Source organism: Bradyrhizobium sp. UNPF46 (genome assembly GCF_006658625.1).
Taxonomy (GTDB): Bacteria; Pseudomonadota; Alphaproteobacteria; order Rhizobiales; family Xanthobacteraceae; genus Bradyrhizobium; species Bradyrhizobium nitroreducens.
Genome location: NZ_LFJB01000047.1, coordinates 1 through 97,580 on the forward strand (window position 1 = coordinate 1; position 97,580 = coordinate 97,580).

The following is a 97,580-nucleotide window of genomic DNA, read 5'->3' on the forward strand; positions in this document are numbered from 1 at the left end:
GACCATCCTCAACGCTATGCTGCGCGACCGAAAAATCTATAAGGTCGCACCGTCAACATAACAGTTGCCGGCTCTGCGCAGCAGCGTTCACGCTGCAGCGCGTCCGGGACACGAGAGAGGCGCCAGCCGCCCATCCTCCCACGTAATCCCACGGAGAATTAACCGGCCGTTAACCATATCCGCCGCATCGTTAACCATTCAATAACAGGGAACGAGTCGGCCGCTATGGAGGCTGCAGTCAAACCTCAACGCCAAATGGTGCGCCTGCGCGGGCGCTCCTATGTGGCCTTCGTGTTTACGCCGACGGTTCCAGTGCAGGACTGGCTGCACGAGATCGACGCCACCATCGCGCGCTCGCCGGGCTTCTTTGCCGGGCGGCCCGTCGTGATCGATTTGTCCTCGGTCGATCTCAGCCAGTCCGGCATCGGCCATCTGCTCACCAGCCTGCAGGATCGCAACATCCGCGTGCTCGGCATCGAGGGCGTGGAGGAGGCGAGGCTGACCCCGATGATGCCCCCGCTGCTGTCGGGCGGGCGCAGCTGCGTGGTCGAGCCGAGCGCGCCGAAGAAGCCTGAATCGAAGTCCGAGACCAAGCCGACCTCGCTGCTGCTGGAAAACCCGGTGCGCTCGGGCCAGACCGTGATCTTTCCGGAAGGCGACGTCACCATCCTTGGCTCGGTCGGGTCCGGTGCGGAAGTCGTCGCCGGCGGCTCGATCCACATCTATGGCGCCTTGCGCGGCCGCGCCATGGCGGGCGTGAACGGTCACACCAGCGCGCGCATCTATTGCCAGAAGATCGAAGCCGAGTTGCTTGCGATCGACGGGTTTTACCAGACCGCCGACGATATCGATGCCGCTCTTCGCGGCCGGCCTGCCCAGGCCTGGCTGCAGGGCAACACCATGCGAATTACCGCGCTGAACTGACCAGAAGGAGATTTTTGAGATGGCCAAGGTACTGGTCGTGACGTCAGGCAAGGGGGGCGTCGGCAAGACGACGACGACCGCCGCACTGGGGGCTGCGCTGGCGCAGCGCGGCGACAAGGTCGTCGTCGTCGATTTCGACGTCGGCCTGCGCAATCTCGACCTCGTCATGGGCGCCGAGCGCCGCGTCGTGTTCGACCTCATCAACGTGGTGCAGGGCGTTGCGAAACTCCCGCAGGCGCTGATCAAGGACAAGCGGCTGGAGAACCTCTGGCTGTTGCCGGCCTCGCAGACCCGCGACAAGGACGCGCTGACCGAAGAGGGCGTCGGCAAGGTCATCGCCGATTTGCGCAGCCGCTTCGACTGGGTGATCTGCGACAGCCCGGCGGGCATCGAGCGCGGCGCCTCCATGGCGATGCGCTTCGCCGACGAGGCCGTCATCGTGACCAATCCGGAAGTGTCCTCGGTACGCGATTCCGACCGCATCATCGGCATGCTCGATTCCAAGACGGTGCGGGCCGAGAAGGGCGAACGCGTCGAGAAGCACATTCTCATCACCCGCTACGATCCCTCGCGCGCCGCGCGCGGCGAGATGCTGACCATCGAAGACATCCTCGAAATCCTCGCAACGCCGCTGCTCGGCATCATTCCCGAGAGCCAGGACGTGCTGCGCGCCTCCAATGTCGGCACGCCCGTCACGCTGTCGAACGCGGACGGCGCACCGGCGCGGGCCTATATCGACGCGGCGCGCCGGCTGTGCGGCGAGACCATCGCGATGCACGTACCGACCGAGCGCAAGGGCTTCATGGATCGTCTGCTGCGACGGAGGGCTGCATGAGCATGGGTTTGCTCCGGCTTCTCCGCGGCAACAAGGCCTCTGCACCGGTCGCACGTGAGCGGCTGCAGATCCTGCTTGCCCATGAACGCGGAATGCGTGGCCAGCCCGATCTGCTCGGTGTGCTGCGTGAGGAAATTCTCGCCGTGGTCTCCAGGCACGTCACGCTGGACCCGACCAAGGTCATCGTCCGGCTCGAGCGCGGCGACGAGGTGTCGACCCTGGAGGTCGATATCGAGGTGCCCAACGATTTCGAGCGCAAGAAAGTGGCAGTCGCGTAAGGGCGCGGCCGGCGACTCCCAGCTTTGGGGTGGGTGAGAGGGCGGTCCGCCGGGCATGGCGGGCCGCCTTCGTCGTTCCGGGGGGATCGAACTCCAGCGAGTGTCGATGTGATCGGCTCGGCCGGAACGGCGATCATGGCGAGATCGTTGTCTCGGACGCGGAGCGCCGAGCCGGGCGCCGCGGTGTCCTCATAGCGGGAGAAAAGCCCATGATGTCCGAGGTCCAGGTCCACACCGTTGCGCGGCAAATGCTCGAACAGCACGGTTTTGCTGCGATCGCGAAGGCTGCCGAGCAGGCTCAGGCCTGCGAGGGCCGCGGCGAGGCCGACGAGGCCAAGGAATGGCGCCACATCGCCGACGCCATGAAGATCATGCGCGGGCCTGCCCAGAGCTGATCTTTCAAGTCCGGCCGGTTCCATCCTTGATCATCTCGAGGACGCGGGCAGCCAGCGCCTCGACCACGAACGGCTTTGTCAGCACCTGCATACCCGGGGCGAGCTGGCCGTTGCCAATGATGGCGTTCTCCGCGTAGCCGGTGATGAACAGCACGTTCAACGCCGGCCGCGTGGTGCGGGCGGCATCCGCGAGCTGGCGGCCGTTCATGCCGCCGGGCAGGCCGACATCGGTGACGAGCAGGTCGATCCTCGCATCCGATTGCAGGATGTTCAGGCCGCTCGGCCCGTCATGCGCTTCCATGACGTTGAAGCCGATCTCCTCCAGCGCATCGGTCAGAAGCATCCGGATCGAAGGCTCGTCATCGACGATCAGGATGGTGTGGCTTGCCTCCGAGCGCACCGCATTCCTGGTGGGGGGCGGTGAAGGCTTGTCCGCCTCCTTGCCGTAATGGCGCGGCAGATAGAGGCACATGGTCGTGCCCTGGCCAACCTCGGAATAGATCCGGACCTGGCCACCGGACTGGCGGACGAAGCCGTAAACCATGGAGAGCCCGAGGCCGGTGCCCTGGCCGATCGGCTTGGTCGTGAAGAACGGATCGAAGGCGCGCGCGATCACCTCCGGCGTCATGCCGGCGCCGGTATCGGTGACGCAGAGCGAGACGTACTGCCCGGGACTTAAATCGAGTTCGGCGGCGGCGTGCTCGTCGAGCCAGCGGTTGGCAGTCTCGATCGTGAGCCGGCCGCCTTCGGGCATCGCGTCGCGGGCATTGAGGCAGAGGTTGAGCAGGGCATTCTCGAGCTGCGAGGCATCGATCAGCGTCGCCCACATTCCGCCTGATGTGACGACCTCGACGGCGATCTCCGGGCCGACTGTGCGGCGGACCAGCTCCTCCATGCCTATCACGAGGCGATTCACGTCGGTCGGCTTGGGATCGAGCGTCTGCCGCCGCGAGAAGGCCAGCAGCCGGTGCGTCAGCGCGGCAGCACGCTTGGCGGCGCCTTGCGCCGCCGTCACGTAGCGGTCGATGTCCTTGATACGGCCCTGGCCGAGGCGGATTTGCAGCAATTCCAGCGATCCAATGATGCCGGTGAGCAGATTGTTGAAGTCGTGCGCGAGGCCGCCGGTGAGCTGGCCGACCGCCTCCATCTTCTGCGACTGCCGCAGCGCTTCCTCCGCCTCGCGCAGCCGCTCCTGCTCCTTCAGACGATCTGTGACGTCATAACTGAACTGGTAGGCGCCGAGCGGCCGGCCGCTGCCGTCGCGCAGGCAATTGAAGCGCATCTCGTAGAACCGGCGGGCCCGCCCGGGCGCACCAAACTCGGCGATCTCGACGAACGCTTCTCCGGCGAGGGCCCGCGACCAGAGCGCGCGGACGGCGTCGCGATGCTCGGGTTGACCCTCAAGCAGCTCAAGCATGTTGTCACCGACCTTCGGCAAGATGCCGTAGATGCGATGAAATTCGCGCGCCGACGCACCGTTGATCGCAAGCCAGCGAAAGTCCGGATCGACGACCTGGACGAAGGCATCGGTGCCTTCGACGAGGTCGGCCATCAGCTTGCGCTCGGCCAGAGCCGCCACCACGCGCGCTTCGAGCGTCTCGTTGAGCTGCTGCAGCTCGCGTTCGGCGCGCTTGCGCGCGGTGATGTCCTGGAACAGCACGGCGACCTGCTTGCGGCTGGCGGGCTCGACGCGGAAGGCGGCGAGCTCGAGATGGCGGCCGGTCGCAATCAGCTCGCGCTCGAACCGGATCGGTCGGCCCGTCCGCAGGACATCGCTATAGAGCTCCACCCAGCCGTCGGCCTCGTCCGGAACCATCTCCCGGACCTTCTGGCCGACCACGTTGGGAATGCCGGCGTGCTGGGTGTAAGCGGGATTGGCTTCGACATGGACATAATCGCTGAGCGGTCCGTGCGGCCCGTCGAAGAACTCGATGATGCAAAAGCCTTCGTCGATCGAGTTGAACAGCGTCCGGTACCGCTCCTCGCTCTCGGCCAGCGCGGATTCCGCCCGGCGGCGCAGGGTCTGGTCGGCTGCTCCGAGCGCCTTCAGGTGGGCGTTTTCCTCCTCCAGCGCCTTCAGACGGCGTTGGAGGTCCTCAAACTCGATCGAATCCACAATCGCTCGCGGGGTTGGCACTTCCAAGGGGCCGCTCCTCGGCCCTGTCCACGGTGTGGGACGGTCATATGCACCGTGGCAAGCCACCGGCTCAACGCGGATGGAACCTGAGGGTTCCCGCAGCGCTGGCGGCTCAACGCTCGCCCTGATCGGTGTCACGTACGCCGGTCTTGTGCTGCGTCTGCGGCTGGGCGCGCTCACCCGTCTCCTTGCAAGGGAGCGGCTCCCAGGATCCGTCCGGCGCCTGTTGATAGGCACTGCACGATGAGGACGAGGCCGACGATTTGTCCTCGTCCTTCTGGGCACCGGTGTTCTTCGCCTGTGCCGGGGTGGCCAGCGCTGCGCTGGCGGCGAGCGCAGCAGTGAAAACGAGGTGGGCAATCCGCATGGGCTCCTCCTGTTCGAAGGAGCCCGCATGCTGGCGAGGAATGTGACGATTGTTGGCCCGGGGGGAGGGGTTCCGTGACGCGTGCTTAATGCCGCGAAAGCTTGGCTCGCTAGCCGCCCTTGGCGCGGATCAGGCCGGCAAGATTGGTCTTCTGGGCCTCGCACCAGCTCGGCATGCCGAGGCGGCGCTGGTTGAGATCGGTCGCCTGGGTCGCCACCGCAACCTCGGCCATCAGATCGTCGTCCTGCTTCTCGCCCATCTTGCCGCCGGTGTGCATCCAGGCGATCGCCTTGCGCACCTTCTCGGTGGTGCCCTCGGGCAGGTGCATCTGCTCCGCCTTCTGGACCAGATCCTGGTAGACGACGTCCGTGCCCGGACATTCAACCTTGGCGGCGAAGGCCTGCAGGACCAAGGTCACATAGGTCGAGCGTGGGTGGTCCTCGGCCTGCGCGGGAGCGGCGATCAGCAACAGGCCAGCCATCAGGAAACCGTAGCGCATCCTTGGTATCTCCTCCGATTTTTGGGGGAGGCTAGCGTCCGGCGGGCGGCTCCGCAATGGTGCCAGGTGCGAATTTGTCGCTCCCCGCTGCAGTGCGCTATCGTGGGCAGCATCCCGGCCTTGGAGCGCGACATGAGCCTGTTCAGCACGCCGTTCGATCCCATCCGTGACACGGCGCTCGTGACCGGCGCGGGCAACGGCATCGGCCGTGCGATTGCGCAGGCTCTGATCGGCGAGGGCGTCCGGACCGTGTTCGCCGACGTCAGCGCCGAGCGGGTGACGGCCGCGATCGGCGCTTGTGCGAAGCCTGAACTGGCGGTGCCCTGGGTCGGAGATCTTGCCGAGCTCGAGGCATGCGAGGCGTTGCTTGCCGCAGCAAACGCATCATTGGGCGAGATCACGCACTTCGTCCACAGCGCATCGCCGCCGCGGCGCGAGGCCGATCATGCCCTCGCGGTCGATCGCAGGACCTGGCAGCAGATGCATGCCGTCAATCTCGATGCCGGCTTCCACCTGGCCCGAGAGCTCGCCAAGCGGCTGATCGCGGCCAAGCGGCCGGGCTCGTTCCTGTTTCTCACGTCGCTGCATGCTGGCACACCGCGCAACCTGCCGCATTATTCGACGGCGAAGGCGGGGATGGCGATGCTGGTGAAGGAGCTGGCCAAGACGTTCGGCCGCTCCGGCATTCGCGTCAATGCGCTGGTGCCCGGCGCGATCGCCGCAGGCGGGTTCGTCGCGGATGCTTCGCTGGCGAAACACATTCCGCTCGGGCGTCTCGGCGAGGCCAATGACCTCGCACCGATGGCGCTCACGGTGCTGTCGAACAAGCTGTCCGGTTACGTCACCGGCGCGTCCTTCGTCGTCGACGGCGGCTTGTCACTGACCAACTGGTTCGAGCCGCCGGCGCTGGACGAATAGTCAGCGGCGCCAGGCCGGCACCGGATCGAGCGGCGTGCGATAGAGCTCGTTGTGATCGCGATCGGTGACGCGCACCGCGCAACCCTTCTGCTGCAGCTCGGGCTTCACCTGCGACAGCTCGCATGCGAGTTGATCGGCGCGGTCGGAGGCAACCTCGATGTCCTCGAGAATGATTCCGCCCTGGTTCCTGAACTCTTCACCAACCACAAGATCGAAGGAGTAGTAAGGCATCCGAATTCCCCGATGTGAGGAGCTGAGCTTCCGTGGAAGTCTCAACGCATATCGGATGGTACCACTGAGTCGATATCTACAGGGTGAACAGGCCGCGCAATCTCTGTGCTTATGGCGCAGAAATGATGTGCAGGGTGTGAGCGCATTAATGTTTTATTAAATATGTCGGCACGATCATAAGGCATGGAATTGCAGCAGAACCGGGCTCCGGGAACCGGCAGCTGCAAGAGAAGGCCGCCGGCATAGATCCCGACGGCCTTTTCTCTTGAGCGGAAGATGGCCTGCGCATCGCTTTCCGTAATTGCCCGGACTCAACGCTCCACATCGACTCGGACAGCGTAGGCGAGAGCTGTTGCGCGGTTAGCGCAGCGGCATCGGCGGACGTACGACGGGTCCGTCGTCGTCGGCAACGGCTTGAGTCGTGGTGACCGGTGCGGCCGGTGGCGGCGGCATCGCGGCAGCTTGTGAAGGCGGCGGTGGAGGCGCGAGCGGTGCGGGCGAATAGGCCGGCATGTAGGTGCGCGACACGACCGGCTTCGGCTTGTGAACCGGCGGCGCCGACGCAGGCTTCGGCGGCAGCGCAGCGGCGCGTGCGCGCGGATCAATCGGCCTCGCATCGGCAGACGGTTTCGGCGCGGGCGGTTTCGCCATCTCGCGCGCCATCTGCTCCTGTCCGGCTTTCAGCTCGGCGATGTTGGCCTTGAGCTGCTCGATCTGCTGCGCCATGGCGGCGAGGTCGCGCGTCATCGATTGCACCGACTGCGCGGCATCTGACGCTGTCGCCGCAGGCGCGGCGGCCGCAACCTGAACCGGGGGCGGCGCGGCGGGGGCGGCTGCCGTTTGGTCGACGGCCGCTTGCGCCACTGGCGGAGCGGCTTGTTCCGCAGGCGGGGCGGCTTGCGCGACGGCGACCGGCGCAGTCTGCGCTGTGGAAGGCAGCAGCGACGTCAGCGACGCCAATGCGGGGGTCCATTCGGCGAGCGCCTGTCTGGCCTTGTCGCCATGCTGCTCCCAGGCGATCGTGGCGGCCGCGCTTGATCCGGCAAACAGGAACGTGACGAACGCACCGCGCAGCCACTTGCGCACGGCGGATCGCTTCTGCGGGCCACGACCCTCGTCCGCCGTGACGCGTATGGCGGTGTCGACCGAGGGCGGTGTCGCCGGCTGCGGCTCCGCAACAGGACTGAACTTGGGCTCCACAGAGATCTTGCGCTCCAGAGAGGCTCTCGGCTCCGGCGCGAATTTCGGCTCCGGTCGCGGCGCGACGTCGGGCGCCAGCGCGGGCGCGACACTGATCGGGCGCGAGGCCAGCACAATGTCGGGCGAAATCTGAATCGCGTCGTGCGGATCGTTGTCCTTGACCGTGTCCTTCACGATCTCATCGACGATTTGCTTGGGGTTCAGCGTCGCGAGCATCGCAGCTCCTCTGAGGCCCAGGCGCTCGAAGCCCGGGTGTTAAGTCCTGGTCGTCCGCATTGGCGCGAGCCGATCTGTTGCAGTGAGCCCATCCAAACGGATGAGCCCGGCCCAATGACGCACGAGTCCAGCCGGGTTTGACCAAAGCAAGGCGAGGGGATGGAGATGATGCGACGCTCTTCCGCCGTTTGTGGTGATGGAACCTCGGTTGCCGAACACGCGCAATTGTTCCGCTCTGCCTTGTTTTCAGCACGATTTGGGCAGCATCTCGCGGTGCTGGGGGCGCTGCTATCCGCTATCGGGGGCCGGCGGTGCCAAGATCTTTCATCGCTCTATTTGTTGTTGCCTTGCTGCCGCTGGGCGGCTGCATGCAGACCACGCTTTCGCCGTCGACCGACGCGAGCATGACGCCGCGCGACAAGCAGTTGCTCGCGCATACGCCCTATGCGCAGGCGAACGTGCCCGAGGAATATCTCCGTCACATCGTCGATTACCAGCGCAAGGAGCAGCCGGGTACCATCCTCGTCGATACCGACGCCCGCTACCTCTATTACGTGCTGCCTGACGGCAAGGCGATCCGCTACGGCGTTGCGGTCGGCGAGGAGGCCATGGCGTTCTCCGGCGTCGCGCGGGTCGGCCGCCTGGCAGAATGGCCGGATTGGGTGCCGACGGCAGATATCCAGGCGCGGCTCGGCCCGTATCCGGCGCGCGTTCCCGGCGGCCCGGCCAATCCGCTCGGCGCGCGCGGCATCTATCTCTATGTCGGCAACAAGGACACGCTCTACCGCATCCACGGCACCAATCAGCCCGAATATATCGGGCAGGCGATCTCGTCCGGCTGCATCCGGATGCGCAATGAGGACGTGATCGATCTCTATGACCGGGTGAAGCTGAATTCGATGGTCGTGGTGCTTCCGCCCGGACAGAGCGCGCGGGCCGAGGCGGGTGGAAGCTGGCGTGGATAAGGTGGGGCGCGCATGCCGTCCAGCGTCCTGTTCTGCGACAATTTTAGCCATTGTTTTGCGCCGTCCCTAACGTCTCGCGCCTAGCGTGCAGCGAGCAAGGGGTTGCTCGCATGTATCTCGTGAAGAATTCGCCGCGCGCGCTGTTCGCCGCGCTGATTCCGCTGGCCATCGTCGAAGCCGTGCTGCTGGTCTTCGCTCTCGCGGGAGGACAGCTGACCGATCCTGTCGGCGTGCCAGCGCCCGATCAGATTCTGGTGATGTATGCCGGCCGCATGGCGATGAACGCGGCCTTCCTGTTCGCCGGACATATCGTGCTGCGGCAGTGGACTGTCTCGAGCCGGCTCGCCTACGGCCTGATGGGCGGCGTCATGGCGGCATTGAGCTATGGCATCGCGATCCGCAACCACATTCAGCTAGCGGCGCCCGGCGACGGCACGGTGATGACCATTGGTCTGCTGCCGGCCATCGCGGGAATGATCGGTGGCTTCCTCTACGGTCAGTTCGCCGGGCTCAGTCCGGTTGCGCGCGCAGCCGGTGAGGTGTCCGCTGCCGACGCATCGGGGAAGCCCCCGCCGCTGGCGTTCAATGGGCCGGTCCGCGTCCGCACGTCGTTCGCGGGCATCGTCATCGCCGCGCTGATACCGACGGTGCTTGCAACTCTGCTGCCCTACACGTTGGTGCCGCTGCTCATGAACGGCTTTGGGGACAAGAGCACCGCACATATCTTCGCGGCGGTGATCCCGGCGCAGACCTTCATGGTCATGATGGTGATCTCTGTCATTCCTTCGAGCATCTTCATGCTCTGCGTTCACCACCTCGCGCGAGCTTCGAGCCGTCGCGATGCGTGGGAATATGCGGCGATCGGCGGCGTGGCGGCATTCGGCTGTGTGCTGTTGCTCGCGTTTGCGGTGCCGCTGCTGGCCTTTCTCGTGGTGCCGGCGGCATTCTGCGGAGCTGTCATGGGCGCGATCTATCGCCGCTTCGCCGGCCTCGAGCCGATGCCGCTACCGGAGGCCGTGATCGCGACCGATCCGAACACGCTGGTCGATGCCGATCATCCGTCGCGCCACCAGCATGGCGTCATTCTCAGCAATTGATCGCCGGGGACAAGGAAATGAAAGAGATTGCGGCGCTCGGCGCGGGATTGGCGATCGCGGCCGTGGCGGCGCTCTGGTTCGCGACCGGTCCTGTGGTGGTGAATGCCGAGATCAAGCCGCTTCAGCCGAGCGCGGATATGCCGGTCTTCAGGCCCGTTCCGACCGCACTGGCCGGGCACGACAACCGGTGACGACTTCGCCCTAGTTTTCAGGCCGGGCGACGCGCCATTGCAGTGTCGTCGCAGTGCCGTTGGCATCGCCCGGCGCCTTGTCCGCGGGCGAGGTGTAGAGCGGGCGATAGCGGTACGCCCACATCCTGCTGCCGTCGTTACGGCTGATCACGGTGAAGTCGCCGACGGCCTTGGCGTCGGCCGTCGCGGCGAGCGGTACCCAGCTCTCGGTGCACTTGCCGTTGCAGTTCGACGTCTTTCCGGTGGTATCGCGCTCGTAAGTATAGAGCGTCATGCCCTTGAGATCGACGAGCTTGGGGCCCTGCTTGGTGATGACCACCTTTGCCGGCGCGGTCGTCGCCTCGGGTTTCGGCGGAGGAGGGGCATCGCCGCCGCCATGGCCGTTGGCAAGTGCAGGCGCGGTCGAAAGCGCGATGGCCGCGGCCGCGATGAGACACCTGAACATCCGAACCCCCGAACTGCAAAGTTAATCGCGCGTTAAGCGCAGAATGTTGCCGACCGTAGCAGGCGAAGGTTAGTTCCTGGTTTCGCGGGCCTGCGACAATTACGTACAAAGTGCCGGATCATGCCTGAATATCGCGCAGCGGCGCCCGGCTCAGATCGTTGCCGGCGGCGATCGCCTTGCGCAGCAGCCGCATCAACTCCTCGCCCTCCTTCGCGCTGAGGCCGCGCAGCATGATGCGCTGGGCCGATTCCACGGCCGGCGTGATCTTGCGCAGCGTGCGCCGGCCCTCGTCGGTGATCACGAGCTCACGGGCGCGGCGGTCGCGGCTGGAGGCGCGGCGCTCGGCAAGCCCCTTCTGCACGAGGCGATCGATCACGCCCGTGATGGTGGTGCGGTCATAGGCGATCAATCCCGCAAGCGTCACTTGGTCGAGCCCCGGATTGGCCTTGATGGTCGCGAGCGCGGCGTATTGCACCGGCGTCAGGTCGAAGCCGGCCTCTTCGACCTCGGCGAGGAACACCGCGACCGCGATCTGCTGGAAGCGGCGCGCCAGATGCCCGGGCATGTCGTTGTTGTCTTTCACCGAATTCTCCGTTGCGACAAGGACGGCGCGGATCGTTGACAAGTATACTGATCATCAGCATACTGATCAATATCGAAGAAGACGTTGCCGGGAGAGGTGTCATGCAATTTCATCTGAATGGATTTCAGCCGGGCGATCCGGAGATTGCCGATCCTGCCGAGCGCGTTCAGGTCTCGGGTGCGCAAGGCGCCGTGCCGCGTGAGGTGGATGTCCTCATCGTCGGCTGCGGACCTGCAGGCCTCACGCTCGCGGCGCAATTGGCGCAATTTCCCGATATCAAGACCTGCATCGTCGAGCAGAAGCCGGACCGCCTGCTGGTCGGGCAGGCCGACGGCATCGCCTGCCGCACCATGGAGATGTTCCACGCCTACGGTTTCAGCGAACGGGTGTTGAAGGAGGCCTATTGGGTCAACGAGACGACGTTCTGGAAGCCGGACGAGCGGCGGCCCGAGACGATCATCCGCAGCGGACGGGTGCAGGACGTCGAGGACGGGCTGTCGGAATTCCCGCATGTCATCCTCAACCAGGCGCGCATCCATGACGGCTTTCTCGACGTCATGCGCAAATCGCCGGCCAAGCTCGAGCCCCATTACAGCCGCCGCTTGCTTGACCTTCAGGTCGATCCGGCCGCGGGTCCCGCCGACCACGCCGTGACCGTCCGCCTCGAACGCGTCGACGCCGCGAACGAGGGCAAGGTCGAGACGGTCAAGGCGCGCTACGTGGTGGGCTGTGACGGCGCCCGCAGCACGGTGCGCAAGTCGATCGGCCGCGAGCTGCACGGCGATTCCGCCAACCACGCCTGGGGCGTCATGGACGTGCTGGCCGTGACCGATTTTCCGGACATCCGCTTCAAGTCGTTGATCCAGTCGGCGAAGGACGGCAGCCTGCTGATCATTCCCAGGGAAGGCGGCTACATGGTCCGCATCTATGTCGAGCTCGCCAAGCTCGACATCGGCGAGCGCGTCGCCAATCGCAACATCAGCGCCGACGACGTGATTGCGAAAGCGCAGCGGATCCTGAAGCCGCATACGCTGGAGGTGAAGGAGATCGCCTGGTGGTCGGTCTACGAGATCGGCCAGCGCCTGACCGACAAGTTCGACGACGTGCCGGACGCGGAGATCGCAACGCGCCTGCCGCGAATCTTCATCGCCGGCGATGCCTGCCACACCCACAGCCCGAAGGCGGGGCAGGGCATGAACGTCTCGATGCAGGACGCCTTCAATCTCGGCTGGAAGCTCGCCGGCGTGCTCCGCAAGCAGTGCGCCCCAACCCTGCTGCATTCCTATTCGGCCGAGCGCCAAGCCGTCGCGAAGGAGCTGATCGATTTCGACCGCGAATGGGCCGGCATTCTCGCCTCCGCCGCCAAGGCGGGCGGCGCCGATGCCGCCAGGACGCAGGACTATTTCGTCCGGCACGGCCGCTACACCGCGGGCACCGCGACGCACTACACGCCATCGATCCTCACCGGCGCAGGCTCGCACCAGCATCTCGCGGAGGGCTTCATCATCGGCAAGCGCTTCCACTCGGCGCCCGTGATCCGGCTTGCGGACGCAAAGCCGGTGCATCTCGGTCATGCCGCGCAGGCTGACGGACGTTTTCGGATCTACGCGTTTTCTCCCGCCGAGAATCCCGCAGCATCGGACTCGGCTATTCGTCGCTTGTGCAATTTTCTTGCGGAGTCCCCGGAATCTCCGATCCGGCGCTATACGTCCGGAAACTCCGATGTCGACAGCGTGATCGATCTGCGCGCGGTGTTTCAGCAGGATCATCGCGAGCTTGCGCTCGAGGCAATGCCGCCCATGTTGCTCCCGAGCAAGGGCCGTTACGGCTTGTACGATTACGAGAAGATGTTCTGCCCCGACCTCAAGAGCGGTCACGACGTTTTCGCCATGCGCGGCATCGACCGGCGGTCAGGCTGCATGGTCGTGGTGCGGCCCGACCAATATGTCGCAAGCGTGCTGCCGCTCGATGACGTTGCCGGGCTTGCATCCTACTTCGATGCGTTCATGTTGCGGGTCAAATGACGGTCCGGCAGCGCCGCTTACGCGCTACGCCGATGAACAGCGGATGAATATTGAACTGCACGCGGTGTGCGGTTCAGTCTTTTGACGGATGAGCCCCTTCTGTGCGGAACGCCCGTTCCGCTGGCGCGTTCCGACTCGCATGAGGAGGAACACGTCATGAAATTCAAGAGCGTTATGATTGCCGCATTGCTGCTCGCTCCAACAGCGGCGATGGCCGCGCCGGGCATCGTCACCGTCTCGACCGGCCTGCGCGCCGGGCCGGGGCCGGGTTTTCCACTCGTCGACCGAGTCCCCGAGGGCGCTCGCGTCAACATCCATGGCTGCCTGCGTGGCAATGCCTGGTGCGACGTCAGCTTCTCGGACGATCGCGGCTGGGTGTCGTCGCAATATCTCGAATATCTCTATCGCAATCACTACGTCTATCTGCCCGACTACGTCGACGAGATCGACGTGCCCGTCGTTCCGTTCGTGCTGACATCGTACTGGTCGAGCTACTACGCGGGCCGGCCGTGGTACCACCGCCACGCCTACTGGAATAGCTACTGGACCTCGCACCAGCGCGTCGCGACGCGGATGATGATCGACCCGCGTGCGGCCCGCATCGGACGCGCGGCAACGCGCGATGCGGCGGTCGCTCTGGAACGGGAAGGCGTGCGGGGCAAGGGCGCCGCCGCGATCTCCGGACGTAACGCTGCGAACTCACGGCCCGATGCGGCGATCGGCAAGCGCGACGCGGCGATCGCAAAGCGCGACGCCGGGATCGCGACGCGCGACGCGGCGAAACGCGATGCTGCGGTGGCCGTCGACCGGACCCGCGCCGGACGGAGCGAGCGTATCGCGCATCAGCGGAGCAATGTGCAGACGCGCAATCCGCGCGATGCCCAGGCACGCATGATGCACGAACGGCAAGCGAGCCCCGCCGCGGCGCATGCCCAGCCGATGGCGCGTGCGCATGAAGCACCGCGTGTGTCCGCCGCACCTGCCGCGCGGCCCGCGATGCCGCATGTCGCGCAGCCGAATGTGAGTCGGGGTTCGCCGATGAATGCCCATGCGCAGATGCCGGCGCCGCATGCGGCGGCACCTGCAATGCCGCACTCCGGCGGCGGTGGCGCCCCCCATATCAATGCGGCGCCGCGCGGTGGCGGTGCACCGGCCGGCGGCCCCGGGCAAAAGCACTGAAGCCATCAAGAGCCGCAGCGTCGTTCGAAAGGCCCGGCCCCTCGCGCCGGGCTTTTCTCCGTCATGAGGATGTCGAGAAAATTTAACTCAGTTCTTCGCGGGCAGATTTCATCGATCGTAACATGTCTACCCAAAGCTGTAAGCATCCACTCGGGGCAGCGGGGCACGGGAGGATGATATGAGACAGAGCCAGGCGGAGACGCGCCGCCACAATGTCGCGAAGCGTTCGATGACGAAGGAGGCCAAGCAGCTGGCCAGCCTGATTGCCGGATTGCGCGAATCCCTCGACGGGATCCTCAAGGAACGGACGAGTGCCAAGCTCACCGGCGCCGAGATGGGTCTGCTCGATGAGCGCCGCAACAACCTGCTGCTCACCATCGCAGCCCTCGACGACCGCCTCTCGGCAGTGCAGGGGCTGATTGATCTCGGCCGCCCCCACGTCATCCGCGTGCATTAGCGGATCCCGGACGTGAGATGATCGGTTCCGTCGCCGATGTGACGGGCCGGGTCCCGGCGGCCGATCCTGCGGCCGTTGGAGTCGCGCTTCCGTGGGCACGCCGATGCCGGCCGCGAGCGCCATGCTTTGCGGTTGGCACCAAATTGCCACGCTCCCGGCGAATTGCCGCCAAAGCCCGCTGCCACGAGAAGGCCGGGTGCAGGGCGACGCAAGGGGATGCGAATTGGCCTACAAGATGGTCGCAGAACGCGACAACGAAAAGTATAGTTTCGCCCGCGAGAGCCGGCTGCTCATCGTGGCGAAGGCGAAGGTGTGGGCGAGCGAAGGGTGGCGGGTCGTCATCACCGACCAGGACGGCAAGGCCTACGCGCCGCCCGAGTTCGATCAACTGTTGGCGGCGTGACCGACAGGCGGGCGGGGGACGACGTTTGACACCGCTGTGTAGATTGGGGCGCGACCGGATCGTGCCCCTGATCGGTCTTGCGGCCGCCGGCGTTTTGACGGCGACGGTTGCAGCCGCTCAGAATCTCGACGCCGGCAAGTCGCCTGCGAAGCTCTTCGCCGACGGCTGCACGACCTGCCATCGCAGTCCGCGGGGCCTCGCCAAGGGGCGCTTCAGCCTGACGCTGTCCTGGTTTCTGAAGGACCATTACGCGACCAGCTCGGACTCGGCCAAGGTACTCGCCGCCTATCTGGAGTCGGTCGACGAGCCGTCGCCGAGTGCCCTAGCCAAGCCTGCCAAGAAACCCGCGCGATCCGCACCACCGCGTCCGCCCAAGCCGGCGCAGAGCCAGTAGGCCGCCCGGCTCCTGCTAACCGCGCCGATAGGTCTGCGCGAGTAGCCGCGCGTGCACGGCCCGCAGCTCGGCGCTCATGCGCGTCTGTCCCGTCGTGACATAGGAGAGCCAGGCGCCGTCGGCGGCCAGACGCACGGTCTGCAGATCCGGCGCGCCGTCGGTCGCGCGATGACGCTTCAGGCGCGCCTTGATCCAGTCGTTCCAGAGCTTGCGCAGCGGCGGATCGGTGACGACGACCATGCTCAACGCCGCCCATGGGGTCGCGAAACCAAACGCCTTGCCGGTGAACACGGCATTCACATAGGCCCGCGTGAAGCTGCCGCGTGGCTTCGGATCGGCTTCGACGGCGGCGTCAATCTCCGCATCGACGCGGGCGAGGAGATCGGCAAACAGGCCTTCGATCAGTGCTTGCTTGCTGCCAAAATGGTGAAACAGCCCGCCCTTGGTGACACCGGCCGCCTCGGCGACCGCCTGCACCGTGACGCCGGAGACGCCGTGGTCCATCGCGATCGCCGCGGCGTGGTCGAGCAGCGCGCGCCGGACCTGCTCGGGCTGCTTGGCGCGGGTGTAGCGGCTTTCCGGCATCAATGCGCCGTGGTCTGCGAGAACAGGTTGATGATCACGACCCCTGATACGATCAGGGCGATGCCGACGAAGGCCGCTCCGTCTAGCATCTGGCGGAACAGCACGAAGGAGACGGTGGCGGTCAGGATGATGCCGACCCCGCCCCAGATCGCATAGGCGATGCTCAAGGGGATGACGCGGATCGCGACCGACAGCGCGTAGAACGAGGCGACATAGAACAGCACCATGGCCAGCGTCGGCCAGGGCCGCGTGAACTGCGCGGATTGCTGCAGGAAGGCCGATGCGGTGACCTCGAGAATGATGGCGAGGGCGAGCGCTGCATAGGCATTGAAGGTTGGCGTCATGGTCAGCTCGGGACAAGAGAAAGATACCGCGCGGTAGGTATGTTTAACACGCCGCTCTTGGCTTCGGCCCGCGCCAGGTATCACATGTGAGTGACGGGCCTGCGACATGGGTGAAAAGCGGAACGAAGCCGCCGCGTGATCGCGCGGCGGCTCCAGCTGGTCGTGGTGGTTCGATCCCTGTCAGTTGACCCGTACGGAGAGCTCGACGTCTTCGGCGAACGGCGTCGACATGTAGCCGCTTCCGGCCTTGCGTACGCGCGCCAGATAGTCCGGGCTGTCATCGGCATTGTCGGCGACGATGATCGCGCCAGTCCCGAGATGGCCTTCGAGCAGATCGAGGATCTCCGGGTAGAGCGCCTTGGCGCCGTCGAGCAGCACGAGGTCAATCGTATCGGGCAGATCGGCGCTGAGCGTCTTCAGCGCGTCGCCTTCACGGATTTCGACGAGATCGATCAGGCCGCCGGCGATCAGGTTCTTTCGCGCCCGAGCCGCCTTGGACGGCTCGAACTCGCTGGTGATGAGGTGGCCGCCGCCATTGTCGCGCAAGCCCGCGGCAAGGTGGAGCGTCGAGATGCCGAACGATGTGCCGAACTCGACGATCGTCCGGGCGCGGGAGCTGCGCGTCAGCATGTAGAGCAGCGTTCCCGTCTCGCGCGAGACCGCGAGCGGGACGTCCTTCAGGCGTCCGTACAGGTCATGGTAATCGGTCTTGCTCCGCATCATCCGCGCCCGGTCTGCATCGGACAAATCGGCGACGGCGGCTCGCATTGCGCCATTTGCTGCCTCGGCCTCGTCGAAGAGGCGATCCAGCAGCGGCGCAAGCGATGTGATGGTCGAGGTGGTCATTCGATATCTCCGGAAGGTGGAAGGGAACGTGTGCTTGCGTGCCGACGGAAATACGACTAATTCGTCGCATTTCCTATTCGCATTGCCGGAGAGCGCGATGGCCGAGCGTCGAAGCCGTTCAATTTCCTCGCGAAAACAGCCGCAACAGGTTCGCTCCAGCGAGCTCGTGGCGGCCATTCTCGATGCCGCTGTTCAGGTTCTGGCGAGGGAAGGCGCGCAGCGTTTCACCACGGCGCGGGTGGCGGAGCGGGCCGGGGTGAGCGTCGGGTCGCTCTATCAGTATTTTCCCAACAAGGCCGCGATCCTGTTCCGTCTCCAGAGCGACGAGTGGCGACGCACCAGCGAGCTGTTGCGCGATATCCTCGCGGATCGGAGCAAGCCGCCGCTGGTGCGGCTGCGCGCGCTGGTCCATGCCTTCATCCGCTCCGAGTGCGAGGAGGCCGCAATCCGCGTTGCGCTGAGCGATGCCGCGCCGCTCTATCGCGACGCCCCCGAGGCGCAGGCCGCGCGGGCCGCCGGTGAGGACATCATCGCGGCGTTCATGCGGGAAGCGCTGCCCAAAGCGCCGAATGCGACGCGCGTGCTAGCCGGCGAGCTGATCAAGACGACGCTGAGCGAGATCGGCAAGCGGTTTTCGGAAGCACCGCGCAGCGAGGCCGAGATCGCGCGTCACGCCGGCGGCCTGGCCGACATGTTCTGTGCCTATCTCGGAGAGTTGGCGCGACGCTGAGGTGCAGGCGCTGCATGACTCCGGCCTGGAAGTGCCGCGCTATGATCGCTGCGCTTGCGTCGCGGCGCGATTGTCCTTACGGACCTCTTTCATGCTCGTCATCTCCATTCAAAGCCAGGTGATCCACGGCCATGTCGGCAACAGCGCGGCCGCCTATGCCATCCAGGCGGAGGGCGTGAACGTTGCGGCAGTGCCGACGACGCTGCTCTCCAATCATCCACGGTATCCGAGCCTGCGCGGGCGGGTGCTGGAGACCGAGCTCGTCGCCGATCTTCTGACGGGTGTGGAGGAGCGCGGCCTCGTCGACGAGGCGGCCGTGCTCGTGACCGGCTATCTCGGTTCGCCCGGAAATGCCGCCGTGATCGCCGATTTCGTCGAGCGGGCGCTCACGCGGAATGCGAAGCTCGTCTATCTCTGCGATCCCGTGATCGGTGATGACGGCCGCGTTTACGTCGCAGACGGCATTTTGGACGTGGTCCGGCACCGGCTGCTGCCGGCAGCAAACCTGACGACGCCCAACCAGTTCGAGCTCGAGCTGCTCTCGGGCCTCACGATCGCTGACGTCCAAGGCCTGCGCGCGGCGTGTGCGGCGCTGGCGGCGACCGGCCGCATCGATGTCGTCGCCACCGGCTGCACGCTCACCGACACGGCGGCAGGGCAGGTGGAGACGATCCTGTGCGCAGACGGGCAGTTGTCGCGCTTTGCGACGCCGCGCCTGCCGATCCGCCCCTACGGCACCGGCGATCTCCTCACCGGCCTGATTGCGGCCCATCTGGCCAAGGGTGAGGCGACCGAGGCTGCAGTGCGGCTTGCGGTCGAGACGATCTTTGCGGTGCTGGTGCGCACGCAGGAGGCCGGCACGGCCGAGATGCGGCTGGTGCCGTTGCCGATCCCGGCGCGTAAGGCGTAACGGCGTCAGGTCGCGCGCTTGCCGGCCGATTGAGCCGATTTCTGCGGCTTCGCGGGACCCTTCTGCTCGCGTGCGGCCTGGGCCTTTGGCGACTTTGCATGGGCCGCGGCGCGCACCACCTTCTTGGACTTCACGCTGGCGACTTGCTTGCCGTCGCCGGTGCCCCGCCGCGAGATGTACTCGGGGCCGTCGACCGGGCCGACATGCGGCGGATCGCGGCCGAGATAGGGCCGGCCGATGCCGTACGCCTTGCCATTGGCATCGACCCACTTCCACAGGATTTCGGTCGAGACCCAGCGTTGTGCGCGGTTATTCCCCTGGGTGCTGACGATATCGGCCGCCATGCCGTGGCCATAGCCGCCGCGCATGCTGCCGCCATGATAGGAACGGTCGGAGGCGGCCTTCAGGCCGCTCGCGATCGACTGGCGATAATCGTCGCGGAATGCGCTGGTAATGCCGGGCGAGAGACCGGCGGCTTCGGCGGCGAGCAGCGTGCGGAAAAGCTTTTGCTTGAAGCTCTTGTCCATGCCGCCGATGACGTAGTCCATCATCGACATACCGGCGTGCTCGGCCGCCTTCGGATCCTTCCAGCCAAAATCCTCATCGACCAGCTTGGTGAAGCTGCGCATCACCGTGACCGTCTTGCCCTTGCGCTTGACGGTGACGGCGCGGCGCTCCTGAACCTTGATCGAGTCTTCCTTTGCGGTGCGCTGATAGAGCGCCCAGAGATAGCGGTCGATGCAGGCATCCATGACGAAGCATTCGTCGAGCACGGCGACGGTGTCGGCTGGCGGGGATGCCTTGCTCACAGGCGTGACGGGGCCGCTTGCGATCGCCGCGGCGGACAGCGCGTCCGTCGACACGATCTCGGTGGGATCGGCGGATGCCAGCTTGACGGGCTCCGCGGCCGCGGCGGGAGCAGCCTCACTCACGACGGGCTCCGGTTCAGGCGATATCTGCGGTGCGGGCGGTGCTTCCACCGGCAGGATCAGCGCCGGATCGGCCGAGGCGAGCTTGACGGCGGGAGCTGGCGTCTCGGGCGCGGCTTCAGCGATCGTCGGGGCCGGTGCTGCGGCGACGGCAGCAGCAATGTCGGCGGTCAAGGCGATGCCGTCCTCGATCGTCGCAGCGCGCGGCACGTCGGCGAGGTCGAGCCGGCCGAGATCCTTGGCGCGCGAGATCGCAGCCGCATTGGCACCGCTGTTCTCGATGAGGGCTGGAGCATAAGCGGAGAGGGAAAGCGCCAGCCAGCCGGCGAGCACGGCCGACGGGCAAGTGACCGCTACCAGAAGAGACCGCCGATCGTTCATGATCCCTGCCTCCAAACGTTTCTGTCCGAACCCGTCTTGTCCGGACAGTGATGATGCAAAGTCTGACGCAAACAGTCTTGCACGGAAAGGCACGCAGCGCGTCGATTGTTCGGAGGACCGTGTGGCAGTGCAATGGCGCAAATCCGTGAAAACAGGCTTTTCGGAGGGGTGTTGCCGAGGTGCAACGCCGGTTCCATGAGGGTGTCTCACCGCCGCGTCACGCGCAATCTTGTTGCGGCGGGCGCGCTTGGTCGGCCATGACGCAGGCCTCGCTTTGCCCCTTGGACGCCTTCGAGCCCACCGAACCCCTGAGGCACTATCTTGCGGGCCGCCGCGATTCGCCCAAGGCCTTGGACGCATTAAACATATCGCCATGCACTACGCGCGTTGTTGCAATGCAACAAGGCATTTCGCAATGCAACAAATCAGGCCTAAATATGCTCCGACTCGTCCACTCAGGAGCATCACCAATGAACAAGAAGACTCTGTCGATCGCTGCCGCCATCCTGGCGATCGCGGGCAGCAGCGCGGCTTTCGCTGCCGAACTGCCGACTTACGAGGCCAATGGATTTCCGGTCTCGCCTTTGCAGGTTCGCGTCCTCGGCGCCGCGCATGTCGAGCAGCAGACGGCTGCGCCGACCACGGTCGCCTCGGTCCACCAGGCCAAGGTCCTCAGCCCTCGCAAGGTGAAGACCGCGACCGTCGGCGTGGCCCGCTAAGCTGATGTTGTGAATGGCAGGTGGGTTCCGCGGAGAGGCGGGATCCACTGCTTCACGTGACGTCTTAGCGGTCGACGTTGCTTGCGCGTCGCGCGATGTCTCGGCGCGATCAATCGATGCCGATGCGCTGATTGAGACTCCGGCCGCGAACAAGTTCGCGTGAATGTGCCGGTGATGTATCTCCGTTCATAACGGACGTGATCCATTTAACGGTTGCTTTGCAGACCGCATCGCTTGATGCGGCTGCCGCGCTTCTGCGGCCTATGTTGCAATCATAATGGAAGGCCGTCATGCCCGTTGCGCAGAAAGTCGTTGCCGCTCCCAGGTCGCCGCGCGCGTTGATTCTCAAGCACGCCACTTTGTTCGCGGCCGCGGTCTTGTTCGTATTCGTGCTCAGCCTGACATACGGGCTCGATCTCAGCCCCGGATTCTTCTGAGCGATCGTCCACAGCGCGCGAGGTTGTGCGCGTGCCAGCCCTGCGGTTACATGGGTTGAGGCCATTGGCGCGCTGACGTAAGGCTGATCCATGGATCAGCGGACGAGCGGCGCTGACGCTCTTTCCCAGAAGAACGATGCCGGACCTGCACTGCTCGGCGTCACTTGCGGCCTTGCCGCGGCGCTGTTCTGGGCGCTCGGCTTTGCCGGCACGCGGCATGGGCTCAAGGTCGGATTCACGCCGGTCGATCTTTTGGTGCACCGCTATGTCTGGTCGGGGATCGCGTTCCTGCCGCTGGTCGCGCGCGCCGGCATCAGGGATCTCTGCGGCATCGGCTGGAGCAGGGGCCTCGTGCTGATGGTGCTCGGCGGCCCCGTGATGTCGCTGATCTCCTACACCGGCTTCCTGTTCGTCCCGCTCGGCCATGGCAGCGTGATCCAGCCCTCCTGCGCCACGCTCGGCGGCCTCCTGCTCGCGGCGTTCGTGCTGGGGGAGCACATCACCGCCTCGCGCCTCGTGGGCGCCCTCGTCATCGTCGGCGGTCTTGGCGTGATCGGCGCGGAATCGATCGGCCATATCGGCGCCGAGGGCGTGCAGGGCGATCTGATCTTCGTGCTGACGGGATTGATGTTCGCCGGCTTCGGTGGGGCCCTGCGGCACTGGCGCGTCTCGGCGGTCTCGGCCGCGCTGGTCATCAACGTGCTGTCGCTGCTGCTGTTGCCGGCCTACATCGCGATTGTCGGTCTCGCCCATGTTGCGGCGATCGGCGTCACCGAAAACGCCATCCAGGCGCTGGCGCAGGGCGTGCTCGCCGGTCCAGCCGCGCTCTATCTGTTCGCGGTCTCGGTGCAGCGCCTCGGCGTTGCCCGCGCCGCCGTGTTTCCGGCCTGCGTGCCGGCGCTGACGCTGCTCACCGGCTGGCTGCTGCTTGGCGAGGCGCCGACGATGTTGCAGACCGCGGGCCTCGTGACGGTGCTGTGCGGGTTTTATCTGGCGCAGCGGCAGCGATAGGTGAAACAAGAAGGCCGCCCGGAAGGCGGCCGCTCAAGTCTCAAGACGTGATGCAATCGAACAGGTAACCCTGCAAGCCAGCCCCGGGTCGTGAAAATCGATACGCGCTACAAACGCCTGCCCGGCATGTCGAAGCTTATACCGATTTTTCGGCGGGTTAAGAGGGATTGTGCGTTCCGGAGCTGGAACCGGCGTTAGCCTTACCGCGGGCGGCTGGGCCACCCCGTCCGCGCGCTCAAGCCTTCCTCACGAACTCCGACTTCAAGTTCATCGCGCCGATGCCGTCGATCTTGCAGGCGATGTTGTGGCCGTCGCTGGCGTCCTGGAGGCGGATGTTGCGCACCTTGGTGCCGCCCTTCACGACCGAGGAAGAGCCCTTGATCTTGAGATCCTTGATCACGATGACGCTGTCGCCGTCGGCGAGTGCATTGCCGTTGGCATCGCGCACGCCGGTATCCTGCGCGGTATTCGCGGCCGCCTCCACTGTGCCGCTCCATTCATGGCCGCATTCCGGGCAGACCCAGAGATCGCGGTCCTGATAGGCGTGCTCGGAGTTGCAGGCGGGGCATTTCATCGCGTCAGTCATGGCAGGTCTCATCAAGCGCTTCGTTCGCGGCGCGACCGTAGGGTCCGGAACCAGGAAAGCAAGGGAAAGCTGCGGAAGCCGGGAAGGGCGATCCGTCGAAGGTGCGATATCACCGAAACGGCGCGGCGGCGCGCTGTTGATGCAAATCAACCTCGGCCGCTCGGCCCGTTCTAGGCTTTACCCGTCGGCAAGCCACGACGGGGAATCGCGCGATGTCGCACAGTGCTCGTATCTACATCGGCCTCGCCATCCTCATTGCGCTGTCGGTGCTGTTTCTGTTCAGCGTCGTCCACACCGCTGCCGGGGCCCCGAGGTCCGGTCCACGCGCGGTCGCCGAAGGGCATCGCCTGGCGCAGGCGTGGTGCCAGACCTGTCACGCCGTCGAGCCGCGCATGGCCGGCTTCTTCGACGAGGCGCCGAGCTTCCAGGCCATCGCCGACCGCAGCGGCACCACCGCGCTGTCGCTCAAGGTGTTCTGGCGGACCAGCCACCAGAACATGCCGAACCTCGTGATCTCGCCGGAGCAGTCGGACGCGCTGTCGGCCTATATCCTGAGCCTGCGCGGCAGGTGAGGGCCCCCCGAGGCCATTTTTGCGAAAACAACCCCATGCACAGTAGACATGTCCTTGATAAGGCTGTCTATTTCGGGTAAGTCGAAGATTCGATTAAGCAGAATTACACTTGCGGCGTCGGGCAAAACAGGGGCGGGCCGGCGCACATGGCCGTGCGGGCGTGCGGCATCATCCCGGATTGCGCTGTGCGCCGTCCGGGCTAGGTTGTCGCGGCCATCCGCAGACGGGCCCGCCATGTCTTTCCTCCTCAACATCGATGTTCCCGACGTGGCGCAAGCCACGCGCTTCTACACCGCCGCCTTCGGCCTCACCGTCGGCCGGCGCTTCGGCACCGATTTCGTCGAGCTGCTCGGCTGGCCGGCGCCGGTCTATCTCCTGACCAAGCAGGCCGGCACGCTGGGTGCCGGCGGCGACCACCGCCGCTATGCGCGGCACTGGACGCCGCTGCATGTCGATGTCGTCGTCGAGGATGTCGATGCGGCCGTCGAGCGCGCGCTGCGCGCCGGCGCGATCCTGGAGACACCCGCGCGCGATGCGCCGTATGGCCGGATCGCGATGCTGGCCGATCCGTTCGGGCACGGGTTTTGTCTGCTGGCGTTCAGCGAGAAAGGGTATGACGCGCTGTTGGCAAGTAGCCCGGATGGAGCGCAAGCGTAATCCGGGAGTTCACCCCTCCAAGGCAAAACCCGGATTGCCGCTTCCGCCTTCGCTCTTCGAGCTACGGCGGACAAGCCGCTCCATCCGGGCTACGCTGCGCTCGCAGCCGAGATCACGGGACGACATGCCGGCAAAGCCGAAACGGAAGCTGAAGACCTACCAGACCTCGCTCGGCTTCTACGACCAGGCGGTGGCCGCGCCCTCGATGAAGGCGGCGCTTCAGGCCTGGGGCGCGAGCTCCAATCTGTTCCATCAGGGCGCCGCGAAGGAGACCGACGATCCCGATATCGTCGCGGCGACGCTGGCAAGGCCGGGGGTCGTGCTCAGGCGCCCGGTCGGATCGGACGGCCCGTTCACCGAAAGCGCCGAGCTGCCGACCGATCTCGCCGATGATGACGCCAGGCCGAGACGCAAGACCAGGAGCAAGACACGCCCGGCCAAGGCCGCCAAGACACCATCCGGCAAGACCGACGCTCAGGCCGCCCGCAAGGCCGCCGCGGCATTCGAGAAGGAGGAGCGGCGGCGCGAGGCTGCGCGTGCCAGGGAGGAGGCCGCCCGCGCCAGGGCGCGCGCGCGTCGCGACAAGGCCGTCGCCGCGGCCGAGGCTGCAATGGACAAAGCGAGGCGGCAGCACGAGGCGAAGGCCGAGGAGATCGAAGCCGAGCGCGCCGCGCTCGACGACCGCGCCGAGGCCGAGCAGGCCCGCTGGGACAAGCAACGGGCGAAGCTCGAACAGGCCCTGCGCCGCGCGCGCGCGTAGGGCCTCGCTGCGATCGACGAGCGCTCGGGAGCATTTCCTTTACCATGCCATCCGGTCCCGGCCGAGGCGGCCGCCGGTTAGGAGTTGCAGGAAAGTTCTGCGCTATCCTGGCTCCGATTTCGGCAGGGTTGGAAACGCTGCCGCGAGCTTTCACGGAGCTGTCATGAGCGATCATCGCGCCGCCGTCAGGCACAACACCTTGCGCACCGGCATCGTCGAATTCGACAACGGGGCCGGCAGCACCGTCAGCATGCCCTGCACGATCCGCGATGTCTCCGCCACCGGCGCGCGGCTTTCGCTCAACAGCTCGGCATGGATCGCGGAAGACTTCACGCTCGTTTTCGCGAGCGGCCTGCGCAAGGCCTGCCGCGTCGCCTGGCGCAAGGAGCGGCTGGTCGGAGCTGCGTTCGCCGACGGCTATGCCAGCGTGGACGAGCAGGCCGCCATGATGACCGCGGACGAGCAGGCCCGGCACCGCCTCGGCATCGGCGCGCGCGTCAAGGCCGCGCGCGAGATGCGCGGCTACACGCAAAGCCAGCTCGCCGAACGCCTCAGCGTCACGCCCGCCTTCGTGGGCGAGGCTGAGCAGGGCGAGGTGGACATTCCGCTGTACCAGCTGATGCACATCGCCGATTTGCTGATGGTCGGTCTCGACGGGCTGGTGGCAGGGCCCGTGCCGGAGGAGGTCGACGCGGCGTAGGGCTACGCTTGCGGAAACGCCCGAGCGAGCGCCTCGTCCTTCGAGACGACCGCTGCGCGGTCTCCTCAGGATGAGGCTGAGCGGCGTCGTGCCTGTTGAAGCTGTTGCCGCGCACGCCGCCTCATCCTGAGGAGCCCGCTCCAAAGCGGGCGTCTCGAAGGATGGCCGCAGAAAAACTCGCGCGAAATTTGCTTGCCTTGCCTGACGTCCTTTTGCACTCTCGCTGCGAAGGAGACCAACGCATGACAAAGATGACCGTCGCCTGCGCGCTCGGAACCGCCCTCGTGCTGGGCGGCCTCGCAACATCCGCTGCCGACGCCCGCACGCGCAAAGCCGTCGTCGTTCGCGCGCCACAGGAGCGCCTCGTCGTCACCGCGCCCGTGCTGCGGCCGACGCCGTGGGATTACAACGTCGTTCCGCGCTATCGCTATCGGCCCGAGGACGACAAGGTCGATCCCTACGGCCCGCCGCTGGTGCCGTCCTACGTGCGCTACGAGGGCTGGCGCTGGCCGTATTGGTGGTAGGCGCGCCGACGGAACAACTGACCATTCGTAGCAGGGATAAGCGATCTGTCCGGGCTACGCCTGACGCGCCCTGACCGCCGTCCGCCGCCGCGTGAGGAGCGCGCTTTCCTGGTCCCCGAGGTCGGTGGCGCGATCGCATAAAAAATCTAGTAATCTCAATGGTATATCCAGTCGCGGGCGGCGGCGATCAACAATCGGGCCGAGGCGCCGGTTGAGGCTTTCGCCGAACGGCACCATATTGCTGGAATGTTGAAAGACGCGTTCGAGAACCTCACGGCGGCCGTGACGACGATCAACACGCCGATGCCTGCCAGCATCGACGAAGGAACTCTGCTGGCATGTCTGAAGGGGGAGATCTCCGAGCCAAAATGGCGCGTGTACGTGCAGGCGTTGTTCGACGAGGTCGACGTATCCGTCATCCACAATGTCGTCGTTGACCGTATCGTGACGTTCGACGAGTTGTTGAAGGCCATCGACGCCTGGCAGGTCACGGAGTCCGAGAATGAAAGATGGGTCAGGGAGATGGCTTCCTTCGAGGTGGGAATACCTCCTGCAGAAGGCGCTGGTCGCGCTCGATAGTCTGGAGGGCGGCGCCGGACCGTGGACGTTCGGCGACGGCACCGCGCTGGCACAGATCCTGGATCATCGCATCAGCTACGACGTCGATATTTTCCTGGATTCGAGCCGCGACCTGAAGAACCTCGCGCCAAATACGAACCCGGTGACGAAGTCGCTGTGCGATAGTTGGCAATGATTTGTGCTTGATGCATATCGCTTCGCTCCATCCATGCTACGCGCTCTTCAACCGCTCCGCCATGCGCTCGGCGATGGCGACCGTGGTCAGGTGGGTATTTGCGCGCGGCACTTCCGGCATGATCGAGGCATCGATCACGCGCAGGCCCGTGCAGCCGATCACCCGGCAGTCGGGATCGACGACGGAACGCGGATCGCTGACTGCGCCCATGCGGCAGGTGCCGCTGGCGTGCTGGGCATCGCTGCACTCGGCGAACAGCCAGTCATCCAGCTCGGCATCGCTGAACGGCTCGGCCATGGAGCGGCCGCTGTTGCCGTAGTCGACTCGGGAGGCGATCTCGGTCACCGCCGGTTGCAGGCAGATCTCGCGCAGGCGGCGGACGCCGTCGCGCATGCGTTCGAGGTCGCGCGGATCGGACAGCATGCGTTCCTCGACCGCGGGGTCGACCTCGGGATCGGTCGTGGTGATGCGGACGTGGCCCTGGCTGAACGCCTGATAGACCGAGACGGCGATGCGTCCCAGCGAGACCACGGCCAGCGCCTGCGGCGTGCGGGCGAGGTTGCCTGCGATCATGATCATGTCGTTGTCGCCGGCGCCCGCAAGGCCGGAGGAATAGCGCAGGCAGCAATTGGTGTGCCGGTGCATCAGCGTCGAGACCTGGCGGTCGTCGCGCAGATGCAGCAGCGCGTTGACGATCGGGTGGTCCAGCAGGTTCTCGCCGACCGGCAGGTCGGCGCGGACGGGGATGCCGAGCCGCTCCAGCAGCGCGGCGGGGCCGATGCCGGAGCGTTGCAGGATCGCTGGCGAATGGATCGCGCCGGCGCAGAGGATCACCTCGCGCGCGGCGCGGGGCGCATAGAATTGGCCGTTGACGCGGACCCGGACGCCGCTGGCATGCAGCCGGTTGCCCTCGAACACGAGGGTGTCCACCAGCGCGTTGCCGACGATGGTGAGATTGGCGCGGCCACGCGCCGGCTCCAGATAGCCGTCATTGGTGGAGATGCGCAGTCCCGCTTCGCTGTTGATCGCATAGGGCGAGACGCCAGTGCCATCAGGCGCGTTGTGGTCCTCGCACCAGCCATAGCCGAGCGCGAGCGCCGACGCGCGCAGCGCCCGGTCGACATTGCCCCAATCCGGGATCGGCGCGCGATACACCGGGATCGGACCGCGGTCGCCGTGATAGGCGGCCTCGGGGAAATTCTTGTCGGTCTCGAGCTTGCAGAAAAAGGGCAGCATCTCGTCCCATGACCAGCCGGTGCAGCCCGCGTCCGCCCAGCGGTCGAGATCATCGGGAACGGCGCGGATCGCGATCTGGCCGTTGATGGTCGAGCTGCCGCCCATCGCTCGGCCGCGCCAGAGCAGCAGCGGCTCCTGCCGTTCGGTGCGCCGCGCGAGCAGCTTCGGCCAGCGGAAATCGTCGTCGCCGATGGCGCGCATCGGGTTCGGGATGCGAATATGCTCCGGCGTGGTCGCCGTGCGCAGATCCTGCCCGGCCTCCAGCAGCAGCACGCGATGGGTGGAGTCTTCGCTGAGCCGCGCGGCCAGGGTCGCGCCGGCGGAGCCGCCGCCGATGACGATGGTGTCGTAGTCCTGCTCAAGCATTCTCGCTTGCTCCATTCCCCGCGCATCATTCTACGCGCTCTTGAACGCGACCCGGCGATGTCGCGTCGTTATCACGACGCGCGGTGTCGATCACCGCGCCGCGTGGCCAACACATAGATCATTGCGCGAGACCGTTTCCAGCCATCCCGCGCACAAAGTTGCGGCGGGGCAGCGATGATAAAACGCGCAGAAAGAGGGGCAGCGCAACCGTCGCGTCGAGATTGCCGCGCAAGGCCGGGAGCAGATCTCAACGGCATGGAGCCCGTCATGCGCGGCGGGGCTTTCGCATATGACTTGTTGCGGCGGCCTGCGCTCACGCCTCGTCCTTCGAGACGGCGCTAACGCGCCTCCTCAGGATGAGGCTCATGGACGTCAGTGCCTGTTGAGACTGGTGCCGCACATTCAGTCCTCATCCTGAGGAGCCCGCCTCAAGCGGGCGTCTCGAAGGATGGCCGCAGGGAACGCTCTCATCTGCGATAGCCCTGTGATGCGCGGGCTGTGAGGTTAACACATTGGTTAGATCTTTGCGGTCATTTTCGCGACCTCAGTCAGCAAAGAGGCACCATGTCCGACATCACCATTCCCGGCGGCAAGATCCGGTCCTTCGTCGAGCGGATCGAGAACCTCGATACGGAAATGCAGGAGTTGAGCGAGCAGAAGAAGGAAGTCTTCGCGGAGGCCAAGGGCGAGGGTTTCGACGTCAAGATCCTCAAGGAGATCATCAAGCTGCGCAAGGAAGACAAGAACGAGCGCGACGAGCGCGAAAGCCTGCTCGACCTCTACATGCGCGCGATGGAGACGGCCTCGCCGGAGCAGGCGAAGGCGGCGTGAGGGAAGCGGGTTAATCCCGTGAATAAGAGACGGCCGCATCCCAGGGATTGCGGTCGTCGTGCGGCGGCAACGAAGCAAGGTGTAGCGACGTCATTCCGGGGCGCGCGAAGCGCGAGCCCGGAATCCATTGCGCCACGCGTGCTGCCGCCGGATGGATTCCGGGCTCACGCCCAAGCGGGCGCGCCCCGGAATGACGGCGTCGGTCATCAATAGCGGCTGCCGCTGCCCTTCTGCTGCGTGATCCAGTCCGACAATGATTTCGGTTTCGCTTTCACCATCCGGACGGGTGATGCCTTCGCATTGTCGCGGACGCCCTTCGTCGGGCCGGTGCGCGTCGCCTGCGATGCGCCTGCGCCCTTCGAGGCCGCCGTCGCTGCCTCCGCGGCTTCCTTCTCGAGCCGCAGCTGCTTCAACCGCGCCATCTTGAGGCGCTCCGCCTCGACTTCGGGCCGCTCGGCGAGCAGCGGCTTGGCTTGAGCAAGCTCGGCCGGGACCAGGACGCCGAGAATGGTCGTCTCGCCGAGTGCCTTGCAGGCCTCCAGCCGATGCAGCCCCTCGACCAGAACGAGGCGGTCTCCGTCGCGCCTGATGGAAATGGGGGTCTGTTGTCCGATGTCCAGCATGCTTTCCGCGATCTCCGCGACGGTCTCGGGCCTGAGCGCCTTCTTCTGCTTCGTCGGAACGAAGATTGTCTCGATCGGGAAGCTTTCCGGTTTGGGCATAGTTTGACTCCGCTTCTACCGGGGCCGTCGGAATGCATGCCGGTGGGAGTGGGAGTTTAGGGGGGAAGAGGTCGACCGCAAAGGCAATTTCGGCGGGGGGCGTGAGGAACGAAATGCAAAAGCGTTCGATTGATTGGCACCACCACACGTTCACAGGAGACACGGATGGAACTGTCCGGAAAGAAGATCGCGATTCTGGCCACCAATGGCTTCGAGCAATCGGAACTCGAAGTGCCGCGCGACGCGCTCAAGGCGGCCGGTGCGACCGTGGAGATCATCTCGCTGCAGCCCGGCGAGATCAAGGGTTGGGACAAGAAGGACTGGGGCCGCCCCGTCAAGGTCGACAAGACCCTCGATCAGGCCACTGCTGCCGACTATGACGCGCTCGTGTTGCCCGGCGGTCAGATCAACCCCGACCTGCTGCGCGTCGAGCCCAAGGCGCTTCAATTCATCAAGAGCGTCTTCGATGCCAAAAAGGTCGTCGCCGCGGTCTGCCACGCGCCCTGGCTGCTGGTCGAGACGGGGATCGCGAAGGGCCGCCGCATGACGTCGTACAAGTCGATCAAGACCGACGTCGCCAATGCCGGGGCGAAGTGGGAGGATTCGGAGGTCGTCGTCGACCAGGGCGTCATCACCTCGCGCAACCCCGGTGACCTCAAGGCGTTCAGCGCGAAGATCATCGAAGAGGTGAAGGAAGGACGCCACATGCAGCGCAGCAGCGCGGCTTAGCCATGATTGGGGTGACGGTGCACTGAGTCGATGCCGCTCCAGCTGCGGTCGTGGAGGAGGGGCGACAGCGAGTGATTTAAGTGCACTGTCAACGTAATACGCGGCGTAATCCGCGGCCTTGCTGCGTTCAGGGCATGAAGGCGAGGGCGCACTCAATCCACATCGATAGTTAAGTGCAATGTCATCGTAATCCCTACGAGCTGTTGGCTTACGGGGTGGGATGACCACGTTGCCGGCTAGAGTCCAATCGGACGCGGCTGATCGGGTGCCGTCCAGCCCGGGGGAAGCGGTTCACTGTAGCCCGCAGGTCTGGAATAGGCCGGGCCGTAAACGAATTGCCCGGTCGCACCCTTGAAGCCCAGGATGTACCAGACTTCCACGAGATACCCGCCGGTCCGGTCGCGATCCTCCGTCGCGAGCCAGAAGACGCGGCTCAGGCCTTTCCCGATGAGACGGGAGACCTCTCGCGCCTGAACGGGGCCGTCTGGCTGGGCAAGAACCGCATCGATGACCCAGTTGACGGCGTCTGTCGCGCGTATGCGGTCTTCGGGTGTTTCGGCGCCGGTGTAGCCCAAAGGCGGAAAGTGATGGGGCTGGAATTTGGTCTCCCGTCTCAGCCGCTCCAGCAGGGCGCGTTTCTCGGGTGTAAGCTGCACCACCTCGGTCGAAGGCTCGGGAAAGAGCTGCGCGTATTTCCAGTACAGCACGCCGGCGAATGCGGCGACGCAGATGGCGAGAGCGCCCAGGAAGAGCAGAAGGTATTTCATTGTCGCCGGTAGGGTTGGTTCCGGTGGGGCACTCTACACCGGCCAGCACATGCCGAAAGGCCAGCTTAGTGCACAGTCTCCGTAATTCGGATCGCAAAGGTAAGGATAATGGGTTTCGCAAGGGCTCAACCCATCCTACGGGCTTTCCGCAGTAGCTTCTTTTGCCGAGCAACCCCCGGAGACTCGACAAGGTCCGGGCGGATGGGATTTGGTGTGCTGCGACCGTAACTCCATGAAGTCCGACGAATGGGTAATCATCCTATTTTTGATGTTTTAGGACGTTGGCCAGGCCGGGTTCCGACTCAGCGTGCCTTCGAGGCGCGTGGCTTCCAAATCCCGGGTGCTTGGCAGAACAGGATGATCGAGTTCTGCGGAGCGAGCCAGGCGGATTTGCTCGATCGTTATTGGGATGAGGTGGCGATGGAGACGATGCAATCTATCGGAAAGGTGGATTCGGACATCAGGAGATTCTTCATTGAGCCGCGATATCGCTCTGCCTTTCTGGATGATCTGTTTGCCCGGAAAGATTTCGTCGACCCCGCTGTTCCAAATGGGCCTATCGTCAAAGGCTTGCTCGATTATATGAAAAGACTATGGAGCGATCTGGAGTTTCGAGATAAAGAAAGCGCCTTTCGAGAAGACTTACGGAAGCGCGAGTATACACGTCTGGGAATCCAGACGACAGGATGGACCGGCAAAAAGCGGGATATCATTCCTTTCGTTGATAGGTTCTGTGCTGCACTCGCATTCGTGCGTCGCCGTAATCGATGGTATAAGAAGCTGGTTTGTGGCCTTATCTTCGAAATTGGCCTAGACCTCGGCGGCGACCCCCAGCGGGTGGGGGACCCTTTGGTTTTTCGGATATACCACGAGAGTGATCCAGAATGTCTTTTTAAGATGGAAGGGATCGATGCCTTTGATCGGCTGATTTACGGAAGCCGATGGTATTCGGCAGGTTCGGATCCCCACGATAGTGTTCTTGGAATCCGGGCTTACATTGAGCTGTTCGACGTTATCGCTGCGTCGTTTGGGACCGCTCAGCAAGCCTAGGACAGATAACGGTGACAATGCACTTAATTGACAGTGTTCACCGCACATGAACCGGTGGCGGCCGCGATGGCAGCCAATTTAGCTCGTAGGATGGGTTGAGCTTTTGCGAAACCAATCGCCTTTTCGGAAGATTAGTGATGGGTATCGCTTCGCTCCACCCATCCTATGAACTCATCCCACGGACTGCGAGCCGCATGAATTGGCTATGCAGCGTGTTCCGCCGATCGCGTCACGTCCCCGCGCCCCGCGAGCAGGCCGGCGATCGAGATGTCCACTTTGACATGAGTATGGGGCAGCTCGGGTGGCTGCCCCTCGTTTGAAAAGAAATAGTAGCGCAAGCCGCCTTGGCGCAATGCAACTGGCATCAAGGCCTCCGGGCGGCTTGCGCTGTTCGTATCAGCTACACCCCGTCGTGGACCCGCACGTATCGCACTTCATGCAGGTGCCATTCCGCACCAGCGTGAAGTTGCCGCACTCGCTGCACATCTCGCCCTCGTAGCCCTTGGCCTTGGCCTCGGCGCGGCGCTCGGCCTTGGTGGGGACGGCGGTTGCGGCGGTGCCGGCCTTGCTCCACTGAAGTTGCTCCAGCTTCTCCGTGGGGGAGAGGTCGTGCTGGACGTCCTGCTTCAGGGCGACGGCGCCTTCGAGGGCGTCGCCGACACGGGCTGACGCACCGTGGGAGGCGAGGGCGGTGACCTTGCTGCCGCCTGACGGAGCGCTGTCGTTTCCTTGCGCGACCGCGGCGCTGCCGCCGCGCATCACCACGAGGTTGTCGGTCCGCGAGCGGGTGAGGCCGCGCGAGACCAGGCGGGTGGCGTGGTGGCCGCCGTCCTCGTCCGGCTCCTTGCCTTCCTCGACGCCCTTGCCGAGTGCGTCGAAGCCGGTCTCGTTGGGATCGACATGGGCGAGATCGAAGCGCGACATGTAGCTCACCGCGAGCTCGCGGAAGACGTAGTCGAGGATCGAGGTCGCGTACTTGATGCTGTCGTTGCCCTGCACGGGGCCCGCCGGCTCGAAGCGGGTGAAGGTGAAGGCATCGACATACTCGTCGAGCGGCACGCCGTATTGTAGACCGAGGGAGACCGCGATCGCAAAATTGTTGATGAAGGAGCGGAGCGCGGCGCCTTCCTTGTGCATGTCGATGAAGATCTCGCCGAGACGGCCGTCGTCATATTCGCCAGTGCGCAGGTAGACCTTGTGGCCGCCGACGACCGCCTTCTGGGTGTAGCCCTTGCGGCGATCCGGCATCTTCTCGCGCTCGCGCATCACGATGATGCGCTCGACCAGCTTCTCGACGATCTTCTCCGAGACCTGCGCGGTGCGCGCCGCCATCGGCTTGTCGTGGAAGGCCTCGACCGCATCGTCCTCGTCCTCATCGTCGCTGATGAGCTGCGAGTTCAGCGGCTGCGAGAGCTTGGAGCCGTCGCGATAGAGCGCGTTGGCCTTCAGCGCGAGCTTCCACGACAGCATGTAGGCGGACTTGCAGTCCTCCACCGTGGCGTCGTTCGGCATGTTGATGGTCTTGGAGATCGCACCCGAGATGAAGGGCTGCGCCGCCGCCATCATGCGGATGTGGCTCTCGACCGACAAATAGCGCTTGCCGATCTTGCCGCAGGGATTGGCGCAGTCGAACACCGGATAGTGCTCGGCCTTGAGGTGCGGAGCACCTTCCACCGTCATCGCGCCGCAGATGTGGACGTTGGCCGCCTCGATCTCGCGCTTGGTGAAGCCGACGGCCTGGAGCAGGTCGAAGCCGGGGGCTGCGATCGCCTCGGCACCGATGCCGAGCTGGTCGCGGATGAAGTCCTCGCCAAAGGTCCATTTGTTGAAGGCGAACTTGATGTCGAAGGCGGTCGGCAGGGCCTTCTCGACCTTGGCGATGGCTTCATCGGTGAAGCCCTTGGCCTTCAGCGTCGAGGCGTTGATGCCGGGGGCGTTGGAGAGCGAGCCGTGGCCGACGGCGTAGGCCTCGATCTCCGCGATCTCAGCTTCGCGATAGCCGAGCGCACGAAGCGCGGCCGGCACCGCCCGGTTGATGATCTTGAAGTAGCCGCCGCCGGCGAGCTTCTTGAACTTCACCAGCGCGAAGTCGGGCTCGATGCCGGTGGTGTCGCAATCCATGACGAGACCAATCGTGCCGGTCGGCGCGATCACCGTGGTCTGGGCGTTGCGATAGCCGTGCTTCTCGCCGAGCTCGAGCGCCGCATCCCAGGCCGCCTGGGCGTGGCTGACGAGGTCTGGCTGCGGGCACGAGACGAGGTCGAGCGGCACCGGGTTGACGCTGAGCGCCTCGTAGCCGTTGGACTGGCCATGGGCGGCGCGGCGGTGGTTGCGGATCACGCGCAGCATGTGCGGCGCGTTCTTCTTGTAGCCGGGAAATGTACCCAGTTCAGCAGCGATTTCCGCGGAGGTCTTGTAGGTGATGCCGGTCATGACGGCGGTCAGCGCGCCACAGAGCGCGCGGCCTTCCTTGGAGTCATAGGGCAGGCCCATGGTCATCAGCAGGCCGCCGATATTGGCGTAGCCGAGGCCGAGCGTGCGGAACTCGTAGGAGAGCTCGGCGATCGCCTTCGACGGGAACTGCGCCATCATCACGGAGATTTCGAGCACGACGGTCCAGAGCCGGCAGAGGTGCTCGTAGCCGGCGACGTCGAACCGCTTGGTCTCGGTGTTGTAGAACGTCAGCAGGTTGGCCGAGGCGAGGTTGCACGCGGTGTCGTCCAGGAACATGTATTCCGAGCACGGATTGGACGCGCGGATGTCGCCGGACGCCTTGCAGGTGTGCCAGTCGTTCATGGTGGTGTTGAAGTGCAGGCCCGGGTCGGCCGAGGCCCAGGCGGCGTAACCGATCTTTTCCCAGAGGTCGCGCGCCTTCAGCGTCTTCGTCACCTTCTTGGAGGTGCGGGCGTTCAGATTCCAGTCGCCATCGGTTTCCACGGCGCGCAGGAAGTCGTCCTTCAGCGAGACCGAGTTGTTGGAGTTCTGGCCGGAGACGGTGAGATAGGCTTCGCTGTCCCAGTCGGTGTCGTAGGTGTCGAACGCGATGTCCTTGTAGCCCTGCTTGGCGAACTGGATGACGCGCTTGATGTAATTGTCAGGCACGAGGCTGCGGCGCGCGAGCTTGATCTCGCGGCGGAGGGCAGGGTTCTTCTCGGGGTCGAAGCAATCGTCGCCCGAGCCTTCGCAGTTGACGCAGGCCTTCAGCACGGCCTTGAGGTGCTTCTGGTTGATCTTGGAGCCGGTGACCAGCGCGGCGACCTTCTGCTCCTCCTTCACCTTCCAGTCGATATAGGTCTCGATGTCGGGGTGATCGACGTCGACCACGACCATCTTGGCGGCGCGGCGCGTGGTGCCGCCCGACTTGATCGCGCCGGCGGCGCGGTCGCCGATCTTGAGGAAGCTCATCAGGCCGGACGAGCGGCCGCCGCCCGACAGCTTCTCGCCTTCGCCGCGCAGGCGGGAGAAGTTGGAGCCGGTGCCGGAGCCGTACTTGAACAAGCGGGCTTCGCGGACCCAGAGGTCCATGATGCCGCCCTCGTTGACGAGGTCGTCACCGACGCCCTGGATGAAGCAGGCGTGCGGTTGCGGATGCTCGTAGGCCGACTTGGACTTGGTCAGCTTGCCCGTGAAGGGGTCGACGTAATAGTGGCCCTGGCCGGGGCCGTCGATGCCATAGGCCCAGTGCAGGCCGGTGTTGAACCATTGCGGCGAGTTCGGCGCGACCATCTGCATGGCGAGCATGTAGCGGAGCTCGTCGTAGAAGGCCTGGGCGTCGTCATCGGAGGTGAAGTAGCCGCCCTTCCAGCCCCAATAGGTCCAGCAGCCGGCGAGGCGGTCGAACACCTGCTTGGCCGAGAGCTCGCTGACATAGCGCTCCTTCTCGGGAAGCAGGCTAAGCGCCTCGGTGTCGGGCACGGAGCGCCACAGGAAGGAGGGGACGGATTCCTCCTCGACCTTCTTCAGGCGCGCGGCAACGCCCGCTTTACGGAAATACTTCTGGGCGAGCACGTCGGAGGCGACCTGCGACCACGCGGTCGGGACCTCGACGCCGTCAAGTTTGAACACGACCGAGCCGTCGGGATTCCTGATCTCCGACGTGGTCAGCCGGAAATCGATCCCGGCGTAAGGTGACTGTCCCGAAGTGGTGTGGCGCCGCTCAATCCGCATCGTCTTGCCCCGTCCTATTTCTTTGACCGGTCGCCTCCGTTCAGGCGTGCCGGGTCGACATTTCGTTTCGCGGTGCCCCTTTGGCCATTGGCCGGAGGGCTCCGCAGTTCAGCCGGTGGACCCGGCCCTGTTTTTTCCCGGCGCGATGGCGCGATGCGTGCATCGATCCATCCCGCCGGCATATCCACACCCATCCGCCCCCAAGGGGATGTGCGCGACATGCGTTCAACGCCCCACTGTCACAACGTCTACCGATGCCATCCGAGCCTGTTGCCGGCCCGTTCTGGCGCCCGAAGAGTCCGCCTTTCGAGGACAGACAAGCCCTCATCCGCTGCCTTTGGCTGGCTTGGCGGAGTGCCGATTTGCGAGACCCTTTGGGGGAGTGCCGGCGGGACGCAAACTCACTCGCGCCGAACGGACCGAAAGCTAGGACTCTCCGTTGCGCCCGTCAAGAACTAGTGCGAGTTCCTGAATCAAATACTAAATGTGGTGGATTGTGGGGGATAGCAGGGGGCCTGGCCGCGCCTGTTGTGGAGGCAAGTATCGGTGAGTCCTGAAGGATTCCCAACTGGAAAAATTTGCATCCCGTGATGCTGCGGGCGCTTCATCCCGCTGTTCACAGGGCAGGTATATTTTTGGGCGCAGGGATTGCGTCAGCAGGACTCACGTAGCCCTACGGAAGGTGAGGGCAGGCATGCCCGCCGAGGTGGTGGTTAAGGGTGCGAATCCGCGCCAAGCTGAGCCCCGATTTTGCCGGATACCCCCATGCTTGATTCGACTCGGCCGGTGCCGCGACCGCGCATCGCCCCGGCCGGCCTGATGTTCCTCGCGATCACCTCGATCGGCTGGGGTTTCAATTGGCCCGTGACCAAATTCCTGATCGGCGAGCTGCCGCCGCTGACCCTGCGCGGGGTGACGGGCGTGCTGGGCGCGGTGCTGCTGGCGGCGCTGGCGCTGGTCCGCCGGCAGAGCCTGAGGGTCGAGCCTGGAATCTGGCCGCGCCTGCTCACCGCCGCCGTGCTCAACGTCACCGGCTGGATGGTGCTGATGGGCCTGGCGCTGCTCTGGCTGCCCGCGAGCGAGGCGGCGCTGATCGCCTATACGATGCCGGTCTGGGCCTCGATCATCGCCTGGCCGGTGCTGGGCGAGCGCCCCACAGTGCTGCGTACGCTGGGGCTGGTGATGGCCTTCGTCGGGCTCGCCTCGATCATGGGCGGCAACGGCATCACCGCCAGCGTCGAGAAGCTGCCGGGCATCATCATGGCGCTCTGCGGCGCGCTCGGCTTTGCCGTCGGCACGGTGTTCTCGAAGAAATACCCGATCCACCTGCCGCCGATCACGGCTGCGGCCTGGCAGATCGGCATCGGCTGCCTGCCGATCTCGATCATCGGCCTCTTGGTCGAGACCACGCATCTGGACAAGGTGACGCCGCTCGGCTGGTGGCTGCTGGTCTACTCGACCGTGGTGCAGTTCTGCATCGCCTATGTCAGCTGGTTCGCAGCGCTGGCGCGCCTGCCGGCCTCGGTCGCCGCGATCGGCACCATGGCGGTGCCCGTGATCGGCGTCGTCGCCTCGGCGATCGCGCTGCACGAGCCGCTGGGACCGGGCCAGATCGCCGCGCTGATCTTCACGCTGGCGGCGGTGGTGCTGGCGACGCGGTAGAAATTAGGGTATTCCAGATGAGGGGAAGACGGAATTCACCTTTCAGTTGAATTCGGTCGCCGATTACCCATTCTAGCTATTTCCAGTAGATATGCTGCGGGGTCTTTGAGGTATGGCCTTCGGTTTGAAGAGAGCAGACTTGCAAGTACTTTCGCAGAACAAATTGGAGGATGCTAACATTCTCTTTTTGAACAAGAGATACTCAGGGGCTTATTATCTAGCGGGCTATTCGGTCGAGCTTGGCCTGAAAGCATGCATAGCGAAACTAATGTTGGCCGAAGTAATTCCCGACAAGGCCTTCGTGAATGCAATCTATCAGCACTCATTCAAGCCGTTGGTCAGCATTGCGGGGCTTTCGAGTGACTTAAAAGCTAAAGAAGATCAAGATTCCGTATTTGCTGCAAATTGGGCCGTCGTGACAGAATGGGGGCCCGAGAGCCGATACGACGTCAAGGACACGCACTCAGCTCAATTGCTGCTTAATGCAATAGCTGAACCCAATTCGGGAGTTTTCGCTTGGATCAAAGCAAACTGGTGAGCAATGGACGATTGTTGGTCGAACTCCTCACTCAAAACAAAATGGCTCCGCGGGCGGCTCTGTGGGTTGTGAATCCGGAGAGCAACATTTGGCGGCTTTGGATTGTTCCCAGCGTGGATATTAAGGACAAGCATGAGTTCTATAGGCGCGCTGCGGAGATCATCTCAAAGCATCGAACCGAACTCCCTGATCTTGAAATCAGCGATCTGGAATTTCTGCAGGAGAAGCATCCAGCAATTCAGGCGCTTAAGAAATTGACCAAAGTGACCGGCGGTGGCACGGTTTCGCTACAATCCTCAACGCTCAATGGCTTCTACTTGCCGGACAGCTTGATACTCGAAATGAATTTCTGAACGAAGTCAGTCTAACGACCGTTTGATGGGAGTCGTCAGGCCCCACCCAGCGCCTTCCGGATCATCTCCGCCAGCTGGTTTCTCCGATACGGTTTCGTCAGCAGCAGCACGCCGTCGTCGAGCTTGCCGTGGTGGACGATGGCGTTGTCGGTGTAGCCGGAGGTGTAGAGCACTTTCAGGCCCGGCCGGCGCCTGGCCACCTCTTCGGCGAGCTCGCGCCCGCTCATGCCGCCGGGGATGACGACGTCGGTGAACAGCAGGTCGAAGGCCTGGCCGGCCTCGATCAAGTCCAGCGCGGCCTTGCCGTCGGGCGCGGCCACGGTCTTGTAGCCGAGGCTCTGGAGCTGCGCGGTGACGAAGTTGCGCACGAGGTTGTCGTCCTCGACGACGAAGATGGTCTCGGCGCCGCCCTCGACCTGCGGCGCGACGACGGGGGCAACCTCCGCGGTGCCTTCGCCCGGGGGCAGATAGAGCTTGATCGTGGTGCCGTGGCCTTCCTCGCTGTAGATCTTGATGTGGCCGCCGGACTGCTTGACGAAGCCGTAGACCATGGAAAGGCCGAGGCCGCTTCCCTTGCCGACCTCCTTGGTGGTGAAGAAGGGCTCGAATGCCTTCTGCTGGGTGTCGGGCGACATGCCGGTGCCGGTGTCGCTGACGGCGAGCATGACGTAGGGACCGGCCACCACGTCCGCATGAGCCTGCGCGTAGGCCTCGTCCAGTACGACGCGGTGGGTCTCCAGCAGCAGCTTGCCGCCGTTCGGCATGGCGTCGCGCGCGTTGATCGCCATGTTGAGCACGGCATTGGTGAGCCGGGACGGATCGATATGCGCGGTCATCGGCCCCTGTTCCAGCACGGTCTCGATCTGGATCTGCTCGCCGAGGGTGGGGCGCAGGAGTTTTGCGATGTCGGCGATCGCGGCGTTGATCTCGACGTTGCGCGGCTGCAGCGGCTGCCGGCGCGCAAAGGCGAGCAGATGCTGGATCAGCTCGGCGCAGCGCTCGGCGGCGTCGTCGATCAGCCGCGCCACGCGCTGCAGCTCGGGCTGCTGCTTCAGGCCCTCCACCAGCAGCTCGGTGTTGCCGGAGATCACGGTCAGCATGTTGTTGAAGTCGTGTGCGACGCCGCCGGTCAGCTTGCCGATCGCATCCAGCTTCTGCGACTGGTACAACTGCCGCTCGGTCTCGCGTGACATGGTCGCGTCGTGATAGACCAGCACCGCTCCGGAAATGTCGCCTTGCCCGTCCAGCATCGGCCTGCCGCTGATCATGAGATGACGCGGAGGATTGCCGCTGTGCGGGCGGACGATCATCTCCATGTCCTCGAACTTCTCGCCGCGCAATACGCGCACCGAAGGCAGATCGTCGGCCTCCATCGGCGTGACGCCGTCGCCGTGAAACACCTCCGACATCGCACGCAGATTGCGCAGGTTCATGCCGGTGCGATGCAGCAGCATGCGCTCGGCGGCCGGATTGGACAGCAGGACATTGCCCTCGGCATCGATCACCAGCACCGCCTCGGCCATGCTGTGAAACGTGCTCTGGAGCACGTTGACCGACAAACGCAGCTCGTCATGCGCGGTCACCAGATGCTCGGTGCGCTCGGCCACCGCCGCTTCGAGCGCCTGCTTGGCGGCCGTGGTCTCGCTCAGCGTGCTCTGCAGCTGCCCTGTGGCGCGCCGGCTCTCGCGCATCACCAGGGCGACCAGCATCAGGATCAGCACGGCGCCGGCGACGTCGATGCCGAGCAGCACGATGCCGGTACGGCGCGAATCCTGGGACCGCGCGGCGAGCAGGCGTTCCTCCTCCGCGCTCAGATGGTCGAGATTGGCCATTACCGTGTCCATGAGGCCGCGGCCCTCGGCCTTGCCGTTGAGCGCGGCAATGCCTGCCTCGTCGTTCGCGGCACGCAGGCGCATCGCCGTCGCGGCGATCTCGACGCGACGCAGCGCGAGCGGTTCGATGCTCTCCAGCAGCGTGACCTGATCGGGGTTGTCGCGCAGGCCGCGCTTGAGCTCGGCAAGGGCCGGCGCGATCTCGGCGTGGACCGCCTCGAACTCGGCGCTGAAGCCCGGGCTGCGGTAGAGTTCAAAGCCGCGCGCGGCACTCTCGGCGCGGCGCAGCAGCACGCGCAGATCGGAGATCTTCTTCTGCACCTGGACGGTATGGTTGACCCAGGCCGCATCGGACCGCGACTTGACGTCGAGGGCGATCGAGGCTGCGGTGATGATCAGGAGGATGGCAAGTCCAGCACCGAGAATGACGCGCTGCGTTGGAATCAAGGGGCTTCTTTCTTGTCCTTCGGCTGCGCGCTCTCGCCCGTGAGGCATTCCCGGATCGTGGTCAGCAGCGTTTCGGGCGTGAACGGCTTGCGCAGGCACCGCGTTGCGCCCAGCTCGAGCGCCATGCGGAGGAAATCGGGAGAGGGCGAGGCGGATGATGCGAAGGCGTAACCGGACATCGCGATCAGCGGAGTAGCCGGCGCGCGTTCATGAAAGATGCGGATCGACTCGAAGCCGCGCATATGCGGCATGAAGATGTCGACCAGCATCACCTCGAACGTCTGCGCTTCCAGCGCAGCCAGTCCTGTTTCACCACCGTCGGCCAGCGTGACGTCGAAGCCCTGACGTTGGAGGAGGACCTCGATGGTCGCGCCGACCATCGGATCGTCATCAACCACGAGAATACGCGGCATGACACTTCCCAGTAGATCGAAGTCCCCACTGTCATTGGTGATATCCGCGAATCGTGGGTCGGGTCAATTTTGGATTGGATCAGGGGAGATATGCACGGTGCGGTGAATACGGGTCCGTTTACGTCGATTTGTACGCATCATCGCCGGCGGCGGCCCGATATGGGCGCCATCGCCGTGACGGATGAACGCGCGAAAAAAGGCGTCGCAGCGCTGCGACGCCTTCCTTCAAACGTGAGCTGAGCAGTTACGGGCAGGGATGCCGCTGGCCGTCATAGCCGAGATAGGTGCCCGAAGCAGGGTCGTACGACTTGTAGCGCTGCGCGCAATACGCCGTGGAATCGCCGCCGCTATCGGGGACCACCGCCACTGACGGCTCATCGTAGTAGCTGTCGCCATAGTAGTAGGGGTCGTCATAATAGCCGCCGCCGTAATAGGCGTAGGAGCCCAGGCCGCCGATCGCCGCGCCGGCCGCAAAGCCCGGCCAGAACCCGCCGCGGCGATGGTGGTGATAGCCTCCACCGTGCCAGTTGTTTCCGCCGTTCCAGTTGCCGCTCCGGCCCTGCCAGGTGCCGCCGCTGGCGGCTGCGAAGTTACGGGCTGCGCCACCGGTGAAGGACGTGCCGCCGCTCGGACGGGCCGCTGCGCCGGCCGCGAAATTGCCACCACCCCCGTGGAAGGCGGCGCCGCCGCCACCCATTCGCGCACCGCCGCCGAAGCTGCCGCCGCCCATGCGCGCGCCGCCACCGAAATGCGCGCCGCCGCCACCACCACGACCGCCATGGCCCTGTGCGAAGCTCGGCGTTGCCAGCGGGAGAACCAAGGCCACCGCCGCAGCGGCACTCAAGACTTTCAGACTTTTCATGATTAAAACTCCTTTTCCCGGAAGCAAACCCTATGAGAGGGCCGGGGTTCCTTGGATCACGCCAGTTTGCGCGTCGATGGAGCCTCGCTCGCGTCCGCTGTACCCGGCATGAATGGATCGCGTCCGATTTGCGGCAGCGCCTGGACCGGTCGTCACATCCGCGGAGGCACCGCTGCCGCCGCCGACTGGACATTTCGCCGCCCGGATGGCATCAGGGCCCGACGAAGCAGGGCCCTTGCCGCATGAAACAGTTCTTCCTGAAGTTCTTCACCTGGTGGAATGGCCAGACTTTTGGCACCCAGCTCTGGACCAAGCGGTACGGGGAGTTGGTCGGCCAGGATGAGCAGGGCAATCTCTACTATCGCACCCGCGGCGGGGCGGTCGATCCGACCCTCGGCTTCGAGCGGCGCTGGGTGGTTTACAACGGCTATGCCGAGGCGAGCCGGATTCCGCCGTCCTGGCACGGCTGGATTCATCACGTCGTCGACGTGCCGCCGACGCAGGACAACTACCAGCCGCGCGAGTGGGAGAAGCCGCACCAGCCGAATCTCACCGGCACGGCAATGGCCTATCGTCCCTCGGGCTCGACCCTCGCCAGCGGCAAGCGGCCCAAGGCGACCGGCGACTACCAGCCCTGGACCCCTGGCTAGCTTCAGGCCAACGCGCCAGCCGCCATCGTCGACGTCAGAAGCGGATGCATATGCATCCGCGCGAACAGCTGTGGACAACGGGAACAGCGGGGACGGCGCATGCGCGGCCGTTGCACCAACGCGAGCGATGCGGCTCAATGATCCCATCTTACGGAGATGGGAGACCATTGCGTTCGGTTCGGGCAACAGTTCGCGACTGTCCCGAGATGCAGCGGCCGCCGAGGAAGGACTCGATCGGGAGATAGGCCCCCGGTCTGGAAGCTCCGACATCGCCCGATGGGAATGTGCAGCCGCCGTAAGACAGGAAAGGCCGCTTGGGAAACCGAGCGGCCTTTTTCTGTTGGGGACTTGCGCGACGTCTCGTGCCCCGGACGCAGCACTTCCCACACCGCGCGCCCTGGACATGGAGGCGATCAACGGCCGGCGCTTTCCGCTTCGCAGCGATTCAGATGAAGCGGTGACGAGTTGCCGGCCGGCATCATCTCATAAGGCGGCTTCCAGCCCGGCAGCTCCGTGACACGCCGGCGCCAGTCGTCAATGGCGGGGAAGGCGGCCGCAAGATCGAAGCCTGTCTCCTCGGCCGGATAGTAGAGGTAGCCCAACAGCGAGAAATCGATGATCGTCGGGCGGTCGCCCAGCATGAAGCGGCGGTCGGAGAGGTGACGTTCCACGATCGAGAAGGCGCTTTCGGTGCGCGCACGCAGGTAGGCCAGCACGGCCGGATGGCACGGCTCCGGCACGAAGCATCGCTGAAACCGGTGCTGCGCAAAGCTTGACGTGAATTTGTGATTGTCGAACAGCAGCCAGCGCATCGTCTCGAAGGTCTCCTGGCGGGTCGGAGCGAACACGCCGTGAGTCTCGGCGAGCCACATCAGGATCGCACCTGACTGGCTCATATGCCGGCCATCGACTTCGAGGACAGGAATTTCGCCCATGACGTTGGCTGCGGCCCGCCAGTCAGAAGTGCGGGTCTCACCGCCAGCGAAGTCGACACCGACCGGCTCCCAGTCGAGCCCGGCGCAGTTGAGGAAGAGGGCAACCTTGAATGAATTGCCCGAGGCTCCGACACAATGCAGCCGGTACCGCGCCATGGTCAGATCCTCCCTTGCGCGCGCGGCCGGGAGGCCGGAGCGGCGCACGAGGCGGATTGTCGCGGCAGGCTCCTGCCAACGTCATGTCAGCAGTCCGGTGGTCCAGAGCGTTTGTGCGGCGCCCAGGACACGAGAGTGGAGATTAAGCGACCCGTTCCGCCGCGCGCTTCACGGCCTCGAGGCGCCGCGCCTGGTTTTGCGCGCCACGTTCCTTCAGCAAGGCCATCACTTCGGCCGATGCCGTATCCGGCGAGCCGGAGTTGAACGGCGGGGCGGGGTTGTATTCCATCTGGAGCTGGATCGCTTCCGCCGTGGTGCGATCGACCAGGATCGACACCAGCGTCAGCGCAAAGTCGATGCCCGCGGTGACGCCGCCGCCGGTGATGCGGTTGCGGTCGATGCAGACGCGCGTCTTCGTCGGCGTCGCGCCGAACTGGCTGAGCATCTCCATCGCGCTCCAATGGGTGGCGGCACGGTAGCCCTTCAGCAGGCCGGCGGCGCCGAGCGCCAGCGATCCCGTGCAGACCGAGGTCACGTATTGTGCGCCCGCGGCCTGCCTGCGCAGGAAGCCGAGCACCTCCTCGTCGTTGAGCAGATCGTTGGTGCCGCCGCCGCCCGGCACGCAGATCACGTCGAGCTGCGGGCAGTCCGCGAACGTCGTGGTCGGCGTCAGTGTCAGCACGGAATCGCTCGGCACCGGCTCGATCCGCTTCCAGATCAAATGCAGCTTCGCACCGGGCACCATGGCGAACACCTGCAAGGGACCGGTGAAGTCGAGCTGGGTGACGCGCGGAAATATCAGGAGACCGATCTGGAGCGGTGACGACATCGGCGGATCCTTTCAAAGATGAGCTTGACGCGCGCAGAATGGCATGCTGCCTTTGCGTCTGAAATGGCATAATTCCCACTATTTCGGACATTGACCATGATCGGCATTCTGATCTTCCCGGACTTTCAGCTGCTCGATGCGGCAGGTCCGATCTCGGTGTTCGAGGTCGCGGCGCGCTGCGCCGGCACGCCGCTGGCGCTACGAGTGCTGGCGCTGAACGCGGGCCCTGTGCGCAGCTCGTCGGGCGTCGAGATGATGGCGCGTGATTTCAAGTCGGCGAATGCGATCACCACGCTGATCATCGCGGGCGGCGTTGGCGTAACGGATGCGGCGCGTTGCGAGGCAACGCGCGCCTTCGTGCAGCGGCTGGCCAAGCGCGGCGTGCGGGTCGCAAGCGTCTGCTCGGGCGCTTATGTGCTGGCCGAGGCCGGCCTGCTCGATGGCCGCCGCGCCACCACGCATTGGGGGCGCACGCGCGATTTCGTCGCGCGTTATCCCAAGGTGAAGTTCGAGCCGGACCAGATATTCACCCGCGACGGCAATGTGTGGACGTCGGCGGGCATCACCGCAGGGATCGACCTTGCGCTCGCGATGGTGTCCGAAGATCATGGCGAGGAGATCGCGCAGCAGGCCGCGCGTCACCTCGTGCTGTATCATCGCCGCAGCGGCGGCCAGTCGCAGTTCTCCTCTCTGCTGGAACTGAAGGCGCCGAACGGCCGCTTCGGCGCGCTGCTGTCCTGGGCGCGCGAGAATCTCGACACGAGGCTGACTGTTGAAGATCTCGCCGATCGCGCCGGCATGAGCGCGCGGCATTTTGCCCGGGCCTTCGCCGCCGAAACCGGCACGACGCCGTCGAAGGCGATCGAGCGGCTCCGCCTCGAAGTCGCGCGTGAGCGCGTGCAGTCCTCGCGCGAGGGCATCGAGCTCGTTGCTGAGGCGACCGGCTTCCGCGATCCCGAGCGGATGCGGCGAGCCTTCATCCGCGCCTTCGGCCAGCCGCCACAGGCGCTGCGGCGCGCGGCGCGGGCGGGTTAGGAAGCTGATGGAAGAGAAACGCCGCGCATCCCTAAAGTCCTCCAGCGATGGAGCGTGGAAAGGTGTCTGCGGACGCCCGGCAGGCTAGGCTCGTGCGAACTATGCGCGGTTGCTGAGTTTTCTACGAGGAACAAATATCTTCCACGTAATCAGATAGCTTGCCGTCGAGCTCAGGCAATATTTCGCTTAGATTCTTGAGCTTCGACTTCGCCGATCCCAATCGGCTTTCTCGAATGTCTTCTAGCATAGCGACGAATAATAAAGACGTTCCCCGCTTATCTTCCCGAAGAGCAACTGCTCCAAGTTCTGCCAAGCGACGCGCGTCTACCCAGTCCGTCTCTCCTCTTAGCTGAAGAGCATCCATGCATAGGGATCGATCCAGTTGCTCGTCTTCTCCTATTCGAGCAAATCTCGCACGTACCCTCTGGACCAAATCCAAAAGAACAGCGAGATCACTATTGTGCTGAATAAATTCCGAAAAAGGTTCGCTGTCGAGACCGTGAGAGGCATGTACGATGTCAAACAACCTATTTCGCAGTGACATCATGCCGAAGCGAAGCCTTCCGGCTAGCTGGCGGGTTATTTCGTCTATGACGGGTAGATCTCCTGCAGTCTTCCGAAGCTCCGAGCGAAGTTCCCACCAAGCGCCAAGGGACGGTTGGCGGCCTGCACCGATGTTCGTGAAGCTCTCGAATAGGGCTTCGAGTTTCGGAGACCCGATTTTCTGCACTTCCCATTGGAGGTCAACGGCGCTGGGTACGCTCCAAACAACACTGCGGTTTATAATCTGCGATGACGAGATGTTCTCGAAATTGTCCCCCATGACTATCTTGCCGTTTATGTTGATCTCGATTCCCGGCCGATCGGTCCCTTGACGCAAGATTCCTTCAACATCGATCCTTCGGCCGAAAAGAGATCGCAACGAAATTTCCACCTGCTGCGGGAAATGATCGTAGAGTTCATCGAAATCAAACAGGATAGGGGGATTGTCTCCCGCGCCGTATCTGGTCGTAAAACCTTTCATCCAATCGATCGCGTCTTCCATGGAGCGTGTGCGATCCGTCGGGTCGAATGATGCGTAGCACCATTGTTTTTCTAAGCTCGATGGTCCGGCAGTCGATAGATATTCTGATCTTTCAGTGCTGTAAGCGATCGCAATAGTGACTAATGGGCTTTGGGGCCTTCTAGGCGCGACCTGAATCTCGTCGGCAAATAAAGCGATTCTGGGTATCTTATTGTCATATTGAAAGACGGACAGTGATTTGGGTAAGTAGCGTACAGTGCCTTTTATGTCGCTTAGGGCTGCCCTTCGGTCTGCCAATTGATCTCGTATCTCGTCGGCGATTTCCTCTGGCACACAAATAGGAATGCCTTCGTGTGAAGCGCCTGTGCTCGATGCACCTAAGATCACATATCTGCCTTCTTGGAGAACTTTGCTGGCGAGCCTGATTGATCCGACGCCTCCCAGAATCATTTCTTGTTTTCCGAGAGGAAGATATTCGTAATCATCGCGCCGATACATGTCATCGGCCAGCTGACGCGCTTCAGCCGCGCGTGTCGTGAAGAACCTGCCGGGTGATAGCGGGGCCCATTCAGTCACGGTGAAGTTGATCAGCGCGACTCGTCTTCCTTCCCTCAATCGCCGTCCCAGCACCTGCTCCCAGAAGGCGCGGTTATCAGCGAACTCCAGCTGTTTTCGCTGGCGGGGATTGGCTGCGGACTGACGTTCGTCAGCATTGGATGACTTTGAGTATAAATATGTATCGAGAAAATCTGAGAATAGGTCGATTATGTCCTCACGCCTCAAACGCTTATCATTGAATGCCGCAGGCGGAATAGAATGTTCCAACACAAGGTTGCGTTTCATCCTGATAGCCGGTCATTGAGAATTTTGTTGGTCAGCTGAATAGCTTGCTAATGGCGGCTGCTGCGCCAGCAACAGCTGTCACCGCGGGTAAAACTGCAACTAAACTATCCCAGGATCTACGTAACAGAGATTTACGTGGTTCTGGTTTCTGAAGTTCCTCGTTGAATTGAGCAAACAATTCCTCTGCTTCTTTGTTGCCGGACTCCTCTACCAGCTTGGCGACTTTTGTTATCGCTTCTGCTGCTGCTGCATTTCCCGCGGTGGAGAGCATTGCAGATGAGTCTTTGACCAACGATCTATTATAAATTACTGATTGCGAGATGTTGCTGAAATTGTCGCCCATAATTTTCTCCATGCGAGCGAGATAAAAAATACAACCTATTATAGTTTCTTAGAAGACGCCAGTAGCGATACTCCGATACTCGTACTTCGAATGAGGTCAGAAGGGCGTTTTCCGTGATCCGGATCCGTGGCGGCGCGCCTTCGGCCAGCCGCCGCAGGCGCTGCGGCGCGCGGCGCGCGCGGGTTAGGGGGAGCTCGCCGCAGCGGAGCCGGGGGCCTGCGCGCGCCCCGTCAGCCGCCGCGCGATCGGCATCAGCATGTACGGCGCGAGGTGAATTGGAAACTGCGTCACCGCGAAATAGAGCCAGGTGGCGGGCGGCAATGCGCCGGCCGTCGCCGCCAGCATCAGGCCGAGATTGCGCTGTGACACCATCAGCCCGAGTGCCAGCGCGCGTCCGGTGCCGATGCGGCGGAACAGCAGCGTGGTGACGGCGAGCAGGGCGAAGTAGATCGCGAAGGACAGAGCTGTGAGGCTGATGGTGACAAGCGGCTGAGCGAGGAGGTCGCTGACGACATCGCCCATGACCGCGGCGGCGAAGATGAAGAGGATGATGATGTTGAGGCCGTCGATCGGCGTCTTGTGACGCTGGATTGCCTCCGCGCCGACAATCCAGCGGATGGCGGTCGCGGCCAGCAGCGATGCTGTGAGGATGCCGAGCAGTTTCAGGCCCAGCGTCAGCGGCGTGATGCTCAGCATGTCGCCGAGGAAGAGGCCTGCGAAAATCGAGGCAGTGAAGGGCACCAGCGCGGTCGAGGTCACCAGCGTGATCAGCACGAGCGTGGCATCGAGTCCCATCAATGCGGCGAGGGCAGGCGAGGCCATCATCGGTGAGGCCATGCTCTGGAGCATCAGCGCGAGCGAAAGCCCGGGCGCGCGGGCCGTGAGCCCGGTTGCGTGCGCGATCAAGCCGACGATCAACGGCACGCCGATCGTGGTCCAGGCCGTGGCAGTTGCAACCAGCGCCGGGCGGCGCAGATGGCTGTAGAGCGCGGCCAGATCGACCCGCATGAAGGAGATGCAGAGCAGGCCGAGGATGGCCTCGGTGAGATACGGACGCAGCAATGCGCCGAGCGGCGGCACCGCGGCTGCGATGAACACGACTGCGGCGACGCCGCGGGTGCCCTGGCTGCCGAGCCAGGTCAGGACGCGCAAAGGAAGGGCGAGAGCAGTTGCGAGGATGGAAGGCATCTATGAGTGTCGGGCTACGGGCTATCCCAATCCCTTCAGCCACGCGCCGATCTCGCCGATAGCGACATTGGCCTGTGGCAGCAGCTTGCCCATCGTAAAGAACCCGTGGAACTGGCCGGGATAATGCTTGAACGTGACGGGTACGCCGGCCTGCTTCAGGCGCGCGGCGTATTCGTTGCCCTCGTCCCGCAGTGGATCGGCGCCGGCGGTCAGCACGTAGGCCGGCGGCAGGCCCGCAAGATCTTGCGCCCGTGCCGGCGACGCGCGCCAATCGTGGATGTCCGCGGCGCCGTTGAGGTAGTGGTCGCGGAACCAGCGGATCACCGAATGCGTCAGCAGCACGCTGGTCTCGGGCTCGCTGTGGGAGCCGTGGGTCATGGCGAAGTCGGTGGCGGGATAGATCAGCACCTGGCCCGCGAGCGCAGGGCCGCCGGCATCGCGCGCGGCGAGCGCGACGACCGCGGTGAGGTTGCCGCCGGCGCTGTCGCCGCCGATGGAAAGGCGGGCGGCGTCGATGCCGAGCTCGCGTGCGTTGGCGGCAACCCATTTGGTCGCCGCGATGGCGTCATCGGCGGCCGCGGGAAATTTGTGCTCGGGGGCGAGGCGGTAATCGACCGAGATCACGATCAGCGCGCCGGCGTCGGCAAGCTGCCGGCAGGCGACATCATGGGAGTCGAGATCGCCGATCACCCAGCCGCCGCCATGGAAGAATACAAGCGCCGGCGACAGTCCATCTTGCCGGCGCGGCTCCTTCGGAACGTAGAGGCGGGCCGGAATCTCCCCGTGCGGCGCCGGGATCGCAAGCTGTGCGACGCGGGCAAGTTCGGGCGGCTCGGGGTTGGTGGCAAAGCGGGCCTGCGCGTAATAGGCGCGGGCCTCGGGCGCCGTCAGGGTCTCGTAGGCCGGGCGGCCGGCGTCCTGGAAGGCCTTGTAGACGGCAGCGGCATCGGGATCGAGCACAACGGGCATGGGGAGTGACCTCGGGGTGTTTCCAGTCGGGGGCATTCGGAAGGCGATGCCCGCCTCGCGCCCCTGGGAGGGGCGTCCGACTATCCCATTCGGCAGCCGGTCTGGCCAGACTCGGCCGGGAAGGGCAGGGATGCCGCCCTTCCCCCGCCGTATTCGCCGTGTTAACCGGAGGGCCTGCGAGCGGCGGTATCCCCTGTAGAATGTCCAGCAAGCCCGATTCGCTGTTGAAGCCGCGCGAGATGTTTCGAACCATTACTCTGACAGGTCTTGCGGCGCTTTTGGCCGCCACCGCACTGACGGCCGCGACGCCGGCTCAGGCGCAAATCGGCACGATCTTTTCCGACCCGCCGCCGCTGCGGCCGCCCGGTAATATTCCGCGCGGCCAGCCGCAACCGCAGCAGATCCCCGACGACGACGAAGAGGTGCCGGAGCTGCCGCCGCAGGGCCGCGTGCTGCCGTCGCGCCCGATGCCTCCGCCGCCTCAGGGACGGCAGGGCAATGTGATGCCGGGGCCGGTCGAGACCCAGCCGTTGGCGCCGCCGCCGGGCTCCACCGTGGCCCCACCCAACCAGCCGCCGCCCGTGGCGGTTGCGCCGCCAGGCGGCGCCCAGCCGGGCGCGCCGGGGCGTCAGCCGCAGCAGAAGGGCGGACCGGGCGGCGCCGTGCCGCAGACCCCGGCGAGCCTCCAGCCGGGCGACGAGGTGGTCACCGAACCGCCGGCGCAGAAGATCGTGAACAAGAAGGCGACCTTCTCCGGCCTCGACAAGATCACCGGGCGCATCATCAATTTCGACGAGGAGATCGGCGAGACCGTCCAGTTCGGCGCGCTCAGGGTCAAGACCGACGCCTGCTACACGCGGCCGGCGACGGAGGCCGCCAATACCGACGCCTTCGTCGAGGTCGACGAGATCACCCTGCAAGGGGAGGTGAAGCGGATCTTCTCGGGCTGGATGTACGCGGCAAGCCCGGGCCTGCACGGCGTCGAGCACCCGATCTACGACATCTGGCTCACCGACTGCAAAGAGCCGCAGCAGACCATCGCGACCGCTGCACCGGATCCTGCGACCAAGCCGCCGGCTCCGCCGCCGCCCGCACAGAAGAAGGCCGCGCCCAAGCAGGTGCAGCAGCGTCCGCCGCAGCCTCTGCCGCCGATCCAGCCGCAGCAACCGGCGCCGCCGCCGCCTCCGCCGCCAGAGCAGCGGCCGGGTCTGTTCGGTATCCCCGGGTTTGGCCGCTAGGCCAAATCCCCCCGGGTTTGGCCGCTAAGACGACTATCGACTATTGTCGCGAGGCGATGATCTCGAGCGCGCGTGCGCCCGGGATCGCGTCACCGGGTGAGAGCCGGAGGAAATCGCCGGGCTCGCCGGTCAGCGCCTTGTCGAGCAGCGCGGTGTAGCGCCGCCGCGAGATCTCGACCGCGCCAAAGCTCTTCAGGTGCTCCGTGACATATTGCGTGTCGAGCAGCTCGAAGCCGCCGTAAATCAGCCGCGCGACCAGATGCACGAGCGCGACCTTTGAAGCATCGCGCGCGGTGTGGAACATGCTCTCGCCGAAGAAGGCGCGTCCCAGGCTGACGCCGTACAGCCCGCCGACGAGATCATCGCCCTGCCAGGCCTCGACGCTGTGGCAATGGCCGAGCTCGTACAGGCCGCCATAGAGGTCGCGGATGCGCTTGTTGATCCAGGTGTCCTCGCGTCCTTCCTGCGGCGCGGCGCAGCCGGCGATCGTCGCCTTGAATGCGGTGTTCACCGTCACGCGAAACGCATCCGAGCGCACGGTGCGTGCAAGCCGCGAGGCGACGCGAAATCCGGCGAGGGGGATGACGCCGCGAAGCTCCGGCTCGACCCAGAACAGGGTCGGATCGTCGGCGCTTTCCGCCATCGGGAAGATGCCGCAGGCGTAGGCGCGCAGCAGCACGGCCGGGGTGATTTCAGACGAAGCGGAGTCACGCGAAGTCATGGTGCGCAATCATAGCAGGATCGCGATGCGGTTGCGATGGGGCGCAGCAGGGCGCCAGCTCAGCCCGCGGCGGCGGTGCTGGTCTTGCCGAGGCTTGGGGTCACGCGGCCGAACTTCAGCACGATCCGGGTTCCGGAATGGGTGGGATCGCGCTCGACCGAGGCGTCGAGCTTGGAGGCCATGGCCGCGACGATGCGCTGGCCCATGCCGGTGGAGCGCGGATCGGCCTTGACGTTGTCGCCGACGCCGTTGTCGGTGATCGACAGCAGGAGATCGTCGCCCTGTGCGTTCAGCTCGACATGGATCGGGCCGGCGCCGTCGGGATAGGCGTATTTCACCGCGTTCATCACCAGCTCGTTGACGATGATGCCGACGGCGACCGCGCGGTCCGGGTCGATCTCGATCGGCTCGGCCTTCAGCGTCAGGCGAGACATCCGGTTACCTTCGGCCGAGCGGCGGAGATCCTCGAGCAGCGAGTCCAGATACTGGTTCAGGACCACGCTCTTCAGGTCCTGCGAGGTGTAGAGGCGGCGGTGCACCTGCGCGACCGCGGCGACGCGGCCCATCGCATTGGTCAGCGCCGCCTTGACCTCGTCCTGCGCGGCGGAGCTGGCCTGAAGGTGGAGCAGCGAGGCGATGATCTGAAGCGAATTGCCGACGCGGTGGTTGACCTCGCGCAGCAGCATCTCGCGTTCTGCCGCAAGGGCGGCATAGCGGTCGCGCGAGGCATGGATCTCGGCTTCCGCCTCCTCGCGCGCCTTCTGCAATTCGGCCTGGCGCAGCGCGCCCTCGGTCGCGACGTGGAGCAGGGGTATGAAATCGCCGGTGACGTCCTTGACGAGATAATCGGCCGCGCCCGCCTTCAGCGCGGTGACGGCGATGTTGGAGTCCTGCGAGGCCGTGACGAACACCACGGGCGGGGCGCCCGGGATCGCCATGATCTGCTCCAGTGTCTCGAGGCCATCGAGGCCGGGCATGTACTGGTCGAGCGCGACCACGTCGATACCGCCATCGGTGTTTCCTTGGGCAACCGCGCGGCGGATGCGCTCCAGGCCTTCCTCGCCGCTGGCGGCATGGACGACCTTGTAGCCGCGCCGCGTCAGGCCGCGATCGACCAGGCGCGCCAGCGCACCGTCGTCATCGATGTAGAGCAGGGTGGGCGTGCGCTGGTTCATGGGGCGGCGGGCGGGACCTGGATGACCGAGAAGAACAGGCCGAGCTGCCGGATGGCATTGGCGAAATTCTCGTAGTTGACGGGCTTGGTGATGTAGACGTTGCAGCCGAGCTCGTAGCAACGCTTGATTTCCTGGCTGTCGTCGGTGGTGGTCAGCACCACCACGGGCGAGGCCTTCAGATATTTGTTTTCCTTGATCTGCCTGAGGATGTCGATCCCGGTCATGTCGGGCAGGTTGAGGTCGAGCAGGATCAGGAGCGCGTTGCCCTTCTGCACGAGCCCGGAGCCGTCGGCGCCGAACAGGTGCTGCATCGCATCCGTGCCGTTCTGGAAGGACACGATCTCGTTGTTGACCCCCGAGCGGCGGATGTTGCGCTCGATCAGGCGGGCGTGGCCCTCGTCGTCCTCGATCATGATGATGGTGACTGGCTGGGTCATCGTTCTGCGTTCCGGTTGCTCTCATTCCAGGCGATCGGCAGCGTGATGGTGAAGGTGCTGCCCGCGTTCAGTTCCGATGATACCGACATGGTGCCGCCGAGGCGACGCACAAGTGCACGCACATGCGCAAGACCGATGCCCTGGCCGGGCTTGTCCTGGGTTCCTGCCCGGCGGAACAGGTCGAAGATACGCTGGTGATCCTTCGGATCGATCCCGCGGCCGTTGTCGCTGATCTCGAAGATGGCGTAGCCGAGCTTGGTCCGCCCGCGGATTCTGATCTCGCCGGGCACGCCGCTTTTCAGGTACTTGATGGCGTTGTCGATCAGATTCGAGAAGATCTGCTCGAGTGCGAGGCGGTCGCTCACGATATCAGGCAGCGGCTCGAGGCGAATCTCGGCCTGTGCCTCCGCCGCCTGATGCGCCAGCGTCGACACGACGGCCTCGATCATCTCCCGCGTGTCGATCTTCACGGGCTGGAATTCGCGGCGGCCCTCGCGGGTGAGGTTGAGGATGGCCGAGATCAGCCGGTCCATCTTGGCGATCGAGGTCTTGATGAAGCCGAGCGCTTCGGAAAAGTCCTCCGAGAGCTGCTTATCGGCGCCCTCGAGCACGATTTCGCCCGGCCCCGCGGGGGCCAGCGGCGCGCCCTCCGCGGAAACGTGAGCAAGGCTGCCGATGCGGTGGAAGATGTCGCCGCCGAGCTCTTCAAGCTCGCTGGTGAAGCCCATGATGTTCACGAGCGGCGAGCGCAGATCGTGGCTGACGATATAGGCGAAGCGTTGGATCTCGTCGTTGGCCTCGCGCAGATCCGCCGTGCGCTCGTCGACGACGGACTCCAGGTTGACGTTGGCATCGCGCAGCCGCGCTTCAGCCTCGTCACGGGCGCGGGCCGAGCGCCGCACCAGCCATGTCGAGATCAAGGCCAACAGCACGACGAGGCCGGAGCCGATGCCCGTCATCGAGGCAGCGAAGGTCTGGCTGCGGTCGGCATTTTCCGAGCGCAGCCGGAACAGCCGTTCCTCTTCCTGGATCATGCCCGTTGCGATCCTGGTGATGGCGGCCGTGGCGTCGGTGGAGACGACTTCGCGGATCAACGCGGCGGCCTTGTCGGGCTGGCCTTGGCGGATGAACTCCATTTCCTGCGCGAACTGGCCGAGGCGCGTCTCGATCGCAGCGCTCAGTTTTTCGACGTTCTCGCGTTGCGCGGGATTGTCGCCGCTTTGGCGTGTCAGCTTGTCCAGCGCCGGGACGATCGCCTCCACGGCCTTTTCGTGGTCGATTTTGAAGCCTTCTGCCTGGGTCAGCAGGAACCCCCGGGCGGAGCTTTCCGCGCGCCGGATCTCCAGCAGCAGGCTGTTGATCTGGTTCTCCACCTCGATGGTGTGAACCACCCACTTGCTGTCCTCGCGCGCCTTGTTGACGAGATAGACCGAGCCGGCGCTGATGACGGCCAGAATCAGAAGACCCGCCGCGATCAGCAGGATCTGCCAGAATGCGCGCCGTCGTTGGGCCTCGGCCGTCACGACGGCCTCGCTCTGTCACGTTCGGTAGAAATCAAAGCGCCCCCTTGGAACTGTCCCCGCGTCGAGAACGCAATAGGGGCCAAAGGGTTCCCGCCGGGGCGGGATTTATTGCGGGGTGGGATCCTTGCCGGCCAAATACTGTTCCAGCCAGTGGATGTGGTAATCGCCGTTGATGATGTCGCCTTCCCGCACCAGCGCGCGGAACAGGGGCAGCGTGGTCTCGATGCCCTCCACCACCATCTCGTCCAGCGCCCGGCGAAGCCGCATCAGGCATTCGGCGCGGGTTTTGCCGTGCACGATCAGCTTGCCGACCAGCGAATCGTAATAGGGCGGGATCGTGTAGCCCTGGTAGACGGCGGAATCGATCCGCACCCCCAGTCCGCCGGGCGGATGGTACTGCAATATGCGGCCGGGTGAGGGGCGGAAGGTCTGGGGATTCTCGGCGTTGATGCGGCACTCGATCGCATGGCCGATCACCTGGATATCTTGCTGCCTTGCCGGCAAATCGCCCCCGGCGGCGATGCGGATCTGCTCCAGCACGAGGTCGATGTCGGTAATGCTCTCGGTGACGGGATGCTCGACCTGGATGCGGGTGTTCATCTCGATGAAGTAGAACTCGCCGTCCTCGTAAAGGAACTCGATGGTGCCGACGCCCAGATATTTCATGTCGCGCATGGCTTTCGCGCAGGTCTCGCCGATCTTGGCGCGCGCGGCGGCGTCAAGGACCGGCGAGGGACCTTCCTCCCAGACCTTCTGGTGGCGGCGCTGCAGCGAGCAGTCGCGCTCGCCGAGATGGATCGCGCCGCCGCGGCCGTCGCCGAGAATCTGGATCTCGATGTGGCGCGGCTTCTGGAGGTATTTTTCGAGGTAGACGGACGCATCGCCAAAGGCGGACTTGGCTTCGTTGGCCGCCGTCGACAGCGCGACCAGAAGGTCGGCCTCGCTGTGCGCGACCTTCATGCCCCGGCCGCCGCCGCCGGCGGCAGCCTTCACCAGCACCGGAAAGCCGATCTGCTTTGCGATCGCCATGGCGTCGTCGTCGGGCCCGACGGCGCCGTCCGAGCCGGGCACCACGGGGATGCCGAGCTTCTTGGCGGTCTTCTTGGCCTCGATCTTGTCGCCCATCAGGCGGATGTGCTCGGCCTTGGGACCGATGAAATGCAGATTGTGCTCGGCGAGGATCTCCGCAAAGCGCGCGTTCTCCGACAGGAAGCCGTAGCCGGGATGCACGGCGTCGGCGCCGGTGATCTCGCACGCCGCGAGCAGCGCGGGCACGTTGAGATAGCTGTCCTTGGACGCCGGCGGCCCGATGCAGACGCTCTCGTCCGACAGGCGCACATGCATGGCGTCGGCGTCGGCAGTGGAGTGCACGGCGACGGTGGCGATCCCGAGCTCCTTGCACGCTCTGAGGATGCGAAGGGCGATCTCGCCGCGATTGGCTATGAGGATCTTGTCGAACATGGTGCCTCAGCGGGCGAAGAGGGAGTAGCGAACAGCGAGTGGCAAGACGGGCATCATTCGCTATTCGCCATTCGCTTATTTATTCAATGATGACCAGCGGCTCGCCGTACTCGACCGGCTGGCCGTCCTCGACCAGGATCTGCGTCACCGTGCCGGCGCGCGGCGAGGGAATCTGGTTCATGGTCTTCATGGCTTCGATGATCAGCAGCGTTTGGCCGACCGAGACCTTGGTTCCGACTTCGATGAACGGCTTGGCGCCGGGCTCCGGCGCCCAATAGGCGGTGCCGACCATTGGCGAGCTGACGGCGCCGGGATGCTTCGACAGGTCGGGTCCGGCGGCGGCAGGCGCGGCCGAGGCGACCGGCAGGGCGGCGGGAGCGGCAGCCATCGGCATAGGCATGGTCGCGGCGACGCTGAGGTTGCGGGCGACGCGCAGGCGCAAGCCTGCGCGTTCGATCTCGATCTCGGTGAGGCTGGTCTCATCGAGCAGCAAAGCGAGCTCGCGGACGAGCGCGGAATCCTCACTGGAAAACTTTGCGGCTGCTTTGTCGTCTGGCTGGCGCGCCATGTTCTTTGATCCGAATGTTCTGTTTGATGAGGGGGCTTCAGGCTTTGGGCTTGATGGCAAGCTTGGCGGCAAGGCCCTGGATGGCGAGGCGGTAACCCTCGATGCCGAAACCGCAGAGCGAGGCGAACGCCGCGCGTGCCGTATAGGAGTGGTGACGGAAGCTCTCGCGGGCGTGGATGTTGGTTACATGAACCTCGACCGTCGGGATCTGCACCGCGAGCAGGGCGTCGTGCAGTGCGATCGAGGTGTGCGAATAGCCGCCGGCATTGACGATGATGCCCTTCATCTTGCGGGCATGCGCCTCGTGGATGAAGTCGATCAACTCGCCTTCGCGGTTGGACTGCCGGCAATCGGCCTTGAGACCGAACGTCGCCGCGGTCTCCCGGCACAGCGCCTCGACGTCGGCCAGCGTGGCATGGCCGTACTTCTCGGGCTCGCGCGTCCCCAACATGTTGAGGTTCGGCCCGTTGAGGACGAGGATCGTGTCGGTTGCTGGTTCGGCCATTCCAATCCCGCAAAGAGGTGCTTCGGCGTGCCGGGGTTATAGGTAACAAAGCGCGTGAGGGGAAGCCTTGAAGGGCCTCCCAGGCGGCTTCAGGTACCTCATCCGGAGTGCAAAAACCTGTGCGGAAGCTACGGAAATTGCTTGTTAACCAGTCCAAAGCATGGCTGCCGCGCCAACGCCAAAGGGCGGGCATTGCTGCCCGCCCCCTGAGGTTGCCGGTATCCGGCCTTAGCCTTCGATGATGTAGACGATCTCGCGCGTCTGCGGGCGGACGATCACGTACTGGCCGCGGACGAAGATCACTTCATAGCCGCGCCACTGCGGGTAGATCTCGACGATCCGGGGCGGCAGCGGGTGGAAGTGGACGGACGCCGGGACCGCGGCTCCCACCGAGATGTTGAAGTTGACGTTGGTGGTCTCCTCGATCTTGGTCGACTTGATCGCGGTGGAGATTTCGGTCCGCTTCTCGGGAGGCGGAGCGGAAGCGGTCGCAGAGGCGGTGCCGGTCGTGGTCTGAGACTTGGTGTCGCCAGCCTTGCTGTCCGCGCCCTTGGTCTGGGCGTTCATGTTGCCGCTCTTGGTATCTGTCTCAGAGCTCTTGGACTTGTCCATTTGGGACTTGTCCATCGTGCTCTTCGACTTGTCCTGCATGGACTTGTCCTGCGCGCCCTGGGCGTGCTCGCCCTTCGCCGAGCCGGCCTTCTCTTCAGCCGCGTTCTTGTTCATCGCGCCGGACTTCTCCATCCCGCCGGACTTCTCCATGGCACCGGATTTCTCCATCGCGCCCGAGGATTTCTCCTCGGCGGCTCCGCCCGGCTTCATGGCGCCGCCGGCCTGGCCGACGGTGCCCTTGTCCCGGCTCATGGCGCCGCCATGCTCCGCCGCGCCACCCGAAGGCTGCGCGTGCTGCGCCGGCTGCTGTTGCGTCGGCTGTGCGCCGGCCGCACCACCGGTGTCGCCTTTCATGCCCTGTGCGTTCGCCACACCTGCGCCCGCGACAAGTGCGGCCGCGGCAACCGAGATCATAAAGCGGTTCAACATAGAATTCTCCTCACGTGGTTCTTTGCGTCATTGCCCGCGCCGACAACGAAAGGAGGTTTGAGTTGTTCCGGAACTTCGGCTGTTCCGCGGCATTTGTTTGTTGAACGCCAGATGAATGGTTTTGCACGAAGACGCCAAGGTTCGGCGCGCAAGAAAAAGGCCGGCTTTTGCAGCCGGCCCTTGGCTCGTTCACGATCGCAAGTCGTGGATCAGCAAGTCGCCTTGCCGCAGCGGGCAATGCCGATCTTTTCACGGAGACCTTCGACGCCGACGGCGCCGATCACGATCTGCTTGCCGATGACGTAGCTCGGCGTGCCGTTCATGCCCATCGCCTCGGCGAGCTTGAAGTTCTCCTCGATGGTGGCGCGCACCTCGGGGCTGTTGATGTCCTTCTCGATCCTGGCGGTGTCGAGGCCGGCTTCCTTGGCCGCCTGGAGCGCGCGCGCCTTGTCCGCGGCGCCGCGTCCGCCGAGCAGCTTCTGGTGGAAGTCGAGATATTTCTTGCCGGTGGGATCCTGCATGCGCACGGCGACCGCGACCTGCGCCGCTTCGACCGAACCCTGGCTCAGCACCGGAAACTCCTTCAGCACGACCTTCAGCTTGGGATCGCTCTTCATGATGGTGAGCATGTCGTCCATCGCGCGCTTGCAGTAGCCGCAATTGTAATCGAAGAACTCGACGAAGGTGACGTCGCCGTCCTTGTTGCCGAGCACGACCTGGCGCGGCGAATTGAAGATCGCGTCCGCGTTCTGCGCGACGCTGGCCTCGTGCTTCTGCGTCTCGGCGGCGGCCTGGCGCTTGCTGAGCTCGGTCATGGCCTCCTCGAGCACCTCGGGATGGCTGACGAGATAATTCTTGATGATTTTCTCGATATCGGTGCGCTGGCTGTCGGAGAAACTGTCGGCCGACGCGGGCACGGTCGCGCCGAACAGGGCGAGCGCAAACAACGCGGGAGCAAGCAGGCGCAGCGAAGGCATAGGCAAAATCCTCTTATCCAAAGCAGGTTTCGAGAAACGTCCCGGCGGACTTAAGCTCGGTGTCGTGACGTCGCGGTGTCGGGCGTCGTTCTGGTCATTTCACCACGTGGCGGCTTGGCCGCCACGTGGTCAATTGCGCGGCGGCTTCGCCGCCACGATGTCGTCGGCCTTGACCCATCCGGGCGTGCCGACGGCAAAACGGGTCTTCGCGCGCGTGGCAAGCTCGCGGGCGGTTTTGTTGTCGCCGCGCAAGTAGGCGGCCTGCGCCGAGGCGAGATCGGCCTCGGCATATTCTCCCTTCCGGCCATAGGCCATCGCGAGCTGGGTATAGCCGAGCGCCGCCTCAGGCTCTCGCGCTACTGCGGCGCGGAGAATCCGAACGGCCTCGTCCGTGTAGGCCTTATTATCGGTTCCAACCAGAGCCTGCCCAAGTAACATCTCGATGAGGGGTGAATTGTTCGAGAGTGCGACAGCCTTGCGCAGGGCAGGGATCGCCTCGGCCGGCTTGCCGCTTTCCAGCAGGGCCTGGCCGCGCACCTCGTAGAAGTACGGGTTGTTCGGCTGGACCTGGATCAGCGCGTCGATCTGGGTGAGCGCACTGCGCAGATCGCCGTGCAGATAGGTGCTGATGGCGCGGGCGTAGCGCGCCGGCATGCTGTCATTGGTCTGGGGATAGCGGCGGTACACCGTCTCGGGCCGCTCCATGAAGGCGGAGATCTTGGCGCGTACCATGTCGTGGCGGAGCTGGAGCGCGGGATCGTCCTTCTTGTTCCAGTAGGGGCTGGAGCTTGCGAACTCCTGCAGCGCTGCGACGCGTTCGGCCGGCATCGGATGCGACTGCAGATAGGGATCGGCGCCGCGCGCGGCGAACAGGCTCTCGCTGGTGAAGCGCTTGAAGGTCTCGTACATGCCCTTAGGCGATTGCTGGGTCGCGGTCAGGAATTTCACCCCGGCGCGGTCGGCGTTCTCCTCCTGCTGGCGCTGGTAGGACAGCAGCGTCCGGCGGATCACCTCCTGCGGAGCGGAGATCGCGGCGGCGCCGGCATTGGCGAGCCCGTTGTTGCCTGCGCTGCTGCGCTGGGTGCTGCCCGCGGCGATCGCGCCGGCGCCGAGCAGCATCGCGATGATCATCTGGGTCTGGGCGGCGGCGAGTTGCTCCCGCAGCTTGGACAGATGGCCGCCGGCCAGATGCCCGGTCTCGTGCGCGAGCACGCCGATGATCTGGTTCGGCGTTTCCGATTGAAGGATCGCGCCCCAGTTGACGAAGATGCGGCGGCCGTCCGCGACGAAGGCGTTGAACGAGCCGTCGTTGAGGATCACCATCTGGATGTTCTGCTTCTCCAGCCCCGCGGCGCGCAGGATCGGGCGCGTGTATTCGCGCAGCAGCTGCTCGGTCTCGGTGTCGCGCAGCACCGGCGGCCCTTTGGCTTGCGCGTGCGCGGCCGAGAACGGCGTCAGCGCGATCGCCGCAGCCGTGACGAGGGCGGTGAGGGCGGAGGCCTTCTTGCGCAATGCGATCTGGAGCGACATCAAACGGTCTTGGTCAAACGGTCGGGACAGCAGTTTCGTGATTGGTTTTGGCGATTGGCGGCGGACCGGATACGCGATATGCCCTTATGAGCCTTACCCCTTATGAGCCGTACAATGCGGCCAGTCTGGGGCGCAAGCGCCCCGTTTTCCGGACCGGTCGCGCCGGCCCGCCAGCGAAATAGCAGAATTCGATGCACGATGCGACATTGAGGAACCGGTTGGGGCAGTGGCTCGCGCCCTCCCGCCGCAGTGATGTTCCCCCGTTCATGGTGATGGACGTCATGGCCGCGGCGGCCCGAATCGAGGCGGCCGGGGGCCATGTCATCCACATGGAGGTCGGCCAGCCCGCGGCCGGGGCGCCCAGGACCGCGATTGCCGCCGCCCATGCGGCGCTCGAGGCGGGGCGTATCGATTATACCTCCGCGCTCGGCATCCCCTCCTTGCGCGAGCGCATCGCGCGCCACTATCGCGATGCCTATGGCTGTGACGTCAGCCCTGACAGGATCGTGGTAACCACCGGCTCCTCCGGCGGGTTCATCCTGGCTTTCCTGTCGATGTTCGAGCCGGGCGACCGAGTCGCCGTGACGGTGCCGGGCTATCCGCCTTATCGCCATATCCTCACCGCGCTCGGCTGCGAGCCGGTGCTGATCGAGACCACCAATGACACGCGCCATGCGCTGACTGGCGAGGCCTTGCTCGCGGCCCATCGCAAGGCGCCGCTGAAGGGCGTGCTGGTTGGCAGCCCGGCCAATCCGACGGGAACGATGATGTCCCGCGAGGCGCTCGCCGGCCTCATCACGGCGGCGCAAGACGCCGGGATCCGCTTCATCTCGGACGAGATCTATCACGGGCTCGACTATGCGTTTCCGGCGGTCACCGCGGCGGCGCTCTCCGAGCACGCTCTCGTGATCAACTCGTTCTCGAAATATTTTTGCATGACCGGCTGGCGCGTCGGCTGGATGGTCGTCCCTGAGATTTTGGTGCGGCCGATCGAGCGGCTGCAGCAGAACCTGTCGATCTCGGTGCCGTCGCTCTCGCAGATTGCCGCCGAAGCCGCCTTCGACGGTGCGGCCGAGATGGAGGCGATCAAGCACGGCTATCAGGAAAACCGGCGGATCTTGATCGAGGGATTGCCGAAGGCCGGCCTAGCCAAATTCCTGCCGGCCGATGGTGCATTTTATCTCTATGCCGACGTCTCGGACTTCACCTCCGACAGTTTCGAGTTCGCCAAGCAGATGCTGGAGCAGGCACGCGTCGCGGCCACCCCTGGGGTCGATTTCGATCCCGTTCACGGCCGCTCGTTCATTCGCTTTTCCTATGCGCGTTCGCCTGGGGAGATGCGCGAGGCAGTTGACCGGATCGCTCACTGGCTTAAATAGCCGCCAGTTTTCGACCACCTCCGGAGTTCATCTTGTCTGACCGATCTGTTCCGACCGCTGCTGCACCGCATTTTTCTCTCGCCGCATTGATGTGGCCGACCCGGCCGGGCGAAACCGTTGGTGCGGTGCGCGCCATCGTGCTGGTTGTGCTCGGCACCGCCTTGATGGCGCTGTCAGCCAAGGTGAGCCTGCCGCTGCCCTACGTGCCGATGACGTTGCAGACGCTGGTGGTGCTGATGATCGGCGCGGCCTATGGCTGGCGTCTTGGCAGCGCAACCATGATCGCCTACCTCGCCGAAGGTGCGCTCGGCGCACCGGTATTCGCCGGGCCGGTGGGGGGAATTGCGCCACTGGTCGGCCCGACCGCGGGCTATCTGTTCGGTTTCATTGCGGCCGCTTTCGTGACCGGCTGGCTCGCCGAGCGCGGCTGGGATCGCAGCGTGGTGCTGCTGTTCGCGGCGATGGCGGTCGGCCATATCGTCATTCTGGCCGCCGGCTTCGGCTGGCTGGCGTTCGGCCTTGGCCTCGGCGTCGCGAAGGCCTGGCAGGTCGGCATCGTGCCGTTCATTGCGGCTTCGCTGGTCAAGAACGCGCTTGGCGCGACGTTGATGCCCGCGGCGCGCAGGCTGATCGAGCGGCGCCGGTAAAGCGCACAAGGAGTTCGCGGTTCCAATTGACAGGGCCGGCCAAGTTGATCTTGGCTGGCCCCGCGTTTTGAGGGGGAGTGAAACGATGACGACGACAACGATGGCGGGGGCGCCGATCGCGCAGCCCGCAGCAAAGCCGTGGTACAAGGTTCTCTACGTCCAGGTGCTGATCGCCATCGTGCTCGGCGCCATCGTCGGCTGGCTCTGGCCGACGGTCGCCACCAACGAATGGATCAAGGCGCTCGGCGACGGCTTCATCAAGCTGATCAAGATGGTGATCGCTCCGATCATCTTCTGTACCGTCGTCTCCGGCATCGCTCACATCCAGGATGCCAAGAAGGTCGGCCGCATCGGCGTCAAGGCGCTGGTCTATTTCGAGGTCGTCTCGACTTTCGCCCTGGTGATCGGGCTCATCATCGGCAATCTGGTGAAGCCGGGCGCCGGCTTCGGCAGTGGGGCGGCGAACGAGGCGGCGGTTGCAAACTACGCCAAGCAGGCCGCGGGTCAGAAGTCCGTCGACTTCGTGCTGCACATCATTCCCGACACCGTGGTCGGCGCCTTCGCGCAGGGCGAAATCCTCCAGGTCCTGCTGTTCTCGGTGCTGTTCGGCTTCGCGATCATGAGCCTCGGCGAGCGCGGTCACACCATCCGCAGCTTCATCGACGATGCCGCGCATGCCGTGTTCGGCGTCATCTCCATCGTGATGCGCGCAGCGCCGATCGGCGCGTTCGGTGCGATGGCCTATACGATCGGCAAGTTCGGCACCGGCGCGATCCTCAATCTGGTTGGGCTGATCGCCACGTTCTACGTCACCGCAGCGCTGTTCGTCTTCGTCGTGCTCGGCATCATCGCGCGCCTTGCTGGGTTCTCGATCTTCAAGTTCCTGGCCTACATCAAGGACGAGCTGCTGATCGTGCTCGGCACCTCGTCCTCGGAAAGCGCGCTGCCATCTTTGATGGAAAAGCTGGAGCGGCTCGGCTGCTCCAAGTCGGTGGTCGGCCTCGTGGTGCCCACGGGATACTCGTTCAACCTCGACGGCACCAACATCTACATGACGCTGGCGACGCTCTTCATCGCGCAGGCGCTCGGCTACGATCTCAGCTTCAGCCAGCAATTGACCATCCTGGTCGTGGCGATGCTGACCTCGAAGGGCGCCTCCGGCATCACCGGTGCGGGCTTCATCACGCTGGCGGCGACGCTCGCCGTGGTCGATCCGCGCCTCGTGCCGGGCATGGCGATCGTGCTCGGCATCGACAAGTTCATGAGCGAATGCCGCGCGCTGACCAATCTGTGCGGCAACGGCGTCGCCTGCGTGATCGTCGCCTGGTGGGAGGGTGAGCTCGATCGCGACAAGCTCAACGCCAACCTCGCCAAGCGGATCGATCCGACCGACATGGAGACGGCGATCACGACGGACTGATCGGCAAGCTTCATTTGACGGCGCCAGCCGTGCCGTCGGCACCGGGAGTTTGAGAGGGCTGGTCGAGATCATCGACCAGCCCTTATTTCCGAGCCGACGCCGAGCCCGTCGGAAAGTTGCCGGCGCCCCGACTGACGGAATTTCCCTGGTTGCACGTTTAACCCCCATCTCGGACCTCGAAGGGGCGGTATCGTGGGCAACGCGGCTGTGAATCGGATCGTGGCGGAGGCGGCGGAGCATTTTGGGGCAGGGCGCCCGGATGAGGCAGATGCGCTCTGTGCAGAGGTTCTGAGGGCCGAACCGGATCACGTGCCGGCGCTGCATCTGGCCGCCCTGGCCGCCTTCGTCACCGACCGCGCGGCCGAGGGCGCCGCGCTGCTCGGCCGCATCTTCAGTGTCGATCCCGACCACGGACCCGCACTTGTCACGCTCGGAGACGCGCTTGCGGTGAAGGGGGAGCAGGAGGGGGCGGTCGCGGCGTTCCGGCGTGCCCTGATCCGACGGCCAGACGACGCCGGCCTGCACAACAAGCTCGGCATCGCGCTCGGCGAGCTCGCCCGCTTCGAGGAGGCCGAGGCCGCCTATCGCGGCGCGCTGGCGCTCGATGCGCATCTGACGCGCGCCAGCTTCAATCTCGCCGTCATGCTCGCGGGGCAGCGGCGGTTCGCGGAGGCCGAACAGGCTTATCGCGAGGTCATCGCAAGAGAGCCCTCCTATCGCGGCGCCTGGCTCAATCTCGGCAATCTCCTCGTGGACCAGGGGCGGCTCGACGACGCGGAAGTGGCCTATCGCCATGCGCTCGAGGTTGAACCCGATGATCCCGGATTGCTCTGCAACCTCGGCGCTGCGCTCTATCGGCGCGGGGCGCTGGAAGACGCCATCAGCTCGTACCGCCGTGCGCTCGCGCTCGCGCCGGACCATGGTCCGGCGCAGCGCCTGCTCGGCCTCGTCCTGCACGAGGCCGGTCATCTCGGGGAGGCCGCCGAAATCTACCGGCGGAGCCTTGCGCGCGATCCGTCGGATCACGTGATCGCCAGCAATCTCGGCGCCTGTCTGTCCGAGCTCGGCGCTCTGGAGGAGGCGATCTCGGCCTGCGAGCACGCGCTGCTGCTCAATCCGGATCACGCTGCCGCCTGGACCAATCTCGGAATCATCCTCGAGAAGCAGGAGCGCGGAGACGACGCGGTGGCGGCGCACCGACGCGCGGTTGCGGCCGACCCTGCCTATGCCAAGGGCCACGCCAATCTCGCAGTCGCGCTGCGCAATGCCGGGGACATCGACGAGGCGCTGGCGGTCTCGCATCGCGCGGTCGCGCTCGATCCGGGCCAGCCGCTCGCGCAGTACAATCACGCGCATTTCCTGCTGATGAACGGCGACTTCGCTGGAGGTTTCGAGGCCTATCGCTGGCGACGCAAGTGCAAGACGTTGTCGGACGGCGATCCCTCGTTCACGGAGCCGGAATGGCATGGCGAGCCGCTGAACGGCCGCACCTTGCTGCTGTTTTCCGAATACGGGCTGGGCGATGCCCTGCATTTCGTGCGCTACGTGCCGATGGTCGCCGCGCGCGGCGGAAAGATCGTTCTCCAGGTTCAGCCGGCGCTGGCCCAGCTGTTGCGGCAGCTCCCCGATGTCAACGTGGTTGCGCGCGGCGAGCCGCTGCCGCCATTCGATCTGCAAGTGCCGCTGATGAACCTGCCGCGGATCTTCGGCACGACGCTCGGCACGGTGCCGGCGGACGTGCCGTACCTGCATCCTGATCCTGCAAAACTGTCGCGCTGGCGTGCGGCGCTCGCGGATGTGACGGCATTGAAGGTCGGCGTGGTCTGGGCCGGCAATGCCAGGCACAAGGGCGACCGGCAGCGCTCGCTGTCCGCAGAGGCCCTGCTGCCACGCCTGGTGATGCCGGGCGTGCAGCTCTACAGCCTGCAGAAGGAGCCGCGTCCCCAAGATGCTCCGGTGCTGGCCGCGCTCGGTGGCGATGTGATCGACCTCGCGCCCGCGCTCGGCGACTTCACGGATACGGCCGCAGCGGTGGCCGCCCTCGATCTCGTGATCGCGGTCGATACCTCGGTTGCCCATCTCGCCGGCGCGCTCGCTCGTCCGGTGTGGATGCTGACGCCCTATGCGCTCGATTGGCGCTGGCTGCGCGAGCGCGAGGACAGCCCGTGGTATCCGACCATGCGCCTGTTCCGTCAGCGCGCCCCGCGCGAATGGGAGGATCCGCTGATGCGCCTGTCGGCGGCGCTTGCGGTGCTCGCCGCGCGTGGCGAAGGCTAAAACCGCTCCGGCCGGTATGGCGCGGGATCGATCGCGGGCGTCTCGCCGCTCATGATCTCGGCGAGCAGACGCGCCGTCGCGGGTCCCAGGGTGAAGCCCTGATGGCCGTGGCCGAAATTCATCCAGAGGCCCGGATGACGCGGAGCCTGCCCGAGCACCGGCAGCATGTCGGGCGTGCAGGGGCGGGTGCCGAACCAGGGATCCGGCTCGACGCGCTTGCCGAGGTCGATCAGCTCGCGCGCGGAGCCTTCCGCGCTGGCGAGCTGCACGGGTGTGGCGAGTGCATCCATGCCGGTCAATTCGGCGCCGGTGGTGATGCGGATTCCCTTCGCCATCGGCCCCATGGCGTAGCCGCCGGCCTTGTCGACCAGCGGCAGATCGAGCGATGCGCCGCCGCTGTAATGCATGTGATAGCCGCGCTTGCGCACCAGCGGGATGCGATAGCCGAATTTGGTGAGGAGGTCGGGCGACCACGGACCGAGGGTGACGACGGCGTGGGCGGCGTCGAGGCGCCCCTGGTCGGTGTCGACCGACCAGCCGGTCGCGGTCTGTCGCAGCGACTGTGCATCGCCGAGCACGATGGTGCCGCCGAGGCGCTCGAACAGCTCGGCATAGGCCGTGACGAGGGCGCCGGGATCGGACACGGTCCAGGTGTCGAGCCAATGGATCGCACCGGGCAGGTCGTCGCGCAGGATCGGCTCGGCCTTGGCGAACTCGCTGCCGGAGAGCACGCGGAAATTCACGCCGAATTCGCGGCGGTCTTCTTCCGCGGCCTTGATCGCGAGATCAAGATCCGCGGCGTTGCGGTACAGCGCCCGATAGCCGGCGCGGCGGATGAGATTGTCGGCATGCGCTTCGCGAATGAGGATGTCGTGCTCCGACGTCGCGTAGGCGATCAGTCGCGCCCACGCCTCGATCGCCTCGCGATGCCGCTTCGGCGCCGAGTGCCACCAGTAGCGGAGCAGGGGCTCGATATGGAGGTGAAGCGACGACAGGCTGTAGCGCACGTCGTTGGTGCGGCCGGTCGCGATCTTCAGGAGAGTCGCGAGGTCGCGCGGCATCGGATAGGGGCGGACCGCTTCGGCCTGGATCATCCCGGCATTGCCGTAGCTGGTCTCACGGCCCGGCTCCCTGCGGTCGACGAGCGTGACGGCCCAGCCGCGCTGCCGCAGATGCAGCGCCGCACTGACACCGATCATGCCGCCGCCGAGAACGATTGCGCTTTGCATCGGAAGACTTCTCCTGTCGGACCGCGTCCTTCCCGGATTTATTCCCAGGTGAGGAAGCCGGGAGCGGACGCTAGAGCCGGCGCCGCGGCGAGCCGCGCCAGGTCGGGCACGGGCCGGCACATCTGCGCATCACGTGCGAACGCCGCCTCGATGCTCGCGGCAACCGAGAGCACGATGGCGTCGCCGCCACGCGGGCCGACGATCTGGAGGCCGAAGGGCAGGCCGGCTTCATCGAGGCCGAGCGGAATGCTGATCGCGGGATGGCCTGGCAGCGTGACGGCGTAGGCGAGCGCGAGCCAGTGGAAGTAGGATCTGGTCGGTACGCCGTCGATCTCCGCCGGATGAGGCTCCGACCACGGCCGCGGGCTCAGCGTGATGGTCGGGCTGATCAGTACGTCGCAGGTTTCGAAGAAGCTCTGCCAGGCGCGATAGATCCGCGTCTGCGTCGTCGTGGCCCGCGCGTGGTCTTCGAGCGTGTAACCGAGCCCTTCCTCGACATTGGCGCGGACGTTGGGGCCGAGCATCTGGCGACGCTCCTTGTAGTTCTTGCCGTGCGTCGCCAGGAACATGCCTGCGCGCAGCACGGCGAAGGCGTCGTCCGCGCCGGAGCAGTCGGGCGTCCCTTCGCGGCTCTCGGCAAACAGCGGCGCGAGCTTGCTCACGCGATTGCGAAACACGCGCCGGATCGCCTGCTCGGTCGGGGCAAAGCCAAAATCCTCGGTGAAGGCGAGGCGAAGCTTGCCGAGCTCCGCGGGGCGCGGGCCGGCCCAGCGCTCGGCGCGCGCGCGCACGGGCTCGCCGGGCAGCGTATAGGCAAGCGGATCGCGCGCATCGTCGCTGGCCATCACCGACAGCATCAGCGCGGTGTCGGCGACATTGCGCGCCATCGGGCCGTCGGTCGACAGGTTGGACCAGCCGAAGATGCGCTTTTCGCTGGCCACGAGGCCGTAGGACGGGCGCATGCCGACGATGCCGGCAAAGCCTGCCGGATTGCGCAACGAGCCGCCGGTGTCTGAGCCCGAGGCGAGCGGGGCCATGCCGCAGGCGAGCGCCACTGCCGAGCCGCCGGAGGAGCCGGCCGCAGAGCGCAGGGGATCGAAGGGGTTGCCGGTCGCGCCAAACACGGGATTGCGGGTGTTGCCGCCGGCCGCCCATTCCGGCGTGTTGGTCTTGCCGAAGATGACGGCGCCGGCGGCGCGCAGGCGCGCGACCGAGCCCTGGTCGGTGGTCGGGACGTTATCCCTCAGCAGCGGGCTGCCATAGGTGGAGCGCATTCCGGCGGTGTCCTGGGTGTCCTTGATGAGAACGGGCAGCCCGTGCAGGGCGCCACGCTCCTCGCCGCGCAGGATGGCGGCTTCGGCGGCCTTGGCGGCAGCACGCGCGCCCGGCTCGTCCAGCGTCACGACAGCGTTGACGGCGGGATTGACGGCGGCGATGCGGGACAGGCAGGCGTCCAGAAGCTCGATAGGCGAGATCGCCCGATCGGCCAACAGGCGGCGCAGCTCGACGGCACCGGAATCGCAAAGCTCTGACAATGCCGTCCCCTAATCTGATTGCGAGAACGGCTTAGCACATCGGAACAACGGCGAAACAAAAACGCCCGGCAGTGCCGGGCGTCGTGTCTTGCATAGGTCGTTCGGTTTTACTCGCCGCCGCCGAAGCGGCGGGACCACCAGCCGGCGCGGCGCGGGGCGGCCGGCGTTTCGCTGGCCGGCTCCGGCGCGGGCTCAGCTGCCGGCGCGGGCGGGGCGACCGGCTCGGCCGCCTGCGTAACCGGCGCTGCCGGCTCGCTCGGGCTGCTCGACAGGAAGCTTACCTTTTCGCGGACCGTGGAGCGGCGCCGTGCGGCCTTGTCGTCGGCGGGTTCTTCCGCGGCGACGGGCTCGGGCTGGGCCGGCACCTCGGTCTGCACCTCGGCGCGCGGCTCAGGCTGAGAGACCTGCGGCTCAGCGCTGTGCTCGGCTTGCGCAATCGGGGGCGCAGCCTCGCTGCCGAAGCCGTCGAAATCGGCGACCGCGTCGCTTGCTTCCGGCGGCGCACTGCCCGCGAGCTCGTCGCTGATGGAGCCGGCGAGACCATCCTCGCCGCCACCACGACGACGACGTCCGCCGCGACGGCCACGCCGGCGGCGGCGGTCACCGCTGCCCTGCTGCTCGCCGCGGGCCGCCTGTTCCTCGCCTTCTTCGCCATCCTGCTCGGACTCGGCATCCTCTTCGCCTTCGCCGGCCGCAACAGCCGCCTCGGGAAGGGTCGCAGGGCTATCCTCGCGCAACTCGCCCTCGCGCTGGCCACCGCGGCCGCGCCTGCGCCTGCGCCGCTTGCGGCGCTGGCCGTCCTGATCGGACGTGGCTTCACCGGATGCCTGCTCCTCGGCAAGACCTTCGGTCTCCTCGGTTTCGACCTCGGATTCGGTCTCGATGTCGAAGCCGTCCTCATCCTCGTAGGCCTCTTCCGCCAGCGGCGGCGGGCTCGCGGCCGCCTGCGCAGCAAGCAGCGCCTTGGCGGCTTCCAGCGTATGCACCTGTTCGCCGCGGTCGATGAGATAGGCCTGCGGTCCGCTGACGCTGGGATCTGCGATCACCGAGAGGGTGACCTTGAAGCCGTTCTCGAGATCGCGCAGATGGCCGCGCTTGTGGTTCAGCACGTAGAGCGCGACGTCGGTGCGGGTGCGGACCACGAGATTGTGGGTCGCGCCCTTCATCAGGATCTCTTCGAGGCCGCGGAGCAGCTGCAGCGCCACCGAGGACACCGAGCGGACATGGCCGGTGCCGCCGCAATGCGGGCAGGGATCGGTCGAACTCTCGAGCACGCTGGCGCGGATGCGCTGGCGCGACATCTCGAGCAGGCCGAAATGCGAGATGCGGCCGACCTGGATGCGCGCGCGATCCTGCCTGAGGCAATCGGACAGCTTGCGCTCGACCGCGCGGTTGTTGCGCTTCTCGTCCATGTCGATGAAATCGATGACGATGAGGCCGGCGAGGTCGCGCAAGCGAAGCTGGCGGGCGACCTCTTCGGCCGCCTCCAGATTGGTCTTGAGCGCGGTGTCCTCGATATGGTGCTCGCGGGTCGACCGTCCGGAGTTGACGTCGATCGAGACCAGCGCCTCGGTCTGGTTGATCACGATATAGCCGCCGGAGCGCAGCTGCACGGTCGGCGAGAACATCGCGTCGAGCTGGCTCTCGACGCCCATGCGCGAGAACAGCGGCTGTCCGTCGCGATACTGCTTCACCGCGCTGACATTGGCCGGCATCAGCATCTTCATGAAGTCGCGCGCTTCGCGGTAGCCGGATTCGCCCGCGACCGAGATCTCGTCGATCTCCTTGTTGTAGAGGTCGCGCAGCGAGCGCTTGATCAGCGAGCCTTCCTCGTAGACCAGGGTCGGGGCCTGCGACTTCAGCGTGAGGTCGCGTACCGTCTCCCACATCCGGATCAGATATTCGAAGTCGCGCTTGATCTCGGGCTTGGTCCGGGCGGCGCCCGCGGTGCGCAGGATGATGCCCATGCCCTCGGGCACGTCGAGATCCTGCACCACTTCCTTCAGGCGGGAACGGTCCTGTGCGCTGGTGATCTTGCGGCTGATGCCGCCGCCGCGCGCGGTGTTCGGCATCAACACGGCATAGCGGCCGGCGAGCGAGAGGTAGGTGGTCAGCGCAGCGCCCTTGTTGCCGCGCTCTTCCTTGACGACCTGCACCAGCATGACCTGGCGGCGCTTGATGACTTCCTGGATCTTGTACTGGCGGCGCGGACGGAAAGTGCGCTCCGGCACTTCCTCCAGCACGTCGTCGCCGCCGACGGATTCGACGACTTCCTCTTCGGCTTCCTCGCCGTCATCGTCCTCGTCCTCATCCTCGTCGTCTTCGCCGGTCGTTTCCGCAGCCTCGGCATGAGGGGCCTCGCCGTAGACGGCGTCGGCCGGCTCAGTTGAAGCGGTCACGGCTTCGGCGAGGTCCGCGGCGTGCGTTTCGTGGGACTCGGAGGCATGAGCCTCGAAGGTCCGGGCCTCCTGCGGCTCGGCAGCAACCACGGGCTCGGTGCCGACGGCCGCGACAGGCGCGGGGGTCTCATCGGCATGATGATGCTCGTGATGATCGTGACCATGGTCATGATCATGGGCGTGATCGTCGCCATGGGCATGATGATGGTCGTGCGCGTGGTCTTGGTGGTCATGATCGTGATCATGATCGCCATGTTCGTGGTCGCGATGTTCGTGGTCGTGATGATCGTGCTCGCCGTGATGCTCCGCATCGGTGTGCAGATGCTCGCCTTCGTGCGACGCGCCTTCGGCGAGCAGGGCCTCGCCCTCGACCGGCTGGGCCGTGGGATCGGTGCCCTCAACGACGTCGCTGCGGACGCGTTCGCCATGGCTGCGCCGGCGGGAGTTGCGGTGGCGGGAGCGGCGGCGACCGTGGGAGCGGTTCTCGCTCTCTTCCTCGGCCTCGCGATGGGCCTGCTCCTCGGCCTCGATCAGCGCCTGCCGGTCGGCGACCGGGATCTGGTAGTAATCGGGATGGATTTCGCTGAAGGCGAGGAAGCCGTGGCGGTTGCCGCCATATTCGACGAAGGCGGCCTGGAGCGAGGGTTCGACCCTTGTGACCTTGGCGAGGTAGATATTCCCGCGCAGTTGCTTGCGTTGCGCGGTCTCGAAGTCAAACTCTTCGACGCGATTGCCGCGGACCACGACGACCCGGGTCTCTTCCGGGTGGGTGGCATCGATCAACATCTTGTTGGGCATGTCTTAACTCTTGGCGGCGGCGGGCGCTACTCACCGTGGGCGCGTATCGCGCCGCCGGGTGACGCGACGGTCCACCTGATTCGGGGGTGAGGGGAAGGCCGAAACGCCGTCTCTCGCGCCTTGCCGAACCGGAAGCTTCAGGACCATGGCGGCGTGCGGGATTTTCACTCCGCAGCGTCGCGAATGGTCCTTCAGAATTCGTCGGCACAGTCTGGCGCATCAAGCGTCGGCCCGTATGAAACACTGGGCGGCGAGGCCGCCCTTCAATCAGTTGCTGCTGGCCAGGCATGGCGCGAGCGCGCTCGCCTTGGGGGATCACGAACCGCTCCCCTGGGATCAAGGGACCGGGTAATGGGTTACATCGCTGTCAGAACCGCCCGGGTCAGTTGAGTGGTAACCCGAGACCGTTCCGCCGCCGGCGCTTGACCCGTTCCACCTCGCTGCCGCGCACCGCGCTGGCCTTTGAGGGAAATGGAAAACGCTGGAATTCCCAAACCTTGGGAGTTCCGGCGCTGCGCCGGCAGGCTGAATGCGACACAACCGGAAATATCGGCCGTCAGCATTCCGTACATACGAGGAATGAGCCATCCGTGCAAGGGAGCGTCGCACGGCGGTCACACTCAGCGAGTTTCGCGTTTCCGTCATTAAGGATCAATTAACCCTGTGGTTCTATTGCGTTAAAAGGGCTGCTCGGAGGCACGGAATCGGTGGCGAGCCGCACAAATCAACGGATCTTGCTGGCATGCGCCCTTCTGTGCGCCGCAGCATTGCCGTGTGCTGATTCATCGCGCCTGAAGGCGGCAGAAAGCCAGCTGCAACCCGCTGTTGCGGCGGCGAATTTTCCAATCGCTTCGGGTGCCCGGCTGGCCGGCGATGGCAAGCAGACCCGCTTCATTCTCGACCTCGATCAGGCCATCACCTTCCGCGCCGTCACGCTGGCCGACCCCTATCGGGTCGTCATCGACGTACCGCAGCTCAGTTTTCAGCTGCCCGCGGGCACCGGGGCCGGGGGACGCGGACTGGTCAAGGCCTTCCGCTACGGGCTCGTCATGCCCGGCGGCTCGCGAATCGTGTTCGATCTGACTGGACCGGCCCGGATCGCCAAGTCCTACGTGCTCGAGGCGGCCAACGGCCAGCCGGCCCGGCTTGTGCTGGAGCTGGAGGAGGTCGACCGAGCCGCCTTCGTACCGGCGCAAGCGCCCGAAAATCGCCCCGAGCTGCGGCCCACGATCGCCGAGGCGCAGCCCGCCACGGCTCCCGCCGCGACAGCCCCTGATACGGCGCAGCAGAAGGCCGATGGCCGCCCGGTCGTCGTGATCGATCCCGGCCATGGCGGAATCGACAATGGCACGCAATCGAGCGGCGAGAGCGAGAAGAACCTGGTGCTGGCCTTCGGGCTGGCGCTGCGCGACAGGCTGGAGAAGGCCGGCAAGTACCGCGTGGTCATGACCCGGGACGACGACACCTTCATTCCTCTCAATGACCGGACCAAGATCGCCCGCAATCTCAAGGCCGCCTTGTTCGTCTCGATTCACGCCGATGCGCTGCCGCGGGCCGAGGGCGATGCGCAGGGCGCGACCATCTATACGCTGTCCGACAAGGCCTCTGACGCCGAAGCCCAGCGGTTGGCGGACGCGGAAAACCGGGCGGATGCGATCGCCGGCTTCAACCTTGCGGAGGAGCCGACCGACGTCGCCGACATCCTGATCGATCTGACGCAGCGGGAAACCCGCACCTTTTCAAATCGTTTCGCCCGGCTCTTGATGGGGGAAATGAAGTCGACGGTGCGGATGCACAAGCATCCCCTGAAGTCGGCCGGCTTCCGGGTCCTCAAAGCGCCCGACGTGCCATCCGTGCTGGTCGAGATCGGTTATGTCTCCAACAAGGGCGACCTCGAGCACCTGGTCTCCGAGGGCTGGCGGTCCAAGGCGGTGGGCTCGATGGCGCAGGCGATCGACGGGTTCCTGACCAAGCGGATGGCCACTGCGGGATCGTCGAATTGACGACCCGGGGATCGTCAATTGACGACCCGGGGATCGTCAAATGGACGACCCTGGGATCGCCCAATTGGGCGACCTTGGGAGCTTCGAACTGAAAGGGTTTTTCCGTCTCGCCTTAAAAGCCCTAGTTTGGCCACAGCGGGCGCTTTATAAAAACGCGGCAGGGGGTTCCGGAATCGGCGAGAATCCCGTTCGGCAAGCGTCTTAAGTCCGGCATTGATGGTATTGTGTAAGCCGGTGAATTCGCGACGTGAGGTTGGCGCCAGTTTGAGGTGCCAAGGGACCGATCCTGGGCTGATTCAGAGTTTGAACGGATAAACACATAATGCGCTTGCTGGTGCGGTTCATGGGCTTCCTGTTCGCCGCGGGAACGGTGGTGTTCCTTGTCGGTGTCGGGGCCGTGGCAGGCTTGATCTGGCATTTCTCCAAGGACTTGCCGGATTACTCTCAGCTCCAGGATTACGAGCCGCCGGTGATGACCCGCGTGCACGCCGTCGACGGCTCGCTGCTGGGCGAATACGCCAAGGAGCGGCGGCTGTACCTGCCGATCCAGGCGGTGCCCAAGCTCGTGATCAACGCGTTCCTGGCGGCCGAAGACAAGAATTTCTACGAGCATGGCGGTATCGACTACACCGGCATGGCGCGCGCAGGTCTGGTCTACATCCAGAACTACGGCTCGAACCGGCGTCCGCAGGGCGCCTCCACCATCACCCAGCAGGTCGCCAAGAACTTCCTTTTGACCAACGAGGTCTCGTTCGCCCGCAAGATCAAGGAAGCCTTGCTGGCGATGCGGATCGAGAAGACCTATTCGAAGGACAAGATCCTCGAACTGTACCTGAACGAAATCTATCTCGGTCTCGGTGCCTACGGCATTGCGGCCGCCTCGCTGGTCTATTTCGACAAGTCGGTGAACGAGCTGACTGTCGCCGAAGCCTCCTATCTGGCCGCGCTGCCGAAGATGCCGGCGACCCTGCATCCGGTGCGTAACCGCGACCGCGCCATCGAGCGCCGCAACTACGTGATCGACCGCCTCCAGGAGAACGGCTGGATCAAGCAGGCCGACGCCGAGAAGGCGCGCAAGGAGCCGCTGGCCGTGACCAGCCGCTCGAACGGCGCCCACACCTTCGCCGGCGAATATTTTGCCGAGGAAGTCCGTCGCGACATCTTCGAGCGCTACGGCGAGAAGAAGCTGTATGAGGGCGGCCTTTCGGTCCGCACCACGCTCGATCCGAAGATCCAGGTCATGGCGCGCAAGACCATGGTCGCCGGCCTCGTGAACTATGACGAGCAGCAGGGCTATCGCGGCGCCATGAGCAAGCTCGACACGTCGGGCGATTGGGGCGTCAAGCTCGCCGAGATCAAATCGCTCTCCGACATCTCGCCATGGCGCATGGCGGTCGTGCTGGAGACCAGCGACCAGTCCGCGCGCATCGGCTTCCAGCCGAGCCGCGAACTTGGCGGCGCCGTCAGCAAGCAGCGCGAGACCGGCCTCGTCACGCTCGACGGCGTGCGCTGGGCGAGGGCGGCGCAGGGCAACACCAAGGGCAAGACGCCGACATCCGTGGCGCAGGTGCTGCAACCCGGCGACGTGATCTATGCCGATCCGCTCTACAGCAAGGAGGGACAGCCGGTCGAAGGCCAGTACCGGCTGCGCCAGATCCCCGAAGTGTCCGGCGCAATGGTGGTGATGGATCCCTGGACCGGCCGCGTGCTCGCGATGGTCGGCGGCTTCTCGTTCGACCAGAGCCAGTTCAACCGCGCCACGCAGGCGTACCGGCAGCCGGGATCGTCGTTCAAACCGATCGTCTATTCGGCCGCGCTCGACAACGGCTATACGCCCTCGACCGTCGTGCTCGATGCTCCCATTGAAATCGATCAAGGCCAGGGCGCCGGCGTGTGGCGGCCGGAGAACTTCTCCTCGGGCAAGTTCCAGGGACCGGTGACGCTGCGCAACGCGCTGCGGCAATCCCTCAACACGGTGACGGTGCGCCTCGCGCAGGACATCGGCATGCCCCTGATCGGCGAATATGCCCGCCGTTTCGGCGTCTATGACGAGCTGCCGAACTATCTCTCCTACGCACTCGGCGCCGGCGAGACGACGGCGATGCGCATGGTCACGGCCTATTCGATGCTCGCCAATGGCGGCCGCCGGGTGAAGCCGACCCTGATCGACCGTATCCAGGACCGCTACGGCCACACCATCTTCAAGCATGACCAGCGCGAATGCCGCGGCTGCGATGCGCCCGGTGGCTGGAAGAACCAGCCCGAGCCGCAGCTGATCGACCGCCGCGAGCAGGTGCTGGACTCCATGACCGCCTATCAGATCACCGAGCTCATGGAAGGCGTGGTTCAGGCCGGTACCGCGACGGTGGTCAAGGAGGTCGGCAAGCCTGTCGCCGGCAAGACCGGCACCACCAACGAGGCCAAGGACGCCTGGTTCGTCGGCTTCTCTCCCGACGTCGCCGTCGCCATCTATATGGGCTACGACAAGCCGCGTCCGCTGGGTAAGGGCAATGCCGCAACCGGCGGCCATCTGGCGGCCCCCATCGCGCGCGATTTCCTCAAGCTCGCGCTTGCTGACAAGCCAGCGGTTCCGTTCAAGGTGCCGGCCGGCATCAAGCTCGTCCGCGTCGTCTCCAAGACCGGCATGCGCGCAGGTCCCGGCGAGACCGGCGGTACCATCCTCGAAGCCTTCAAGCCGGGCACGGCGCCGCCGGACAATTATTCGGTCATTGGTGTCGCCGACGCCGACGGCCGCGGCGGCGGCATGCCGGCCTCACAGCAGCAGCAGCCGGATTCCGGCTTCTTCATGCGGCCGGGCACCGGCGGGCTGTACTAGGCCGCGGATAAGGCTGACGATCGCGGTTCCGGCGGTTGCGCTTTGCGGCCGCCGCCGCTACATCCCCATCTCGAATTGCACGCGGGATTCCGCGAGATCAGAGAACGACATGCGCGCCGAAATCGAACGGTTGGTAGAAGAGATCAAGCAGTCGGTCGGGCTGCTGAGGAGGCATCTTTGACGTCGAGAAATCGACGGCGCGGCTCGCTGAGCTGAACAAGCTCGCAGAAGATCCCAACCTCTGGAACGATCCCCAGAAAGCCCAGAAGCTGATGCAGGAGCGGACCTCGCTGGAGGATTCGCTCTCGGGCATCGGCAAGGTCGAGCAGGAGCTCGAAGACGATATCGGCATGATCGAACTCGGCGAGGCCGAGGGCGATGACGGCGTCGTGGCCGAAGCCGAAGCTGCGCTGAAGAACCTCAAGAAGGAAGTCGCGCGGCGCGAGCTCGAGGCGCTGCTGTCGGGCGAGGCGGACCGCTTCGATTCCTATCTCGAAGTCCATGCCGGCGCCGGCGGCACCGAGAGCCAGGACTGGGCGCAGATGCTGCTGCGCATGTACACGCGCTGGGCCGAAAACCACGGCTTCAAGGTCGAATATCTTGAAGAGTCCGAGGGCGAAGAGGCCGGCATCAAGTCGGCGACCATCCAGGTCTCCGGCCACAACGCCTATGGCTGGCTGAAGACCGAAGCCGGCGTGCATCGCCTGGTGCGCATCTCGCCGTTCGATTCCAATGCGCGGCGGCATACCTCATTCTCGAGCGTGCAGGTATTCCCCGTCATCGACGACAGCATCAAGATCGACATCAAGGAATCCGACGTCCGCACCGACACCATGCGTTCGGGCGGCGCGGGCGGCCAGCACGTCAACAAGACCGAGTCCGCGGTGCGCCTCACGCATATTCCGACCGGCGTTGCCGTGGTCTGTCAGGCCGGCCGCTCCCAGCACAAGAACCGGGCGCAGGCCTGGGACATGCTGCGCGCTCGACTGTATGAAATGGAGCTGAAGAAGCGCGAGGAAAAGGCCGCCGCCGACCAGGCCGCCAAGACCGATATCGGCTGGGGCCACCAGATCCGCTCCTACGTGCTGCAGCCCTATCAGATGGTGAAGGATCTGCGCACGGGCGTGCAAACCTCCGACACGTCGGGTGTGCTCAACGGAGAGCTCGACGATTTCATGGCCGCGACCCTGGCGCAGCGCGCCTTCGGCACCCCCGGTGCCGACATCGAGGACGTGGACTAGCCATGGCACGCGTCGCCTTCATCGGGCTTGGGCGGATGGGCCATGGCATGGCCGGCCGTTATCTCGATGCCGGCTTCACGGTGACGCTGTGGAATCGCAGCAAGGCAAAAGCGGAAGACCTGATCGCGCGCGGCGCGCAATGGGCGACCTCGCCTGAGGATGCCGCGATCGATGCCGACGCCGTCGTGACCATGGTCGCCGACGACGAGGCTTCGCGGGCGGTCTGGCTGGGGCCGAAGGGCGCGGCCAAGACGGCCAAGGCGGGCACCATCGCGATCGAATGCTCCACGGTCTCCTATGACCACGCGCGCGAGATGGGCCGCGAGCTCAACGCGCGCGGGCTGATCTACATCGACTGCCCCGTGACGGGATTGCCCGATGCGGCGGCCGCCGGAAAGCTGACGCTGCTGGTCGGCGCCGATGCCGCCGACCTCGAACGCGCGCGGCCTTATCTCGAGCCGATCGGCTCGACCATCCGCCATTTCGGCGCGGTCGGCTCCGGCACCGTTTACAAGCTCATCAACAATCTGATGGGCGCGATCCAGATCGCCGGCCTTGCCGAAGGTCTTGCGATCGCCGAGCAGGCCGGGCTCGACATGAACCTCGTGCTGGAGTCGATCCAGGCGGGCGTCGCGGCCAGCCCGCAGGTACAGCGTCACTCCAAGCGGATGGTTTCCCGCGATTTTTCCGGCGCGACCTTTACCGCGGCGCTGCGGCACAAGGATGCTGCCTATGCGGTAAGGCTCGCCGAGAGCCTTTTGGCCGACAAGCCGCTGGTCGCGCGCGCCGCGGTCGAGTCCTATGCGCAGGCGAAAGCAGCGATGCCGGATGACGACGAAGGCAGGATGATCGAGCTGGTGTCGCGGCGGAAGAAGCCGTCCTAGCGGGCTGCATCGCCATGGGGCGGCCTCGGTCGCTCCATTCGTTCCGAGCATCGATTTGTAGACCGGTGCTTCATCGGAAATCGGGTGGCACTGTTCGCCGCGCTGTCCTAGGCCAGCGGGCTCGGCTGCCGATGTGAGAGCCCATGCCTCCAAGCGACAACAGGATCGATGCGCGCGACTGGTCGCTGCTCGCGGTGCTCTCGATCCTCTGGGGTGGCTCGTTCTTCTTCAACGGCGCTGGCTTGCGGGAATTGCCACCGCTGACGCTCGTGTTCCTGCGCGTCGCGCTGGGCGCGCTCATTCTCCTGCCGCTGCTGCGCATGCAGGGGATCGGCTTTCCGAGGGGCATGCGGGGCTGGAAGCCGTTCGTCGTGATCGGATTGCTCAACAACGCCATTCCATTCTCGTTGATCGTGATCGGCCAGACCTTCATCCCGAGCGGGCTGGCGTCAGTCCTGAACGCGACCACGCCGTTGTTCACGGTGCTCGTGATGGCGGCGGCAGGCGAAGAGACCTTGCATATCCGCCGCGTGGCCGGCGTGGCACTGGGCCTTGCCGGCGTCATCATCCTGCGCGGATGGGGCATCGAGGCGAGGCCGGGGCAGGGGCTTGGCATCCTGCTCTGCCTCGGCGGCGCCTTCAGCTATGGATTTGCCGCACTGGCGGCGCGGCGACTCTTGAAGGACTCGGCTCCGCTTGGGACGGCGACTTTTCAACTGATGGCCTCAACACTGATGATGGCGGTTGTCTCCGGCGTCATGGAGCAGCCATGGCATCTGCCGATGCCGGGTCTCACAACCTGGCTCGCGGTGCTTGGCCTTGCCGCTCTGTCGACAGCGCTCGCCTACATCGTCTTCTTTCAAATCGTGCGACGCTCGGGTGCGAGCAATGTCATGCTGGTGACGCTGCTCATTCCCGTCACCGCCATCCTGCTGGGATGGCTGGTGCTGGGCGAGCCGATCTCCGCGCGCGAGATCGTGGGCGCCGTGGTCATCGGCAGCGCGTTGCTCGTCATCGACGGGCGTGCCTTGCGACTGCTGCGGCGCAACGCGTAGTTCCATCTTCTCCGTTTCACCTTGCGGAAAATCCTGGCGCTTGCCAGCGGCAAGCTTGCTTGCGACACTCTCCACAAAACAAGACTACAAAATACAGGGGAGAGAACGATGCCGGGTCGTCGCAAGAATCTCGCTGCCTTCGCCATGCTTGCTGCCGGAGTGATCGTCACGACACCGGCCTCGGCGCAGAAGAGATACGATCCCGGCGCCAGCGACACCGACATCAAGATCGGCAACATCATGCCCTATAGCGGACCGGCGTCCTCCTATGGCGTGATCGGCAAGACCGAGGCCGCCTATTTCAGGATGATCAACGACCAGGGCGGCATCAACGGCCGCAAGATCAATTTCATTAGTTATGACGATGCCTATTCGCCGCCGAAGGCGATCGAACAGGCGCGCAAGCTGGTCGAGAGCGATGAGGTCCTGCTGATTTTCCAATCGCTCGGCACGCCCTCGAACTCCGCGATCATGAAATACATGAACGCCAAGAAGGTGCCGCAGCTGTTCGTCGCCTCCGGCGGCACCAAGTTCGGCGATCCCAAGAATTTTCCATGGACCATGGGATTCCAGCCCAACTACCAGAGCGAAGGGCGCATCTACGCGAAATACATCCGCGACAAGTTTCCGAACAGCAAGATCGCGGTGCTCTGGCAAAATGACGACGCCGGCAAGGACCAGTTCAAGGGCCTGAAGGACGGCCTCGGCGACAAGGCGAACATGATCGTCGCGGACAAGTCCTATGAGGTCAGCGATCCCTCGATCGACTCGCAGATCGTGGCGCTGCACGATTCCGGCGCCGACATCTTCTTCTCGTGGGCCGCGCCGAAGGGATCGGCGCAGGCGATCCGGAAGGTCGGCGAGCTCGGCTGGAAGCCGAAATTCTTCCTGGCCAACACCGCCACATCCATCGCCTCGGTCCTTAAGCCCGCCGGGCTCGACTATGCCAAGGACATCATCTCGACCGCCTATCTGAAGGACCCGACCGATCCGACCTGGGACAAGGACCCGGCCGTGGTGAAGTGGCGCGAATTCATGGACAAATATTATTCCGATGGCGACAAGACCAATGCCAACAACCTTTATGGCTACGTTCAGGCCGAGGCGATGGCGCAGGTGCTGAAGCAGTGCGGCGACAATCTCACGCGCGAGAACGCGATGAAGCAGGCGGCGAACCTGAAGGATTTCCACACCGACCTGATGCTGCCGGGCATCATGGTGAACACGTCAGCCGACGACTATTTTCCGATCGAGCAGATGCAGTTGATGCGCTTCAACGGCCAGGCCTGGGAGCTGTTCGGCGACGTCATCACCGGCGAGGTCGGCCACGAGCGCGGCCAGTAGTCAGGACTGACTGGCGGTCTTCCTCAGCACCGTGCCGCCGGCGACGCCGACGCCGAGGACATACATCCATCCCTCGTGGAAATCGAACAGGTGCGAGTTCAGCAGGGAACTCGTGATGTTCTGCACCACGACGGCGAGGCCGATCCAGGCCGCGAGCCCTCCGCCGAGGAACAGGCGGAGATGGGCGATCCAAAGTGCGTAGAGCAGGACGACGCCCAGGAGGCCCCACTGCACGGCGACGTTGAGGGTCTGGTTGTGCGGGTTGTTGACGATTTCTGCGCCAAGGCGGCTCTCGCTGGTGGCGGCGCGCTCGAATTGTCGCTTGATGGAGCCGGTGCCATGGCCAAACAGAGGCGCTTCGGCGAAGGCCTGAACCGATTTGCGCCAGTAGGTCAGGCGCTGCGCAGTCGAAGCGCGGCTGATGTCCTCATGGCCGTGGCGGTACTCGACGGCAATGTCCGTGATGCGCTGGCGCAGGTAAGGAGATGTCGTCCAGGCGAGCAGACTCGCGGCGACGGTGCCCGCCAGCAGGGCCAGCGCCGCTCGCCGGCTCAGATGTTTCCACGCAAACAAGGCGAGCAGCATGGCGGTACAGAGCAGCGCCGTACGGGCGGAGGCCACAAAGATCATGCTCGTGGCGAACAGCAGAATGAGTGCAAGGCAGGTGACTGCCGCGATCGGGTATCCGTTGCGCCAGAACGTGAGTACCGGCAGCGCGAGCGCAAAGGCGCAGAGCGTGAACTCCTGGCTCTGGTCGATGTAGTTCTTGACGGGAACGCCCGGTGATGCCGTCGCGGTGAGTTTCCAGGCGGGTTCGAGCAGCACGATCCAGGAGAAGACCGCCAGCACGGCACAGGAGACGAGAAAGGCGAGGCCAACCCAGGCCCCGCGATCCGAGCGGCTGAAATGGTAGAGCAGGGGCGGTATCAGCATCAGCTTTGCGGCAGGCTTGATCGCGTGCAATCGGTCAGCCCAGGCGCCGTCCGACCACAGCATGCCCGCGAGCGCGAGCGGCAGGATCGCGAGCGGCAGAACATACGCCGGTCGTGCGAGCCTGCGCGCATAGTCCGGCCAGTCGATGGTCGGCGTCACCGCGAGCAGAAAAAGCCCGACAAAGATCGAGGGCACCGTGGTCGACCACGGCAGCGAGGCCGCGATCAGGATGACCAGGACGTCTGCCGCCTGGGCCGGTACGGCCGATTTGCGCCAGCTCTGCCATCGGTCCCGACGGTCTCGCTGATCGGCTGGAGCGGACAACAATGCGCCTTCGATGCTCATCCGTACGATGCGAGCTGTGGGGGCGCGAGGCTTTCGGTGAGTACCGGCTGGCCGAGGAAATCGCGGGCCTGGGTCTCGTAGCCGAAGCGCTGTGCGAGCTCCCGGCGCTGCGCCCGGATCCTGCCGCGCCACTCCTCCTGCCGCGTCAGTGCGCGGGTGACGGAGGCGGCGATCGAGTCCGTCGAGAACGGGTCGAAATAATCGGCGAGCTCACCCGCGACCTCGCGGAACACCGCGATGTCCGAGCACAGCACCGGCGTGTTCGCGGCCAGCGCCTCGATGATCGGCACGCCGAAGCCTTCGGCGAGGCTCGGCATGATCAGGCCATGCGCCTCCGCAATCAGGGTCGCCTTCTCGTGCTCGTCGACGTAACCGGCGAACCGCACGTTCGGCGGCGGATTGCGCATCCGGCCGATTTCGCCGGCATAGCCGATGACGACGAGATCGGCCTGCGGCACGCCACGGAAGGCGCGGATGAGTGTCGCGACGTTCTTGCGCGGCTCGTTCGAGACGATGACGACAAAGCTCGGCCGCCCCGGACGCCCCGACGGGGCTGGAAGGTGCAGGACATCCGGGGCGTCGAACCGGGTGCGGGGATACACGACCCGCGCCGGCAAGTGCGCAAATTGCGGCAACAGTTCCCTGAACCGCATCATGCTGTAGTTTGAAACGAAGGCGAGCTCGTCGGCCTGGTGCAGGCTGGTGAGGAGCCGCGACAGGAACAGCCGCGTGGCGACGTCGCTGAGCTTGAGGTCGGTGAGCGGCAAGAGGTCGTGCACGACGCAGATCACCTTGGCGCCAGGCTTGCGCGTGATCGCCACCCGGGTCGGGGTGTCCACGACGATGACGTCGTAGTCGCGTGCGTCGATCCGTGGCGGGGGCAGCAGGAAGAAGGCCGAGGAGTCCTGATAGCTGTAGAAGCCGGGCTCGAGCTGAAATTCGCAGAACAGTTCGAGATGACGCAGGTCCGGCGGGACGTATTCGAGTGCCGCGCTCCTGTTCTCGATCAACCGGGCGCGCAGGGCCCGCAGGCCGACCGCGCGCAGGAAGCAGGCGATGTAGTCCCACGACACGGACATGGTGGCCTTGTGGCGGATCCAGTCGAGCGTGCGGCGCAGGCCGCCGCGCACGACCGGTTCGGTCATGTTGATTTCGTCGAGGAAACGATAGAGGGCGAGCAGCTCGATGTTGCGCGACTGCGCCGGAAACAGCTTGGTGCGCCGCTCGCGCCGCTGCAGCTTGCGATAGCGCCGAGAGGTCTCCACCAGCAGCGTCAGCTCGTGTCCCTCGGCCGCGAGCGAGCGCATCAACTCGCGGGTGAAGTGAAAGATGCCACGCTTGTGGTTGGGTTCGCCCAGCGCTTCGGAGACGACGAGGATATTCTGCTTCATGCACGTTTCTCGCGGAGCTCAAGGGCGTGTGTGGCCGGTGGCTCGACCATGACGGTCGAGGCGATCCGGCCGTGATCGAGAGTGACGATACGCGAGCAGGTGCGGCGCAGCAGCGGCTGGTCGTGCGAGGCGATGATGACGATCGCCGCCTGCGACACGAGGTTCAGCAACCGCTCCTGGGCTTTCTCCGCAAAGTGCTCGTCGACCACGCTGAGCCATTCGTCGAGCAGGAGGATGTCGGCCGGAAAGGCGGTGGCGGTCGCAAACAGCACCCGCATCAGCATTCCCGAGGAGAACATCCGCAGCGGCAGCCGTTGCATCCGCGCCTCGAGCTCGGTGAAGGCCCAGATCTCGTCGATCGTCGCCCGGGTCGGCTTACGGCCACTGATCCTCAGCAGCAGGGCGATGTTGTCCTCCGCGACGAAGTCGAGGTTGACGCCGGCGTTGAGGCCGAGCAGGGGCACGACATTGCCCTCGACAGCGATGCTCCCGCTGCTCGGCGGATAGACGCCGGCGATCAATCGCAACAGCGTCGATTTGCCGGAGCCGTTGGGTCCGGCAAGCCCGATGCGGGCGCCGGTTTCGGCCTCGATCGTGACGTTATCCACGGCGCGGATGATCCGCATTTCGCCCGGCTCGCGGATGAGACGGCCGAGCAGCCGCCGTTTCAGCGAATAGTCGTAGGCGCCGTAGAGCGGATAATCGAGACAGACGTTGCGCAAGCTGATCGAGACCATGGCTCAGATCCAGAATGCGGCTTTGCGCAGGTGAACCAGCGTCAGCGCGCTCGCGATGATCAGCAGCGCCAGTACCACGAGGACATAGATGATGCTGATGGGATCGACATGGACGCCCGTGAGCGGCTCGCGCCACACCGCGAACAGGTGGGTCAGCGGATTGAGCCGCATCACTGTCGAGCGATGGTTGATCATGTCCGATGACCAGATCACGGGTGAGGCGAGAAAGGCGAGCATCAGGGTCGATTCGATGATCGGCTTGAGGTCGCGATAGCGGGTTGCCATCGCGCCGAGAACGAGGCTCAAGGCGAAGGTGCAAGCCAAGAACAGCAGCAGGCCTGGCAGCGCCGCCGGTGCGTGGGAGAGGTCGTGAGGCGACAGGATGAGCCACAGCACCAGCGGCACGCAGGCATTGTGAAGCGCGAACAGCCCCTGGCGGAACGTGCATTGCAGCAGGAAGATGACCGGCGGCAGTGCGCGGTCGCGGATCAGGCTTGCGGAGCTCTGGAGCGCCGTGGTCGCGTCGAGCACCACGCTGTTGAGGAAGGTCCAGGCCGTCATCGAGAGCGCGAGCATGGGCAGGCGCGACAGCATGTCGGCATTCGACATCTGCCCGATCACCGAGCCGAGCACCGCGACCACGATCGCCATCTGGAGCGACATCCAGAACGGGCCGAGCAGTGAGCGCACGTAGCGGTGGCGCATGTCCGACCAGGCCAGCGTCGCCGCGATCCGGATGCTGTCGAACCATGCGGTCGCTGGCGGTGGCTCGACGTTCATCGATCGCTGTTCGCTGGGCGCCGCAACGGCGTCGCGGTAGACGGTCTCCATGCCCTGCCTGAAGGCGGTGGCCGAATAGCGGGAGAGGGCGCGGGTCCGCGCCGCAAGTCCCATGTGGCGGCGGCGTTCGGAATCGCGGATCAGGCTGTCGATGGCTTCACCGAGCTTCTCCGCATCGCCGGGCGGTACGGTGATCGCCTCCATGCCGTGGCGGGCGACCCGCGGCACCGCCGTATCGAGCGCCGTGTTCACGACCGGGCGGCCCGCCGCCATGGCCTCCAGCTGCGCGAGGCCGAAGGTCTCGGCGTTGGTGATCGAGGGCAGCACGAAGACGTCGGCAAGACACATCAGCTTGATGCGCTCGCAATCGTTGACCGAGCCGAGCAGACGGACGCGCTCTGTAAGCCCGAGCTCCTCGATCAGCTGCGTCAGCCGCGGTCGCTCGGCGCCCTCGCCGATGATCCAGACCTCGAAACTGTGCGCGGCCGCGGCGCGGATCAGCACGTCGAATCCCTTGTAGGGGACGAGCCGGCCGCAGGCGAGCACCAGCCGGCCGCGGTCGTTGACGTGGTGCGGCTCGATCTTCGGCCAGTCGTAGCCCGAAGTGTCGATGCCGAATGGCACGACGTGGCATTTGTCCTCGAATTCGCGCAATAGCGGCGTGTTGTCGACCAGCACGTGGTCCGAGACGATGATCGCCTTGGCGCGCTGCAAGGTTCGCCGCATCAAGGGCTCGATGAGCCAGCGCAGGCCGGCATGGCTGACGATGTCGGCGTGCCAATGCACCACGAGCGGTCGCTTGCGGCCGAAGCCGAATGCGAAAACGAGGTCGGCGAGCGGGAAGGGCGCGTGGAGCGCGAGGAGGTCGTGCTCGGCGATCTTCCGCCAGAGACGCCAGGGATAGGTGGGAGCGGCGGGCAGCGACAGCAGATTGCCGAACGAGCGGACGCGCTCGACCGGCACGTCGTTGACGACGATCTGGCGCTTCGCGGCCGATTGCGAGCAGACCAGCACGGCGGGGGCGAAGGCGTCCTTCAGGCTGGCGCAGATGTCGCGGATCACCGTGAGCGTGCCGCCGAAAAGGTCGGGATAATAGATCTTGAAGATGTGCAGCACCGATGGGCGGCGCGAGTTGTCGCTGGTGTGATGCATGATGGCGGTCAGCCTGCCAGAAGCGCTGCGACGAACGGCGCGGCCAGCACCGAGATGAAGATCACGCCGCGCAGCAGCGCCGGCAGCATCGGTTCGATCGCGCCGCGCCCCCGGTCAGGAGCCGGCACGGCATGCAGCGAGCTGGAAATGCGGACCAAGCGGTCAGCCATGGGTGTGTGTCCCTTTACATCGCGCCCCTCAGTGATGGTTCGTATATGTGGGAAAATTTACCACGTCAATCGGTGGATGGAAAAATGTGGGATTGTGTCCCACATAAGGCATTGGTACAATTCAGACATGAATGCCAAGCCCGGGTCCAAAGCAGCGGCGCCACAGCCGAATGCCGCCGCCAAGCTGCACGCGCCGCTGGCGCGGCTGCTGCGCCCGCTCGTGCGGCTCTGCATCCGCAGCGGCATGACCTTTCCGGCGCTGGCACAATTGCTTCGCGAGCTTTTCGTCAACGTCGCCGAGCACGATTTCGCGCTGGAGGGAAAGGAGCAGACCGACAGCCGCGTCAGCCTGCTCACCGGCATCCATCGCAAGGAGGTGGCGCGTCTGCGCGGCGCGGGCGCGCCCGTGCATGAAGCGCCGGCGGCGGTATCGCTGACCAGCGCGGTGATCGCGCGCTGGCTCGCCGCGCCCGAGTTCACCGATTCGAAGGGCGAGCCGCTGCCGCTGCCGCGCACGGCGGAGGACGATGCGCCGTCGTTCGAGCAGCTTGTCGCTTCCGTCACCAAGGACGTGCGCCCGCGCGCGGTGCTCGACGAGTGGATCGATCGCAAGCTCGTCATCATCAACGAAAATGACGAGATCGAGCTGGTCGAGGCGGCCTTCGTCCCGAGCGGTGAGGACGACAGCAAATGGCACTATCTCGGCCGCAATCTGCACGATCACATCGCGGCCGCCGCGCAGAACGTCTCGGACGGTCCGCGCTTCCTCGAGCGCGCGGTGCACTACAACAACATCTCGCCGAAGCTGGCGCGGAAGCTCGAGGCGCGCTCGCGCGAGCTCGCCATGGACGCGCTGAAGACCGCCAACCGCGAGGCCAACCGCGCGCTTGCCAAGGACAAGGGCGGCGACGCCCGCTGGAATTTCGGCATCTACATCTACAGCGAGGATGCCGACGAGGAGGGCGAGGCCAAGGAAAACGGTAAGGAAGGCCGCAAGGAAAACGGCAAAGAGGGCAGTTCATGAGTCGGCCGCCGCTGATCTCGCGCCGTCTGCTGCTGACAGGATTCTGGCTCGCCGGCACGGTCATCGCCCGTGCGCAGGTCAAGCGTGGCACCGATCAGGGCATCGGCGGCACCGGCATCACGCGCGGTGACGATCACGGCATCGGTGGCACCGGTATCGTCGGCGTCATCCAGCGCTTCGGCAGCATCTACGTCAACGGCGAGCGGATCACTTATGCCAGCGACGTGCCGGTCCGGATCGACGGCGAGGCGGCGAGCCCCAAGGCGCTGCGCATCGGGCAGCTTGCACGCGTGGTCGCGGTCCGCCAGGCCGATGGCACACTCGTCACGCGCAATATCGCGATCGCGAGCGAAGTCGCCGGGCCGATCGAGACCGTGAAGGGCAGCGAACTGACGGTGCTCGGCCAGAAAATCGTCGCGGACGACAGAGCGAGCAAGCTCCGCCCGGGCACGCAAGTCGCCGTCTATGGTCTACGCCGGACCGACGGCGTCATCGTTGCAAGCCTGGTCGAACCGCGACGCGCGGCGACCGAGCGTGTGGCCGGCCTGGTCGAGCGCGGGCCCGACGGCCTTCGAATTGGCGGGCTCAGGCTGAACGGCGTCGATCCGTTGCTGGTCGGCCAGCGTGTCCTGGTCGAAGGCAGCTCGAGCCAGGGCGCGATGCAGGCGACGCGCACGCGGATCGACGATTTCTCGGATCTGGTCGGCGCCAGCCGTCTTTCGGTCGAGGCTTATGTGCAGCGCGCGGGCGCGAACCTCCAGCTCGGCTCAGGCTTCGTGGCCCGTGACGGCTCGCGGTTTGGGCCGGCGGCCGGCGAAGCGCGTATGGTGGTGAACGGCGCGTTCGACCGTTCCCGCGGCTTCCAGGTGGATGCGGCTCAGGTCATCGGTCAAGGCCCCGGAGCGCCTCCGTCCGGCGGCGGCAATCCCAACCGGTCGTCCGGTGGCTCGATCCTGCATCCGAATCGGAGCACGCCCAATCCGGGTGGTGGTCAGCCCGGCGCACCGGGCGCACCTGCGGCGGGATCGCCTTCCGGCGCAACGCCCGGCTCTGCGCCGACAGGACCTGGTGGTCCGTCGACCCCCGGCGGAATGGGATCGCCCGGCGGACCTATGGGCCCGGGTGGCGGAATGGGCGGCGGCTTCGGTGGCCCCGGGGGCGGGATGGGTGGCGGCCGCCGTTGATCGCGGCGCGGCCAGAACGGAGGAGCGCGGGATTCAGCCCGCGCTGAGACGTACGCCGGCGCGCAGGAATTTCTGCGGATCGACCGCTTCGCCCTCGATCCGGGTTTCGTAATGCAGGTGCGGACCGGTGGAGCGACCGGTCGAGCCGACCAGACCGACGACCTGGCCGATCTTCACGATCTCGCCGACCTTGACGTTGATTTCAGAGAGGTGGCCGTAGCGGGTCGAAAGCCCGTTGCCGTGGTCGACCTCGACCATGCGGCCGTAACCGCCGGACCAGCCGGCGGAAACCACCTTGCCGTTGGCGGTGACGCGAACCGGATCGCCGGTCGCGGCCCGAAAGTCGAGCCCGGTATGCATCGCAGGCCGTCCGAGGAAAGGATCGCTGCGTACGCCGAAGCCGGAGGTGAACTCGACCTCGCCGATGACGGGCTTGCGGTAGGGCACCAGCGCCAGCGTGCGGTTGAGACGATCCATCTCGGCGCGGGTGACGTTGATGCGATTGAGCTGCTTCTCGAACGGACCGGCGTTGGCGGTCAGCTTGACGGGAACGAACGGTCCGCCCATTGCGCTGCGCGGCACGGCGGCTTCGAGACTGGCGAGATTGAGGCCGAGATCGCTGACCACGCCGCGCATCCGGCGCATGCGCGAATCCATGCCTTCCTCGACGGCGCTGAGCGCCGCCATCTGGCGACGCTCGACCTGATCGAGCGAGGTCGTGAGCCGGACCAGGACGTTGTCAAAACCCTGGTTCTTGGCGAACTGATTGGCTTGGGGAGCCGCCACGGTCGGCGCGCGCGATTCGAGCCGCGCCTCACGGTCCGGCGGCGCGACGAAGATCACGGTGTCGCTGATCGGCGAGGGTTTTGGCGTGCTCTGACTCGAATCGCCGCGTTGAGGCGTCGCGCGCGGAATCGAGCCGGTCACATCAGGCATGGCTCCAAGCGCCGTCGCCCGGGACTCCAGCGCCGTCTGGCGCTTCATGATCTGGTCGAGCTTCTGGTCGAACTGTTCCTGGTCGAGCAGCTGGCGGCTGGTGGTGCGGTCGACCTTGGCGCGCAGCTCGGCGATGCGGTCCTCATAGGCGTATTGCATCTCGGCCTGGCGGGCGATCAGCCGGGTCAGAACGTCGTCACGGAACGCAAAATAGGTGGCAGTCGCCGCCGACCAGAGACCGAGCAAGACCACCGTCCCGACAACGATCCAGAATACCACGGGCCCGAAGCGGACCTGCTTGCCGGCATGGACGATGGTGTAGGCATCGTCGGTGGCGGGAAGGGGGATGGCGACGGCCGCCGCAACGGCGGGACGCCTCTGCAGGGGCCGGCCGTGGTCGTGAGCATGATGTTGGGGGTACTGCGAATATTGGGCAGAACTTTTCGACATCGGCACTCCCGCGCCGGTCGGATGAGTCCGTACGGCCCTAATTGCCGCAGCAATCTGGGCCGGTCATGGTTAATTTTCCGGAAACGGGAACGCGCGAATTTAAAGGTCTGGTTAAAGACTTCTTGCCGCTTCCAGCACCGCATCGGCATGACCGTCGACCCGGACATTGCGCCAGATCCTGGCCACTTTACCGTCGGCGCCGACCAGTATCGTGGTGCGAAGAATCCCAAGGAAGCGCTTGCCGTACATGGACTTTTCGCCCCAGGCGCCATACGCTTCCAGCATCTGATGCTGCTCATCCGAGATCAGGGGGACACCGAGACTGTGTTTGTCGCGGAACTTCTCCTGGGCCTTTAACGGATCAGCGGAAATCCCGAGGACGGCGGTGCCGGCGGCCGAGAAGGCGCCGGCGAGGCGGGTGAAGTCGATCGCCTCCCGGGTGCAGCCGGGCGTGTCGGCGCGGGGATAGAAGAACAGGACGAGCTTTTGGCCGGCATAATCCCCCAACGTGACCACTTCGCCGCCGTCGCGGGGCAGACGGAAGGCGGGCGCCTTGTCGCCCTCGGCCAGGCCGGACTTCGCGCCGGCGGGCGAGGACGCCAATTTGGGAGAATTTAACTGTTTCGGCGCGGCCTTATGTGATCCTGCTTTTGCTATGGTCGCGACTGATTTGCTGGCCGCTGTCCGCTGCGTTTTGGCGGACGTTGTTTGACTGGATGCCCGCGTTTTCGCGGCCTTCTTTTTAGCCGTCGGACTGCCGGAGGGCGCCTTGGACGATTTCTTTCGGGATTTCTTGGACATACGCCTTCCTTTCGTCGCTTTCGGCGGGTCAACCGAAGCGGTATTGCAGCTCTCGTCCGGTGTGCCGGACTCGCGCCCTCGGCTGGGCAAGTCTGACGACGCCGGAGTATGGTTACAAGGAATTCCACGCACCACCCCACTGCTCGTTGAACTCGCTCCCGGGGCGAGATGACGAACAGCAGGAATATTAGAGGTATGGCGGCAGTGCCGGCGCAGGGAGCTTCGCTTCCCGTGGACGGTTGCGGTCCCGGCGGCGCTCAATACAACGACGGGCGCCTGTATCGAGAGGCAATGGCAAGGAATAAGTCGCCCCAGGATTACAATCGGGACTTCGATCGGCACGGCGGTCAGCAACAGCCGCAGGAATGGGACGACGCCGATTGGGATCCGGATCAGGAGGCGGCCGCGGGGCATCGCGCGCGCCGGCTGTTGTCGCGTTCCAATTCGGGTTTTCACCGCTTCGGTGACGGGTTTGGCGCGTTGCGCCGCTGGCTGGTCGCCGACCGCTGGTTGAAGCGTGTCGTCCTTGTCGTCGGGACTCTCGCCGTCGTCTTCGTCGGGTGCTTCGGCGCGCTGTGGTGGCGGCTCGGAGCCGGTCCGATCAATCTCGACATCGCAACGCCATGGCTCGCGGCCGCGATCGAGGACAATATCGGTCACGGCAACACGGTCGAGATCGGAGGCACTCAGATCGAGCGCGCCGGCCGGATCCGCATCGCCGTCCGCATCCGTGACATCATCGTCCGCGACCGCGATCACGCCGTGGTCGCCAGCGCGCCAAAGGCAGAGGTGAAGCTGTCGGGGGCGGGCCTGCTGATGGGGCACCTGCGCGCCGAGAGCCTCAATCTCGTCGATGCCGAGCTCGCGATCCGCATCGCGCCCGACGGCACCGTGACCGTATCCGCCGGCGACACCGCAAAGCCGCTGGCCACCGGCGTGGCCTCGAAGAAGGAGGCGGGCCTGCCGCCGACCTTCCCGCGCAATGGCGTCCCGCCGCCGCCATTCGCGACGGCGCCCGCGACCCAGGATCCATCTCAGGCCGCGCCTCAGGCGACCGCGCAGAGCGGCATCCTGCAGGGCCTCGACTGGCTCGACAGCCTGAGCATGACCGGCCTCGACGGCCAGAACCTCAACGAGATCGGCCTGAAGAACGGCAATCTGATCGTCGACGATCAGCAGCGCGGCAGCAAATGGTCGTTCGAGAACATCAGCCTCAGCCTGCGCCGGCCGAGCCGCGGCGGCGTCACGCTGAGCCTCGGCGAGGAGGGCGCGCGCCCGTGGCTGCTGCGGGCCACGATCGGGCCGGCCGAGAACGGCGTGCGCTCGGTCGATATCAAGGCCGACAAGGTCTCAACCTCCAACATCCTCCTGGCGCTGCGCGTCAAGGACCTCACCTACACGGCCGATCTGCCGCTGACCGGCGAGCTCAAGGGCGAGCTCGGCCGCGATGGCGTGCCCACATTCTTCCGCGGCAAGATCACCGTCGGCGCGGGCCATATCATCGACACCGACACGCCCGATTATCCGATGGCGATCGACCAGGCCGAGATCAACGTCGAGTGGGACGCCAATCGGCGGGTGCTGGTCGCGCCGTTCAAGATTCTGTCGGGCGCGAACCGCCTGACGCTCCTGGCCCATCTCGAGCCGCCCAACGGCACGGTCAATGACTGGCAGCTCGGCTTCAGCGGCGGCTCGATCCTGCTCGGCGGCATCGACAACGAGCCGCCGCTCGTCTTCAACCGCATTGCGATCGGCTTTCGTTTCGACACCGATCACAAGCGCTTTCTGCTGACGCAGGCCGATATCAGCAATGGCGAGATCGGCGTCGCCGGCACGGGGGCCATCGACTATTCGGGCGAGCCGCGGCTGACGCTGGGCTTTGCGGGAACGCCGATGTCGGCCTCCGCGCTGAAGCGGATGTGGCCGACGCTGGTGGTGCCCGAGCTGCGCGAATGGGTGATCGAGCGGATCGAGCGCGGCACGCTCCAGCGCATCGAGATCGGCGTCAATTCGCCGACCAAGAACCTGCCGCGCAAGGGCCCGCCCATTCCGGACGACGGCCTGTCGGTCAACATCGTGGCGAGCGGCGTCGCGGTCCGTCCCGTGGACGGCATGCCTGTCGTGCACGATGCCGATTTGAAGGCGCGCGTGACCGGCCGCACCGCGACCGTGACGATCGGCCAGGGCATTGCCGATACGCCTGCCGGCCGCAAGGTGACGATCTCCGATTTCGTCTTCGAGGTGCCCGACATGGCGCCGAAGCCCTCGCCCTCGCGAACCAGATTCCGCGTCGAGGGTCCGGTGCCCGCGGCGGCCGAAATGCTGGCCAATGATCGGCTGAGCGATCTGTCGTCGACCGTCGTCGATCCCAACACCAGCAAGGGAACGTTCACGGCGAACATTCAGCTCGGCTTGCCGGTCAAGGGCGAGCTGACCAAGGCCGACACGACCTACGCCGTCACCGCCGACCTCAATGGCTTTGCCGCCGACAAGCTGGTGATGAATCAGAAGCTGGAGGCCAACAACCTCAAGATCGTCGCGAACAACCAGGGCTATCAGGTCAAGGGCGACGTCAAGATCAACGGGCAGGCGGCCTCGCTCGACTACCGCAAGCCGGCCGAGGGCGACGCGGACGTGAGGCTGCAGGCGACGCTGGACGATGCCAGCCGCGCGCGCCTCGGATTTGATCTCAGCCCGGCCGTCAGCGGATCGTTGCCGATCAAGCTGTCGGGCAAGATCGCCGGCGGTCCCGAGCAGACCACGAAGCTCGGCGTGGAGGCCGACCTGACCTCGGTCAAGCTCGACAATATCCTGCCGGGATGGGTCAAGCTGCCGGGCAAGTCGGGCAAGGCCAGCTTCAAGGTGGTGCCGACGGCGCAATCGACGCGGCTGGAGGACATCGTCATCGAAGGCGGCGGCGCCTCGATCAAGGGCTCGCTCGAGGTCGATGCGAACGGCGACCTCATGAACGCGAACTTCCCGGTCTATTCGCCGTCTGACGGCGACAAGGCGTCACTCAAGGTGGAACGCAGCCAGGACGGCGTCGTCAAGGGCACGATGCGCGGTGACGTGTTCGACGGCCGCGGCTTCCTGAAATCGGCGATCTCAGGCAATTCCAAGGACGATGCCAAAAGCAAGCTGAAGAACGTCGATTTCGACATCGACGTGAAGCTCGGCGCCGTCATGGGCTTCAACGGCGAGGCGATGCGCAGCATCGACGCCAAAATGTCGAAACGCAACGGCGCCATCAAGGCCTTCGCGTTGAACGGCAGGATCGGCAAGGACACCCCGGTGGCCGCCGATCTGCGCGGCGGACGTGCGCAGGGCAACCGCGAGGTGATCTATCTCCAGACCAACGATGCCGGTGCTCTGCTGCGCTTCACCGACACCTACACCAAGGCGGTCGGCGGCCAGATGGTGGTGGCCATGGAGCCGCCGACGTCAGAGCCGAACACCTCGCGCGAGGGCTTGATCAACGTCCGCGACTTCACCGTGAAGGGCGAAGCGCAGCTCGAACGCGTCGCCGCAGGCGCGCCCAACGGTACCGGCAACGGCGTCTCGTTCAGTGCATTGCGTGCCGAGTTCATCCGCCAGAACGGCGCACTGACGATCCGCGACGGCGTGGTCAAGGGCCCGATGATCGGCGCCACCATCGAAGGCTCGATCGACTATCCCGGCAACCAGGTGTGCATGAGCGGCACCTTCGTGCCGATGTACGGGTTGAACAACATGTTCGGGCAGATTCCGGTGCTCGGATTGTTCCTGGGGGCTGGCGACAAAGAGGGACTGATCGGCGTGACCTACGAGGTCGTCGGCACGCCGGCCGCGCCCGTGATGCGCGTCAATCCGGTCTCGGCCATGGTGCCGGGCGTGTTCCGCAAGATCTTCGAGTTCAACACCGGCAAGCAGAACACGCCGTTCGAGGAATTCCCGTCGCAGTCCAACGACGGGTCGTCGGGCTCGACCCGCCAGCTCTCGAGCGGATGTAGCCTGACGCGGCGGCAGTAGCGGGACGGCTATCTCCGTCGTCATGGCCGGCTTGTCCCGGCCATCCACGCCTCACCACAGGGCAACAAGAACGTGAATGCCCGGGACAGGCCCGGGCATGACGACGATCGTCTGCAGTGTTGTGTGCCGCCTAAGCCGCGCGCACGCCTGCCAGGAAGGTCCCGACTTCACCGGAGAGCTGCTCGGCCTGCTTGGAGAGGTTGCTGGCTGCGGCGAGCACCATGCCGGCGGCGTTGCCGGTCTCGTTGGCAGCGGTCGAGACGCCGCCGATATTGGTGGTGACCTCCTTGGTCGCCTCCGCGGTCTGCGAGACGCT

General features: G+C 65.2%; 93 protein-coding genes and 1 pseudogene. 47 read left to right on the forward strand and 47 right to left on the reverse strand.

All coding sequences use genetic code 11. The annotated features are described in order from the left end of the window. Nucleotides 1-225 precede the first annotated feature (225 nt). The 4 genes from minC to UNPF46_RS19645 all read left to right on the forward strand — a co-directional run bounded on the left by minC (nt 226) and on the right by UNPF46_RS19645 (nt 2,432). Nucleotides 226-924, forward strand: coding sequence for a septum site-determining protein MinC (minC, locus tag UNPF46_RS19630; RefSeq protein WP_100175710.1), 699 nt, complete (start codon nt 226-228; stop codon nt 922-924). Nucleotides 925-943: 19 nt separating this feature from the next. After that, nucleotides 944-1,759 carry a septum site-determining protein MinD gene (gene minD, locus UNPF46_RS19635; protein WP_142251097.1) on the forward strand — a complete coding sequence of 272 codons (816 nt, stop codon included), beginning with the start codon at nt 944-946 and terminating at the stop codon, nt 1,757-1,759. Further along, nucleotides 1,756-2,037, forward strand: coding sequence for a cell division topological specificity factor MinE (minE, locus tag UNPF46_RS19640; protein ID WP_100175708.1), 282 nt, complete (start codon nt 1,756-1,758; stop codon nt 2,035-2,037). The genes minD and minE overlap by 4 nt, the downstream gene beginning before the upstream one ends. A gap of 209 nt (nt 2,038-2,246) precedes the next feature. Then, nucleotides 2,247-2,432: a hypothetical protein gene (locus UNPF46_RS19645; protein WP_142251098.1), complete on the forward strand. Its 186-nt coding sequence runs from the start codon at nt 2,247-2,249 to the stop codon at nt 2,430-2,432. A gap of 4 nt (nt 2,433-2,436) precedes the next feature. On the opposite strand, the gene UNPF46_RS19650 is transcribed toward UNPF46_RS19645, so the two are convergent. The 3 genes from UNPF46_RS19650 to UNPF46_RS19660 all read right to left on the reverse strand — a co-directional run bounded on the left by UNPF46_RS19650 (nt 2,437) and on the right by UNPF46_RS19660 (nt 5,435). Then, nucleotides 2,437-4,548, reverse strand: coding sequence for a PAS domain-containing protein (locus tag UNPF46_RS19650; RefSeq protein ID WP_142251099.1), 2,112 nt, complete (start codon nt 4,546-4,548; stop codon nt 2,437-2,439). A gap of 133 nt (nt 4,549-4,681) precedes the next feature. Next, entirely contained in the window at nt 4,682-4,936 is a 255-nt protein-coding gene (locus UNPF46_RS19655) for a hypothetical protein (RefSeq protein WP_142251100.1), read from the reverse strand. A 109-nt stretch (nt 4,937-5,045) separates the two neighbouring features. Next, nucleotides 5,046-5,435 (reverse strand): hypothetical protein, encoded by a 390-nt coding sequence (locus UNPF46_RS19660; RefSeq protein ID WP_100175704.1) that lies wholly within the window; start codon nt 5,433-5,435, stop codon nt 5,046-5,048. A 132-nt stretch (nt 5,436-5,567) separates the two neighbouring features. Between UNPF46_RS19660 and UNPF46_RS19665 the strand changes: the two genes are divergently transcribed. After that, entirely contained in the window at nt 5,568-6,353 is a 786-nt protein-coding gene (locus UNPF46_RS19665; RefSeq protein ID WP_142251101.1) for an SDR family NAD(P)-dependent oxidoreductase, read from the forward strand. Here UNPF46_RS19665 and UNPF46_RS19670 read toward each other — a convergent pair whose 3' ends face one another. Beyond that, complete coding sequence (locus tag UNPF46_RS19670) at nt 6,354-6,584, reverse strand: DUF6894 family protein (protein WP_028136727.1); 231 nt, start codon at nt 6,582-6,584, stop codon at nt 6,354-6,356. It lies immediately after the preceding gene. Nucleotides 6,585-6,944: 360 nt separating this feature from the next. Then, nucleotides 6,945-8,000, reverse strand: coding sequence for a hypothetical protein (locus UNPF46_RS19675; protein ID WP_142251102.1), 1,056 nt, complete (start codon nt 7,998-8,000; stop codon nt 6,945-6,947). Nucleotides 8,001-8,368: 368 nt separating this feature from the next. Between UNPF46_RS19675 and UNPF46_RS19680 the strand changes: the two genes are divergently transcribed. The 3 genes from UNPF46_RS19680 to UNPF46_RS37570 all read left to right on the forward strand — a co-directional run bounded on the left by UNPF46_RS19680 (nt 8,369) and on the right by UNPF46_RS37570 (nt 10,253). Next, nucleotides 8,369-8,965: a L,D-transpeptidase gene (locus UNPF46_RS19680; protein WP_502705494.1), complete on the forward strand. Its 597-nt coding sequence runs from the start codon at nt 8,369-8,371 to the stop codon at nt 8,963-8,965. Nucleotides 8,966-9,075: 110 nt separating this feature from the next. Continuing rightward, nucleotides 9,076-10,062, forward strand: coding sequence for a hypothetical protein (locus tag UNPF46_RS19685; protein ID WP_142251104.1), 987 nt, complete (start codon nt 9,076-9,078; stop codon nt 10,060-10,062). A 17-nt stretch (nt 10,063-10,079) separates the two neighbouring features. Beyond that, complete coding sequence (locus tag UNPF46_RS37570; protein ID WP_174718789.1) at nt 10,080-10,253, forward strand: hypothetical protein; 174 nt, start codon at nt 10,080-10,082, stop codon at nt 10,251-10,253. 10 nt (nt 10,254-10,263) lie between these two features. Here the strand turns inward: UNPF46_RS37570 and UNPF46_RS19690 are convergent, their stop codons facing one another. Beyond that, nucleotides 10,264-10,698 carry a COG4315 family predicted lipoprotein gene (locus UNPF46_RS19690; RefSeq protein WP_142251105.1) on the reverse strand — a complete coding sequence of 145 codons (435 nt, stop codon included), beginning with the start codon at nt 10,696-10,698 and terminating at the stop codon, nt 10,264-10,266. A 118-nt stretch (nt 10,699-10,816) separates the two neighbouring features. Next, nucleotides 10,817-11,281 (reverse strand): MarR family winged helix-turn-helix transcriptional regulator, encoded by a 465-nt coding sequence (locus UNPF46_RS19695; RefSeq protein ID WP_142251106.1) that lies wholly within the window; start codon nt 11,279-11,281, stop codon nt 10,817-10,819. Nucleotides 11,282-11,382: 101 nt separating this feature from the next. Between UNPF46_RS19695 and UNPF46_RS19700 the strand changes: the two genes are divergently transcribed. The 5 genes from UNPF46_RS19700 (at nt 11,383) to UNPF46_RS19720 (ending at nt 15,738) form a co-directional block, all read left to right on the forward strand. Beyond that, nucleotides 11,383-13,305, forward strand: coding sequence for an FAD-binding monooxygenase (locus UNPF46_RS19700; protein ID WP_142251107.1), 1,923 nt, complete (start codon nt 11,383-11,385; stop codon nt 13,303-13,305). A 156-nt stretch (nt 13,306-13,461) separates the two neighbouring features. After that, nucleotides 13,462-14,484 (forward strand): SH3 domain-containing protein, encoded by a 1,023-nt coding sequence (locus UNPF46_RS19705; RefSeq protein ID WP_142251108.1) that lies wholly within the window; start codon nt 13,462-13,464, stop codon nt 14,482-14,484. Between the two features lie 178 nt (nt 14,485-14,662). Next, entirely contained in the window at nt 14,663-14,941 is a 279-nt protein-coding gene (locus tag UNPF46_RS19710) for a hypothetical protein (RefSeq protein WP_100175697.1), read from the forward strand. 196 nt (nt 14,942-15,137) lie between these two features. Next, the gene (locus tag UNPF46_RS19715) at nt 15,138-15,344 is read left to right on the forward strand and encodes a hypothetical protein (RefSeq protein WP_174718788.1); all 207 of its coding nucleotides are present in this window, start codon (nt 15,138-15,140) and stop codon (nt 15,342-15,344) included. Nucleotides 15,345-15,414: 70 nt separating this feature from the next. Then, the gene (locus UNPF46_RS19720; RefSeq protein ID WP_142251154.1) at nt 15,415-15,738 is read left to right on the forward strand and encodes a hypothetical protein; all 324 of its coding nucleotides are present in this window, start codon (nt 15,415-15,417) and stop codon (nt 15,736-15,738) included. Nucleotides 15,739-15,753: 15 nt separating this feature from the next. On the opposite strand, the gene UNPF46_RS19725 is transcribed toward UNPF46_RS19720, so the two are convergent. From UNPF46_RS19725 to UNPF46_RS19735, 3 genes are all read right to left on the reverse strand, one after another. Then, entirely contained in the window at nt 15,754-16,323 is a 570-nt protein-coding gene (locus tag UNPF46_RS19725) for a TetR/AcrR family transcriptional regulator (protein WP_142251109.1), read from the reverse strand. After that, nucleotides 16,323-16,667: a DMT family transporter gene (locus UNPF46_RS19730; protein WP_142251110.1), complete on the reverse strand. Its 345-nt coding sequence runs from the start codon at nt 16,665-16,667 to the stop codon at nt 16,323-16,325. The genes UNPF46_RS19725 and UNPF46_RS19730 overlap by 1 nt, the downstream gene beginning before the upstream one ends. 180 nt (nt 16,668-16,847) lie before the next feature. After that, nucleotides 16,848-17,513, reverse strand: a complete 666-nt coding sequence (locus tag UNPF46_RS19735; RefSeq protein WP_142251111.1) for an O-methyltransferase — start codon at nt 17,511-17,513, stop codon at nt 16,848-16,850. Nucleotides 17,514-17,610: 97 nt separating this feature from the next. Here UNPF46_RS19735 and UNPF46_RS19740 point away from each other — a divergent pair, with 97 nt between their 5' ends. Then, nucleotides 17,611-18,243, forward strand: a complete 633-nt coding sequence (locus UNPF46_RS19740; RefSeq protein WP_100175693.1) for a TetR/AcrR family transcriptional regulator — start codon at nt 17,611-17,613, stop codon at nt 18,241-18,243. A gap of 91 nt (nt 18,244-18,334) precedes the next feature. Then, the gene (gene pdxY / locus UNPF46_RS19745; protein WP_142251112.1) at nt 18,335-19,153 is read left to right on the forward strand and encodes a pyridoxal kinase; all 819 of its coding nucleotides are present in this window, start codon (nt 18,335-18,337) and stop codon (nt 19,151-19,153) included. A gap of 5 nt (nt 19,154-19,158) precedes the next feature. Here the strand turns inward: pdxY and UNPF46_RS19750 are convergent, their stop codons facing one another. Continuing rightward, nucleotides 19,159-20,463 (reverse strand): hypothetical protein, encoded by a 1,305-nt coding sequence (locus tag UNPF46_RS19750; RefSeq protein WP_142251113.1) that lies wholly within the window; start codon nt 20,461-20,463, stop codon nt 19,159-19,161. A gap of 470 nt (nt 20,464-20,933) precedes the next feature. Between UNPF46_RS19750 and UNPF46_RS19755 the strand changes: the two genes are divergently transcribed. The 3 genes from UNPF46_RS19755 to UNPF46_RS19760 all read left to right on the forward strand — a co-directional run bounded on the left by UNPF46_RS19755 (nt 20,934) and on the right by UNPF46_RS19760 (nt 22,630). Then, a complete protein-coding gene (locus UNPF46_RS19755) occupies nt 20,934-21,182 on the forward strand; it encodes a hypothetical protein (protein WP_142251114.1) in 249 nt (82 codons plus the stop codon). Nucleotides 21,183-21,472: 290 nt separating this feature from the next. Next, a complete protein-coding gene (locus UNPF46_RS37575; RefSeq protein ID WP_181770019.1) occupies nt 21,473-21,619 on the forward strand; it encodes a hypothetical protein in 147 nt (48 codons plus the stop codon). 90 nt (nt 21,620-21,709) lie between these two features. Then, nucleotides 21,710-22,630 (forward strand): DMT family transporter, encoded by a 921-nt coding sequence (locus tag UNPF46_RS19760; protein ID WP_142251115.1) that lies wholly within the window; start codon nt 21,710-21,712, stop codon nt 22,628-22,630. Between the two features lie 235 nt (nt 22,631-22,865). Here the strand turns inward: UNPF46_RS19760 and UNPF46_RS19765 are convergent, their stop codons facing one another. Next, nucleotides 22,866-23,216, reverse strand: a complete 351-nt coding sequence (locus UNPF46_RS19765; protein ID WP_142251116.1) for a zinc ribbon domain-containing protein YjdM — start codon at nt 23,214-23,216, stop codon at nt 22,866-22,868. A 212-nt stretch (nt 23,217-23,428) separates the two neighbouring features. On the opposite strand from UNPF46_RS19765, the gene UNPF46_RS19770 reads away from it, so the two are divergent. The 5 genes from UNPF46_RS19770 to UNPF46_RS19790 all read left to right on the forward strand — a co-directional run bounded on the left by UNPF46_RS19770 (nt 23,429) and on the right by UNPF46_RS19790 (nt 26,429). After that, nucleotides 23,429-23,788: a c-type cytochrome gene (locus UNPF46_RS19770; protein WP_181770020.1), complete on the forward strand. Its 360-nt coding sequence runs from the start codon at nt 23,429-23,431 to the stop codon at nt 23,786-23,788. 234 nt (nt 23,789-24,022) lie between these two features. Continuing rightward, nucleotides 24,023-24,445 carry a VOC family protein gene (locus UNPF46_RS19775; RefSeq protein ID WP_142251117.1) on the forward strand — a complete coding sequence of 141 codons (423 nt, stop codon included), beginning with the start codon at nt 24,023-24,025 and terminating at the stop codon, nt 24,443-24,445. 124 nt (nt 24,446-24,569) lie between these two features. Continuing rightward, nucleotides 24,570-25,205: a cell envelope biogenesis protein TolA gene (locus tag UNPF46_RS19780; protein WP_142251118.1), complete on the forward strand. Its 636-nt coding sequence runs from the start codon at nt 24,570-24,572 to the stop codon at nt 25,203-25,205. 163 nt (nt 25,206-25,368) lie between these two features. After that, nucleotides 25,369-25,905, forward strand: a complete 537-nt coding sequence (locus UNPF46_RS19785) for a helix-turn-helix domain-containing protein (protein ID WP_142251119.1) — start codon at nt 25,369-25,371, stop codon at nt 25,903-25,905. Nucleotides 25,906-26,147: 242 nt separating this feature from the next. Further along, on the forward strand, nt 26,148-26,429 hold the full coding sequence (locus UNPF46_RS19790; protein ID WP_100175684.1) for a hypothetical protein: 282 nt from the start codon (nt 26,148-26,150) through the stop codon (nt 26,427-26,429). 155 nt (nt 26,430-26,584) lie between these two features. On the opposite strand, the gene UNPF46_RS19795 is transcribed toward UNPF46_RS19790, so the two are convergent. Next, complete coding sequence (locus UNPF46_RS19795; protein WP_142251120.1) at nt 26,585-26,902, reverse strand: hypothetical protein; 318 nt, start codon at nt 26,900-26,902, stop codon at nt 26,585-26,587. A 29-nt stretch (nt 26,903-26,931) separates the two neighbouring features. Here UNPF46_RS19795 and UNPF46_RS19800 point away from each other — a divergent pair, with 29 nt between their 5' ends. Then, a complete protein-coding gene (locus UNPF46_RS19800) occupies nt 26,932-27,183 on the forward strand; it encodes a hypothetical protein (protein ID WP_142251121.1) in 252 nt (83 codons plus the stop codon). Between the two features lie 36 nt (nt 27,184-27,219). Here the strand turns inward: UNPF46_RS19800 and UNPF46_RS19805 are convergent, their stop codons facing one another. Then, a complete protein-coding gene (locus UNPF46_RS19805; protein WP_142251122.1) occupies nt 27,220-28,785 on the reverse strand; it encodes a GMC family oxidoreductase in 1,566 nt (521 codons plus the stop codon). A 564-nt stretch (nt 28,786-29,349) separates the two neighbouring features. Here UNPF46_RS19805 and UNPF46_RS19810 point away from each other — a divergent pair. After that, nucleotides 29,350-29,616, forward strand: coding sequence for a DUF2312 domain-containing protein (locus UNPF46_RS19810; RefSeq protein ID WP_061848285.1), 267 nt, complete (start codon nt 29,350-29,352; stop codon nt 29,614-29,616). A gap of 206 nt (nt 29,617-29,822) precedes the next feature. On the opposite strand, the gene UNPF46_RS19815 is transcribed toward UNPF46_RS19810, so the two are convergent. After that, complete coding sequence (locus tag UNPF46_RS19815) at nt 29,823-30,338, reverse strand: ParB N-terminal domain-containing protein (protein ID WP_142251123.1); 516 nt, start codon at nt 30,336-30,338, stop codon at nt 29,823-29,825. A 165-nt stretch (nt 30,339-30,503) separates the two neighbouring features. Between UNPF46_RS19815 and UNPF46_RS19820 the strand changes: the two genes are divergently transcribed. Further along, on the forward strand, nt 30,504-31,067 hold the full coding sequence (locus UNPF46_RS19820; RefSeq protein WP_142251124.1) for a type 1 glutamine amidotransferase domain-containing protein: 564 nt from the start codon (nt 30,504-30,506) through the stop codon (nt 31,065-31,067). Between the two features lie 236 nt (nt 31,068-31,303). Here the strand turns inward: UNPF46_RS19820 and UNPF46_RS19825 are convergent, their stop codons facing one another. Beyond that, a complete protein-coding gene (locus UNPF46_RS19825; RefSeq protein ID WP_142251125.1) occupies nt 31,304-31,834 on the reverse strand; it encodes a DUF4844 domain-containing protein in 531 nt (176 codons plus the stop codon). A gap of 246 nt (nt 31,835-32,080) precedes the next feature. Here UNPF46_RS19825 and UNPF46_RS19830 point away from each other — a divergent pair, with 246 nt between their 5' ends. Then, on the forward strand, nt 32,081-32,884 hold the full coding sequence (locus UNPF46_RS19830; RefSeq protein ID WP_142251126.1) for a hypothetical protein: 804 nt from the start codon (nt 32,081-32,083) through the stop codon (nt 32,882-32,884). Nucleotides 32,885-33,280: 396 nt separating this feature from the next. On the opposite strand, the gene UNPF46_RS19845 is transcribed toward UNPF46_RS19830, so the two are convergent. Next, the gene (locus UNPF46_RS19845) at nt 33,281-37,051 is read right to left on the reverse strand and encodes a vitamin B12-dependent ribonucleotide reductase (protein ID WP_142251127.1); all 3,771 of its coding nucleotides are present in this window, start codon (nt 37,049-37,051) and stop codon (nt 33,281-33,283) included. 765 nt (nt 37,052-37,816) lie between these two features. On the opposite strand from UNPF46_RS19845, the gene UNPF46_RS19855 reads away from it, so the two are divergent. The 3 genes from UNPF46_RS19855 to UNPF46_RS19865 all read left to right on the forward strand — a co-directional run bounded on the left by UNPF46_RS19855 (nt 37,817) and on the right by UNPF46_RS19865 (nt 39,604). Beyond that, the gene (locus tag UNPF46_RS19855) at nt 37,817-38,713 is read left to right on the forward strand and encodes a DMT family transporter (RefSeq protein WP_142251128.1); all 897 of its coding nucleotides are present in this window, start codon (nt 37,817-37,819) and stop codon (nt 38,711-38,713) included. Between the two features lie 139 nt (nt 38,714-38,852). Then, nucleotides 38,853-39,251, forward strand: coding sequence for a HEPN domain-containing protein (locus tag UNPF46_RS19860; protein WP_181770021.1), 399 nt, complete (start codon nt 38,853-38,855; stop codon nt 39,249-39,251). Further along, nucleotides 39,230-39,604: a hypothetical protein gene (locus tag UNPF46_RS19865; RefSeq protein ID WP_142251130.1), complete on the forward strand. Its 375-nt coding sequence runs from the start codon at nt 39,230-39,232 to the stop codon at nt 39,602-39,604. Before UNPF46_RS19860 ends, UNPF46_RS19865 begins: the two co-directional genes overlap by 22 nt. 35 nt (nt 39,605-39,639) lie before the next feature. Here the strand turns inward: UNPF46_RS19865 and UNPF46_RS19870 are convergent, their stop codons facing one another. The 3 genes from UNPF46_RS19870 to UNPF46_RS19880 all read right to left on the reverse strand — a co-directional run bounded on the left by UNPF46_RS19870 (nt 39,640) and on the right by UNPF46_RS19880 (nt 43,158). After that, nucleotides 39,640-41,883 (reverse strand): CHASE3 domain-containing protein, encoded by a 2,244-nt coding sequence (locus UNPF46_RS19870; RefSeq protein WP_142251131.1) that lies wholly within the window; start codon nt 41,881-41,883, stop codon nt 39,640-39,642. After that, complete coding sequence (locus UNPF46_RS19875; protein ID WP_100175674.1) at nt 41,880-42,296, reverse strand: response regulator; 417 nt, start codon at nt 42,294-42,296, stop codon at nt 41,880-41,882. The genes UNPF46_RS19870 and UNPF46_RS19875 overlap by 4 nt, the downstream gene beginning before the upstream one ends. A gap of 244 nt (nt 42,297-42,540) precedes the next feature. After that, nucleotides 42,541-43,158 (reverse strand): BA14K family protein, encoded by a 618-nt coding sequence (locus tag UNPF46_RS19880; RefSeq protein WP_142251132.1) that lies wholly within the window; start codon nt 43,156-43,158, stop codon nt 42,541-42,543. A 242-nt stretch (nt 43,159-43,400) separates the two neighbouring features. Here UNPF46_RS19880 and UNPF46_RS19885 point away from each other — a divergent pair, with 242 nt between their 5' ends. Next, on the forward strand, nt 43,401-43,808 hold the full coding sequence (locus UNPF46_RS19885; RefSeq protein ID WP_100175672.1) for an NADH:ubiquinone oxidoreductase subunit NDUFA12: 408 nt from the start codon (nt 43,401-43,403) through the stop codon (nt 43,806-43,808). Between the two features lie 413 nt (nt 43,809-44,221). Here the strand turns inward: UNPF46_RS19885 and UNPF46_RS19890 are convergent, their stop codons facing one another. After that, entirely contained in the window at nt 44,222-44,899 is a 678-nt protein-coding gene (locus UNPF46_RS19890; protein WP_100181005.1) for a glutathione S-transferase family protein, read from the reverse strand. A 142-nt stretch (nt 44,900-45,041) separates the two neighbouring features. Then, on the reverse strand, nt 45,042-45,728 hold the full coding sequence (locus UNPF46_RS19895) for a DJ-1/PfpI family protein (protein WP_142251133.1): 687 nt from the start codon (nt 45,726-45,728) through the stop codon (nt 45,042-45,044). A gap of 96 nt (nt 45,729-45,824) precedes the next feature. Between UNPF46_RS19895 and UNPF46_RS19900 the strand changes: the two genes are divergently transcribed. After that, a complete protein-coding gene (locus UNPF46_RS19900) occupies nt 45,825-46,763 on the forward strand; it encodes a GlxA family transcriptional regulator (protein ID WP_142251134.1) in 939 nt (312 codons plus the stop codon). Nucleotides 46,764-46,884: 121 nt separating this feature from the next. On the opposite strand, the gene UNPF46_RS19905 is transcribed toward UNPF46_RS19900, so the two are convergent. The 4 genes from UNPF46_RS19905 to lipP1 all read right to left on the reverse strand — a co-directional run bounded on the left by UNPF46_RS19905 (nt 46,885) and on the right by lipP1 (nt 51,130). Further along, nucleotides 46,885-48,630, reverse strand: coding sequence for a hypothetical protein (locus UNPF46_RS19905; protein WP_142251135.1), 1,746 nt, complete (start codon nt 48,628-48,630; stop codon nt 46,885-46,887). Nucleotides 48,631-48,661: 31 nt separating this feature from the next. Further along, nucleotides 48,662-48,973 (reverse strand): hypothetical protein, encoded by a 312-nt coding sequence (locus UNPF46_RS19910; RefSeq protein ID WP_142251136.1) that lies wholly within the window; start codon nt 48,971-48,973, stop codon nt 48,662-48,664. Nucleotides 48,974-49,156: 183 nt separating this feature from the next. Next, complete coding sequence (locus UNPF46_RS19915) at nt 49,157-50,161, reverse strand: Na+-dependent transporter (protein ID WP_142251137.1); 1,005 nt, start codon at nt 50,159-50,161, stop codon at nt 49,157-49,159. Between the two features lie 21 nt (nt 50,162-50,182). Next, nucleotides 50,183-51,130: a LipP1 family hormone-sensitive lipase gene (gene lipP1 / locus UNPF46_RS19920; protein WP_100175667.1), complete on the reverse strand. Its 948-nt coding sequence runs from the start codon at nt 51,128-51,130 to the stop codon at nt 50,183-50,185. A 200-nt stretch (nt 51,131-51,330) separates the two neighbouring features. Between lipP1 and UNPF46_RS19925 the strand changes: the two genes are divergently transcribed. Further along, nucleotides 51,331-52,368, forward strand: a complete 1,038-nt coding sequence (locus tag UNPF46_RS19925; RefSeq protein ID WP_174718786.1) for a DUF2155 domain-containing protein — start codon at nt 51,331-51,333, stop codon at nt 52,366-52,368. A 40-nt stretch (nt 52,369-52,408) separates the two neighbouring features. Here UNPF46_RS19925 and aat read toward each other — a convergent pair whose 3' ends face one another. The 10 genes from aat to UNPF46_RS19975 form a co-directional block, all read right to left on the reverse strand. Beyond that, nucleotides 52,409-53,089 (reverse strand): leucyl/phenylalanyl-tRNA--protein transferase, encoded by a 681-nt coding sequence (aat, locus tag UNPF46_RS19930; protein ID WP_142251138.1) that lies wholly within the window; start codon nt 53,087-53,089, stop codon nt 52,409-52,411. A gap of 59 nt (nt 53,090-53,148) precedes the next feature. Then, nucleotides 53,149-54,264 (reverse strand): sensor histidine kinase, encoded by a 1,116-nt coding sequence (locus tag UNPF46_RS19935; protein WP_100178857.1) that lies wholly within the window; start codon nt 54,262-54,264, stop codon nt 53,149-53,151. Further along, nucleotides 54,261-54,701, reverse strand: a complete 441-nt coding sequence (locus tag UNPF46_RS19940) for a response regulator (protein ID WP_100178858.1) — start codon at nt 54,699-54,701, stop codon at nt 54,261-54,263. Before UNPF46_RS19940 ends, UNPF46_RS19935 begins: the two co-directional genes overlap by 4 nt. Beyond that, nucleotides 54,698-56,224, reverse strand: coding sequence for a sensor histidine kinase (locus tag UNPF46_RS19945; RefSeq protein ID WP_142251139.1), 1,527 nt, complete (start codon nt 56,222-56,224; stop codon nt 54,698-54,700). The genes UNPF46_RS19940 and UNPF46_RS19945 overlap by 4 nt, the downstream gene beginning before the upstream one ends. A 105-nt stretch (nt 56,225-56,329) precedes the next feature. Then, on the reverse strand, nt 56,330-57,685 hold the full coding sequence (gene accC / locus UNPF46_RS19950; RefSeq protein WP_100178860.1) for an acetyl-CoA carboxylase biotin carboxylase subunit: 1,356 nt from the start codon (nt 57,683-57,685) through the stop codon (nt 56,330-56,332). 79 nt (nt 57,686-57,764) lie between these two features. Further along, nucleotides 57,765-58,253 carry an acetyl-CoA carboxylase biotin carboxyl carrier protein gene (accB, locus tag UNPF46_RS19955; RefSeq protein WP_100178861.1) on the reverse strand — a complete coding sequence of 163 codons (489 nt, stop codon included), beginning with the start codon at nt 58,251-58,253 and terminating at the stop codon, nt 57,765-57,767. Between the two features lie 37 nt (nt 58,254-58,290). Further along, nucleotides 58,291-58,758: a type II 3-dehydroquinate dehydratase gene (gene aroQ / locus UNPF46_RS19960; RefSeq protein ID WP_092262044.1), complete on the reverse strand. Its 468-nt coding sequence runs from the start codon at nt 58,756-58,758 to the stop codon at nt 58,291-58,293. Between the two features lie 228 nt (nt 58,759-58,986). Further along, a complete protein-coding gene (locus UNPF46_RS19965) occupies nt 58,987-59,799 on the reverse strand; it encodes a DUF1236 domain-containing protein (protein WP_100178862.1) in 813 nt (270 codons plus the stop codon). 209 nt (nt 59,800-60,008) lie between these two features. Next, nucleotides 60,009-60,776, reverse strand: coding sequence for a DsbA family protein (locus tag UNPF46_RS19970; RefSeq protein WP_100178863.1), 768 nt, complete (start codon nt 60,774-60,776; stop codon nt 60,009-60,011). A gap of 129 nt (nt 60,777-60,905) precedes the next feature. Beyond that, entirely contained in the window at nt 60,906-62,306 is a 1,401-nt protein-coding gene (locus UNPF46_RS19975) for a M48 family metalloprotease (protein WP_100178864.1), read from the reverse strand. Between the two features lie 191 nt (nt 62,307-62,497). Between UNPF46_RS19975 and UNPF46_RS19980 the strand changes: the two genes are divergently transcribed. The 4 genes from UNPF46_RS19980 (at nt 62,498) to UNPF46_RS19995 (ending at nt 68,029) form a co-directional block, all read left to right on the forward strand. Beyond that, complete coding sequence (locus UNPF46_RS19980) at nt 62,498-63,685, forward strand: pyridoxal phosphate-dependent aminotransferase (RefSeq protein ID WP_142251140.1); 1,188 nt, start codon at nt 62,498-62,500, stop codon at nt 63,683-63,685. An 89-nt stretch (nt 63,686-63,774) separates the two neighbouring features. Beyond that, entirely contained in the window at nt 63,775-64,332 is a 558-nt protein-coding gene (locus UNPF46_RS19985) for a biotin transporter BioY (protein WP_142251155.1), read from the forward strand. A gap of 85 nt (nt 64,333-64,417) precedes the next feature. After that, complete coding sequence (locus UNPF46_RS19990) at nt 64,418-65,752, forward strand: dicarboxylate/amino acid:cation symporter (RefSeq protein ID WP_097660888.1); 1,335 nt, start codon at nt 64,418-64,420, stop codon at nt 65,750-65,752. Between the two features lie 192 nt (nt 65,753-65,944). Beyond that, complete coding sequence (locus UNPF46_RS19995; RefSeq protein ID WP_181770022.1) at nt 65,945-68,029, forward strand: tetratricopeptide repeat protein; 2,085 nt, start codon at nt 65,945-65,947, stop codon at nt 68,027-68,029. Here UNPF46_RS19995 and UNPF46_RS20000 read toward each other — a convergent pair. From UNPF46_RS20000 to UNPF46_RS20010, 3 genes are all read right to left on the reverse strand, one after another. Beyond that, complete coding sequence (locus UNPF46_RS20000; RefSeq protein ID WP_142251142.1) at nt 68,026-69,258, reverse strand: NAD(P)/FAD-dependent oxidoreductase; 1,233 nt, start codon at nt 69,256-69,258, stop codon at nt 68,026-68,028. The two genes, UNPF46_RS19995 and UNPF46_RS20000, sit on opposite strands and share 4 nt — an antisense overlap. Before the next feature lie 38 nt (nt 69,259-69,296). Further along, nucleotides 69,297-70,793, reverse strand: a complete 1,497-nt coding sequence (locus tag UNPF46_RS20005) for an amidase (RefSeq protein ID WP_142251143.1) — start codon at nt 70,791-70,793, stop codon at nt 69,297-69,299. Between the two features lie 107 nt (nt 70,794-70,900). Beyond that, nucleotides 70,901-73,192: an Rne/Rng family ribonuclease gene (locus UNPF46_RS20010; protein WP_283811673.1), complete on the reverse strand. Its 2,292-nt coding sequence runs from the start codon at nt 73,190-73,192 to the stop codon at nt 70,901-70,903. Nucleotides 73,193-73,237: 45 nt separating this feature from the next. On the opposite strand from UNPF46_RS20010, the gene UNPF46_RS38550 reads away from it, so the two are divergent. The 7 genes from UNPF46_RS38550 to UNPF46_RS20040 all read left to right on the forward strand — a co-directional run bounded on the left by UNPF46_RS38550 (nt 73,238) and on the right by UNPF46_RS20040 (nt 83,353). Beyond that, complete coding sequence (locus UNPF46_RS38550; RefSeq protein WP_283811674.1) at nt 73,238-74,080, forward strand: hypothetical protein; 843 nt, start codon at nt 73,238-73,240, stop codon at nt 74,078-74,080. A 617-nt stretch (nt 74,081-74,697) separates the two neighbouring features. Continuing rightward, nucleotides 74,698-75,993, forward strand: a complete 1,296-nt coding sequence (locus UNPF46_RS20015; protein WP_100178872.1) for an N-acetylmuramoyl-L-alanine amidase — start codon at nt 74,698-74,700, stop codon at nt 75,991-75,993. Between the two features lie 322 nt (nt 75,994-76,315). Next, a complete protein-coding gene (locus UNPF46_RS20020; protein ID WP_100178873.1) occupies nt 76,316-78,829 on the forward strand; it encodes a penicillin-binding protein 1A in 2,514 nt (837 codons plus the stop codon). 109 nt (nt 78,830-78,938) lie between these two features. Then, nucleotides 78,939-80,070, forward strand: a protein-coding gene (prfB, locus tag UNPF46_RS20025; protein WP_100178874.1) for a peptide chain release factor 2 whose coding sequence is annotated in 2 segments (ribosomal slippage) — nt 78,939-79,007 and nt 79,009-80,070 — 1,131 coding nt in all. Because the reading frame shifts where the segments join, the coding sequence is not laid out codon by codon here. 2 nt (nt 80,071-80,072) lie between these two features. Continuing rightward, nucleotides 80,073-80,954, forward strand: a complete 882-nt coding sequence (locus tag UNPF46_RS20030) for an NAD(P)-dependent oxidoreductase (protein ID WP_142251145.1) — start codon at nt 80,073-80,075, stop codon at nt 80,952-80,954. 143 nt (nt 80,955-81,097) lie between these two features. Then, nucleotides 81,098-82,009, forward strand: coding sequence for a DMT family transporter (locus UNPF46_RS20035; protein WP_142251146.1), 912 nt, complete (start codon nt 81,098-81,100; stop codon nt 82,007-82,009). 108 nt (nt 82,010-82,117) lie between these two features. Continuing rightward, nucleotides 82,118-83,353: an ABC transporter substrate-binding protein gene (locus UNPF46_RS20040; protein ID WP_142251147.1), complete on the forward strand. Its 1,236-nt coding sequence runs from the start codon at nt 82,118-82,120 to the stop codon at nt 83,351-83,353. Here UNPF46_RS20040 and UNPF46_RS20045 read toward each other — a convergent pair whose 3' ends face one another. Genes UNPF46_RS20045 through UNPF46_RS37580 form a run of 5 tightly spaced genes read right to left on the reverse strand, consistent with a single transcriptional unit; the run spans nt 83,354 to nt 88,861 of the window. Continuing rightward, nucleotides 83,354-84,631, reverse strand: a complete 1,278-nt coding sequence (locus tag UNPF46_RS20045; protein ID WP_142251148.1) for an O-antigen ligase family protein — start codon at nt 84,629-84,631, stop codon at nt 83,354-83,356. It abuts the gene before it with no gap. Next, nucleotides 84,628-86,022 (reverse strand): glycosyltransferase family 4 protein, encoded by a 1,395-nt coding sequence (locus UNPF46_RS20050; RefSeq protein WP_181770023.1) that lies wholly within the window; start codon nt 86,020-86,022, stop codon nt 84,628-84,630. The genes UNPF46_RS20045 and UNPF46_RS20050 overlap by 4 nt, the downstream gene beginning before the upstream one ends. Next, the gene (locus UNPF46_RS20055; protein WP_100178879.1) at nt 86,019-86,759 is read right to left on the reverse strand and encodes an ABC transporter ATP-binding protein; all 741 of its coding nucleotides are present in this window, start codon (nt 86,757-86,759) and stop codon (nt 86,019-86,021) included. The genes UNPF46_RS20050 and UNPF46_RS20055 overlap by 4 nt, the downstream gene beginning before the upstream one ends. Nucleotides 86,760-86,762: 3 nt before the next feature. Next, complete coding sequence (locus UNPF46_RS20060; RefSeq protein WP_142251149.1) at nt 86,763-88,691, reverse strand: glycosyltransferase; 1,929 nt, start codon at nt 88,689-88,691, stop codon at nt 86,763-86,765. A gap of 8 nt (nt 88,692-88,699) precedes the next feature. Continuing rightward, the gene (locus UNPF46_RS37580) at nt 88,700-88,861 is read right to left on the reverse strand and encodes a hypothetical protein (protein ID WP_174719084.1); all 162 of its coding nucleotides are present in this window, start codon (nt 88,859-88,861) and stop codon (nt 88,700-88,702) included. Nucleotides 88,862-88,988: 127 nt separating this feature from the next. Here UNPF46_RS37580 and UNPF46_RS20065 point away from each other — a divergent pair, with 127 nt between their 5' ends. Together UNPF46_RS20065 and UNPF46_RS20070 are read left to right on the forward strand one after the other, a co-directional pair. After that, a complete protein-coding gene (locus UNPF46_RS20065) occupies nt 88,989-89,885 on the forward strand; it encodes a DUF6502 family protein (protein WP_181770024.1) in 897 nt (298 codons plus the stop codon). After that, nucleotides 89,882-91,069, forward strand: a complete 1,188-nt coding sequence (locus UNPF46_RS20070) for a DUF5666 domain-containing protein (RefSeq protein ID WP_142251151.1) — start codon at nt 89,882-89,884, stop codon at nt 91,067-91,069. The genes UNPF46_RS20065 and UNPF46_RS20070 overlap by 4 nt, the downstream gene beginning before the upstream one ends. Before the next feature lie 33 nt (nt 91,070-91,102). Here the strand turns inward: UNPF46_RS20070 and UNPF46_RS20075 are convergent, their stop codons facing one another. Both UNPF46_RS20075 and UNPF46_RS20080 read right to left on the reverse strand, forming a co-directional pair. Further along, nucleotides 91,103-92,455: a M23 family metallopeptidase gene (locus UNPF46_RS20075; protein ID WP_174719086.1), complete on the reverse strand. Its 1,353-nt coding sequence runs from the start codon at nt 92,453-92,455 to the stop codon at nt 91,103-91,105. A 111-nt stretch (nt 92,456-92,566) separates the two neighbouring features. After that, a complete protein-coding gene (locus tag UNPF46_RS20080; protein WP_142251152.1) occupies nt 92,567-93,256 on the reverse strand; it encodes a peroxiredoxin in 690 nt (229 codons plus the stop codon). 195 nt (nt 93,257-93,451) lie between these two features. Here UNPF46_RS20080 and UNPF46_RS20085 point away from each other — a divergent pair, with 195 nt between their 5' ends. Next, a complete protein-coding gene (locus UNPF46_RS20085; protein ID WP_174719087.1) occupies nt 93,452-97,264 on the forward strand; it encodes a YhdP family protein in 3,813 nt (1,270 codons plus the stop codon). A 130-nt stretch (nt 97,265-97,394) separates the two neighbouring features. Here UNPF46_RS20085 and UNPF46_RS20090 read toward each other — a convergent pair. Then, nucleotides 97,395-97,580: pseudogene (locus tag UNPF46_RS20090) on the reverse strand (methyl-accepting chemotaxis protein); the annotation flags it as partial.

Coding starts and splice junctions, on each gene's coding strand:
- UNPF46_RS19755 (WP_142251114.1), top strand. CDS start 20,934: ATGAACAAGAAGACTCTGTCGATCGCTGCCGCCATCCTGGCGATCGCG.
- UNPF46_RS20070 (WP_142251151.1), top strand. CDS start 89,882: ATGAGTCGGCCGCCGCTGATCTCGCGCCGTCTGCTGCTGACAGGATTC.
- minC (WP_100175710.1), top strand. CDS start 226: ATGGAGGCTGCAGTCAAACCTCAACGCCAAATGGTGCGCCTGCGCGGG.
- aat (WP_142251138.1), bottom strand. CDS start 53,089: ATGACTTCGCGTGACTCCGCTTCGTCTGAAATCACCCCGGCCGTGCTG.
- UNPF46_RS20075 (WP_174719086.1), bottom strand. CDS start 92,455: ATGTCGAAAAGTTCTGCCCAATATTCGCAGTACCCCCAACATCATGCT.
- UNPF46_RS20000 (WP_142251142.1), bottom strand. CDS start 69,258: ATGCAAAGCGCAATCGTTCTCGGCGGCGGCATGATCGGTGTCAGTGCG.
- UNPF46_RS19855 (WP_142251128.1), top strand. CDS start 37,817: ATGCTTGATTCGACTCGGCCGGTGCCGCGACCGCGCATCGCCCCGGCC.
- UNPF46_RS19705 (WP_142251108.1), top strand. CDS start 13,462: ATGAAATTCAAGAGCGTTATGATTGCCGCATTGCTGCTCGCTCCAACA.
- UNPF46_RS19890 (WP_100181005.1), bottom strand. CDS start 44,899: ATGGCGCGGTACCGGCTGCATTGTGTCGGAGCCTCGGGCAATTCATTC.
- UNPF46_RS19990 (WP_097660888.1), top strand. CDS start 64,418: ATGACGACGACAACGATGGCGGGGGCGCCGATCGCGCAGCCCGCAGCA.
- UNPF46_RS19985 (WP_142251155.1), top strand. CDS start 63,775: ATGTGGCCGACCCGGCCGGGCGAAACCGTTGGTGCGGTGCGCGCCATC.
- UNPF46_RS19800 (WP_142251121.1), top strand. CDS start 26,932: ATGAAAGATGGGTCAGGGAGATGGCTTCCTTCGAGGTGGGAATACCTC.
- UNPF46_RS19690 (WP_142251105.1), bottom strand. CDS start 10,698: ATGTTCAGGTGTCTCATCGCGGCCGCGGCCATCGCGCTTTCGACCGCG.
- UNPF46_RS19845 (WP_142251127.1), bottom strand. CDS start 37,051: ATGCGGATTGAGCGGCGCCACACCACTTCGGGACAGTCACCTTACGCC.
- UNPF46_RS20065 (WP_181770024.1), top strand. CDS start 88,989: ATGAATGCCAAGCCCGGGTCCAAAGCAGCGGCGCCACAGCCGAATGCC.
- UNPF46_RS19725 (WP_142251109.1), bottom strand. CDS start 16,323: ATGCCGGAAAGCCGCTACACCCGCGCCAAGCAGCCCGAGCAGGTCCGG.
- UNPF46_RS20020 (WP_100178873.1), top strand. CDS start 76,316: ATGCGCTTGCTGGTGCGGTTCATGGGCTTCCTGTTCGCCGCGGGAACG.
- accB (WP_100178861.1), bottom strand. CDS start 58,253: ATGGCGCGCCAGCCAGACGACAAAGCAGCCGCAAAGTTTTCCAGTGAG.
- UNPF46_RS19935 (WP_100178857.1), bottom strand. CDS start 54,264: ATGAACCAGCGCACGCCCACCCTGCTCTACATCGATGACGACGGTGCG.
- UNPF46_RS19710 (WP_100175697.1), top strand. CDS start 14,663: ATGAGACAGAGCCAGGCGGAGACGCGCCGCCACAATGTCGCGAAGCGT.
- pdxY (WP_142251112.1), top strand. CDS start 18,335: ATGCTCGTCATCTCCATTCAAAGCCAGGTGATCCACGGCCATGTCGGC.
- UNPF46_RS20080 (WP_142251152.1), bottom strand. CDS start 93,256: ATGTCCAAGAAATCCCGAAAGAAATCGTCCAAGGCGCCCTCCGGCAGT.
- UNPF46_RS19680 (WP_502705494.1), top strand. CDS start 8,369: ATGCAGACCACGCTTTCGCCGTCGACCGACGCGAGCATGACGCCGCGC.
- UNPF46_RS19765 (WP_142251116.1), bottom strand. CDS start 23,216: ATGACTGACGCGATGAAATGCCCCGCCTGCAACTCCGAGCACGCCTAT.
- UNPF46_RS19740 (WP_100175693.1), top strand. CDS start 17,611: ATGGCCGAGCGTCGAAGCCGTTCAATTTCCTCGCGAAAACAGCCGCAA.
- UNPF46_RS19760 (WP_142251115.1), top strand. CDS start 21,710: ATGGATCAGCGGACGAGCGGCGCTGACGCTCTTTCCCAGAAGAACGAT.
- UNPF46_RS19660 (WP_100175704.1), bottom strand. CDS start 5,435: ATGCGCTACGGTTTCCTGATGGCTGGCCTGTTGCTGATCGCCGCTCCC.
- UNPF46_RS37570 (WP_174718789.1), top strand. CDS start 10,080: ATGAAAGAGATTGCGGCGCTCGGCGCGGGATTGGCGATCGCGGCCGTG.
- UNPF46_RS19735 (WP_142251111.1), bottom strand. CDS start 17,513: ATGACCACCTCGACCATCACATCGCTTGCGCCGCTGCTGGATCGCCTC.
- UNPF46_RS19880 (WP_142251132.1), bottom strand. CDS start 43,158: ATGAAAAGTCTGAAAGTCTTGAGTGCCGCTGCGGCGGTGGCCTTGGTT.
- UNPF46_RS19675 (WP_142251102.1), bottom strand. CDS start 8,000: ATGCTCGCGACGCTGAACCCCAAGCAAATCGTCGATGAGATCGTGAAG.
- UNPF46_RS20085 (WP_174719087.1), top strand. CDS start 93,452: ATGGCGGCAGTGCCGGCGCAGGGAGCTTCGCTTCCCGTGGACGGTTGC.
- minD (WP_142251097.1), top strand. CDS start 944: ATGGCCAAGGTACTGGTCGTGACGTCAGGCAAGGGGGGCGTCGGCAAG.
- UNPF46_RS19750 (WP_142251113.1), bottom strand. CDS start 20,463: ATGAACGATCGGCGGTCTCTTCTGGTAGCGGTCACTTGCCCGTCGGCC.
- UNPF46_RS19980 (WP_142251140.1), top strand. CDS start 62,498: ATGCACGATGCGACATTGAGGAACCGGTTGGGGCAGTGGCTCGCGCCC.
- UNPF46_RS19815 (WP_142251123.1), bottom strand. CDS start 30,338: ATGCCCAAACCGGAAAGCTTCCCGATCGAGACAATCTTCGTTCCGACG.
- UNPF46_RS19700 (WP_142251107.1), top strand. CDS start 11,383: ATGCAATTTCATCTGAATGGATTTCAGCCGGGCGATCCGGAGATTGCC.
- UNPF46_RS37575 (WP_181770019.1), top strand. CDS start 21,473: ATGCCCGTTGCGCAGAAAGTCGTTGCCGCTCCCAGGTCGCCGCGCGCG.
- UNPF46_RS20050 (WP_181770023.1), bottom strand. CDS start 86,022: ATGAAGCAGAATATCCTCGTCGTCTCCGAAGCGCTGGGCGAACCCAAC.
- UNPF46_RS20055 (WP_100178879.1), bottom strand. CDS start 86,759: ATGGTCTCGATCAGCTTGCGCAACGTCTGTCTCGATTATCCGCTCTAC.
- UNPF46_RS19875 (WP_100175674.1), bottom strand. CDS start 42,296: ATGCCGCGTATTCTCGTGGTTGATGACGATCCGATGGTCGGCGCGACC.
- UNPF46_RS19655 (WP_142251100.1), bottom strand. CDS start 4,936: ATGCGGATTGCCCACCTCGTTTTCACTGCTGCGCTCGCCGCCAGCGCA.
- UNPF46_RS19965 (WP_100178862.1), bottom strand. CDS start 59,799: ATGTTGAACCGCTTTATGATCTCGGTTGCCGCGGCCGCACTTGTCGCG.
- UNPF46_RS19775 (WP_142251117.1), top strand. CDS start 24,023: ATGTCTTTCCTCCTCAACATCGATGTTCCCGACGTGGCGCAAGCCACG.
- UNPF46_RS19785 (WP_142251119.1), top strand. CDS start 25,369: ATGAGCGATCATCGCGCCGCCGTCAGGCACAACACCTTGCGCACCGGC.
- UNPF46_RS37580 (WP_174719084.1), bottom strand. CDS start 88,861: ATGGCTGACCGCTTGGTCCGCATTTCCAGCTCGCTGCATGCCGTGCCG.
- UNPF46_RS19900 (WP_142251134.1), top strand. CDS start 45,825: ATGATCGGCATTCTGATCTTCCCGGACTTTCAGCTGCTCGATGCGGCA.
- UNPF46_RS19940 (WP_100178858.1), bottom strand. CDS start 54,701: ATGACCCAGCCAGTCACCATCATCATGATCGAGGACGACGAGGGCCAC.
- UNPF46_RS19905 (WP_142251135.1), bottom strand. CDS start 48,630: ATGAAACGCAACCTTGTGTTGGAACATTCTATTCCGCCTGCGGCATTC.
- UNPF46_RS19885 (WP_100175672.1), top strand. CDS start 43,401: ATGAAACAGTTCTTCCTGAAGTTCTTCACCTGGTGGAATGGCCAGACT.
- UNPF46_RS19665 (WP_142251101.1), top strand. CDS start 5,568: ATGAGCCTGTTCAGCACGCCGTTCGATCCCATCCGTGACACGGCGCTC.
- UNPF46_RS19780 (WP_142251118.1), top strand. CDS start 24,570: ATGCCGGCAAAGCCGAAACGGAAGCTGAAGACCTACCAGACCTCGCTC.
- aroQ (WP_092262044.1), bottom strand. CDS start 58,758: ATGGCCGAACCAGCAACCGACACGATCCTCGTCCTCAACGGGCCGAAC.
- UNPF46_RS19790 (WP_100175684.1), top strand. CDS start 26,148: ATGACAAAGATGACCGTCGCCTGCGCGCTCGGAACCGCCCTCGTGCTG.
- UNPF46_RS20060 (WP_142251149.1), bottom strand. CDS start 88,691: ATGCATCACACCAGCGACAACTCGCGCCGCCCATCGGTGCTGCACATC.
- UNPF46_RS19670 (WP_028136727.1), bottom strand. CDS start 6,584: ATGCCTTACTACTCCTTCGATCTTGTGGTTGGTGAAGAGTTCAGGAAC.
- UNPF46_RS19805 (WP_142251122.1), bottom strand. CDS start 28,785: ATGCTTGAGCAGGACTACGACACCATCGTCATCGGCGGCGGCTCCGCC.
- UNPF46_RS20030 (WP_142251145.1), top strand. CDS start 80,073: ATGGCACGCGTCGCCTTCATCGGGCTTGGGCGGATGGGCCATGGCATG.
- UNPF46_RS19645 (WP_142251098.1), top strand. CDS start 2,247: ATGATGTCCGAGGTCCAGGTCCACACCGTTGCGCGGCAAATGCTCGAA.
- UNPF46_RS19970 (WP_100178863.1), bottom strand. CDS start 60,776: ATGCCTTCGCTGCGCCTGCTTGCTCCCGCGTTGTTTGCGCTCGCCCTG.
- UNPF46_RS19825 (WP_142251125.1), bottom strand. CDS start 31,834: ATGAAATACCTTCTGCTCTTCCTGGGCGCTCTCGCCATCTGCGTCGCC.
- accC (WP_100178860.1), bottom strand. CDS start 57,685: ATGTTCGACAAGATCCTCATAGCCAATCGCGGCGAGATCGCCCTTCGC.
- minE (WP_100175708.1), top strand. CDS start 1,756: ATGAGCATGGGTTTGCTCCGGCTTCTCCGCGGCAACAAGGCCTCTGCA.
- UNPF46_RS19810 (WP_061848285.1), top strand. CDS start 29,350: ATGTCCGACATCACCATTCCCGGCGGCAAGATCCGGTCCTTCGTCGAG.
- UNPF46_RS19925 (WP_174718786.1), top strand. CDS start 51,331: ATGTCCAGCAAGCCCGATTCGCTGTTGAAGCCGCGCGAGATGTTTCGA.
- UNPF46_RS20040 (WP_142251147.1), top strand. CDS start 82,118: ATGCCGGGTCGTCGCAAGAATCTCGCTGCCTTCGCCATGCTTGCTGCC.
- UNPF46_RS20035 (WP_142251146.1), top strand. CDS start 81,098: ATGCCTCCAAGCGACAACAGGATCGATGCGCGCGACTGGTCGCTGCTC.
- UNPF46_RS20045 (WP_142251148.1), bottom strand. CDS start 84,631: ATGAGCATCGAAGGCGCATTGTTGTCCGCTCCAGCCGATCAGCGAGAC.
- UNPF46_RS19915 (WP_142251137.1), bottom strand. CDS start 50,161: ATGCCTTCCATCCTCGCAACTGCTCTCGCCCTTCCTTTGCGCGTCCTG.
- UNPF46_RS19975 (WP_100178864.1), bottom strand. CDS start 62,306: ATGTCGCTCCAGATCGCATTGCGCAAGAAGGCCTCCGCCCTCACCGCC.
- UNPF46_RS19830 (WP_142251126.1), top strand. CDS start 32,081: ATGGGTAATCATCCTATTTTTGATGTTTTAGGACGTTGGCCAGGCCGG.
- UNPF46_RS19730 (WP_142251110.1), bottom strand. CDS start 16,667: ATGACGCCAACCTTCAATGCCTATGCAGCGCTCGCCCTCGCCATCATT.
- UNPF46_RS19895 (WP_142251133.1), bottom strand. CDS start 45,728: ATGTCGTCACCGCTCCAGATCGGTCTCCTGATATTTCCGCGCGTCACC.
- UNPF46_RS38550 (WP_283811674.1), top strand. CDS start 73,238: ATGAGCCTCGAAGGTCCGGGCCTCCTGCGGCTCGGCAGCAACCACGGG.
- UNPF46_RS19770 (WP_181770020.1), top strand. CDS start 23,429: ATGTCGCACAGTGCTCGTATCTACATCGGCCTCGCCATCCTCATTGCG.
- lipP1 (WP_100175667.1), bottom strand. CDS start 51,130: ATGCCCGTTGTGCTCGATCCCGATGCCGCTGCCGTCTACAAGGCCTTC.
- UNPF46_RS19910 (WP_142251136.1), bottom strand. CDS start 48,973: ATGGGCGACAATTTCAGCAACATCTCGCAATCAGTAATTTATAATAGA.
- UNPF46_RS19685 (WP_142251104.1), top strand. CDS start 9,076: ATGTATCTCGTGAAGAATTCGCCGCGCGCGCTGTTCGCCGCGCTGATT.
- UNPF46_RS19795 (WP_142251120.1), bottom strand. CDS start 26,902: ATGGCCTTCAACAACTCGTCGAACGTCACGATACGGTCAACGACGACA.
- UNPF46_RS19820 (WP_142251124.1), top strand. CDS start 30,504: ATGGAACTGTCCGGAAAGAAGATCGCGATTCTGGCCACCAATGGCTTC.